The following is a 114,532-nucleotide window of genomic DNA, read 5'->3' as shown; positions in this document are numbered from 1 at the left end:
GCGTAAGATATATGTTTAAGGGTTATCTTAAATTTTAAAAATATAGGAATTTAGACTATGGCGTCGGTACTGAGTAACTATCTCAAAAAAGAACAGATGTTAAAGCAGCTGCAGGAAGAGCTGCAAGCGCTGGAAAACAACAGTGAGCTAAAAGCAGAGCTTGAATTCAAAGAAAGACTACAAGCACTTATGACTGAGCACGGAAAATTAGCGCGCGACGTATGTGAAATGCTTGACCCATCTTACCGCTCTAAACCAGCAAAGGCTGGCAAGGTAAGCACCAGCAGCACAGATGGGCGTAAAAAACGTCCCTTGAAGGTATACAAGAACCCACACACTGGTGAGGTAGTAGAAACCCGTGGCGGGAATCACAAAGTCATCCAGGAGTGGAAGGCTGAATTTGGTAATGAAGAAGTGGTCAGTTGGGTTGTGAAAGAAATCGCGCAATAAGACTAATTTTTATTAGTGGTGACAACGCCAGCTTGGCAAAGTTATCCTTTAAAACGCTCACTGAGCCTGCTCAGTGAGCGAAAAATTATTTAAGCGATGTGCTGGGAAAGGAAAGTAACGAGTAAGTCCATCAGCCATCCGTTAATTTCGCGACAGGTCTTCCCTGAGGCTAGGTACTTCTACTCTACTAAGGCCACCCAATCTCCACGCCTCGACTGAATTGCTACCCTCTGGCACGCTGAATGACCCCCAAATCACTCGAAACGTGGTTGTGTACACAGCCCCGTCTCCCATAACAATTTTCGCATCAATGTGAAATCGGCGTTTTTGCTCTTGCATTAATGCATCATCAAGAGCTGATGTCGTTTCAATCTCCGCTATACCGTTATCTCTGCATGCTGCATGGAAGGCAGCGAATTTCTCCTCATAATATAAATCGGGTTCAATTTTCCGTTGGTGCATTGAAAGATGCCTCTCTTTATCACCATCGCAGATCGCTTGAACAGCTGCTGCAACCATACCGGTTGCGGTCTCGCTATACACTTCATCCGCCAAAGCAGGAGACGATAGCAGTAGAGAAAGAGCCGCCGCGGTCGAAAGAGAGATTAAATAGCTGTTTTTTAACATTCCCATTTCCCTTTATTTTTTTGCCCCGCTCAACTAGAAGCCAAGCATAAGTGTAGGGCATGGCCACATAGGCTATAGAGGTTTTTCTCTACTGGCCGATAGAGAGCTTCTACAGCAATTTATACGTATGCAGGCCTGTGGACACCCTGAATTCATAGAATAACTGCAGCACTTTGGATCATACGGTAGAGGCAGGAGGGCCAGCAGCGGTACCCTCTCCGCCTTACCGACCAAAGTGAAGCAGAGTATGGGATACCGACAACTGACCCAGGCACAACGATATCAAATTTTTGCCCATAGGGATGTAGGATTGAGCCAACGTCAGATTGCTCAACAGCTTGGCATTCACAGCAGTACCGTGAGCCGTGAGCTGAGACGTAATTCGGGTGCCAAGGGATATGAACCCGCACAAGCGCAGCGTTACAGCGATCAGAGACGCCGCTCCGCCTGGAAGTGGACAAAGCAACTCCCTAGCCTGATCAATGCCGTAGCTGACAGGCTTAGAGAAGAGTGGAGTCCAGAGCAGATTAGCGGTTTTATGGCGCCGTTGACGGGGATAGGAGTTAGTCATCAATGGGTCTATTCGCTGATCTGGGACGATAAGGCCAAGGGTGGCGATTTGTGGCGACACCTCCGCCAGCCCAAGCGTCGCAGTAAACATCGTGCCCATGCCAAAAGTGCAGGACTAGGCAAGATTCCTAAGCGTGTGGGGATAGAGCATCGGCCACCTGCTATCGAAAAACGCCTCACCATCGGTCACTGGGAAGGCGACACGGTGCTTTATGGGCACAAGCAAGCGGGGATAGTGACGTTGGTAGAGCGACGAAGTGGCTACTTGTTGGCGGCACGTCTGCCAAAGGTAACGGCAGAACTAACGCAGAGAGCCATGGTCCGTTTACTTAAGCCTCGTCGGGGCGCGGTGAAGACGATCACGCTCGACAATGGCTCGGAGTTTGCAGACCACGAGACGGTCGCAAAAGCGGTTAGCGCCTCCGTGTATTTCTGTGATCCTTACTGTTCAGGCCAGCGTGGGACAAACGAGAACACCAACGGCCTGATCAGGCAGTATTTTCCGAAAGGTACAGACTTCCGGAAGGTGACTAATGCAGAGCTGCGACGCGTTGTTCACAAGCTGAACGATAGACCCAGAAAGCGGCTGGGATATCGAACCCCAGCCCAGGTGTTTTTAGGAGAATATTCAGGAGCACTAGAAACCGCAGGTGCTGCACTTATTAGTTGAATTCAGGCACCAAACTGCATTAGCAATCAGCCACGACACCTCAGTTCCGTGCCGTGATTCGAGTGGCGTCTTCTAATATTAGTGGGAGTGAGCAGGCTCGCAAATTTAACTTTACTAATGCAGTGATTAGCCGCTGTCGGTACCGCGATGATGTTTCCGGTAGGCCCCACACTTGAAGTAATTTTCTGGCTATCCTCTTGCAGTAGTATTAAGCCGTGACAGCTGTTCGTGAGTTCTGGCGTTTTAGCTTGGTTGGTTTATTGGCCGTTGCATTAGGATTTTAAATCCTCGTTTTTGGGGCCTATCGGCACGCTGCCTAAACAGCAGGCCATTATTTAGTTCCGACAGGTCACCAAAGCATCATGGCGCGGGATCCAAGTCGGCCCAGAAGGTGCCTTCTAGCGGGTAGGGCAGTAAGGTTTCGTGTACGGATTGCCAGGCTGCCGCAGGGTCTAGGTCTGCCATGGCATCAGGGTGCAGCCACTTCGCGACTTGCTGAACGGCGATAAACTGAAAGGGTGTGTTGTAAAACAAGTGCCAAAGCGCATACACGCGGCCTGATTCCACCGCTTTGAGGGTTGACCACCCTGGTCGAGCCGCAATCAGCTCCCGCATGGCGGCGCGGGTTTCGTGCTCTGAAACGTCATAGCCCAGGGGAATTGAACTGCTGCTTAGTACCTGCCAGTCACCCCCGGTTTGAATGATGACATCGGGATCTCGAGACAGTATCCACTCTATGTGCAGTTGTCCAAATAGGCCCGGCAGTCGTTCAGCGGCAATGTTGTGCCCACCGGCCAGCCGCACAACGCGCCCCAGGTTGTCATCACCGACGCTTCGACAGCACTCAGGATGCAGCCCCGCCGCCGTTTCGATCAAAACATCAGGCCGCTGTAGTGGCTCAGGCAAGCGTTTGGCGACTTCTTCAAGCGCTTTCTGACGCATGTTAATCAGCGTCTCGGCCCGCGCTTCGGCATCAAAGATTCTTCCCATCAGCCTCAGGCTGGGCACCATATGCAGGTCTGCTTGGGTCAGGAAATCCACGAATATCACCGCTACTCCGGATGCTTCCAGCGTCCCTAGCGTCGAGCCTTCACGCAATGCTGGCCAGGCGCTCAGATCAAAAACAATGACGTCTGGATTAAGCGCAATGGCTTGTTCGAAATCGAATTCACCGGTGGCCGCTTTGCCGAAACGCGCTAACTGTTCGGCGTGAGGGAAACGTTGCTGAAGGCGTTGCCAGACATCTTCATCGAAGCGAATGAGTTCATCACGCCAACCCACAAGGTCTTGGAAAGGGTCGTCAGGCTGGAGAGCGGCAAGGGTGTACAGCAGCCGTCCTTCGCCCAGGATTACCCGTTGTGGGTCACCGGGCAACAGAACCTTGCGGCCAGCTAGGTCGGTCACCTCAAACGAATTCGCCAGTGCTGGCATCGTCAGGCTAACCGTCAACACCATCAGGCATGAATGCCATAGTCGTCGCCTTAGGCGACGGTTAAACAAAGCGGGCATACCCACGCTCCTTAATCAAACATGGCCTGTACAGGACGATTTTTATAAAACATGGCTTTTACAAAACATGGCGCGAACTGGCGGGCTGATGTCAGCAGCCCGCCATTGGCTCAAAAGGTGACATCCAACCCTAAGCTGTAGGCACGCCCTGGTAACGGCACACGCCCCACTGGGCTGGTATCTACCCCGCGGAAATAGGCATCCTCGTTGGTAAGGTTATGCACGCCCAGAGTTAAGCTTGCCGCGCTGGCGAACGGCAAGCGGTAGCCTAAGCTGGTATCGACTAACCAGTAATCAGGCAGTGGGCCGGTGCTGCCGTTCTCGGTCTCTTGGGTGGTGTTGGCTGCATCGGCGAAGCTTTTATCCACGTAGCGGGCGCCGATATTGCCGAACCAACGACCCTGTTCCCAGCGCGCTAATAGGTTGAGCAGGTGATTCGGTGCGTTGGGCACCTCGTTGCCGGCAAGCTCCCCACTGCGCTGCTCAGTATCGAGCCAGGTCCAGGTGCCTTCGAGGCTGAAGGGCAGGGTATTCGGCGCCCAGGCCAAGCGCGTTTCAAGCCCCTGGTATCTGGTTTCTCCGAGGTTTTTGAGGCTGTTATCCGGCTGTTTGACGACCTGATCTTCGTAGTTGATTAAAAAACCTGTGGCCTCTGCTTGCCAAGGGCCTGACTGATAACGCGCTCCGAGCTCATGGTTCCAGGCTGTCTCGTTAGATACATCGCCGGGATTGGTGATCTGCGCGAGCTGCACCGGGGTTAACGACCGTTGGGCGGAGGTGAACAAATACCACGCTTCGTTGGCCGCATATCCGACGGTAAGGCCGGGCAGCCAAGCCGCGGCGTCATTCTCATCGCGACCGCCATTTAAGGTATCGGCGTAGTCCATCTCTGCATGCTCGTAGCGGATACCTGGGGTTACTTCCCAGCCACCGCCTAGCTGCCAAGTGTCGCTTAGGTAAGCGGCCATTGCGCGGGTTTCGAAGCCCCAGCGACGAACCGGGGCGGCAGTTTCACTACCGACAGCGCGGCGGTTCACATCAAAGTCGACATCTTCCTCCAGATAGCGAGCACCCACCATCAGGGTGTGGTTCCCCAGTTGCCAGGCGACGCGGGGCTCGCTGGCCCATACCGAGAAGCTGCGCGGGGAGTCGGCGACATGGGTGGCTGGCTCGCCTGGATCAGACCAGTGGCTAGCACCGCTCAGGTTTTGGCCGAACCAGAAGGTTCGATCACTCTGGTGGCCAAATTGGCGCCAACTTATCTCGATATTGTTGCTCGGTTGCCAATGCCAGGTTGCGTGGGCACGCCATGTGTCCGCCTCGAAACGGTCGTAGGGACGCTGAGAATCGCTGCGGTCTCGGGCGTAGGCGTTTGGGGTTAGTGCGCCGGGTAGATCCGTGTCTACGCTGTAGTACTGCAGTTGTCCATCGATCCATTGGGTGTCATTTAGCTGATAATCGGCATCTAAAATGAAATTATCGACCTGTGTTTGGCTACGCTCGCGCCCACCCTTTCCACGCATCAGGTTGGCCTGAAACTGAAGCCCCAGGTTGTCACTTACTTGCCCGCCTGCACGCAGGTAGTGATCACTGAGCACATGGCCGGTGGCGTCATCCACCGTTAGGCGTTCGCGCCACTGGGCTTCCTCCTCTACAGGGATGCCGCGTGTTACGAAATTGAGCACCCCGCCCACGTTGTTTGGGCCGTAGTGAACAGCCGCGCCGCCCCGTACGATGTCAATCTGTTCTAGCGTGGGCAGCGTTACCGGGAATAGTGAAACACCGATATTGCTGTAGGGGCCCAAGGCAGCCGGAATACCGTCCACCAAGATTTGTACCCGCTCGCTACGGCGTGGTGATAAACCGCGAATGCCGATATTTGGCAGCACGCCCGTGCCGGTCTCATCCTGTGTGTGTATGCCTGGAACCCGAGCTAGTGCATCTTCAAGCTGACGGATATCGCCGCCGTGTAGCGCTTCTCCCTCCAATATCTGGCGTGCGCCCGGCGTGGTCTGTGGGTCGGTACGAGTGGCGCTTAACCAGTCGCTAGAGACCACTAAGGTTTCCAGCTCACTGTTGGCTTCAGGTTGCTGGGCCCAAGCCAGCGGAGAGGCGGCGGCGATGGCCAAAGGCAGCACGCGAAGGTAATGCATCTGATGTCCCTTTGTTAATGATTATCATAAGCGAGTGGGGTATCATAAATAATTGGCGCCAATCTGCAAGAAGTTATTATGATGAAGGCAAAGGAGAGCTTAAGAATGAGTCAGGCTGCGGAACGTCAAGAGGCCGTACGTCAAGATAAAGACCAAAGCTGGCTACAGGAGCAGCTAAGAATCGGTATGGGGGGCGGGCGTTTTCCTGCTGATAGCTGGTTACGCCAAGATGCCCTTGCAGAGCTATATGGCGTCAGCCGCTTTGTTGTGAGAGGCGCCTTGGAGCGTTTGTCGGAATCGGGAGCCATTGAGCATGTGCCTCATCGGGGCTACCGGGTTAGACGCTGGAGCCACCAAGAGCGCCTGGAACTCACCGAAGCTCGCTTGGTGGTGGAGCTTGCTATGGCGCCATTGATGATGGCGCGTCGAACAGAGCCGCTGATGGCGCCTGTTAGGAAAGCTTGTGTCCAGTTTGAACATGCTGCCGGTGAAGGAGATGGTGAAGCCATGTTTCTCAGCAATCATGCCTTTCACCGAGCGCTAGCAGTGCTTGCTGGTAACCGGCAGTTGGCCGATCAAATGAATTGGCTGCGTGAGCAGGGCATGCGTGGGGCAGGGCCGGGGTGGCCAAAGGCTGGCGGGGTGGAGCGGAGTATACGAGAGCACTATGCGATGGTCGAAGCGCTAGACGCTGGCGATATTGTGGGGTTGCAGGGTGTCGTACAGCGCCACTTAACAGCTTGGCAAGAGCGCGTCACACGCTAACGGCTGCGCCTTTTGATTTGATACATATGGCTGTCAGCACGGCTCAGCAGGGTATCGGCGTCTTCCCCGTCGGCGGGGTAGCAGGCCACGCCGATGCTGCAGGATGGCATTCTGACCTCGCCGAATTCAGCGCCTAGTGGCTCGTTCATGACCGTGAGAATCTGTTCCACCTTTTCTGTCACAGCGTGCGCTGACTTGATGTCCGTTAACAGCACCGTGAATTCATCACCGCCCATGCGGGCCACCGTGTCCGTCTCGCGTACACAGCCTTCCAACCGTCTTGCTACCGTGCAGAGCACCCGGTCACCCGCCGCATGTCCATGAATATCGTTGATGCCTTTGAAGTCGTTAATATCCAGAAATAGCAATGCCAGGTTGTTCTGATAGCGATGGGCCGTGCTCAGGCCCAAGGTAAGGCGGTCATAGAAGAGCGCTCGGTTGGTCAACTTTGTCAGTGGATCATGGTGGGCAAGGTAGCGTAACTCTTCCTCGGCCTGCATAAGCGCTGTGACGTTGCGCGCGACACCGACCCGCACTTCCTCTGCTTCGTACCAGCGGGCAGACCACAGGATATGCACGATACCGCCGTCTTTGCGGATATAGCGGTTGCGGTAATCAATATGGGGCTTACCGCTCATCACACGAACAATGGAGTCCCGCGTTGCGGCTAAATCGTCAGGGTGCATGTAGTTCGTGATTAGAGTGCCGATCAACTCTTGAGGAAGGTAACCGAGCAGCGACTCACAGGCATCACTCACGAAGACGATCTGGTTGTCTTTATCGACCACGAAGACGGTGTCCAGCATCAGGTGAATCAGTTTGGGGTAAAGGGCTTGCAGGTCAACGGTCATAGACAAGGGATAATCCGGTTAGCGTTCCTCGACTATAGAGCAATCGCGAAGTGGACGATAAAGAATTCTGGAAATTTTGGGGGGAAGGTCACTCCCGTAATGACAAGCGCGTATCGGCCATCGCCAGGGTAGGCTTTGCCCTCCCGGGGCGAGTGCCAACGGACGACATTCAGGGGTTGAAGCTTTAGTTACTAGAGGTTTTATAGTACCGGGAATGAAAAAACTTAACGAGGTTTATATATGGGACATCATCATGATCATCCCCACATTGATCCTGCCTCTGGCGACCGACGTGTCAGTATTTCCATTTGGGCAAATGGCTTATTAACCATCGCCCAGATCGTCGGCGGTATTATGGCGGGCAGCCTCTCGCTGATCGCTGATGCGCTGCATAATTTTTCTGATATGGCGGCGCTTGTTATTGCCTTTGCTGCGCGCAAGATCGCAAGACGGCCCGCCGATGCGCAAATGACCTTCGGCTATGGCCGAATCGAGATAGTGGCAGCACTGATTAACTACACCACGCTCATTCTCGTTGGCCTCTATCTGATTTACGAAGGTGCCATGCGCATGGTTGAACCGCCAGAGATCCAGGGTTGGTTGGTCGTCATCATTGGTGGCGTCGCTCTTGTTGTCGATGCCCTCACCGCCATGCTTACTTGGTCAATGCAAAAAGGTAGCGTCAATATTCGCACCCTTTTTCTGCATAACCTGTCTGATGCGTTCGCCTCTATCGCCGTAATTATCGGCGGCTCATTAGTTCTGCTCTACGACATGCGCTGGGTAGACCCTGCGATTACGATAGGTATTGCGCTGTATATCCTTTACCTCGCCTTTTCGGAGATTGGGGGGCCTATCCGCACACTGATGCTGGGCTCTCCCCCAGATATTAACGGTCAACTCGTCATTGAAGCCGTGCGTGGTGTCGAAAGTGTCCACGATATTCATCATGTGCACCTATGGCAGATGCAGGAAAACATGGCCGCCCTTGACTGCCACGTGGTCATTACGGAAGCAGGCTGGCAGCAGCTTGAGTCGATTAAGACAAAGATCAAAGAGCAGTTAAAAACGCGCTTCAACATTGTCCATTCCAGCTTAGAGTTTGAGCATATTGATCACGCACATCAGGATGCCAACCTTTATGGGCATGATTGATACACGCTAACGCTGGTATACATAAGCAGTCATTTAGCTTGGTTTGTGCAATAAAATCTTGGCCTAATTTTCCAAATAATCACTGAAATCGAGAGAGACAAATGTTCAAAAAAGCGACTTTTATGCTTGCGGGTACGTTGATGCTGACAACGGCCATCGTGGTGGTATCGAAACCTGCACTGTTGGGCATGCAAGCTGAGGCGGCGAGTGAGGATGCTGGACAGGCCGAGAGCTCCTTGGTGCGTTCACACTCGCCGATCCTGGGGCCGAAAGAGGCACCTGTCACCATTGTGGAATTTTTCGATCCGGCCTGCGAAGCCTGCCGTGCTTTCTATCCTCTCACCAAAAGTATTCTGGAAACCTATCCTGAGCAAGTGCAGCTAATCGTGCGCTACACCCCTTTCCACGGTGAGGTTTCTGATACAGCCATTCGCGTGCTGGAAGTCGCTCGACACCAGGACGTATTCGAACCGGTACTCGAAGCTCTGCTCTCTCGTCAGGATCAATGGGCATCTCATGGCCGTTTCGATGAATCAGCTATCTTGGAGATTGCCAGCCACGCCGGTCTTGACCGAGTTGCCGCTGAGGAGCAACTCAACTCAGCTGAGGTGCAAGCGGTGATTGACCAAGACATGGCAGACGTCAAAACGAATCAGATTCGCCAGACGCCAACCTTTTTTGTCAACGGTGAGCTGCTAGAACCCTTTGGTATGCAGGAGCTGATTGATGTCGTAAAGAGTGAAGTCGAGGAGATATCTGAAGAGGAAAAATCCCAATGAATCAGCGCTGGCTGCTGATGGGGCTTATGAGTTTAAGCCCCGCGCTGGTCGAGGGCGGTTGGCGAGAGCACCTATTTTTGGGGTAAGCGCGGCCAAATTGACTGCCCAATCGGCGTTGTATTCGCCACAAGACAATAAGGCAAATCATTCAACTTTCATTTTACTGACATCGCCTCGTCACTTAATACCCGCAATCTGCTTAATGTTGGATCGTCTTCCTCCTTATGAAACAGCGTCGAAAGAACGATCGAACGGCTTGAGCCTCGGTGCCAAAGGCGCATCATTCAAACGACATTTCTCTAGGATTAAGGAGCAGTAAAATGGCCGATACTCCCCCAGTCGACAATTCTGGCGGCGGTGCTGATTCTGCAATCGCCGACATGAAAGCAGTGTTCGATCAGGCGATCGAGAAGTCCGCAGAAATCACCAAAGTCACGACAGAGAAGAAAACCGAGCTCGACGCTACCAAGCAGCGTCCGCAAAACTGATGCTCGGAAGTCGCGGGCGGCGTCAGTCGCTCGCGGCCTTGTTGTCGTTTCCTGTCCACGCATTCCTGGACGGTAGAGATTTCAAAACCTCGCCCGGATGAATGCCCCTGTATCGAGACATTCGACGGAAGAGCCCCTCCAAGCTTCGTACGACACGGCGAGTTAAGTATATGACTTTATTCACCTCAGCTTCAGCGTCGGTACGCGAAGCCGTTACGACGCTCAAGGTTATCGCAGGCTTGCATCGTGGTGCCTCCATTACGCTCACTGAGCCGGTCTGCTGTATCGGTAGCGACGATTCTACTGATGTCATGCTCGGCGATCCGGGCACTGCACCACACCATATTGTGTTGAGATTCTATGGTCGTTATATCGCTATCGAGGCGCTTGGTGGCGACATCACCATTAATGGCCGTAGTGTCAGCCAGGGCACTGGTTTGCGCTGTGAATTGCCAGCGAAGCTTCATTTCAACGACGTGGCACTTGAGCTTTCACGCCCCCCAACGCCTGCCATATTCCCTGGGCTGCCGACAGTTCCTGTGCGTTGGCGTAAGTGGCTAAATCGCAGTGCCACGCTTGCCGCACTGGTCGTAACGCTGGGAGTACTGGCTTTCTATGAGTTCATCGATGTCAATCAAGCCGACGCCAACATTGGCTATCATCCAGTCACGGCAACGCTTGATGAGCAGCCCCTGGTGAACACTGGCCAGAACGCATCCCAATTGATGGCCGATGCTCGCCCAGGCCCGGTTCAAGCACTGCGTCAGCAACTGGCGGATGCCGGGCTCGCATCGCTTGAGGTCACCGACAGTGGTGACTATATCAGCGTCTCCGGTCAATACGATCCCGACCAGGTGGGTGCTTGGAATGCCACACAGCGTTGGTTCGACCAACATTACGGCAGCCACAATGTGTTGCTGAATGAAGTCAAACAGCGCGAGGCCCCGGTTCGACCCGACCTGCAGTTGCAGGCCGTATGGTTAGGCAAGAACCCGTACGTGATCGACGCTCGTGGACAGCGCCTCTATCCAGGCGCGTCGCTGTCGTCTGGCTGGGTTATTTCCGCTATCGAAACGGATCGAGTGCTGTTGAGCCGTGGCGATGACCAGTTCGCCCTGACACTATAATCCGGCGTATATCGCTATGAAGATCACTGATCGTCTTGTTCCAAGGGATCGTTATCACGTCGCTGGCATTGATCCCGTCAAGCCTAGCGTCGTTGAGAAACCGCCGCAGCGGGACGATACGTTCACGCACGCTGCCAGCGAAGCCCGGCAACGTGGCTCAAACCGCCCGGCGTGGGCTGAGCGCCTCGAAGCACTCGCACGCCCGGAGGCCATTGATCCTGCCAGCTACGCTAACCTTCGCAGCATTGAGCTGCTCCAACACGTAGCTGACAACGTTCTACCTTCGCTGGACGCTGATGATGACATCATGGCGCTGGCGAAGGAGGTGATCGGTGAAGAGATTGATTGGCGCCAGGCATGGGAAGGGCGGATGAGTGAAGCAAGCGCGCTGCCGCTGGACAACATCGTTGATCAGGAGAGCGTGCCATGAGCGATACCGCTGATCGCGATGCCGTCGACCTACTACATTTGATGGGACACCTCTATCTCAAAAGTGGTCAGGTACAGCGCGGGTTGGTATTGCTGCTTATCGCGACACGCATGGCACCGAACCACACCGGCGTGCTGCAGGCGCTGTGCCAGGGGTTCCTTGCCAGCGGCAATGGTCAGCGTGCGCTCAATGTGCTCGACCGGCTCGAGGCCGCCGGTGAACAGGATGACACCATGCAACTCTTGCGTAGCCGCGCCCACTGGGTCAACGGCGAACGTGATACCGCTCGTCGCCTGTGGCGAGAACATCTTGAGCGGCGGCGTCACCCGGGATCCCGGCAGGGAGAGGCCGTAACATGAATAAGCTCCTCGGCCGTCTCAATACCCTGGCGCGTCAGGCGTCCCAGCGCAGTGACGTGATCATCGCCGTTTTCATGGTGCTTGCAGTAGTGATGATGATCATCCCGCTGCCGACGGCGATGGTCGACACGCTGATTGGTATCAATATCGGTTTCAGCCTGCTGATTCTAGTGGTGGCGTTCTATATCTCGCACCCGGTCGAATTCTCCTCACTGCCGCCAATCATTCTGCTTGCCACACTGTTCCGGTTGGCGCTGTCAATCTCCACTACTCGACTGATTCTGCTAGAGGGTGACGCCGGCCAGATCGTTTCCGCCTTCGGCAATTTCGTTATCGCCGGCGAAGTGGTCATCGGCATGGTGGTTTTCCTGATCATTACGGTGGCCCAGTTCCTGGTGATTACCAAGGGCTCGGAGCGCGTAGCGGAAGTGGCGGCGCGTTTTACACTCGATGCCATGCCCGGCAAGCAGATGAGCATCGACAACGACATGCGAAACGGCGACATCGAACCCGCTGAAGCCCGTCGCAGACGCTCGCTGCTGGAGAGCGAGAGCCAGCTCTACGGTGCCATGGATGGGGCGATGAAGTTTGTTAAGGGCGATGCCATTGCTGGCTTGGTGATTCTGTTCGTCAATCTTATCGGTGGGCTGTCGATCGGCATGCTAAAGCACGACATGCCCTTCGGCACGGCGGTGGAAACCTACTCGCTGTTGACCGTCGGCGACGGCCTGATCGCACTGATCCCTGCATTACTGATTTCGGTTGGCGCGGGTACCGTGGTGACCCGCGTTAGCTCCGATAACGCCAGCGATTTGGGCAGTGAGATTGTCGGCCAGCTTGGCAGCAATGCCAAGGCAATGGGTTTGACGTCGGCGGTGCTGTTCTGCGCGGCCTTCGTGCCGGGCTTCCCATCGACCGTCTTTCTGACGTTGTCAGCACTGCTGGGCTTAGCTGCCTTTTTCCTGCATCGCCGTCGCCAGACGGCCGATGCTGAGACGGAGCAAGCAGCGCAGTCCGAAGTCATCTCAGCGCCCCCAGCCGCGGAGATCAACGCCGTGAATGAGGCGATGAACGAAGCACCACCGCCCAATGCCGCCGACGATCCACGCCAGTACCGCGTGATGCTCTGCCTGGCTGCAGGGCTTGTCGATAAGTTATCACTCGACTTACTACGTGAAAGCGTTCAGGCCACCCGCGAAGGTGTTGAACGCGATCTGGGAATTGCCATTCCTCAGGTCGGACTACGCCTGGAACCCGCCCTCAGCGACCAGCGCTTCGCCATTGAGCTGGATGAAGTGCCGGTGCTCAACGGTGAACTACCAGACTCTTCAGTACTGCTCGACGACGATGCCGATGTTTTGGAATTGCTTGAGTTGACCGCCTTCACGCAACCAGCGCTCGTTGGCCGCGGCAGTTGGCAATGGCTTCCTGATGAGGCGACTTCAGAGCTGACGGAAGCCGGGATTCGCTATCGCACGCTGGATCAGGTGCTGGAGCGCTGTCTTGAGCGCACGCTAACGCGTTACGCCGGCGAGTTCGTTGGGATTCAAGAGGCGCGTGCCCTGCTTTACAAGCTGGAAACACACTATGCCGAGCTGGTGACCGAGGCCGTTCGCGTGGTATCGCTACAGAAAATTGCCGATATTTTACGTCGCCTGGTCAGTGAGGGCGTTCCGGTACGCGCAATGCGCACTATTCTCGAAGCCATAGTGACCTGGGGGCCGCAAGAGTCGAGCAGCGCTCGGCTGAGCGACCGGATACGCATTGCCATGGCGCGGCAGATCAGTCACCGCCATGCCCGCAGCGACCGGGTTCTGCCTGCCTGGATCGCGACCCGGCCATTGGAAGAGGCCCTGCGTACCGCCCAGCGAAATAGTGAGAACCAGCCCGTCCGTAGCGGCATGCCGGCACCGCTTTCGCGGGCCTTGAACGGCTGGTTCCAGCAGCAGCTTGAGGTGCTCGATAGCGACCTTCAGCCAGTGGTAGTAGCGGCAAGCGACGTGCGTGCCGCGCTGCAGCAGTGGCTAAAGCAGCACGATATCGATCTTCCGGTCATGGCCTGGCAGGAGATCGCACCGGAATTCAGCCTGCAAGCAATTGCTCAGATACGCCTGCCCAAACCGGTTCCACGCCGGGAAACGGAAACAACCGCCAAGTTGTAACACGCTTGCGAAACAATGGCGCCGTGCGTCGATGATTCAGCACCCATGCAAATCGCTACAACAGGGATGAAGAACAACCGTGATCAGCATAAAACCCGCCGATAGAAACCCTCCCCAGGCTGTCCGGAATTCGACGCTTTGGGTATGGGCGTTACTGCTGTGGTTCGCGGTAATTACTGCCAGCGCTGATGTTTCCGTGGACGCTTCCGGAGGTGCGATGACGCTGGAGACCGGGCAGGGGCGTATCCTGCGCTTCGACCAGGACGTTGCGTCGGTGTTCGTCGCTAACCCTGAAGTTGCCGATGTGCAGGTGGTTTCTTCCGGCGTCATCTATCTCTTCGGCAAACAGGCCGGTGACACCAACCTTATCGCGCTGGGGGCCGACGAGCAGAGCCAAGCCTCGTTGCGGCTGCAGATTCGCGACGATAGTGCGTTGGCTTCTCAGGCGCTACGGGATATCGACGGTGACAGCCAGATCCACTTGCGTATGGCGGGCAACCAACTGGTGGCCGAGGGCAGCAGCCCCACGGTCGAGAGCGCCATGGCCACGCAATCGACCCTTGATGCCCAGGCGCCGGCCGGCGGTAGCATCAATCGCTCGACTTACGACGGCGCCACTCAGATCAACATTCGGGTGCGCTTCGCCGAAGTCGCCCGGGATGAACTGCTCAGCTATGGAGTCAGTTGGAATACGCTGATCAACAACGGCTCGTTCTCTTTCGGTGTGCTCACCAGCAATATCGCCCCCAGTCCCATCGGTGGGGGTACCGATAGCATCGACGGTTTACTCCAGGCGCTACAGCAGAACAATCTGCTGCAGATCCTCGCCGAACCCAACATCACCACCGTCTCAGGGCAGACGGCGAGCTTCCTTGCTGGCGGCGAGATTCCTATACCGGTACCGGTTAACAGCGAACTGGTGGGTATCGAGTACAAACAGTTCGGTGTCTCGCTGCTGAGCACGCCAACGCTACTGCCTAACGGCCGCATCTCGATGGAAGTCCGCCCCGAAGTCAGCAGCATTGCCAGCGATAGTGTCCGTATTGGTGGCTATGACGTTCCGTCGCTTCAAGTTCGGCGCGCCGATACCGTAGTCGAGGTGGGTAGCGGGCAGACCTTTGCTATCGCCGGCCTGTTTCAACGCCAGGCGAGCAACCAGATCGAACGAATCCCGCTCCTCGGTGATATGCCGATTCTGGGCAATCTATTTCGATCACGACGTTTTCAGCGTAACGAGACCGAGCTGGTCATCCTGATCACCCCCTATCTGGTGGCGCCATCCTCCGCGCCGGTACCCAGAATGCCGCTGGATCGGGCACAGGTCAGCCGTAATCCCCAACTCGAAGATGACCCATTCGGATTCTATCTGCAATGAGTAGAGGCAACGTTTGCATGTCGCAGCTATTTACCTATTGGACGCGTACGGCTTCACGCCTTGGGCTCTGTTTGGTGGCGTTGCTGCTGGCCGGCTGCCAGTCCTCGATGGGGCCGATGGGCTGGGATACCGGGTACCGTCAAGTGACGACTGCCGCGGCGACTAACGCCCCCCATGAAGCAACGATCATGCCGCGTCTCTGCCAGGCTGGGCCTGACGATGCAGAGCGAGTCGGGCTGCCACCCGGCTGCGCCAACGACTTCAATCTGCAGCAGATGATCGTTGAGCCACAAGATTTGGTAAGGGGAAGAGCAATGGGGCCCGCCATGGGCGCGCCGGTAGCAGATGCCGCGAATGAGTATCTAAACGGCCGCGAACGTGCCAACCAGCGTCGTTCGCTATTGGAGCAGGAAGCGCGCAATGCCATGGGCACCAACGCCACTACCAGTGATCTGTGACGGTATTAGTTAGAGGCTGATGCCAACCCGAGTGCCCGGGCGCGAGCGGCGGCATCGGGCAGCGTTGCTATGTGCTCGGCACTGGCTATCAGGGAAAGTCGGTTGGCCGCTGATAGGTCGGGGATATCGACTTGCTGTGCCTCATCGCTACGCCCGGCCAGTACCAGCACAAGAATCAGGTTGCGGAAATGGCGTTCCTCTGCCAGCGGGGAGTCCGTAATGCGCTGCATGTTCGCGATGGCCTGGGTATTTTCGCCGGCTAACGCTTCAGCTAGCGCCAGGTTGGCCTGAGCGTCGAGATCACGCGGCTCGAGCGCTACGGCGTTAGCAAACGCACTGGCCGCTCGGGCGGGCTGACCGGCCAGCGCTTGGGCGGCGCCAAGACGGCTCCAGGCTGCCACGCTGTCCAATTCGGGCGCCGCCAGGGAAAGGTTGCGCAGGGCGCTTTCCGGTTGACCTAGGCGCAGTTGGGCCGTCCCGAGGCCGAGTAATGCTGGCGCGAAGTGGATGTCTTCGGCAAGCGCGGCACGAAACGCCTCAGCGGCTGCCTGGGGCTCGCCACTGGCAAGCAGTGCATTGCCCAGGCGAACCTGAATATCTGCGGAGGGGCCGTTCTGCTCCAGGGCGCGCTCGTACATCGCGGCGGCGGTCGCATGGTCGCCTTGCTGATCGACATCTTTGGCCAAGTTTAGCAGGCGACCTTCATCGATCTCGACAGGCGTCGCAGCGCAGGCTGACAGTAGCAGGCTCAGTATCAGGCTTGGCCCGGCGACGAACGCAGGTCGGCTCATGCTGGGCAAAAACGTACAAAATTCCTTCATCCGTGACTCAGTCCAGAGGGTTAGGAAATGAAAATCAGTGTACCGGAGAAACCAGGCTTGGGGCAGCAGGGATATGGATGAAGCGTGATGCGTGTTTACCCCAGAAGGGCAAAAACTCAAAAAGACAGATTGCCCGTCACTCAACTGTCATCGGGGGGTGGGTAGGATGATGGCAGATAGGTGGAAGCACCCCTGGCTGGGCCATCTTGTGATGCTGGTGCTCGGTTGTTGTTTGCCAGACAGCCCCACGCTGGCCGCCGAGGCGCCTTGGGCGGATCGTGAATATCGCTACATTGTGATTGAACAAAGCGTGCGTGATGTGTTGCAGGAGTTTGGTCGCAACCTGTCCCTGCCCGTTGAGGTCAGCGACGCGGTGGATGGTGAGGTGCGTGGTGATATCCGCGCCAGCACCGCTGGCGAGTTCCTCGAACAGGTCTGCGAATCCAATGGCCTGGCATGGTTTTACGATGGCTACGTACTGCATGTCGCCGCCCGACAGGAGCTGAGCCGCCGGAGGTTTGAACTCACGGATGTCGATGTACCACGCCTGCGCGCGGAGATTACCCAGGCACAGGTCGGCAAGCCGTTGAGCGCAATGATTAATGCAGAGCACGACAGTCTTGAAGTGATGGGGCCACCCGCCTGGATAGCGGACATAGCCCAACGGGTCGACGCGTTGCGCCAGCCGAGTGCGCCGTCGATCCCCGCTGAAGTTAAGGTCTTTCGAGGCAGTGTGGCCCAGCCGCCTGGCTCGTGAGTGAGCAAGCGATGAAACCCACAGGAGGCAGTCCATGGCTATCGATCCCGTCAGCAGTAGTAACCCGGCAACAGAGTCACTCCCTGATTCCCAGGCCTTCGACGACGCCGTCGATAACGCGAAGCTGCAGGAAACAATGGTCGAGGGAATGGTCAAGGTCGGCGGGCAGATGATTCTGATGCCGATGATGAACAATATTCTCAAGGAAGCACAGTCCGACGAGTAATGACGAGGGCGCGACCCAAACCGCGGTGTTCGCGCCTTTCTCATTCTATGCGGCGGGCTCTGTTCTGTAAGGAGCTATTGCGACGAGGTGAATGATGACTCCCGTGACACCACCGGGCAGCGGTGCGCTAACTCCGACACCCATGCCAGAGGTTAGCGCCGATACGTTGGCATCACAGAATATTTTCGAACATATGACACAGCAAGCCGGTTCATCTTTATCGGGGGCCAGCCCCAGTGAGCTGGGGTCAAGTCTGCTCAACAACCTTGATGGCTTTATTGACCGAGTCAATAACTTCGCTCAGCAGGCTAAGACTCCCGATGTGCAAACACCTGATCGTTTAGCTCAGGTGATGCCCCAGAGCGTGCCCGACGCTGGCGACACGCCACCCGCCTTGGGGGATGACAAGCTGGCGCAAGTCGTCGAATCGCTGGGGCGTGTTTTTGATCACTCCATCGAAACCACCATGATCGTTCGCGGCGCCACTCAGGTTTCGGGGTCGGCGAATACCTTGCTAAAAGGCCAATGACACTTGCACTTTAATAAACAATTCGACGGCAAGCAGCAAGTGTCACAACGCAGGTGGCGTAACGCCCTGCGGGGCATGGTGTTTCTGGTAATGGCGCTGCTGCTTCAGGCCTGCGACACCGATCTCTACACTAACCTCGACGAGCGCGAGGCGAATATCATCGTGGCAACGCTGGCCCGCAACGGCATACCTGCCGCACGTCAGGCACAGGACGAAGGCCAAATGACCGTCACGGTCAGTGAGGAGCGCTTCGCCGAGGCGGTAGAGATACTCGATCGTGCTGGGCTGCCGGAACAGAAATTCGCCAACATGGGGGATATCTTTCAGGGCAATGGGCTGGTGTCGTCTCCCGTGCAGGAACGCGCTCAGATGATCTTTGCGTTGAGTCAGGAGCTCTCGCACACCGTGTCTCAGATCGACGGCGTACTCTCGGCGCGGGTTCATGTTGTGCTGCCGGACAATGATTTGCTACAGCAGAACAGTACGCCGTCTTCGGCTTCGGTCTTCGTTCGCTACATTCCATCGCTTGAGATCGCCCCACTGATTCCACAGATCAAGACGCTGGTAGCCAATGGTATTGCTGGCCTCTCCTACGACAAGGTCTCGGTGGTGCCTGTTGTCTCTGCTATTCCCGAGGAAATGGACACGCTGCCGCAGCCGATGATGGGCTCATTTCTGGGTGTCGCGATGCCAGCGTCCAGCGTTTCCCGTATCGGCTGGATCATCGGTCTGCTGAGCGTTGCGGTGATCGGGCTTGCCGGTGCGGTGTGCTGGTTGGTCTGGCGTCAGCGTCGCCAGCGTCCCTATTCATTGACGACAGCGCCATGAGACAGCTCCATGAATAGTGCCTCTAAACGCGCTAGCGAATCGACCGCACCGGTCTCTGGTATCGAGACGGATATCGAGCCTGCTATCGAACCACCGGTACGGGTTGCTCTCGACCACTGGGTTGACTGCCTGGACGGCATTGCCGCCGACGCGATGCTGCGCCGTTGGTGCACTCAGCCGCGCTTTCGCCAGCGCTTGCTTGCCCGCCTGCAGCGCCGTCATCAACTCACCTCTATCGCGGAACAGCCGCTAATGGATGCCGCCGACCAGGCGCTATGTCAGCTGGACAGCGATGATTTTACCGCCTGCGCCCGTGCCGCTGGAGTGATCATTCACGCCAATGCCTTTGTGCGCGAAATTCATGCGCCGCGAGTTGCGGCACTCAAACAGTGTTTCGGCTCTGAGCTCTATTCCCTGGCGCTTACCCATCGTGACCACGCCAGTACCGAAGCCTGCGCTGAGGATGATCTCGACGCGCTGGAGGCCGCTGTCGAGCACGATGGTCGACGCTGCTTGGAGCGATGGTGGCAAGCGCAAACGGTGGCGTTGCGTGCCTGGCTACGGCTGGGGTGGGCTGGCCAGTTTGAGGAGCCTGAAACGATCGCAGCAGATACCGCAGCTGTTGATATTGCCCGCTTGGCCGCTACACACGGCCTCTTCCAAGCCGCCGATAAAGAGCGAGCAGGGATATGAATTCACTGCCACCACGCCCCGGGAAGATCATCCTGCGCGCAGAGGAGGCCAACGCTTGGGTCGATGGCTACGCTTTTCTCGAGCGGGCGCGTCAGCGAGCCGATGATCAAGAGGCCTTCATTCGTCGCGCCCGCGAAGAGGGCCATGCCGAAGGCTTTGAAGCCGGTCGCCGCGATGGTGAAGCCCGCGCCGCTGAGCTACTGGCCAGCACCCAGCGTGACGTCAAACGTTATCTCGACGGGCTCGGCCCCGAGCTGGCCGAACTGTCGCTGACTCTGATACGGCGTATTCTCGGCGAGTTCGACGATGTAGAACTCATCACTCGCTGCGTACGCCATGCCCTGAGCGAGTGGCGCCATGAACACCTTATCCGTATTCGTGTTGCACCGCCGCTAGAGGCGCGAGTCGCCGAGTCTCTCGCCGCGTATTCGCCTGCGACGGCCGACTATCAGGTCGAGGCCGACGCTCAATTGGCGCCAGGTCAGTGTTTGCTGGTGAGCCCCATCGCGGTTATGGACATCGGCCTGGAAGCGCAGCTCGAGGCACTGCGGCGTGCCTTGCGGGATGATTGGGAGGGTGCATGAGCGCGAATGCGTTCGGGGATCTGCTGCCGCGGCTCGGCGAACGTTTTGCCCTAGCCCAAACTCGCCCCGTCAATGGCCGGGTACGCCGCATTCGCGGTTTGTTGGTTTACGCTAGCCTCGAAGGTGCTGGCATTGGCGAGCTTTGCTACCTGCGCGATCCCGTCAGCGGTCGCCGTGTCGCCGCGGAGGTGATCGGCTTCGAAGAGGAGAACGTCGTGCTCTCGCCGATTGGCGAGCTCCAGGGACTGTCGACCCGCAGTGAAGTAATTGCCACTGGCGGTGCCCAGGGTGTGGCCGTGGGCGATGCTCTGCTCGGTCGCGTCATCAGCCCGCTCGGCGACTGGCTTGATGGTCGCACTGCACCAGCGCCCGGCTCGCTGCGCCATTACCCTGTTCATGCCGAGCCCCCCGCGCCGCTGTCCCGCCAGTTGATCGAGCAACCGCTGGCACTCGGGGTGCGTGCTATCGATGGCCTCAATACCGTTGCCCGCGGCCAGCGCGTCGGGTTATTTGGCGAAGCCGGCGTCGGTAAGTCATCGCTACTTTCGGCCATCGTCCGTGGCAGTAGTGCAGAGATCGTGGTACTGGGGCTGGTGGGCGAGCGCGGCCGGGAAGTCCGCGAGTTGCTTGATGTGCAGCTGGGTGCCGACGCGCGCCAGCGCACGGTATGCGTCGTGTCCACGTCTGATCGACCGGCGATCGAGCGCGCCCGTGCTGCCATGGTGGCGACCAGCGTGGCGGAGTATTTCCGCGATCAGGGGCGCGATGTGCTGTTGTTGGTCGACAGTCTTACCCGCTTCGCCCGCGCCCAGCGCGAGATCGGACTGGCTGCCGGTGAACCGCCGACGCGTCGTGGTTACCCGCCTTCACTGTTTGCGGCGCTGCCCCGTTTACTCGAACGCGCCGGGCCCGGTGGCGCGTCGGGAGGCACCATTACGGCAATCTATACGGTATTGACCGAGGGCGATGGCATGCTGGATCCGGTGGCCGAGGAGGCCCGGGCCATTCTTGACGGTCACATCGTTCTGAGCGCCGATCTCGCCCGCCGTGACCACTTTCCAGCCATTGATATCCTCGCCAGCCGCAGCCGCTTGATGGAAAACGTTGCCAATGCTGAGCATCGCCGTGATGCCGGCAAAATGCGTGAGTTGATGGCGCGTTATCGCGATGTCGAGCTGCTACTGCAAGTGGGCGAGTACCGGGAAGGTAGCGACGCCGCCACGGATGAGGCGATTCATAAACGTGCTGAGGTTGAGGCGTTCCTACGCCAATCCCGTGACGACCACAGCGCCTTTGAAGACACCTTGAAACAGTTAAGGGAGGTCGTCCAATGACGTCGCAACGTCAGCTTGACCGGCTGATGCAGCTTCGGCGCCAGCGTACGCGTCTCGCCGAGGAAGCCCTGGCGGCAGAGCAACGCAACTGTCGGGAGTTCGAGGCTCACTGCCAGACACTCGGGCAGGCCCTGGAGCACCACCAATACCAAGCAGTTCAGCGCGAGCAGGCGCTGTTCGAACAGGGTGAACAACGACCGCTGAACGCCGAGGATCTGGCCGGTTGGCAGCAAACACTTGTCGACGATGCCGCCCACCATGCGGTATTGCTTGAGCAGCATGAAAGCAGCACCCAGTCCCTTCGGGCCGCTGAGCGAGAGCGCGAATACCGTGCTACGGAATGGGCGCACCGGTTACGCGCCCAGCGTGCGCTGGAGCAACTCCAGACTTGTCAGGGGCAGGAGCGGGCGGTCAAGGCCGAGCATCTGGCCGAACTGGAGATGGAAGAGAGCCGGATCGGCCGGGCAGGTGAAGTATGACTGCCTTCAGCTCAACCGTTCGCGCGGAAGTGACGCCAGTGCCGCTAACCCTGACGCACTATGATGCCGAAACGCTAACCCTGCATAACGCGCTGCATCGTTCTCGACAGCCGCTGACTTTCGGTTGGCATGGGCGTTCTGCCAGCTTGTACCTGATGCCGGAAGCGGCGGAGGTCACCGCTGACATGACCGTCGCGGTATGCCTCGGCAACGAGCAACTGGCCTTGAGCGCCAGTTGGCGGACATTCGACCATCTCAGTGAGCACCCTGATCGCAGGCGCTCTATGGAGGACGTCGATGCGGAGCTGGCCGCGATGTGGCTGGAGGCGGTGTGGTTGGCGTGGCTTGAACCGCTGGAGGCGACACTGGGTGTCGATATCCGTGTGCAGCCCGCCGACCTGCATGGTCGAACGGCAAACCCGATCCACATCACTCTGGCCTTCGAGCTCGACGGCGATGTTCATCCGCTGCGTGTGGGGCTCTCGGCCGCTACTGCCAAACACTTGCTGCCCCTGTTTGATCGCTATTTCCCCACGCAGCCCGCGATGGCGAGCAGCGTAATGGTGATGTTGAGCCTAATGGCCGGAGCCCAGACATTGACCCTGGGGGAGTGGCGCAGCCTTCGCCCAGGCGATGTGGTTATGCTCGAGTCATTCGCCACTAGCGACGATCCCAATGGCGCAACGTTGAACGTTGGCGACCGGTTTAGCGTCGGCGTCAGCTTAAGCGCCGATAGCGTGTGCCTTAAAGGCCCGCTGACCTCTCTTACCTCTTCCCAAGCGTCGAACCCACCATTCGAGAACCTTATGAGCGAACCCCCCGTGGATAACCCAAACCTGGATGATCTGCCCGTCCGCCTGACTTGTGAAATGGGCAAACTGGAGATGTCGCTCGGCGAGCTGCGCGCGTTGGGCGAAGGCAGCGTACTGCCGATGCAGCGTCGACCTGAGCAGGCGGTTGACCTAATCGTCAACGGCCGCTGCATGGGGCATGGCCGCCTGGTGATGATCGGTGACAGCATCGGGGTGCAGATCGAGAGGCTCGCGCTCGATGAAGGGCACGCCGGGGATGAGTGAATTTCAGCCTAACTTGATCGCCATCATCATTGTCGTTGCGACCATCGGCCTGGTGCCATTGGCGGTGGTGACCATGACGGGCTTTCTCAAAATTGCCGTGGTGCTGTTCTTGATCCGTAACGCCCTCGGCGTGCAGCAGACGCCGCCTAACCTGGTGCTCTATGGCATTGCCTTGATTCTTACCGTCTACATCACCACGCCGCTGGTCGGCGATATGCTTCATCAGTTCGAGCAGCGACCCGCAGGGATGGGCAGTGTCGAGGAGATCAAACAAACCGGCGAGGCGCTGCGTGGGCCCTTGCAGGATTACCTTTCTCGCTATGCCAGCGAACGCGAGCGGGCTTTTTTCATTGATGCGACCCGTACGCTATGGTCGGAGGAAGCCCGCAGCGACCTTCAGGACGACGACTTAGTGGTGCTTATTCCTGCCTTCGTGAGCTCGGAGTTGACCCGTGCTTTCGAGATCGGTTTTTTGCTCTATATCCCGTTTCTGGTGATCGACTTGATCGTCTCCAATGTGCTGATGGCAATGGGCATGATGATGGTCTCACCCACGTTAATATCAACTCCTCTCAAGATATTTCTGTTCGTTGCCGTGGACGGCTGGTCACGGCTAATGCACGGCTTGATTCTTAGCTATGGTGGAGGCTGAGATGAACGACGATATCTTTCTCTCACTGATGCAGAACGCGCTGTGGACGGCGCTACTGGTGTCGGCGCCGGCGCTACTGGTGGCGATTATGGTCGGGTTCGGGGTCGGTCTACTGCAGGCGTTGACGCAGATTCAGGATCAGACGCTGCCGCAAGCCGTCAAGCTGGTTGCCGTACTGCTGGTGCTGATCATCGCCGGGCCGCTACTGGCCGGGCCCGTCGTCAACATCACCGATCAGGTGTTGAACAACTTTCCAGCCTGGTCTCGTTGAGCCGGGCCGGCGTCGCTTATGCATTACGACGACTTCGCCCGCTTCCTAACCGATTTCGCCTATCCAATGATCGCGGCGGCAGCGGTCGGCGTGGCACGGGCGCTAGGCATGGTGCTGGTCACCCCAGCGTTTAATCGCCTGGGGCTGACCGGCATGATCCGTTCGGCAGTGGCGGTGACGATCTCGATTCCGCTGATGGTGCCGTTATTCGATGCCATGGTGAATGCCGAACAGCTATCAAGCTTCACCCTTACCGGCATGGTCATCAAGGAGTTGCTGATTGGCGTTGTCATCGGGCTGGTCTTTGGTGTTCCGTTCTGGGCCGCGGAAGTGGCTGGCGAACTCATCGACCTGCAGCGCGGCTCAACCATGGCGCAGATACTCGATCCCATGGGCTCAACGGAGTCCGGCGTTACCGCGACGCTGTTGACCGTGACGTTGTTGGCGCTGTTCTTCCTTACCGGCGGCTTTATGCTGCTGCTCGGCGGCTTTTATCGCAGCTATTCGTTGTGGCCAGCGGTGAATTTCACACCGCTGATGACCGAAGCGTCGGCGCTGGCGCTACTTGGCCTGCTCGACCAGGTGATGCAGATTGGTGTGTTGATGATAGCGCCGCTGGTCATCGCGCTTCTGGTCGCAGATTTGATGCTCGCCTACCTCGCGCGTATGGCGCCCAACCTGCACGTCTTTGACCTGTCACTCCCTATCAAGAACCTGTTGTTTGCATTCTTGATGCTGGTCTACGTCATTTTTCTGATCCCCTTTATGCTGGAGCACCTTGATGCCGCCAATCTCTATATGGAACGCCTAGAAGCCATATTGGGCACTATGGGGGGAACGCGGTGACAACAGGGGGGCGCGGGGTACTTTGAAAAGAGGGTATCAAAGCAGCATCACAAAGTTGCCATTAGAGTGTCACGCAGTCTCTTCAGACTGGTTTTCCGTCAGTGAAATTGGGCTTCTCGTTGCCTGCCCCATCAGCTTGCGCTAACCGTGGAGGAGTATTCGATGCGTGTCGACCCAAAAACCAACCCCAAAGCAACACCGTTGACCAGCGCCTTTGGAAATTTTGGCTTTGTCCTCGACCTGGCAAAAAAGGCGGAAGCGGGCAAAGATACTGTGGAAGCGGGCAAAACGCCGTTGATGCCGGGCAGCCAGGATTATGAGGACACGCTGAATTCACTGGCAGTGGATATGGCGGATGGCATCGATATCGACAACCGCAAGGTGTCCGCCCTGAAGGGAGACGCTGCGGATAAGTTCGAGGCGCTGGTCACCGCCGAGCTCAATGCGCAGCGCGCCGATGGCAAAAGCGCTGATCTGTCCAAGGCGATCGACAGTGCCAAGGACGCGCTGTTTGACCGCATCGGGCATGCCCTGGACAACGCAGATCGAAACGCCGACAAGGGCCTCGATGTCTTCGAGGGTTACTGGAAGCGCCATGGTGGTGAAGAGGCTGCGATCAACGCGGGCTATGACGCCTATGATGACTTTCTGGCCGATACCACGCTGACCGACAACCCTAGCTACGAAGATAACCTCAACGCTCTCGCTTCCGGGTTGGCTGGCGGCACGCTGACCGATCAGCGCAAGATACTGCACCTTGACTCCTCCGATACACTGTCCCAGCTCTATAAGAATCTGATCAAGAGCAAGCTGGACGAAGGCGCCACTACTGAGGAAGCGTTGAGTCAGGTCAATGATGAGCTGCGCGACCGTCTCGAAAACGCTGGTGGCAAGAGTGTGGTCAACGTCTTCGATGGCTACTTCAAACGTCACGGCGGGGAAGAGGATACTGAAGAGTTGGCCGAAGAGACTTACCTGGCCAATCGCGACGAAGACGACATCGCCTACGACGATACTCTAAATTCGCTCGCCAGCGATATGGCTGAAGGCATTGACATCGACAACCGCAAGGTGCGACCGCTGACAGGAGACGCCAGCGATCAGTTCAGCCAACTGGTGGAGTACCAGCTTAACCAGCAGCATGAGCGCGGCGATGCCCCGGATCTACAGGCAGCCATCGACGATGCCAAGGATGCCCTCTTTGACCGTACCGGCAACGCGCTGACCGATGCTGATAAGGACAGCAAGGACGGGCTCGATGTGCTCAATGGTTACTGGGAGCGTCATGGTGGCAAGGATGCTGCCACCTCCGCTGGCTTCGAGGCCTACGACGACTTTCTCGCCGACACCACCTTGACGGATAACCCGAGTTATGAGGATAACCTCAACGCACTGGCCTCTGGCTTGGCGGGCAGCACGCTGACGGGGTCGCGCCAGATTCTGCATATCGAAAGCTCCGAAACGTTGTCGCAGCTCTATCAGAACCTGATCGACAGCAAGATGAGCGACGGTGCCTCCCTCGAGGACGCCACTGCCCAGGTTAACGATGACCTGCGCGAGCGGATCAGGCACGCTGCCGGAGACGACGGCAAGGCGGTTCAGAATATCTTCGACGGTTATTGGTCGAGGCACGGTGGGGAGACCAACACCCAGCGTCTCGCCGACAATGCGGAGCTGGACACAGCCCGGCGCGATCACGATCTACCGGCCTTCAGCGATGTCGATATTCAGTCGATGGAAACCAGCGAGACCGATCCGGACGACAGCTCACGCAAGCTGACCGTCAGCGAGCTGACCTGGCAGAACCTGATCGAAGAGTGGAAGACGGGGATTGAGGACGGCAGTATCGATAAAAACGATGAGCGCGCCCAGTTCTACCGTGCGCTGCGAGCCCAGGGCGCGCTTGAAAACGGCCTGGATCTGGTCGGTCTCGATATGTCGGAAGGCTTGAGTCTTGACAACGTCACCGGCGAGGATCTCTCATCCATCATCGACGGCGAGAAGCTCGATGAAAGCCTCGGCGAGCTATTCGCCTCCGAGGCGGTGCAGGAGGATTACCAGGCGACCCAGGCAGACGCGATCGACAAAGTCGCCAATAAGGACGCGATCGCTTCGCAGCTGGAGGAGACCGCCTTCAGCGAGGAGTACATCAACTACATCAACGACCTGCGCGAGAGCGGTCAGGGGGAACTCGCCGAGCAGGATATCTCGCGAACCTACAATGCACTTTCGGCGATGTTCCCGGCAACGGAAGAGAGTGACAAGGCAGCCGAGTTCGCCCAGAGCCTGCAGCTCGACTCGATGATCACCGATCTTGATGATCTGATTGCCAATCCTGATCAAATCAATGATGCCAACACCGCGACGGCCACGCAGGATGTGGTCAAGATGGTATTGACCGCGCTCAAGCGTGCCGGTGTCGATATTCCGCGGCGCACGGCGGAGACGATTGACAAGTTTGTTAACGAGTTTCTTGACGATAAGCAAACTGCTAAGAACTTCGGTAAGGCGCTGCAGGAGCTGGGGGATCGCTTCCAGAAAAATGGTTCGATCACCCAGTCGGACATCGATGGCCTGCTGAAGAACGGTGTCTACAAGGCGCTCAACGAACAGACCAACGGCGGTATGATGGCGCTGATTGGCACGCTCAACAGCAACGGCGCGTTGGGCACGACCGGCGGGCTGATCTCGCTCGCCTCGGGCATCTATCAGCTCGCAGGCGGCGCCAGCAAGCTGGCGGACAGCCACGAGGCGCGAATGGCCGTGGCCAAGGAGTTCATCAGCTTTCTGGGTGCCAGTCAGCACTTCGTCAACCTCGGCAGCAACATCTGGGACAAGGCCAAGGGCACCAACGTCAATACCATGCTGGGGCTCGACAAGACGCTGCCGCAGATATGGGCCGACGACAAGGTCAAGGGCAAGGCGCCCGCTCCTGATGCCCACACCTGGGAGCGTTTCAGCGAGAACTTCCAGCAGATCATCGACGATGCCCCGGTAGGTGATCAGAAGGCACTGGCCAAGAAGCTGGATATTTCCTATGAAGACGCTAAGAAGATAGTCGAGGGCGCCCAGAACGGATACGCCAAGAATCCGGCTCTGCCCGATGCCACGACGACGACCCGCACCGTCAGCTCTTTCCTGCGTGTGCTGGATGGCGCTGCCAACTCCGCCACTGGTGCGCTGGACATTGCCCTCGGCGGGCTGATGATCAAGCGCGGCGTGGATAGTGGCGACGGCGCTACCATCGGTCAGGGCGCCGTCACCGTCGCGGCGGGTGCCTTCGGCCTTGCCGGTGGAGCGTCATCGCTGGCGGCGCTCAAGGGCATTGCCGTCGCCCGTGCCGTCACCGGGCCGCTGTTCTGGATATCCGCCGGTCTGACGGTGGCGACGCTGCCATTCACTATTGTCCAGGATATCAAGCGCACCAACGCGCTGGAGGGGCATAAGGCTGACCTCAAGGAGCTTTTCTCGTCGCTCGATGAGGATGGCCTACTGACCGAAGACGGCCTGACCCGTTATGAGTTTCTCGAAGCGTACGTCCGGAGCTACGGTCAGCGCGATGCGCCGGACGACGAGAGCATTTTCGACTACCGCAGCGACGAGTATGAGTTCTACGTAGAGGAGGGCCATCTACCTAACTCGACCTGGGACGATTTCGAGCACGAAGATTATGCAGGTGATGGCAACAATCTCGATACGCAAATGGATAAAGGCTCGACAGTAGGTTCATAGGGTCACAGCAGCGCCATGAGCCAACAGCCCTCTGAAGAGAAATCGCTGCCGCCATCGTCGAAAAAACTTCGCGATGCGCGCAAGAAAGGCCAGGTCGCCAAGAGTGCTGACCTGGTCACCGCGATGGTGATGTTGGCCTGCACGCTTTATATCGCTATCAGCGTGAATGACATCATTGCCCGTGTGCAGGGGTTGATCGACTCGACCGCGCGACTCTATACCGAGCCGTTCGATACGCTGTGGCCACAGTTGATGATCCAGGCAGGCGAAGTACTGCTGCTGTCGGTGCTGCCGCTGGTCGGTCTAACGCTGTTGGTGATCGTGCTGACCAACATTGTGGTATTGCAGGGTTTTGTATTCTCCACCGAACCGGTTCAGCCTAAGCCGGAGAATATTGATCCGGTTCAGGGGTTCAAGCGCATCTTTTCGGTACGCGGGCTGGTCGAGTTTCTTAAGTCACTGTTCAAGATGGTGGCATTGGCCGTCGCGCTGGTGATTGTCTATCGCCTGGGCCTACAGTCGCTGATGGAGTCCTCACGCTGCGGCTACCCCTGCGTTCAAGGTACTTTTCTCGCCTTACTCCAGCCGCTGGTCATCACTGCACTGATTGCCTTCTTACTGGTTGGTGCTTTCGATGTGCTGCTCCAACGCTGGCTATTCGAGCGCGACCAGCGCATGACAAAGACCGAACAGAAGCGTGAGCGCAAGGATCAGGAAGGCGATCCGACAATGAATCAGGCGCGCCGCAAACAGCGGCGCGAAATGCATGAGCTGAACGCCAAGATCGGTGTTCAGTATAGCTCGCTGATGATCGGCACCGCAGACGGTTGGCTGGTCGGCATTCGCTACGTTCGCGGCGAAACGCCAGTGCCGTTGGTGACCTGCAAGGCCTCACCCGATCAGGCCGCTAGCTTGTTGGCAAGTGCTGCGCCTCGCCGAGTCCCGAGAGTCGCCGACCCGAGGCTGGCCGAACTCATCGCCAAACGAGCTGGCAATGGCGATCCGGTGCCTGATGGTACCTTTCAGGCGGTCGCCGATATGCTGGTGGCGGCCAAGCTGATTTAGCCATCACTCGGTTGCAATCGTTTGCCATGCCACATGATTCATACGAATGACATTAAACCGAGCAACAATAAACAGGCTGTCCAACCAAACCTCTGCTTGGGAGATATCCGATGTCTACTACAGTGTCACCTACAAGCGTAAACGCCCCCACTCAAAAAACCTCCACCTCATCCTTCGACGACCAGTTGAATATTGCCAAATCCAGTCAGGTTCTAGTGGATTATTTGAAGCAGCAGGGCAAGTCGGCGATCAATGCCGATGAACTCGCTCAGCTTGCCAACAATTCGTCAGGCAGTGTCCCTGCTGAAGTTTCGGCAGCTGCCTCCTATATGACGCGCCACACCAGTGTTTATACGGCCATCGAGACTCATGATGTCCAGGGTCAAGATGGCCTTTCTGGCGTCTGGAATTTCGAGTGGGCGGCAGACGGTGGCCTCGAAGGCACATCGGTAGAGGCGATGGCGAACATGCAGGATGTCTTTGATCGTGCGATCGCTAAGTCTGCAGAAATTACCAAGTTGACCACAGAGAGCAAAACTGGATTGGATGCCACCAAACAGCGTCCGAGCAACTGAGTTTGCTTGCACGATGAACAACTAGGCGCATTAAATCGTTTGTCGAGTGGCGGATAATAAAGGCCTAGGCCTAATAAACCATCGGCGACGTAGCTGCATAAAAAAGCTCTGGTGGGTATACAGTCCTGGTAGGTATAAACCTAGCGGGTATATAGAATACCGTTAGTGATGCTTACCCTGACTCTGGAGCTGCCTTGGATAGATTCGAAGAGATGCGCGTGTTTGCAGCGGTGGCGCAACTGGAGAGCTTTGCGGACGCCGCACGGCAGCTTGCGTTGTCGCCGCCTCGGGTTACCCGGGCGGTGGCAGCGCTTGAGGCGCGCTTGGGCGTTGCCTTGTTACAGCGCACCACAAGGCAGGTGCGCGTGACGGAGGCGGGGCGCCGGTATCTGGAGGATGCCCAGCAGGTGCTTGCTCAGCTTGCGGAGGCCGAGGCCGCTGCGACCGGCAGTTACCTTACCCCACGTGGCCTGTTGCAGGTGACCGCGCCGGTGCTGTTCGGCGAGTACTTCGTTACCCCGCAGATCGTCGATTATCTGGAGCAATACCCTGACGTGCAGGTGCGCGCTGAACTGATCGATCGACCGGTCAACCTGCAGGAGGAGGGCATCGATGTGGCGGTGCGCATCGGCCATGTGCCCCAGGATTGTCAGCACTTGACCGTGCCAGTCGGTGAGGTGCGGCAGGTAGTTTGCGCAAGCCCTGCGTGGCTGGCCGAACACGGTGAGCCAGCGCACCCGCAAGAACTGGAGGCATTGCCTACGGTAGTGGCCGAAGGCGGCAATTTGAGCGGTCACTGGTGGTTCGAGGAGGAGGGCAAGCGCATCGAGGTAACGCCCTCGCCACGGCTGCGCATTACCGCAATTCACGCGGCGTTAACGGCGGTCGAGGCAGGTGCCGGGCTTACTCGGCTGCTGTCTTATCAGGTGGCGGCCAGTGAAGCCGAAGGAAGAGTACAGCGAGTGTTGACCCGCTTCGAGCCAGTGGCCATTCCTATCAACATTTGGGTGACGGCGGGCCGTGGGCGCGCCGCCAGCGTGCGTACCTTCGTTGATTTTCTTGCCGAGCGGCTACGTGCCGACCCGGCGCTCGCCTACCGCAGTTAACCATGGCACTCTCCCCTGAATCACCGCTACGCTTTGAGGCCTTAAAGGCGCTTTCCGCCGTTGCCAGGCACGGCAGCGTGCAAGCCGCGGCTGAAGCGTGCAGCCAGTCGGCGGCGAAGCTCCACCGTCTGCTGCGTGCTCAGGAGCAGCATCTGGGGGTTGCTTTGGTCACTACCTCTGCCAGAGGCAGCACGTTAACGGCGGCGGGCGAGCGATTGCGCGCCTACGCCGATACGCTGATCCACGCAGTCTCCGACGCCGACACCAGTGCGCGCCAGGAGCACCGCGAGCTCAACGGCACGCTACGTTTGCAGGCGCCCCTGGCGTTGATGGAGCCACTGCTGGTGCCGTTAGTGTTGCGGCTGCAAGAGCAGCATCCTGCGCTGAAGATCTGCCTGCTGGCTGATGAATATCCCATCCGTATAGAAAGCGATGCACCGGCGCACCTACGTCTGATGCGTGGGCCGCTGCCTGCCTCCGCTTATGCCAGGCCCCTGGGTGATTTGCGCGTTGGTCTGTTTGCTAGCCCCCGTTACTTGGACAAGACCGGGCGCCCCGGTAGCCTGCAAGGCTTGGCCCGTCATGCACTTATTCACTGCTCCAGTGAAGGACAGGCGCCTGTCTGGCGCTTGTCTGAAGACTACCCGCTCCGTTTTGAGCCCAGGCTTGCCATCAGCACCAGTGCTGCTGCGCTGCGGGCTGCCATTGAAGGTGCGGGTGTCGTGTGTTGCTACCAACTGGAGGCGCGTCGCGCCTGCGAGCGGGGGCTGCTTGAACCCGTTGCTGAACCCCTCTGGCCTGCGGGACACCCTCTGGCGCTCACCTATCCCCTTGGCATCCGGGCGCCCGCCAGCGTTATGGCCTTCCTGGAACTGGCAACACCCTGGTTGCGAACGCAGTTGGTCGGCTGATTATTTCATTCAGCGCAATTTTTTATTGTTCAGTATCGCTATTCTTGCACCCCTTGATTTGGCTCAGGATAGGTGACGTCGCTTAACACCTGTGACGTTCATCTATCGAGGCGCTCAATCAAGGAGATAATCACATGTCACACGCTATCAAGGTTTACCGCCACGCTCTTTCCGGCCACTGCCACCGTATCGAGCTGATGCTTTCGCTGCTCGGTTTGCCTGCCACTTTTATCGATATTGATCTTGCCGCGGGCGAACACAAAGCGCCGCCTTTCCTGAACCTGAACGCCTTCGCGCAGGTGCCGGTGATCGATGACCAAGGGGTTATTCTGGCGGATTCCAATGCCATTCTGGTCTATCTGGAACGTCGCTATGGTTCTGGGCAGGGTGCTGGTCGCTGGCTACCGGACGACCCGTTGATTCAAGCCCAAGTACAACGCTGGCTGTCCGTAGCGGCAGGGCCTTTGGCGAACTCGGCGATGAAGGCGCGCTTGGTCACGGTCTTTAATGCCCCATTCGACCCTGAACCGCTGATTGCTGATGCCCATGAGCTGTTCGCGATTGTTGATGCCCACTTGGAGCATCAGCCCTTCCTGGCAGGGGATAAAGCCACCCTGGCGGAGGTTTCGCTCTACAGCTATATCGCTCACGCTCCCGAGGGCAATGTGTCGCTGGAACCTTACCGCCATATTCGCGCCTGGCTGCAGCGCATCGAAGCGCTGGAGGGCTTTGTACCCATGGCCGTCACCAAAGTAGGCCTGGTGAACTGAGGAGTCGAGAGTGAAAAACGCCGACACCACCAGCCCGTGGCACGCGGGCGAGCTTGCCTTGCAGCGCGTGGTCGGGGTGGAGCAACAGATGGCGCAGATTGACCGTAAGGTGATGCGTCCCTTTCTAACGCCGCAGTTGCAGCACTTCTTTCCTCAACTGCCCTTTGTGGCTGCGGCGGCGGTGGATGGTGACGGCTGGCCATGGATCACGCTGCTGGAGGGCGCACCAGGATTTGTTTATGCGCCGGATGAATCACGGCTTGATCTCGCTTTAACGCCGGCTGTGGATGATCCCGTTACAGCGCTGCTGAATGGCGATACCAACATTGGGCTATTGGGTATCGAGCTGCACACGCGCCGTCGTAACCGGGTTAACGGCGTATTGCGGGGCTCAGCAGGTCAATGGCAGCTAGAAGTCGTTCACGCCTTTGGCAATTGCCCCCAGTACATTCACGACTGGTCGGCGATGAGGTCGGTGCAGCCCCTGCCGGGCCCCGTGCTAACCATGCGCGACGTGACCCTCGATCAGTTGCCAGAGCCGGTGCTGGCGCATATCGACCGGGCGATCACGGCCTTCGTGGGTAGTTACGCGCATACCGACCAGGGCGTTCAGGTGGATGCCTCCCATCGCGGTGGGCAACCGGGGTTTATTCGCCGCCAGGGATCTGATCTGATCCTGCCCGATTTTGCGGGTAACCAGTTCTTCAACACGCTGGGTAACGTGCTGACCAGTGGTCGCGCTGCCTTGGTGATACCGGATTTTATCAGCGGGGATGTGCTGCACTTGACCGGCGAAGCGCGGCTTGTGGACGAGGAGACCGCTGGAGCGCGTTATCCTGGCGCTGAACGCTACTGGTGCCTGACGCCACGGCATATTGTTTGGCGGCCGGGGGCCTTGCGCTGGCGTAGCCAAGCAAACGCAGTGGCCCATGAGGCGGCGCCCCATGGGCCCTGGCAGCCACTTGCGCTTGCTAAACGGCAGCGTGTTCAAGTGGCCGCCGTGGTGCAAGAGACACCTGAGATCCGCTCTTTCTATTTAAAGAGTGTCCGACAAGACAAGGCGCTGGCGCCCTTTGAAGCGGGCCAGTTTATTACGCTACACGTGCCGCGCCTGGATGGCACGGCGTTGGTACGCAGCTATACGCTTTCGGGTAACAGCCAGCAGGCCGGTTATCGCATCAGTGTGAAGGCCGATGGTGAGGGCTCGCACTACGTACACAGCGCGCTTCAGGTGGGTACTGAACTAGCTGTGAGTATGCCAATGGGGTCATTCACGGCAGAGGCTAGCGGCTCAGGGCGTGCCCATTGGGTGCTGCTGGGAGGCGGTATCGGTATTACGCCCATATTGAGCCTGGCCCATGAATTGACTGGCGCAGGCCGTGGCCCGGTAACGTTAGTACAGAGCGTGCGCGATGTGGCCGAGGCGCCTTTCGGTGAAGAACTACTCGACCTTGAGGCGCGAGGGCTGCGTTTGCAGCGGCATGTCACCAGAACAGCAGCTGCCCCCAATGGATGGATGGCAGGCAGGGTTTCACTGGGGCAGGTGTTTACCGATCAGGTGCTATCAGAAGTACAGCTGTACCTATGCGGCCCTGCCGCCTTTGTAGAGCGCTATCACCAAGAGGCGCTGGAGCTTGGACTCTCATCGGGGCAGATACACACAGAAGCGTTCGGCCCCTCGGCGCTGACCCAAACATACGCAGTGCCCGCCGCAGAACAAGCGGTAGAAGTTAGCTTTGCCAACTCAAGCGTGGTCACCCACTGGCAGCCGGGCGAAAGCCTGCTGGAAACCGCCGAAAAAGCGGGGTTACAGCCTGCCTATGGGTGCCGCAGTGGCAGCTGTGGCGAGTGCGCCTGCACGCTGGTGCAGGGGGAGGTGACTTACCCCAATGGCATATCCGCGCCAGAGGGGGAGGTTCTGCTGTGCAGTGCCCGCCCAGCGGTTAACTCGGGGAGGGTAGAGATTACGCTGCCTAACGGTTAATCGCGCCTCTATCGATTAGAAGGTTCCAGGGTAGGCACCGCCATCGAGCAGGATGTTCTGCCCTGTTAGATAGCCTGCATGCTCGCTGCACATAAAGGCACAAAAGGCACCAAACTCCTCGGCGGTGCCGAATCTCCGCGCAGGAACCCCTTGGGCACGCTGCTCACGTACCTGCTCGATATCTTGCTGATTCTTCTCGGCGACCTTCTTGAAGTTGCCGCGCAGGCGGTCGGTATCAAAGGAGCCGGGCAGTAGGTTGTTGATCGTAACGTTGTGCGAGGCGAGCTGCGGCTGGCGTGCAAGACCCGCGACGAAGCCGGTTAGCCCGCTGCGCGCGCCGTTGGATAGCCCAAGAATGTCGATGGGGGCTTTTACCGCGCCCGAGGTAATATTGACCACGCGGCCAAAGCCGTTGGCGGCCATACGGTCTACCGTGGCCTTGATCAGCTCAATGGGCGTGATCATGTTGGCGTCCACGGCCTGTATCCACGCCTCCCGATCCCAGTCGCGAAAATCACCCGGCGGCGGCCCGCCATTATTGTTGATCAGAATATCGACCTGCGGACAGGCGGCCAGTAGCGCCTCGCGTACCTCCTCGCGCCCGATATCCCCAGCCACAGGGCGAACTTCGATGGCTGGATTAAGGGCCCGCAACGCGTCGGAGGTCTTTTCGAGCACCTCGGCATTGCGTGAATTAATGGCTAGGTTGACGCCCTCTTTGGCCAGCGCTTCGGCGCAGCCTCGCCCCAACCCTTTGCTCGCTGCGCATACCACGGCCCAGCGTCCCGCGATTCCAAGATCCATACCATGTACTCCTGTGTGTTCGATATTTGCGCTCAACGTGACGAATAGCCACCGTCTACCGGTAATAGTACGCCCGTTATAAAGTTTGCGCCCGGTGAAGCCAAGAACAGCGCTGGCCCAGCGAGGTCGTCGGGTTTGCCCCAGCGGCCCATGGGCGTGCGTCCGACGAGTTCCGCCGAGCGTTCGCTGTTCTGGGTGAGTGCTGCCGTCAAGTCGGTGGCAATCCAACCTGGCGCAAGGGCATTGACGCGAATACCATCGCTGGCCCAGGCGATCGCCAACGACCGTGTGAGTTGGGCCACGCCGCCCTTGGAAGCAGAGTAGGCCGGGGCATGGCCGCTGCCAAAAAACGACAGCATAGAGGCGGTGTTGATAATGCAGCCACCCGCTGCCTTGAGAGCTGCATGCGCGGCATGGCAACAGCGCTGTGTACCGTTTAGGTTGATGTCGATGACCTCAGCAAAGCCTTTGGGTGTGAACTCCTTGCCGTCACGCTGGATGACGCCAGCGCAGTTCACCAGCACATCCAATGTTGGGAACGCCGCGAAGAAGCGCTCAACCTGGGCCGGGTCACGCACATCGAGTTGGTGTCGGTCGGTTACGTCTTCGGCTTGCTGTTCGCTCTTAGGCTCGATGCCGGTGACGTGGACTTCGTCACCCTGGGCGGCAAACGCCAGCGCGATCGCCCGACCAATGCCGGTAGTCCCGCCAATAACGATAACAGTGTTCATATCGCTCCTTTTTAGAACGTGAAAAGGGGGTTAGGTCGCAAAATGGGTCGGTTAAGCTGAGGTAGCTGACGCACGTGTCTGCCAGGCCGAGCGAACGCTGGAGACGATAATGGCCAGCCACACCAGCAATGCGAGCCCACCCAACATGGCGGCGATGGGGCGTTCGAAGAGCACTAGCAGTTCGCCATTGGCTTTGATCATTGAGCGCATAAAGTTGCTCTCCACTACCGGGCCGAGAATCACTGCCAGGATCATGGGGCCGATAGGGAAGTCGTTCTCCACCAGAAAATAGGCCAGCAGGCCCAGCCCAAGCATCAGCCAGACATCCAGCAGGCTGTTGTTGGCAGCGAAGGCGCCTACGATACAAAACAGCAAAATCAGCGGGTAAAGCACGCTGGAGGGCACCGCAAGGATATGGCGCGCGCCGCGTATAGCGAGCAGGCCAAGAGGTAACAACAGCAGGTTAGCCAGGATAAACACGATGAAAATGGCGTTGACCAAGGTGGCGCTGGAAGTGAAAACGTCTGGCCCTGGCGTAATGCCTTTCATCATCAGTACACCGATAATAATGGCGGTGATAGTGTCGCCTGGGATGCCGAACACCAGGGCGGGAATGTAGGCACCCGAGAGTGCTGCATTATTCGCCGAGCTGGCCGCGACCAGCCCTTCGGGATGCCCGGTGCCATACTTCTCGGGCGTGCGCGAGAGCTTGCGCGACAAGGCGTAGCTGATCCACGAAGCGATATCGGCACCCGCACCGGGCAGTGCGCCGATCAGCGTGCCGAGTACGCCACTGCGTGCGATCCCTGCCTTGTATTGCCACATCAGGCCGCCCACACCGCTAAAAGGCTTCTCCACTGGTGGGGGCGGTGGAAAGTGGGTGTGGCCAATTTCGGGCATGCGCCGCAGTAGCTCGGCGACGGCAAACAGGCCTATCAATACTGGTAGAATTGAGATGCCGCTGAGCAGATCAGAGATACCGAAGGTAAAACGGATCTGGCCTGAAACTGAGTCCATGCCCACCATGGCGATTAACAGGCCGATGAGCATTGAAATTGCACCTTTAAGCGGGTCCGCGCCGGATACCAGTACGGCGCAGGAAAGCCCGAGCAGTGCCAGCCAGAAGTACTCGTCGCTGGTAAAGCGAAGAGCGAAGTCGGCGACCAGTGGAGCGAAAAACGCCAGAATTGCCACCCCGATGAGCCCGCCAACGACCGAACACGCCAAGTTGACGCCGAGCGCCTGGCCGATCTTGCCCTGACGGCCCATCAGGTAGGCTTCTTCGGTATAAGCCGCCGAGGCGGGGGTGCCGGGGATGCGTAGTAAGGCACCGGGGATGTCGCCGGCTACGATGGCCATCGCCGTGGCGGCCACGATAGCGCTGATCGCCGGGAGCGGCTCCATGAAAAAGGTTACCGGGACGAGTAAGGCGGTGGCCATGGTCGCAGTCAGGCCAGGAATGGCGCCGATCAGCAGGCCGAATAGCGAAGCGCCGAGGATCACCGCGAGGACATCCCAGGCGAACACCATGCCTAACGCTGCTTGTAGTTCCGCCATTAGTAGATCACCTCTTCGAGAATGCCCAGATCAAGCGGCACGTGCAGCAACAGGGCGAAAACACTCCATACCACCGCACTTGCCACAATGGCGACGATAACGGCCATCCCCCAGCGGCCGTCAGACAACCAGCCAATCAATAATGCGAGCATTAAGGGCGCTACCAGCGGGAAGCCGAGCAGCGGTGTTAGCAACACGTAACCAGCAACGGCGGCGATAACAGCGAGCAGGCATGTCAAGGTGCGCGACAGCGTCACCTGCCCCTGCCAAATGAACAGTGCTCCACGCTGCTGCCAGCCACGCAGAGACAGTAGCAGGCCAAGCCCAACCAGAAAGGTGCCGATGATGGTGGGAAAAGTGCCGGCCCCGTAGGGCTGGCGCGCTAACGGCGGGAAATCCTTGGAGGCCCATATAGTAACGGCGCCAAGCAGCGCCATTACCAGCCCCAGCAAGAGGTCGTTGATGCGCATGGTGTTATTCTGCCAGGCCCAACTTATTGATTATCTCGCCGTTGTTTTCGTCGGCTTCAGCCATGAAGTTGCGAAAGCCTTCCGGACCTTCCCACTGCATGCCGAAGCCCTGATTGGTCATGAACTCCTGGAATTGGTCAGATTCATAGACGGCTTCTGCGGCCTCGGCCAGAGTATCGACCACATCATCGGGCAGTCCTGCGGGGCCGATCAAGCCACGCCAAGTACCTGCCGCCCACTCATCGCCAGTGACTTCTTCAGCAGTGGGGATGTCAGGGAAAGCATCAAGACGCTCGTTGGCGAACACAGCAAGCGTTCTCACGCGCTTCGCGTCGCGCATGGATTCAGCTTCGGGCAGCGAAGAGAACACAAAGTCCACGCCACCGGCGGCGAGTTCCTGGAGGCCCGGGGCAGCGCCTTCGCTCGGGACGAGTGAAACGGTGTTGGGATCAATACCCTGCTGGTTCAGAAAACCCGCGAATGCTAGGTGATAGGCGGCACCTGGCGCAGAGCCTGAGACAGTGTATTCGTTGGGATTGGCTTCAATGTCTTGAAGGGCACTGTCTAGATCTTCCCAGTCTGATTCGGCGCTGACGTTAAATGCCGCGGCGTCGAGATTGATCAACGCAATCGGCGACAGATCCTCATACGAGATTTGAGAGCTGCCAATGTGTCGATAGGTGGTGATCTCGGCGGTCACCAGGCCAAGGGTATAGCCATCCGGCTCGGCGTTGGCCATTACCGTGTGACCCACCACGCCGGCGCCGCCGGTGCGGTTGACCACATTGACCGTTTGACCAAGCTCTTCCTGCAACCCGTTGGCCAATTGGCGGGCCACTGCATCGGTGCCGCCGCCCGCTGACCAGGGGACGATCAGTTCAATCGGTTTTTCGGGGTAGTCGGCTTGGGCAGTGCCGATGGATAAGGCGAAGGCGGCCAGGCTGATGGTTACGGCTAGCGGGGTTTTGTTGAATATCATGAGGGTGCTCCTGTCGTGTTTTTGTTGTTGGCATTAGGGCCTTAATTCATGCGTTGGGTTTTTAAGGGAACATCTCGCTTTAGCGAATGAACCGGTCGACATAGTCACGGCCAAGCCCGCAGCTTTCATAGTGCTTGCGGCACATGTCGACCTTGGTGAAGACATCTTCGAACCCGAGGTGCTTGCCCCATGGGTCAACGTAATACATGACACCGTTGACCTGAAAGAGCGTGATCATTTCCTCGACATCCTCGTCGACGACCAGGGTGTGGGTCTCACCTGGAGGCTCGTAGACATAGCTACCCTCGGTAGCCACCCAGTCATGTTCGAGATACCGCCATTTGCCTTTGAGCACCATGCCATGCACCGGGTTGGGGTGACGGTGGCGGCTGAGCACGCCAGACTTGCGGACACGCAGTAGGTTGACCCAGTAGCCCTGGGACACGTTCAGACACAGCGGACGGAAATCAACGTTTTCCGCTTGCGGCACCCAGATACGTTCATCCTGGGGAAGGGCGTGCGGCTCGACAATTTCTAGAGCGGCCTCAGCGGGTTGCGGATATTGGTAAGGCATCCGCTGATGATCATCAGCTTTAACCGGCATATTCCCTCCGTCCACAATGTGGACATAAAGATCATAATATGGACAATATGTTCTTAAGGTAAGAGCCAGGGCGAGATGCGTCAATTGACCGTGACGGATTACTGGTTAGACATTCGTATTATTTGAAGAGGCGATTAATGACGGCTGACGACGAAGAGCGAGTGCCGCGGCCCAACGTCCAGGGTGCCGCCGCGGTGACCAAAGGACTGCGCTTGCTGCAAGTGATAGCTGAGCTTGGCGTTGACGCGACCATCCGTAACATCCAGGCACGCCTGGGAATGCCCCGGCCTACGGTCTACCGGTTGCTGAACACGCTCGAACAGGAGCGGTTTGTCGAACGTAACCCTTTAGGTGGAGAGTACGTACTGGGTCGCGAGTTGCTGCGTCTCACTCATCAATCGCTGGCGCGGAGCAGCTTGCAGGAACGCGCTCGGGCCACTTTACGCGCCATTGGTAAGCAGACCGGTGAAACGGTGCACTTGGGCGTACCATTTGGCTGCCATATGACTTTCGTTGATAAGGTGGAATCGCCCGAAGCGGTGCGCATGGCTTCGTATATCGGCATGCCAGTGCCAATGCATTCTACTTCGGTAGGTAAGGCTTATCTCGCCGCCCTCGACGAGGCAACCCGTGAGCAGTATCTGGCTCAATTGACCTTAGAGCCTGTCACACATCGCACCTGCACGACGCTTGAGGCGTTACGCAATGAACTCACGCTGACGCGAGAACGTGGTTACGCAATCGATGACCAGGAAAATGAACTAGGCATTATCTGCTTCGGTCAGGCAGTTCGCGGCGCCGATGGTCGCGTTGAAGGGGCTATCAGCGTCAGCGTGCCACGCTATCGACTGCCTGATGATGGGCATCAACGTATATTGGAGTGTATCCATTCGCTATGCAGTGACGCTGGCTTGGTGTAGTGCCTTGGCTTAAGGCGTAATGAGCATTAATTAAATAGAGTGTAGTGCTGTAGGCAAGTCGTGATTAGCTAATATTATTGCGAAATGCCTAAGTCTCTTCGGTAATGGCACTCGCGTAAGCAGTGCCCTCCCAGCGGCGCACTCGGGGAGGTTAAATATCATGATTGTGTAGTCGGTAGCTATGGGGGTAAAAAATTCGATTAGCTTGCTAACATCAGTCTATCATGCTGATTCAATTTTGCGATCCTTACGGCTAGCTCATGGATATACTGGATAAACGTGCTTTCTATTTGTTGGAGGTGAACAGCTGTGGCGGTATTCGCGCAGCGGCAGAGCATCTGCATATCAACCCTTCCGTGGTGAGCCGTCAAGTACGAGGCCTCGAACGAGACTTGGGTATGGCGCTGCTAGAACGGCAGGGGCGTCATGTCATGCTGACGGAAGCGGGCCAATTGGTGGTGGATAGTTTTCTAGCTCAGCGGCGGTTGAACTCAGAGCTGGGGGATACGCTGTCTCGTCTGCGTAACATGCAGGCGGGGAAAGTGGTGGTATCTGTAGGTGATGGCTTTGTGGATAGCTTCATCAATTACGTGATGCGACGGGTTTCGAAGCAGTATCCAGATGTGCTAATCGAGATAAAAACAGGTATTTACTATCCACGCGAACCCCATGAAATGGTGGCTAACGACGAGGTTGATATTGCTATTACCTATGGTCCAGTTTCTGATCCGAGACTCATTGTGCACTCTTTTGAGCGAGGGCCGCTGTGTGCTCTGGTTGCACTGTTTCATCCCCTCGCCAGTCAGGAAAGTGTTTCGGTAGCAGAGCTATTAAAGCATAAGCTAATTTTTCTACCGGACGTGTCGGGTTCGCAGCAATTTGTCAATTCACTGTTTAGCGCCGCCGGGCAACCGGCAACGCCCAGCTATCGCTGCAACTTACATTCCGTTTCACGGAGAATGGCGAGTGCGGGTGTTGGGGTGTCATTTATGACGGCGGCGGCTGCGCGCAATGAAATAGAGTCTGGGTTACTTAAAGCGGTTCCCATTCAGCATCCTATGGCTGCCAGCAGTCAGGGCAACCTAGTGCGCCGAGTCGGCAGAAGGCTGTCGCCTGCTGCCGACTATCTGTGGAAACTTATGCTGACAATGCAGTGATGCTTAGCGGCATCAGTTAGCCATCATGTAAACGCCGGGGCCAATCGGCCATCCCATGGCTAGCCAGAACATCAGAAACGCAGACCAGGCGATCAAGAAGCTCAAGGCAAGTGGAAGCATGGTGGCGATGAGCGTGCCTAATCCCATATCAGGCTTGTAGCGCTGCATATACACCAGGGCGACCGAGAAGTAGGGGCTCATTGGGGAAATGATGTTGGTACTAGAATCACCGATGCGGAACATCGCCAATACAAAGGCGGGATCAAAGTCGATCATCATTAGCATGGGTACGAAGACCGGCGCCATTAATGCCCACTGTGCCGAGCCACTGGTCATAAAGACGTTAAGTACCGCGCTCATCGCAATAAACGCACCTACTAGCGGAAGCCCAGTAAACCCGGTGCTTTGTAGAATGTTTGAGCCTTCAATGGCAATGTACTGACCAAGCTCCGACCAACGGAAGTAGGCAATAAATTGCGAAATGGCAAAGAACAGCACGAGGGTGGGTGCTAGATCGCTAGCTGACTCGGCCATGTGTTTGGGCACGTCACGGCTACTGGTGATCTTGCTGGTAGTGATGCCATAAACCAGCCCAATAGTGACGAAGTAGATAAACATAAGCGGCACCAGCGAGCGTAGGAACGGTGATGGAATCAGGCCGCCCTCTTCATTACGCAGTGGCGATGCCTCCGGTACCACGGCTATTAGCACCAGCGCGAGATAAAGCAAAGTGGCAATGCCGACACGCTTGAGGCCTCGCTTTTCTGCCTCAGTCAATTCTGGTTTGACGATATCAGTTTTAAAGTCCTTGCCCATCGGCAGGGTACGTTGAAGTCTGGGCTCCACTATTTTATCGACAATCAAGGTGCCCATAGTCGCAAGTACAAATACTGAGCAGGCCACGAAATAGTAGTTGTCGATCGGTGACACATAGGCTCCAGGGTTGACTAAACGCGCAGCGTCAGTGGTAATGCCGGCAAACAGTGCGTCCCCTACGGTAATGAAGAGGCTAGCATCAAACCCCGCTCCAGCGGCAGCGTAGGCAGCTGCTGCACCGGCAATCGGATGTCGCCCAACCGAGTAGTACACCATAGCCGCTAAGGGAATTAAGATTAGGTAGTTGGCGTCTGATGCGATGCTGCCGCAAATGCCGGCCATAAATACACAGAAGGTAAGCAGAGAGGGTGGCGCTTTCGCCACACTGACCTGCATCAACGTTGACAACAGGCCGACTTTATCCGCCAAGCCAATGCCAAACATGACGACTAGAATCAGTCCCAGTGGGGGGAAGTTGACAAAGTTACTGACCACACTGGTCAACATGAACTCGATCCCATCCGATGAGAGCAGGCTGCGAACGTAAACCTCTGCATCGGTTTGGGGATTAATCGCAGAAACACCCAAGGTAGCGAGTATGGCGGAAATCATCACGACAATAGCCGCTAGAATGGTAAACAAAATAAAGGGGTGGGGCAGCTTATTGCCCACTCGTTCTATAGAAGAGAGTACGCCTTGCATCATTTTGACCCTTATTTTTAAACGTTATTTTTAAACCTGATGGCTTGGTAAAGGACTATTAGTAAGTGGGTTTTTAGTGCTTGGTTAGCAGTTCTTTGGCTAGGGCTACGAACATTCCGCCTGCCACTGGTAGGATTTGATCATTGAAGTCATAACGCTCGTTGTGCAGGTAAGCACCTTCGCCGTTGCCGACAAAAAAGAAGCAGCCAGGTACTTCCTGGAGATAAAAAGCAAAGTCCTCTGCGCCCATGGTGGGCATATAGTCCAACTGCTGAATATCATTGCTCACGGTGTGCTTGGTGGCTATAGACAGCACTCGTTCCGACCAGGCTTGATCATTGACTAGCGGGGGGACTTGGTGCAGGTGCTCCATATGGTAATAAGCACCATGCGCTGCACAAACACCTTGGGTCACTTGCTCAAGTTTTCCCGCCAATGCTTCTCGGGAAGAGGGTCGGTCGCTACGAATATTAACCAGTAGCTCGGCGTGGCCGGGAATAACGTTGGCAGCATCGCCAGCATGGAAGGAAGCTACTGTAATAACGCCCGCTTCCAGTGGCGATTTATGACGCCCTACCAGCCCCTGCAACTGTTGCACCAGCGATGAACCTATATAAATAGGATCTACCGCCAGGTGCGGCATGGCTGCGTGGCCAGAGACGCCTTCTATAGTGACTTTATAAGTGTCGTTTCCTCCCATTGCCGGGCCAGGTTTAACGAACAGCTGACCGGCAGGAAAGCCTGGGCGGTTATGGTAGCCAAACACGGCGTCCACTTGTGGGTTTTGTAGCACGCCCGCTTTAACCATTAAATCGGCACCGTTTCCACCTTCTTCGCCCGGCTGAAACAGCAGTTTGATATGGCCGCACAGCTCGTCCTGCATTGCCATCATAGTTTCTGCGGCAAGCAGCAGTGTGGCGGTATGTCCATCGTGGCCGCAGGCGTGCATTAGACCTTCTCGCTGGGAACGGTGGGCAAAGGCGTTGGTTTCATTAATCGGCAGTGCGTCCATATCGGCACGAAAAGCAAGCACGGGCCCTTCCCGACCTGTATCCAGTTCCGCCATGACACCAGTGGTGGCGATGCCTTCCGTTACTTGATAACCAAGTTCGCTAAGCCGCTTGGCAACGAGTCTCGCAGTATCGTTTTCTTGGAATTTAAGCTCTGGGTTCTGGTGAAGCTTATGCCGCAGTTCGGTGGCTTCATGCAGTTGCTGTTTTGAAAATACTTGCTCTGAAAACATGTCCTGTCCTTGCCGTTATCGATGTATTTTTTGGCGCTTTTACGTTAAGCGACTTGGCAGGCAGAAAAGAGGCAGTTGAGTAACGAGTTTGTTGCTTTGAAAGCAACATTGGTGGGGGAAGTGACCCCTTGCATAGTTGCACAAGCTATAGCGCAGTGTTCAGGGAGACGAGGATTAGCGACGAACCTATCGTCAAACGTTGAACGACCAAACGACAAGCCGCGGTGATGATGGATATTTTAAAGGCAAAACCACGGCCGTAGGGTGGCTCATGAGTATTCGCTCAGTGTCTCCGAAGTCGATGGTGGGGTCGAAGAGAACCAGCGCAACATAGCGAATGGTTTCCGAGCATGCCCGAAGGATTTCTGTGGACAGTATGAATCCGAGCGGCGGGAGCCAGGGAGACTCCGGGCGAGGCCCTGCATACCGAAGCACGAAGCGTTCCATGCTCTTGTCGAAGTGGTTGCCATGGATGCCTTCTTAGAGGCCACTATTACTACCAAAGTATACCGTGATGATTGAGGCCCTATGAGCTATCGTGTGCATTGTGGTATGCAAAAGTATTCAAAAGTATTCGTTTGCAGGTGTTAGCTTGATTAGCACTCTTGGTTTGTTTGGCCTGAGGACGACGGATGACCTCATGTGTAAAAACGTGGCCGAAGGGGCTGATAAGAAGGTGTTGGAGTGTGAACTACCTGCTGATGAGGTGACGTTTGCCGATGCGCCCGTAGTGATTATTAGACAGCCAAAACACGGCCTTTGAGTCGTTATTAACATTGGCGCACTGAGGTTTATCATGGCGACATTACAGGAACACAGAACCATGACAGGTCATATTGAACAACCCGGCCTGATAAGAGCGTTGGATAAGGTTTGTAGATGCCTGGAAAACGCTCTTATTTTTGTTGCCGGATCTATGATTATTTGCGCCATGGCAATTACTTTTGTCGATGTCGTAATGCGTTATATCTTCAACTCGCCGCTTAATTGGTTTTTTAACCTAATCACCATGTACCTTCTTCCAGGGTCTTATTTTCTGGCGTTCTCTTATGCGTTGAGAACGGGAAGCCATCTGAAGGTTGATTATTTCAAAAGCAAGCTGCCTTTAAAATTTACCAGCTTTTGCCTTTTGGTCTTCGGCCTCATCGCCACATTGATGTTTAGCTATATTGCTTATACCTATTCTTTAAGAGCATACAGTGCCTGGCAAGAGAACGAGATCGTTTATGGCGTTGTGAGCTGGGTTGTTTGGCCGTCTGAATTTATTATCGCTATCGGCTCCTTTGTTTTCTCGTTCAGGTTGTTAATAACAACAATAAATAACTATGTTTCTAAAGGGGGCGAGCTGTGATGGTCATTGCTTTATCTTTTCTCTTTCTGTTTTTTCTTTTGATAATAGGCATTCCGGTTGCAATCAGTCTTGCGATATCCGGTGCTTTGGGCATTTTTCTAACCAATGGGATAGATGTCCTGCTGGGGATCCTATCGGCTTCGCCAGGCTCTGCTCTGACGACCTACGAGCTGCTCACCATTCCGATGTTTATCCTCATGTCGGAATTTATGGGGGTCAGCGGTATCACCGGCTCCCTGTTTAGCGCCATTGCCAAGTGGACAGACAAGATACAAGGTGGCGTGGGGATTGCTGCTGTTGTCACAGGTGCTGCTTTTGGTGCAATTTCTGGCTCCAGTACAGCGGCTGCAGCCACGCTGGGGAAAATCAGCACGCCCGCCATGCAGGCTGAGGGGTATTCTCCGAAAATGGCTGGCAGTATTGCCGCTATTTCGGGCACTATTGCCATGCTGATTCCTCCCAGTGTCGCACTGATTTTCTATGGGCTGCTCAGCGGGGTTAGCATCAGTGACCTTCTGATCGCTGGCATAGTGCCTGGCATATTGGTGACGCTCACTATCGCCATTACCATCAAGATTCTGATCATCCGAAATCCAGTAGCCTCTAATAATAAGACCTATAGCTTCCGCGAAAAGCTGACAGCACTGAAGGTAGCTACCCCCTTTCTGATGCTGTTCAGCGTTGTTACGGGATTAATCTACACTGGCATTGCCACACCCGTTGAGTCCTCTGCTTTGGGTGCACTAGGCGCACTTTTGCTTGCTTTGAAATCAGGCAATCTCAATGCTGAAGCATTCAAAAATGCCGTTATAAATACGTGCTGCATTTCTGCCATGATCGGCCTTATTGTTGTTTGTGCACATGTTTTCGGTTACTTCATAACCATGACCGGCATCACCCGAAACTTAGTCAACTATGTGGGACTGCTGGATGTTTCGCCATACCTTATCTTGTTCTTTTTGGTGATCCTCTATCTGGTGCTGGGGCTGTTCCTAGACCTGATCTCTATTCTGATTCTCACCATTCCTGTGGTTCTTCCGGTTGTCGTCTCGCTCGGGTTCGATCCGATCTGGTTCGGTGTGATCGTTATTTTGTTGGCTGAGATCGGTATTGTCACACCACCGGTCGGCATGAACGTCTTTGTGGTGGCGAAAGTGGCCAATGTGCCTGTCGAGGAGCTTTTCTCAGGCGTCATACCCTACATCGTCATGCTGCTTGGTTTGATCGCTTTGTTAATAGCATTTCCACAGATTGTGCTGTGGCTTCCATCAACGGCTATGTACTGACGCGTAATGTTGGTAACTAGTCTTCGCCAATTTGTAGGAGTTTGGGTCAACGATAGATAGGGTTCATCTATATAAAGGTGGGTTAAGGTTTAAGCTTGTTGTAAAAACGTTATACCTATCATCAATGCACCATGCATTATTGGAAGATTTTGTTTATCCCGCTGTATTCATTAATGACTGGCACAAAAACTGAAGAGCGATAAAAGGGAGTACCATCATGAATAACTATAAAAAGCACCTTCCACTGCTGTTGACGGGTGTTTTGGCATGCGGTTCAGTCTCCGCGGCAGAGGTTGAACCAGTGACATTGAAGTTTGCCGAATGGCTGCCCACCACTTCTTTTGCCATAGAGTATGGGGCCAACCCGTTTATGGAAAAGGTGGCGGAGCTCTCCGACGGACAGATACAGTTCGACTTTTATCCGGCAGAACAACTTGGGCGTGGTTCTGAATCTCTGACCTTGTTGCAGACAGGTGTGGCGGATATTGCCAACGTATCTCCGGCTTATATACCGGAAAAGCTCCCTTTGTCTGGCGTTGTTGAGCTACCGGAAATCGTAAAAAACTCCTGTAGCGCGGCGGATAGCTTCTATGAGATGGCCCAGCCAGGTGGGGCTATTTATGAAGCGGAGTTCAAGCGGCATCACATCCGCCCTCTTTGGGTGGGCAATATGGGGCGCTATCGAATACTGACCAACAACAGCGATATTTCGTCGCTCGATGACTTGAATGGTCTGCGAATGCGTACTGCCGGTGGACCTATGACACTCACCGCTGATGCTCTGGGTTCAAGCCCTGTCACAATGCAGGCTTCAGACGTACTAACATCACTCTCTCGCGGTACGCTGGATGGTGTGTATTACCCGCTTCGAGGCATCCTGGACTATGGCCTTGCACCAGCACTGGATCAATTAATTCCGAACTTCTCCGTCGCTAGCTTTGGTCTCACCTACTCGATTAGTGACCGAGTGTGGGAGCGCCTGTCACAGCAGCAACAGGATATTCTGGTAGAGGCAGGAAGGTACGCTATGCAAACCTACTGTGATTACGTGGATAACTCTGAACCGGAAATCATCCAGACACTTGAGGAGGAGTACGGTATTGCCCAAGTGCCCCTATCTGATAGCGATCTTGAACAAGCACACGCCAACCTTGAAGGCGTCTATGACCGCTGGGCAGAACCCTTGAAAGCGCGCGGCCTGCCAACTCAAGAGGTAATTGAAGGCATGCAGTAAGTGGTGTCGCCGGGCTCAGCAAATGGCCCGGCAGTTTTAGGCGGGTGTGCAGGGCTGCGGGAAAAGCAGGCAGTTCACAGGAGAGATGACATGAGCAGAACAAAATTGCAGGGCAAGGTGCTAGCCAGTGGACTGGCGTTTCCTGAAGGGCCGATTGCCATGGAAGATGGCAGCATATTAGTCGTGGAGATTCAAAGAGGCCGCTTGACGCGTGTCCTACCTGACGGCGAGCTACAGACCGTGGCGGAGGTGGGTGGGGGGCCAAATGGGGCGGCTCTCGGGCCGGATGGGCACTGTTATATCTGCAACAATGGTGGATTCAGTTGGCGTACTGACGATGGCTACAGCCGACCTATCGGCGCTGCATCCGATTATGACGGCGGTTCGATTCAAAGAGTCAACCTTGTCACCGGCTCTGTTGAGACGCTTTACACCCACTGCCAGGGCGTTCCGCTGCATGGCCCTAACGATATCGTTTTTGACGATCAGGGTGGTTTCTGGTTTACCGACTTTGGCAAGAAATTTGATGACCGCATCATGCTGGGTTACCTCTACTATGCCCGATGCGACGGTAGCTCGATTCGCCGCGCGGCAAAGCATCTGCTGACGCCCAATGGGGTTGGCCTGTCGCCAGATGGGCGTATGTTGTACGTCTCTGAAACCGAAACCAGTCGGCTTTGGCGTTATCCGATCACCGCGCCCGGTGAGCTGGGTCAGGAGCCTTGGCCATCTCCCAATGGCGGCAAGTTGGTTCACGGCCTGCCGGGCTATCAGCGCCTTGACTCTATGGCTTTGGAAGAGAGTGGTAACATTTGTGTCGCTACCCTGGTGGATGGGGGGATCAGTGTTTTTTCTCCGCAGGGGGATTTGCTGGAGTTTCATGAAGCCCCTGAAGGGTATTGCACTAATATCTGCTTTGGTGGATCAAACTTGCAGACGGCTTACATCACTCTGTCCGGTTATGGTCAGCTGTTAGCTGTCCCTTGGCCACGCCCTGGTTTGCGTTTAAATAATCAATAACTTCACCAGAGAGCAGGTGCTTTGGAAGTGCTTGAATAAATGGATGTGGCAGGATGTAAATCACAACAGCGATTGCTGATTAGCCAGCCAGTAATGGATGGCTTGAGCACCTCGGCGTAGACGTTCAGCGACGTGCGTCAGCCCAGCCTCTTGAGTAAGCCACTGAGCGCTTCTTGTTTCCTGCCTGCATGCAGACTGGCAGATCCGTGCTTCTTAGCAGGTGCTGTCGGTCTATGGCCCGTTGGTGTCGAGGGGCGGCAAAGTCGTCCGCTCTACCCATCTTCTGGGTGATCTCGGCACTCCTCACTACCTCTATTGCGCTGATCGCCACGCCAGTGGGCTTGCTGCTCCAAGTCCCCCTCTCATTGAGATCGACAACCCCTTGAGGCTGCAGGTTTGTGAGTGCTTATAAACGTACCACACACCCTGAGCGGCCAACGGCTAATGGTCATTGTCACAGGCGCGTACATCCGGTCAGTGCATGGTGCCTGGCGGGGCGCTTTTGTTCAGGCGTTGTTATGGCGCTCGGATCGTTTCCTTCAGAATGTGGGTAGCGGTTAGTTATCGGTTTTTTGCCCTGCATTGCGACCAAAGTATGTCGTGATAGTTGCAGCGCTATAGGCTAGTGTGTGTATTATAGTATCCAACGGTATTCAAGAGTATTCTTATTGGAGGTGTTGGTTTGATTAGTACTATTGGTTTTATTGGCCTGGGGGCAATGGGTGAGCCCATGTGTAAAAACCTGGCCAAAGGGTCTGGTAAGAAGGTGTTGGCCTATGACCTTGCCTCTGAGCCGCTGGAGAGACTGGCGGCTGAGGGTGTGCAGAAGGGCGAGGACGCTCTGCAAGTGGCGCGCGAGAGTGATGTCCTCTTCCTGTCTTTGCCAAGTGGCCAGCATGTAAAAAGCTTGATGCTAGGAGAGGACGGCATTGCCAATGAACTCAAGCAAGGCGCTACAGTCGTCGACCTGAGCACAACCTCCGTAGAGGATGCCAGGTGGTTAGAGCGTGAGCTGCAGGCCTACAAGGTGAAGTTTGCCGATGCGCCTGTCGCGCGCACTCGGCAGGCTGCGATTGATGGCAACTTGTGCGTCATGGTGGGTTGCGCCGAAACCATTTACGGAAATATTAAAGAGCTTCTGCAGCACATTGCATCAGACATTATTCATTGTGGAGATGTTGGCGCCGGCCAGTTGGCCAAGATTCTGAATAACATGGTGCTCTTCGATACTGTGGCCAGCCTGTCCGAGGCATTGGTGATTTGTGAGAAAAGTGGCGCCGACCCTAAAAAGATTTTTGAAGCTATGTCGTTAGGGTCCGCAGATAGCTTTGCCCTGCGCAACCATTGCATGAAATTCATGCTCGAAAATGATTTCCCAGAAAAAAAATTCCCTACCTCATATGCATTAAAAGACCTCAGCTATGCGCTGGAACTGGCAGAGAATTACGGCTTGACGTTGGGAATGGCAGAAAATACGAAGTCCCTATTTCAGAAAGCTATAAAGGAAGGATACGGAGAGCAGTACTTTCCGGTCATCGTCAATAGTATGCGCAATGACTGAGTTTAGTCTTTAACGGAAAGTTAAATATATAACAATTACGAGAGGTGACTATGGCTTATACGAAGCAAGCATCCGTGCTGGCGGTGGTAATTTCCTTATGTGCAGCAGGCGTTGCCCATGCCGATACTCGATTGACGATTGGTTCTACATCCTCTTCGTCATCACATTATGGTTATTTCGTCGCCGTTTCGCAGATCATTAACGAGCATGTCGATGGTGTGCGCTCTTCCGTCATGGAGACGGGGGCAACCATTGATAACTTGAGAAGGATCAAACGTAATCAGGCCGATATGGGGTTAGTGACCACCAATGTTGCCTATGATGCCTATCACGGCGAGGGGGCGTTCGAGGGCAATGAAGTCCCCACTAATGTGCTATGGGTGTATGGCCCTTCGGCTCAGAATGTCGTAGTGAGAGCGGATGCTGGCCTGAACACTATTAGTGATCTGGAAGGTGTCAAATTCAACCCGGGTATTGTTGGATCGGGCACGGAAGCGACTGCCGAAGCGGTGTTTGATGTGATCGGTGTAACGCCTGACTATGTGCGTGGTTCCACAACCGACATGGTTAACCAGATCAAGGATAATCGTGTCAAAGGTTATGTGAAGAGCGGCAATGGCCGAATGCTGGATGCCTCCAGTATCGATATCGCCACTATGACCCCAGTTAATATTCTTGGCTTGAGCGATGAGCAGGCAGATGCCATTCGCCAGGAACTGCCTAGCTTGGGCATCATGAATATTGAAGAGAATGAGGCTGGTGATGACTATCCGGCATATACCACCTGGGCGTATGGCAACACGGTAAGTTCAAGAGCTGACTTGGATGAAGAGGTTGCCTACAACATCGTTAAAGCTATCGTCGAGCATCAGGATGCTCAGGCGGCCGCTTTCTCAGTTTTAAAAGATGCAGATATCCCAGAGATGACAATTGAGCTTGCAACGACGCCTCTTCATCCCGGCGCTATTCGCTATTTTGAAGAGCAGGGATATGAAGTTCCTGAGCATCTTAAACCCTAAGTTGTGAAATAAAGAGTGGTCGTTTTTATGAAATAGAGCTGACTTGAGTGTTAGCTCTATTGCCTTCTGGCGTGAAGTTATCTTCATGGTGAGACTTATGTTAGAAGCTGTTGAATCGGAATCACAGCCTATAGAAAGCACATCATCCAGGCTTCCTGAGGTGATAAAAAAGCTGGTTGCATTCTCACTTGGCATGATGATCCTTTATACGGGGATCGCTGGTGCTTTTGATTCTCTTGTGCAGCGTTCGGTGATGCTGGCAAGTGTGATTTTATTGGCATTCATGGTGTATCCGCCAAGTATAAAAGGACGTTTTCTTTTCCTGGGGCGAGCCATTGATGGCTTGCTGTGCGTTTTTGCCATTGCCGCGTGCCTTTATGTGGCCTGGAATCAAAACCGCATCCTCACGCAGTTGCCCATCGCTGGGGTGGTGGATATCACCTTATGTGTATTTCTGGTGATCACGGTACTGGAAATATGCCGACGCTCCGTTGGGATCGCGTTTCCATTGATGGTGTTGCTGTCTCTGGCTTATGTCTTCTTTGGCGATAGATTGTCAGGTGATTTTGGACATCGTGGGTATGGCGTTGAGTTGGTTGTCGAAACCCTTTTCCTGTCGGATCTGGGGTTGTGGGGCATGCTGACGGGTATTGGCGCGACGGTTATTGCCTCTTTTGTGCTGTTTGGCGCTGTTCTTATCCGTACTGGCGGCAGTAAGGTCTTTATGGATCTTGCCATGATCTTTGCGGCTAACCGGGTTGGTGGGGCAGCCAAGATGGCAACTGTCGCCTCGGCAGCATTCGGTTCGGTAAATGGTAGTGCGGTAGCCAATGTGGCCACCACTGGTGCTATGACTATTCCCTTGATGAAAAGGATGGGCTATCCCGCACCGATTGCTGGTGCTGTAGAGGCGGTGGCTTCCACTGGTGGGCAACTGACACCACCGATTCTTGGTGCGGCGGCATTTATAATGGCCGAGACGTTGGGTGTCAGCTATCTGTCGGTGGCGTTGGCTGCTTTGATCCCTGCGTTGATGTTTTATTCCAGCGTGTTTATGACCATTCACCTAATCGCCTTGAGAAAGGGAATCGGCGGGCTGTCGGAAGAGAACGATGTGCCCAAGATTAGGGATGCCATTAAGCTTTCTAAATCAGCACCGCTGTTAGTTGGTCTTGGGGTGTTGGTGGTGATGGTGTTAAGCGGTCGCTCGGTCGCTTTCTCGGCCTCCTTGTCCATCGTGGGAATGCTGATTACCTATACGGTGGCCGTAATAGTCCGCGGCGAAGGCATCAAGCCGGTACTGAACACTTTTGTTGACTCGTGCGTGGATGCTGGTTACGGAATATTGATCATTATCACGATGCTGGTAAGCGCTCAGATTGTTGTCGCGATGATAAATATGACCGGAGTGGGCGTGACAATATCGTCCTTGGCAGTTGGTCTGGGCGGTGGTTACCTGTTTGGTGTCGCCTTTATTGTGGCGCTGGCCTGCTTGCTGTTGGGCATGGGCATTCCGACAACCGCAGCCTACGTACTGGTAGCGGCGGTCATGGCGCCCGCACTAGTGTCAGCAGGAGTGGAGCCGATTGCCGCGCATATGTTCGTCTTCTACTTCGCGACCATTTCGGTGATTACACCTCCTTTGTGTGTTGCCGTATTTGTTGCTTCCTCGATTGCCGATACCCGCTGGGAAAGAACTGCGCTGCAGGCTGTACGCTTGGCAGCCGTCACCTACGTGATTCCGTTTCTGTTTATTACCTACCCAGGCGTTCTCTTTAACGGAGATGTGTCCCAGATATTGGAAGCGGTGCTGTCTGGCGCAGTGCTAGTGGTATCAGCGTCGATCGTACTCTCTGATATTTTTGAAAAAGACATGAAGAGGAAAATAGGCGCACTGCTGTGCATTGTATCAGCGGCTATGGCCATTATCCCTTCCCTTTATGCCCTGTTCGCGGGAGCGGTTGTACTGCTGTTTGTTCTAGCGTTCGTGAAGCCATTCTCCAGAAATGCTGCAACGTTAAACTAATACATATAACTAAATTGAAGGAATGATGTAATGGGTGAGATGAAGCGCTATCAACTTCGTATTGGCGATCAATGGTGTGATGCGGCAGATGGAAACGTGCTGGAATCGATCAATCCGCTTAACCAGCAGGCATGGGCATTGATCCCTCAGGCAACTGCTTCTGATGTTGACGCCGCGGTGCAAGCTGCACGACATGCCTTTGAAACCGAATGGCGGTCTACAAATGGCCTACAACGTGCTGCGCTAATGCACGAATTGGCTAATCTGCTCGAATCCGACACCGAGCGCATGGCCCAACTTGAGACCACCGACAACGGCAAGGTAATCCGCGAGACACGGGTGCAGATGCGTTTTGCGGCTCGCAACTACCGCTACTTTGCTGGCTGGGCGGACAAGCTCCAAGGCGAGAGCATTCCGCTAGACCGCCCTGAGCTGGTTGATTTCACTACTCGCGAGCCGCGCGGCGTGGCAGCCTTGATCACTTCTTGGAACTCGCCGATAGCGATCCTCGCCAACAAGCTTGCACCGGCCTTGGCGGCGGGTTGCACCGTTGTAATTAAGCCCTCAGAGATGGCGAGCGTGACCACCCTGGCTTTCGCTGAGCTGTGCGAAAGAGCTGGCTTTCCTCCTGGCGTGATTAACGTGGTGACCGGTGACGGTAGCGTAGGTGCGGCACTCACCGGGCACCCTGATGTCGACCTGATCAGTTTCACCGGCGGTACCGCTACAGGCAAGGCGATTTCTCGGGCCGCCGCCGAACATCTAACACCGGTGACCCTTGAACTGGGAGGTAAGTCGGCCAACATTGTATTTGCCGATGCTGATCTTGAGCAGGCTGTGACCGGAGCCGTGGCGGGGATCTTTGCCGCCGCCGGACAGACCTGTATTGCTGGCTCGCGACTGCTGGTGCAGCGGGACATCTACGATCAGGTGGTGGCGCAGGTTTGTGAACGCGCCCGGGCGATTCGTATTGGTGACCCTCGCGATGAGAACACTGAGATGGGCCCGATGGCGACCCAGGGGCAGCATCAACGAGTACTTGACTTCATCGAACGTGCCCGCACTCAGGGTGCTAAGTTGGCGGCGGGCGGTAGGGTGCCGCAGGGCGACGTATATGGTCGCGGCTATTTCGTCGAGCCGACGGTATTCTCTGATGTGGCGCCGGACTCCGAACTGGCTCAAGAAGAAGTGTTTGGGCCAGTGTTAGCGATTATTCCCTTTGATACGGAGGAGCAGGCTATCGCCATCGCTAACGGCACCGCTTACGGGTTAGTCGCCGGGCTATGGACGCAAAATTTGGCAAGAGCGCATCGCGTTGCCAGACAACTTCAGGTTGGTGGGGTATGGGTCAATACCTATCGCACAAATGCTGCACAAGCACCATTCGGCGGGGTCAAGGCCAGTGGTAGTGGCCGTGAGCGCGGAATGCACGCTTTAGATGAGTACCTTGAGATTAAAAACCTGATGATCGACTTGTCTAACGAAGCTCGCGATCCTTTTGCGATTCGTACTTGATTTAGTCGTCATAACTCTCAAAAAAAGCCTCTAGACGGATCTTGTAGGCCTCACGGATATGGTTGCGTGCCAGCTTTTCCGCGGCTTCCGGGTCGCGTGCTTCGAGCGCGTCAATGATTGCCTGATGCTCACTGCGCGCGGCTTCGGCACGGTTTGGTTTAGCTAGGGTGCTACGCCCAAGCAACATCATTGATTCATGCAGTGAGTGCAGCATTTTAAGCAGGTAGCGGTTGTGTGCACAGCGGTAGAGAGTGCTATGAAATAGCTTATTATTCTTAACTAGATCTTGGGTCTCCTTTAACCGTGCATCGCGATCGCTAATTTCGCGTAGGAAAGCGATTTCAACCTCTGAAGCGTGTTGTGCGGCAAAGCCCGCAGCAGTCCCCTCTAACATCTCGCGCATAGCATATAGCTCGCTAATCATGCTGTGGTCGAGTTCAGTGATGATGGTGCCACGGATCGGATCATTAGCTACCAACCCTTCAAGCTGTAAACGATTAAGCGCTTCGCGAACAGGCGTACGACTTAAGCCTATGCGCTCAGATAAGTCGACTTCACGAATCCTTGTCCCTGGTGGCAGGGTGCCTTCCTTAATAGCTTCGATGATGTAGCTGTAGGCCTGCTCACTGCGCGGTTCGCCGCGCTGATTGGCTGCCTGGGTGGCGTGCTTGCGTGGTGTGGATTCAGTCATAGCTACAAGCCTTAAATTGCGATTTTGACGAATGGTAATGATATGACAATGAACAACACTTGTCATTTTGAACACTGTTGGATACATTTGTATGTATTAGAATTTGGTGTGCGCTTTTACCGTCACCATCTCTTCTTGTCAGTAATCATGAGGGAGTTCCAATGTTGTCATCGACTGGAGAGCGGCTCAGTGAGGCCGATCTGACTGGCCATGACGTGCTGGTGATTGGTGGAGGTAATGCTGCGTTGTGTGCCGCTTTATCGGCGCGTGAGCAGGGCGCCAGCGTGCTGTTACTGGAGAGTGCTCCGCGTCAATGGCGTGGTGGTAATAGTATTCACACCCGTAATTTGCGCTGCATGCATCGTGAGCCTACTGATGTGCTTAGTGACGCCTACCTTGAGGATGAGTTTTTCGATGACGTTTGGCGTGTTACCGGCGGCATCACCAACGAAGTGTTGGCCAAGCATGTGATTCGAGCCTCAGAAACCTGCACCGATTGGATGAAAAGCTACGGTGTGCGCTTTCAACCATCGCTGGGTGGCACTCTGCACCTGGGGCGAACCAACGCCTTTTTCCTGGGGGGCGGCAAAGCACTCGTCAATACCTACTACCAGGCAGCTGAGCGACTTGGGGTGACAATCCTCTATGAGGCTGAAGCTGAACAGTTGGTCTTTGATGACAACCGCTTTGACCATGCATTGGTGACTTACAATGGCTCACCACGCAAGGTGAGTGCTAAGTCAGTGGTGATTGCCTCGGGCGGCTTCGAGTCCAACCAAGCGTGGTTGGAGGAAGCATGGGGAGAGGTCTCCCGTAACTTCCTGATCCGTGGTACTCGCTTCAACCAGGGTAAGATGCTGCGCAGCCTGATTGATAACAGCGCCATGGTGATTGGGGATCCAACGCAAGGTCACGCTGTAGCTATCGATGCACGCGCGCCCAAGTACGATGGCGGTATCGTCACCCGTGTCGACTGTGTATCCCTGGGGATTGTGGTTAACCGCGATGGCAAGCGCTTCTATGACGAAGGCGAAGACTTCTGGCCCAAGCGTTATGCCATCTGGGGACGGCTGATTGCCAAACAGCCGGGGCAGGTGGGCTATTCGATTACCGACTCCAAGGCGCAGGGGCGCTTTATGCCTTCAGTTTTTCCCCCTGAGCAGGCCGATACGCTTGAGGAGTTGGCACTTAAGCTCGATCTGCCGGTTGACGCCGTACTCAAAACTGTCGATGAATTCAATGCTGGCGTACAGCCTGGCAACTTCGATCACAGTGTGCTCGACGATTGCCATACACAGGGTGTTACACCCGAAAAGACCCATTGGGCGCAGCGTATCGACGAGCCTCCGTTCTACGGCTACCCACTTCGTACCGGCATTACCTTCACCTACTTAGGCGCTAAAGTCGATGAAAAAGCGCGTATGTACATGGCTAACGGCGAGTTGGCGGACAATGTTTTCCTAGCCGGTGAGATCATGGCCGGTAATATTTTAGGCCAGGGCTATGTTGCTGGCTTTGGTATGACCATCGGCACCGTATTTGGTCGCATCGCAGGCACAGAGGCAGGCAATTATGCAAAAGATTGATGCACTAATCGAAGAAACCCGCAACAACATGACGATCTGCAATGCCTGTCGGTATTGTGAAGGGTTCTGCCCGGTATTTCCGGCCATGGAGCGGCGTCGTACGTTCACTCCCGAGGATCTTAAGTATCTGGCCAACCTATGTCACAACTGCGGTGAGTGCTACTACGCTTGCCAGTACGCTCCGCCCCATGAGTTTGCCGTTAACGTACCGCAGTCAATGGCCAAGCTTCGTGTCGAGTCTTATCGACAGTATGCTTGGCCACAGCCGTTGGCCCGTCTGTTTGACCGCAGTGGCTTGCTTGCCGCCTTGGCACTGGCGGTAGGGTTGACGCTCATCCTGTTGATTGCCATTGCGCTAAATGGTGATCTGTCGGCATTGGTCACCACACAGCATAGTGGCGACTTCTACGCGCTATTGCCGCATAACACGATGGTGGTGACCTTCGGCTCGGTGTCGTTGTTTGTGCTACTAGCGTTGATCATGGGGATGGTGCGCTTTTGGCGCGAAAGCGGCGAGGGCGTAACTGGGCTTGGCGATGCCGAAAGCTGGCGGCAGGCACTCAAAGAAACTTTTTCACTCCAGCATCTGCACGGTCAGGAAGAGGCTGGCTGCACTTACCCAGATGCCTATCATTCGCACTGGCGGCGGCGCTTCCACCATTTTACCTTTTACGGGTTCATGCTTAGCTTCGCAGCGACCGTGACCGGCACCATCTATCACTATGTGTTTGGCTGGCAGGCGCCCTACGATTTTATCAGTCTTCCCAAACTGTTCGGTACCTTGGGCGGCATCGGCCTTTTGATAGGTCCGGCGGGGCTTTTGTACCTCAAGCTGGTGCGTGATCAGGACACTGCTGATGTGCGCCAGATGGGAATGGATGTGGCTTTCATAGTGCTGCTGTGGCTGACCGGCTTAACAGGCCTGTCCCTAATGCTGCTACGTGAGACCTCAGCCATGGGGGTTATGCTGGTGGTGCATTTAGGCGTGGTTATGGCACTTTTCATCACCATGCCCTATGGCAAGTTCGTGCATGGTTTCTATCGTTTATTGGCGGTCTATCGTAACGCCCTGGAGCGCAATCGCCTTGACCAATAATCTTCTCTCCAGAGGCAGCACCCGCACGCCAGCCGACATAATATCGTCTGTAGGCCTCTACCAGGTGTCACCTTACCGCTTATCAAGTGGCCGCGAATCGACTTGTGACTAAGGTTATTAGCCATGAGAGGTTGCCCTCTCGTGGTTGTTACGACGAAGACGCTGAGCGGCACGGAAAGCGTCAATGAGGAATTGTAGCCCTAGCGTGGCGAAGCCGATCGGTAGGAGTACTGACGTTAAGCTTGCTGGCTACGCTTGTTTCACGAAGGTATTCGTTTGCCTGGTAATGGCCATTTAGAATCAGCTGGAGTCCTGAGAGGCACCTCAAAGGTCTTATTAATCCAGGTTATCGAGCGATCAGTTCGGCAATTCGCTGGGCAGCTGCTTTTACTTCCGTGATAGCGGTCTCTTTATCTAGATCCTCCATGGCCACCACGCCCACACAGGCCTCAATGGTAGGGCGAAACGATGTGGACGAGATAGCGCTGGCCACGCCTACTGCCCCGCGTTGTAGCTGCCCATGAGTCAGGCTGTAGCCGTCGAGTCGTGCCTGCTTTATCGCCTCACCTTCTTCCGGGTGAGGGGGCCGTTCGGCAAGGATGGCAATACCGGCAGCGCCCAACGTCAACGGATGGCGGCTACCCACTCGGTAGCCGATTTGCAGAGGCATTTCTCCTGACTCTGCCACCATTAACACAACGCATTCCTCCCCCTGAGCGACAGAGATGAAAGCGGTGGCGCGGGTGGCTCTGGCTAGTGCTTGCAAGAGTGGCTGGGCAATAGCGCGCAGATGAGGTTCAAAGCGAGACGCAAGCAGTGCCGTACCAGCACCCAGGCGAATGGGGCCTTCGGGGGTGCGCGTAATCAGCCCATGGCTGGCCAGAGTGGTCACGATGCGGTAGGCAATGGCTCGATGAATATCGAGGTGTTCAGCTAGATCGGCAATGGAAATGCCATCGCTATGCTCGGAGACAATTTCCAGTGCCTTGAGTCCGCGATCAAGCGTTTGCAACGTGTTGTTAGCCATAGAAAGCACCTCGGTATTAGGGTTCGGTAAGTGGGCGCGATAACAGGACTCAATAGTTAGCCAAGCGATACAGACTAACGCAGCTACGCTGAGGAGTTGACTCGCCGACAGAAACTGCCTACCTTCATTGTGCATTAAAAGAAACTAAGTGTTCGATAAAAGTAAAACAAATACGAGCCACTTAATTTTACGGAGCCCTTCATGGCATCAGTGTCTCACCGTTCTGGTAGTGCATCAGGCGAGTGCCCTTTTCAACCATCACAGGCGTCCGTGGCATTATCGCCTACCGGTTGCCCAGTCTCCCCTGAAGCGGCCGAATTCGATCCCTTCGATGCGCCTTATCAGCTTGACCCCGCTGAGGCGCTGCGTTGGTTCCGCGAACAGGAGCCGGTGTTCTACAGTCCCAAACTCGACTACTGGGTCGTGAGCCGCTATGAAGATGTGAAGGCGGTTTTCCGTGACAACGTCACCTTCTCGCCCTCTATCGCGTTGGAGAAACTAACCCCCGCACCGCCCGAGGCGACGAAAATTCTCGAGGGCTACGGTTTCGCAATGCGTCGTACCATGGTCAACGAGGATGAACCGGATCACATGGAACGCCGCCGCCTCCTGATGGATGCCTTCCTGCCCGAGAACCTTGAGAAGCACGAAGCGTGGGTACGTGAGTTGGTGCGTGACTATATGGATCGCTTCATCGACAAGGGGCATGCAGATCTGGTGGGCGCGATGTTTCGGGAAATTCCCATGACCGTCGCACTGCGCTTCCTGGGTGTTCCCAATGAAGATGCCAAGGAGCTTCGCAAGTTCTCGGTTGCCCACACGCTGAATACCTGGGGCCGCCCATCCCCGGAGCAGCAACTGCAGATTGCCGAGGATGTGGGCCAGTTCTGGCAAACCGCACAAACTATCCTCGACCGCATGTGTGCCGATCCCAGCGGCGAGGGGTGGATGTACGACTCTATCCGCATGCACAACAGGCATCCTGACATTGTGCCGGAGAGCTATTTGCGCTCGATGATGATGGCCATTCTGGTGGCTGCCCATGAGACCACCGCGTTCGCCACCACCAATGCCTTTCGTACTCTGCTATCGAACCGGGAGTCATGGAACGACATCTGCGAGAACCCTGCTTTGATCCCCAGCGCCATCGAGGAGTGCCTGCGCGCCGCCGGTTCGGTCGTGGCCTGGCGACGTATCGCGACCGAAGACACCCAGTTAGGGGGCAAGACGATTCCGAAGGGGGGTAAGCTGTTAATCGTGCAGGCGTCGGCCAACCGCGATCCGAGACACTTTGAAAATCCTGACGAGTTTGATATCTACCGCCATAACTCAGCGGAGCACTTCACTTTCGGCTACGGTGCGCACCAGTGCATGGGGAAGAACATCGCCCGCATGGAGATGCGCATCATCCTTGATGAATTTGTCCGTCGATTACCCCATATAGATCTGGTCGAGGACCAATCGTTTGAGTATCTGCCCAACACCTCTTTCCGTGGGCCCACGTCGCTATGGGTGGAGTGGGAGCCTGCGCAGAATCCTGAACGGCGACACCACGCTGTGTTGGAGAACCCTACGCTTTTCCATATTGGCGCACCTATCAAGGAGGATATCGTGCGTCGGGTCGCGGTCGCCGAGGTGCAACGTGAAGCTAAGGCGGTGATCCGTGTTGGTCTGGTGGATCCCCATGGGCGTGAGCTACCCGACTGGACCCCCGGTTCGCATATAGAGCTGGTAGCGGGAGAGTGGCGCCGCTACTACTCACTGTGCGGGACACGCGATGACCGTAACCGTCTTTCCATCGCCATCCTACGAGAACCCGAGGGGCGCGGCGGCTCGGTGTACTTCCACGACACGGTCAAGCCGGGGGATATATTGCATATCGCTGGTCCCAAGAACCATTTCCACCTGGACGAGACGGCAACGCGCTATACCCTGATAGCCGGTGGTATTGGCATCACGCCGATTATTGCCATGGCGGATCGACTCAAGGCTCTCGGCAAGCCCTATGTACTCCACTATTGCGGTGCCGGACGGCGAACCATGGCCTTTTTGGAGAGAGTCGAACGTGACCATAGCGCCGCGCTAACCCTCCATGCCGGTGATGAAGGGTGTCGCCTTGATCTACCGAGTGCACTTAGCAGCCTAGCCGAAGGTGAACAGGTCTACGCCTGCGGCCCTGAGCGCCTGCTGGAGGCGCTTGGGTCGCTGGCGGAGAAGTGGCCCGAGGGTACCTTGCGCGTTGAGCACTTCACCGCTCGCTCCAACATCCTCGATCCTGAGAGCGAGCACGCCTTCGAAGTAGTGCTGGCGGACTCCGACCTGACGCTGCAGGTCGGTAACCACCAGACGCTGCTTGAGGCGCTAACCGCGGCGGGGGTGGATGTACCGAGCGACTGCTGCGAAGGCCTGTGTGGTACCTGCGAAGTGGCTGTGATCGAGGGGCATATCGATCACCGAGACCTAGTGCTCAGCCGTACTGAGCGCGACGCAAATGATCGCATGATGGCCTGCTGCTCGCGGGCAGCGAGCAAGCGTCTGACTCTGGCGCTCTAAACGCTAACACCCTTAAAAGAACCTCTGTTTTACACTGGCTCCATCGGGTACATGAACCATCAAAAAGGATAATCACAATGAAAAAAATGGCGACGTTGACCACCTTTTCAGCCCTGATGCTCTTGAGCTCTTTTCAAGGCGCGGCAGCGGCCGATACCGTGCTTCAAGTGAGTACCTGGGCGGGCCCTAACCACGGCGTTAATACCATCGTCTGGCCCACATGGGGGAAATGGGTTGAAGAGGCGACCGATGGCCGTGTCAGTGTCAATGTGACCCACGACCTTGGGCCGCCTAACGCGCAAATGGAGTTGGTGGCAGATGGCGTCGCCGATGTCACCTGGCTCTTTCACGGCTTAATGCCAGGACGTTTTGAGCTGACCAAGCTACCGGAATTCCCCACTTTTGAAGACTTTTCATCGGAAAATGCCTCCGTGGCTTACTGGCGTACTCATCAAGAATTCCTAAGCGACGCCGAAGAGCATCGTGGTGTAGAAGTCCTCGGGTTGGGCGTGCATGGCCCAGGGGCGCTCTTCCTGGCTGAACCGATCGAAAGCCTTGATGACTTGCAAGGTAGGCGTGCGCGTATAGGGGGCGGCGTGATGGCAGATATTTCCAGCGTGCTAAGCCTCACCGGAGTTGCACTGCCGCCAGGTGGGACATACGAAGCAGCCACGCAAGGGGTGATCGACGGTGCAATGCTAACCCTTGAGGGACTTAAGAGCTTTCGATTGGCCGAGGTATTGCCCTACACGGTACAAATGCCGGGCGGCTTCTATCGTGGCAGCTTTTCCCTGGTCATCAATCCTGATACCTGGCAGTCGCTTTCCGAGCAAGACCGTAACGCCATTATGGATGTCTCAGGCGAAAAGCTGTCCCGTCTGTTTGGTTTCATGATGGATACCGTCGATGTGCGTGGCGTTGAGTTTGCCAAGGAGGAGGGCAACACCTTTATCGAGTTGCCTTCTGAAGAGGTCGAAAACTTCATGCAATTGGCGGCCAGCCTCCCCAGCGACTGGTTTGAAGTGGCCGCTGCGAAAGATGTTGATGGAGAGGCCGCCCGCGCATTCTTTCTCGAACAATTGCAGGTTGTCGCAGGCGACGATGAAGGCCTGAGCGCTGACGATGTGGTTGATCCTGACGCCTAAACTACGTGTTTTTAATGTGCTAGGCTTTGTTTGAAAAGTCGGCGAGCGAAGGCCAGACAAGGCAAAAATCGGCGAAAAGACGGAGTTTACATGGTGTAAATGAGTACTTTGAGCCGATTTTTAACGCCGTATGGTCGAGCGCAGTCAGTTTTCAGACAGAGCCTAACTCATATTCAGTCAATGCTGCCTCGCTTAGAGAAAGATATATTGGCAAAACTTATTGGAATGAGAGAGTCTTGATCTAGGCAGTAATAGGCTTTTGGTGAGTATAGCGTTTCTGAGGAGCTGTATTGCTCATAAGCGAACTCAACGAGTTCGCTTATGATGTGGCTGAATAATTGTGGGTTATTTATTCGATCTGGCCATGGTTGTCAGGTTTTTAACTAGAGATAAAAATAAGTTAGAACTTATGAAGTGATACTGTTAAGGCTCTCTATGCTTTATGCATAAGTTGCCTGCTAAGTCTTCAACGACAGGTATGGCGTCAAGTTTGTCACAGTCGCCTGTTAAGCAGTCTCCCGTTTTAATGTCAAACGCCGCCCCATGCGCACTGCATAGAAAACGGTGGCCATCTGATGAAATGATACTGTCCGACCGATAGTTTAAAGGTAAATATTGGTGGGGGCAGGCATTAACGTAGCAATAAATCGTGCCATTTATGCGTGTTGCAATGACCGGGAAAGATCCATTGCTGCTCATTACTTCCACGCAGCGTGCTTTGCCTTCTGGTATAGCGCTAGAAGGGCAAATAACAGCCCCCTCTTGGGGGGCATTTTCATAGTTACGCCAAGCGTCATGCACGGTGTGCCCTTTTACTATTCAGCGGTACTTTGCAACACGCCGCGGTTAATCTGATCCTCTTCGATGGACTCGAAAAGTGCTTTAAAATTGCCCTCTCCAAAACCATCATCGCCTTTACGCTGGATGAACTCGAAAAAGATGGGGCCAATCACCGTTTTGGAGAAGATTTGTAGCAAAATTCGGGTTTCACCGCCGCCCACGACACCTTCGCCGTCAATCAAAATGCCACGGCTGCGCAGTTTATCGAGAGGCTCCTGGTGGTCTTTAACACGCTCTAGCGACTTTTCGTAGTAGATGCTCGGCGGGCCAGGCATAAATTCGAGACCGGCATCAGCGATTAAGTCAGTACCGGAGTAGATGTCGTTTGTGGCAATGGCGATATGCTGAATGCCTTCGCCGTTATATTCGCGCAAGTACTCTTCAATCTGACTGTGATCGTCGGCACTTTCGTTAATGGGTATGCGAATTTTACCATCGGGAGAAGTCAATGCACGGCTGGTAAGGCCTGTCATTTTACCGGTAATATCAAAGTAGCGTATTTCGCGGAAGTTAAAGGTGTCATGGTAAAACTTATACCATGTGTCCATATTGCCGCGAATAACGTTATGAGTGAGGTGATCAAGATAGTAAAAACCAAACCCCTTAGGATTAGGATCTACCTCATCGAACCACTCAAATTCGTTTGAATAGCAGCTGCCTTTTTCGCCATACGTATCAATAAAGTAAAGCAGCGAACCGCCTATGCCAATAACCGCAGGCGCATCGATGGACTTATTACCTGTGAACTCTTCTGCACCCAAGTCGACGGCACGTTTTAGCGCATGCTGAGCATCAACGACGCGCCAAGCCATTGCTGGAGCACAGGGGCCGTGCGCCTCAATAAATGCTGACGCATGCGAGTTAGGCTCACTGTTAAGCAGGTAGTTGATATCGCCTTGACGATAAACGGTGATCGACTTGTCACGATGTTTTGCAACGGGAACGAAACCCATTTGCCGAAATAAACTATCTAGTTTTTCCGGCTCGGGGTGTGCAAATTCAACAAACTCGAAGCCATCTGTGCCCGCTGGGTTTGCATCATTTATGGTTGCTTTGGGTGCGTCATGAGGGAAGGGGCCCATCGTTGTCTCTCCTTTATTGTCTTGTTGGGTGACAAATTCAGTATAGGGAAGAGCCGGTACAATTAGGTTGCAAACTAACCTAAGATGCAGCCAAATAGTGCATAGAATGTGCGCAAAAGGAGTGCTGTATGCACGGAATTTCATTGGATCGTTATGATCTTGCAATTTTGTCAGCATTGCAAAAGAACTCAGCCCTCACCAATTCAGAGCTGGGTGAGCGAGTCAGCCTGTCTCCCTCTCAGTGCTCCCGACGCAAAGCGCGGCTAGAAGCCGAAGGTGTGATTAAGGGCTATTCGGCTAGGCTTGATGCTACTAGCCTAGGGTTTGGGCTGCGCGCTATCACCAGGGTTAATCTCAAAGCTCATGGTGAAAGCATGGATGATGATTTTGTGACATTACTGACGAAGCACGCCATGGTTCGTGAGGCCTATTCTGTGTCGGGAGACGCAGACTATGTGTTACATATCATCGCCAAGGATCTAACAGCGTTTTCGGACTTTATTCATCATCATTTATTACCTCATCCTAATGTCACCCAGGTTCGCTCTGAAATAATACTGCGTAGTATGAAAGAGGAGCAGGGGTTGCCGGTGGAAGGTGGCTAAGTAACTGCGTTTGTTTTGTGCTGTGAGGGGTCTATGCGTCTTAAATTTCACTGTCAGAATCGAATCGGCATTCTTCGCGATATTGTGGCCCAATTTGCTGACTACAGAATTAATGTCGCGCGAGGTGAAGTGGGGGGCGATCACGGCAGTACCATCTATCTACATGTCCCACAATTACTTAATGCTCAGTTGAGTACGCTTAAACCAGTATTGGAAGGCATTCCCGGTGTGTTTGGCGTTAAGCGCGCCAGCTTGATGCCCAGCGAACGGCGCCATTTGGAGTTGGATGCGCTGCTATCCTCGCTTTCTGACCCAGTGATGTCGATAGATATGCAGGGTCGGATTGTGGCGGCCAACCGTATTGCTGTCCAGGTATTGGGGGTGCGTGTTCAAGAAGTACCAGGGCTCTCGCTGGATCGTTACCTTGATGAGGTAGATCTTCCCGATTTAATTCGCCGTAACAACTCACGCATCAATGGGCTGCGAATCAAGCTGAAAGGCGATACCTATCTTGCTGATATAGCTCCCCTGCACACCGAAGACACGAATGTAGATTCATTAGCCGGAGCGGTTGTGACGTTACATCGTGCTGACCGCATCGGTGCCCGTATTTATCAAGTACAGCGCCAAGAGCTGCGTGGCTTTGAAGCCATCTTTCAATCGAGTTCGCGATTGGAGGCCGTGATCAACGAGGCGCGTCGCATGGCGCCATTGGATGCACCGCTACTGATTATGGGTGAAACGGGAACCGGGAAAGAGCTGGTGGCCAGGGCCTGTCATTTGGCCAGCCCCCGTGGGCAAGCGCCGTTTGTGGTGCTTAATTGTGCTGGGCTTCCTGAGTCGATGGCCGAAACAGAGCTTTTCGGTTACGCACCTGGTGCCTTCGAGGGCGCTCGCCCGGAAGGAAAGCTTGGCCTTCTGGAGCTTAATGCAGGCGGTACGGTCTTTCTTGATGAAGTCGGTGAAATGAGCCCTCGGCTGCAGACGAAACTGTTACGCTTCCTTCAGGATGGCGGATTCCGTCGAGTTGGGAGCGACGAAGAAACCTTTCTTGATGTGCGAGTGATCTGCGCCACTCAGCAAAACCTACCTCAGCTATGTAGTGAAGGTCTGTTTCGGCTAGATCTTTATCACCGTCTCAATGTGCTCTCTCTACAGGTGCCCCCTTTGCGCGAATGCCTGGACGGCATCGAAGACTTGGCGACCTATGTGCTTGATCGTGCGGCGCGTCAGATAGGCTGTCCTTTACCGGAGCTTTCGACTGCTGCGTTGGAAAAGATAACCGGCTACGACTGGCCGGGTAATGTGCGTCAGTTGGAAAATGTGCTGTTTCAGGCGGTGTCATTATGCGAAGAGACGGCCATTCAGCCAGCGCATTTGCGCCTTCCGCAGAGCGAAGTATCGCCTGCGCTTACTGGCATTCCCTTAGAGGGAAGCTTGAGCGACATGTTAGGGGAGGTGGAAAGAAATATCTTAAGTACGTTGTATCAACAGTATCCTTCCAGCCGCCAGTTAGGAAAGCGGTTGGGCGTTTCGCACACCACTATTGCCAATAAGCTCAAGCGTTACGGCATTGGTGCTCAAGAAGATTCTTAAAAAGTCCCATGGCAGGTGAATTAACTGTCACGATTTGTTTACGGGGTGTCAGAAAAACGCAACGGCAAGACCCCAGCCCTCGGCATATCCTCTTAAGCGTAACGATTAGTTTACAGTTGCACCTCTCTTATGTGGGTAGCATCGCGCCCAATGCGATGTGACCCCATTCCTGCCCTATCGCTATCCCCATAGACTCTTTATAGATTGCTCTTGATGACTGGTTGATCACAGTTGGTTGGCTTTTATAAGTAGCTAATCGCTCTTAAGTAGCTGTTCTAGCTGCTCATCAATAAATAGCCTAAAAAACAATATCAATTTATAAGGTTTCCCAATGACAACGACAAATACGCCTCCCAATACGCTGTGGCTGGGCCGCTGGGGATTTGTACTGGCAGCCACTGGTTCTGCAGTGGGACTCGGTAATATCTGGAAGTTTCCTTACATCACGGGCGAGTTCGGGGGTGGCGCTTTCGTGCTGGTCTACCTGGCCTGCATATTAGCGGTAGGCGTCCCCATCATGATGGCTGAAATCAGCTTCGGCCGCCGTGGAAGGGGAAGCCCGATCGATGCTATCCGTCGGGTGGTGCATGAATCGGGTCATGGTAGCTTCTGGTCGATCTTCGGCTGGATGGCCATGCTCTGTGGCTTCATGATTTTGTCTTTCTATGTGGTGGTCGCTGGCTGGTCATTCTCCTACCTGTGGAAAATGCTGAGCGGCGGACTGGCAGGCAATAGCGTCGATGACATGGCGGCAATTTTCGCCGCTAATAATGCCAACCCTTTCACGCTAGGTGCTTGGAGCACGCTAGTGACGGTGCTGACCATGTTCATTGTCGGCAAAGGCGTACAGGCTGGCATTGAAAAGAGTGTCAGTTGGATGATGCCAGGCATGGTGATCATGCTGGGTATATTGATCGGCTACGGTGCTTTTTCCGGTGGCTTTGCTGAAGCATGGTCTTTCCTGTTCTCTTTCAATACCGAAGGGTTAAGCAGTGAAGGATTATTAGCAGCGCTGGGGCATGCCTTCTTTACCTTGTCGCTCGCATCGGGTGCGATTCTTACCTACGGCTCTTACCTGCCAGAGGGGCACTCCATCGCGCGCACGACATTCAGCGTGGCCATTGCCGATACCGTTGTCGCACTAATGGCAGGCTTGGCTATTTTCCCGATTATTTTCGCAAACGGAATGAATCCCGGCCAAGGGCCAGGATTGATCTTCATGAGCTTGCCATTGGCCTTCCAAGCGATGCCGTTTGGTACGCTGTTTGGCGTTCTGTTCTTTGTCATGCTGTCGATGGCTGCGCTTACGTCGTCGATTTCGATGATTGAGGCGACAGTCGCCTGGCTTATTGCAAGCAAAGGGCTGACGCGTAAACGAGCATCGTGGGGTGTGGGTATCGTGCTGTGGTTGGTGAGTACCTTGGCAATGCTGTCATTCAACATGGGCGCGGATTGGACGTTTGCAGGTCGCACTTTCTTCGATTGGCTGGACTACCTGACCTCCCGCTGGATGATGCCGTTAGGCGGTTTGGGTATGGCGCTAATGGTAGGTTTCCTGCTGCGTACTGAAATATTCAGGGAGGAGCTAGGGCTCTCCCGTACCCAGCATGCACTGTGGCTATTTATGGTGCGTTACGTCAGCCCATTAGGCATCGTGTTAATTTTCATTGATACGCTGGGCCTAGCGACACTCCAGATAGGTACTCAGTGGCCGTGGTTGCTAGCACTGCTGGTGCTGATCACCGTGGTAGGAGAGTTCGCTAGCCCGCGATTACGTCAACCGGCTTCCTGAAGCTTTTCAGGAACAAGTGCTCAATAGATCTGAATAGAGAGATTGAAGCGCTCCCATCCACAGATGGGGGCGCTTTACGTTAGAGGGATACAATGAGCCGGTTTGCCTGCTGCCAGTTGCCCTGCCACTTCCTGTTTTAAGTTGTGGGCTAACGTTGCGGTTGACGTTACATAGCAGCGTTTTGTTAGCGAATCGGAATAGCGGTCTCTTCTTTGATATTACGTAGCACGAAATTGGAATTGACCTGGGAAATGCCATCCAAGGTGAAGAGTTTCTCATTCAGAAAGCGGTCATAAGCCGCCATGTCTTCGATAACCACTCGCAGCACGAAATCCGCGTTGCCGGTAGTGGCATAGCACTGCAGCACTTCTGGGTATTGCAGGATGCGGTTTTCGAACTCGACGGTGTTGTCGATGTGGTGGCGAACCAACGTCACCATCACCAATGCCGACAGTGGCTGGCCCACCAGGCTGGGTTCCACCAACGCCGCAAAGCGGCGGATCACGCCACTATCTTCCAAAGCCTTTACACGTCGCCAGCAGGCGGCGGGGGATAGCCCGATCTGTTCGGCGAGCTCATTGTTGGTAATGCGCCCCTGTTGCTGAAGCAGGGTAAGAATGCGCTGATCATGCCTGTCTAAGGCGATCTCTTTGGTCGTTTCTTTCATAGTGCCATTTCATTTGTTTGTGGTTTGTTGAATATCATTGCGTTAAATCTCAAAAAATGAAAGTAATGATCAATAACCAGGCTTTTGAAGAGTGAATTAGCAAGCACCTTTAGTGCGCTCTTGGCTAGACTCAAGCGTATTACAACCATAACTCTTCAACCGTACTGGTGAACTCCCATGACAACCCCCTCGATCGCTGAGCAGGCGGGCTCTATTGCCCAGCCTCTCGATATTGCACTCGATGACAATCTTCTCGATGACTATGCGCTGGCCGATCGCTATACCCGCGGAGAAGGCCGTGTCTTTCTCACCGGCACCCAGGCATTGGTGCGTATCGCCTTACGCCAAGCCGAGCTTGATTGCCACAATGGCCGCCACACGGCAGGGCTCATCAGCGGCTATCGAGGCTCGCCCTTAGGCGGTGTAGACCAAGAGATTTGGCGGGCGAAAGCCGCCATGGAAGAGCACCACATCGATTTTGTCCCTGCGATCAACGAAGACCTTGCCGCCACCATGATGCTGGGTTGCCAGCAAGTCGAGACAGACCCCGATAAGCAAGTAGATGGCGTGTTTGGCATGTGGTACGGCAAGGGGCCTGGCGTTGATCGCGCGGGCGATGCCTTAAAGCACGGTAATGCCTACGGTAGCTCGCCGACTGGCGGTGTGCTGGTGGTCGCCGGGGATGACCATGGGTGTGTGTCGTCCTCCATGCCACACCAGTCTGATGTCGCCTTTATGGCGTGGTTCATGCCGGTAGTGAGCCCTGCATCATTGGCGGAATATGAACGCTTTGGGCTTTGGGGCTATGCACTTTCACGCTTCTCGGGTTGCTGGGTGGGTTTCAAAGCCGTTTCTGAAACCGTAGAGAGTGGCGCGTCGGTGGACGTGCCTCCCTTGCCAGAATATGTAACGCCCGATTTCGATATGCCGGAAGGCGGGCTGCACTACCGCTGGCCCGATCTGCCGGGGCCACAGCTTGAGACTCGCCTTGAGCACAAGCTGGCCGCCGTTCAGGCGTTTGCCACGGCCAACCCGATTGATCAGTATTTATTTCGCCAAGAACAGGCGACGTTTGGGCTGGTGACCACAGGCAAGGGACACCTGGATTTACTTGAATCGCTGCGTTTATTGGGGCTGGATGAAGCGAAGCTGCGTGAGCTGGGAATCGAAATATACAAAGTCGGGATGGTGTGGCCTCTCCATCGCCCCAGCATTCTTGAGTTTATTCATGGCAAGCGCGAGGTGCTGGTCATTGAAGAGAAGCGCGGCATCATCGAAAGCCAGTTGAAGGAGTACATGTCGGAACCCGATCATCCAGGCGAGGTCATCGTTACCGGCAAGCAGGATGAAACCGGCAAACCCTTGATTCCCTTTGTTGGAGAGCTGAGCCCGCGTCTCTTGGCAGGCTTCGTGGCAGAGCGTTTAGAGCGCTTTTTCAAGATCGATTTTAGCGACAAGCTGGCAACTGTTGATGCCTGCCGCGCTGGTGTTAAAGAGCTCGGGGGTGTACGCCGCATGCCCTATTTCTGCTCCGGCTGCCCGCATAATAGCTCGACTAAGGTACCCGAAGGCAGCAAGGCGCTGGCGGGTATCGGATGCCATTTTATGGCTTCGTGGATGGATCGCAGCACTGAATCGTTAATTCAGATGGGTGGCGAAGGTGTTAACTGGGTGGGCAAGAGCCGCTTTACCGGCAATGGCCATATTTTCCAGAACTTAGGCGAAGGCACCTGGTTTCACTCGGGCTCAATGGCCGTGCGCCAGGCAGTGGCTGCCAACGTTAATATTACCTATAAAATTCTGTTCAACGACGCGGTTGCCATGACGGGCGGCCAACCTGTAGATGGGCAAATCAACGTGCCCATGATTGCCCGGCAATCGCTGGATGAGGGCGTTCGCCGAGTCATGGTGGTCAGTGACGAACCGGAGAAGTACCGGGGGCATGAAAAGGAATTCCCTAAAGAGGTTACCTTCCATAGCCGCGAAGAGATGGATACGCTGCAGCGTGAGCTGCGCGAAATTACAGGCTGTACGGTGTTGATTTATGATCAGGCATGCGCGGCTGAGAAACGTCGTCGGCGCAAGCGCGGTCAGTTGGAAGACCCCGCCCGCCGGGTGTTTATCAACCACCATGTTTGCGAAGGCTGTGGTGATTGTTCCGTACAGTCCAACTGTTTATCGGTGGTGCCTCGCGAGACCGAGCTAGGTCGCAAGCGCAAAATCGACCAGTCCTCCTGTAACAAGGACATGTCCTGCGTCAGTGGTTTTTGTCCCAGCTTTGTCACTGTAGAAGGTGGCGGGCTGCGTAAAGGCCAGGGCGTTGCGGCAGATAACGCCTTTTGGCAACGTATAGCGCATTTGCCTAACCCCTCCATTGCCACTTTGACGGCCCCTTACGACTTGCTGGTGGGGGGCGTTGGTGGCACGGGGGTGGTGACCATCGGGCAACTGATCACCATGGCGGCACACCTGGAAGGCAAGGGCTCCAGCGTGCTCGACTTTATGGGGTTTGCGCAAAAAGGTGGGGCAGTACTGAGCTATGTGCGCTTGGCATCTCAGCCCAGTGAGCTTAATCAGGTACGTATCGAAGCGGGGCAGGCCGATGCGATGATCGCTTGCGATATGGTGGTGGCGAGTTCTCAGAAAGCGCTGAATGTGCTGCAGCCGACCACGCGTATTGTGGCGAATCTGGCCGAGCTAGCCACAGCGGATTATGTGCTTTATCGCGATGCGGATATGCAGCCCAGCAAGCGTCTTAACATGTTGCGTGAAGCGGTAGGAGATGAACGCTTTGCTTCTCTAGATGCCAATCGCCTAGCTGAACAGCTGCTAGGGGATACCGTATTCTCCAATATGATGATGCTCGGGTTTGCCTGGCAGCAAGGGCTGGTGCCGCTTTCTGAGCCTGCGCTGCAGCGTGCTCTAGAACTCAATGGCGTCGCAGTGGAAAAGAACCGCCAAGCATTTGCCTGGGGGCGCTTGGCAGCGGTGGAACCTGATTACCTCCAGCAGCACCTGGATAAGATGCCACTGTCCGCGAATGCCACACTGGACGAAGTGGTAGCGCGTAATCGTCGCCACCTGGAGCGCTATCAGAACCGAGCCTGGGCTGAACGTTACGTGACCCAGGTGACTAAAGTGCGTGAAGCAGAAACAGCGCTAAAATGTGGCCAATCACTGAGTGAGGCCGTTGCTCATCAGCTCTATCGTTTGATGGCGTATAAAGATGAGTATGAAGTGGCGCGACTTTACACCCAGAGCGATTTTCTGGATGAGATCAAAGCAACGTTTTCTGGTGATTACCAGTTAACCTTCCACTTGGCGCCGCCGCTTATAGGTGGTCGTAAGGATGCTCAGGGGCGTCCAGTGAAGCGCCGCTTCGGCCCCTGGATGCTGAAGGCAATGGGCGCGTTGGCAAAGATGCGCGGTTTGCGCAACACGGCTCTCGATCCTTTCCGCTTCAGCGCCGACCGCAAGCTCGACCGCGCCTTATTGGCTGATTACGAGCAGTTGATTGATGAGTTAGTGGCACGTCTTGATGGCACGAATCACGCCACGGCATTAGCGCTTGCTAAGCTGCCGGAAGAGATTCGTGGTTTCGGACCCGTTCGCGAAACTGCCGCTGAGAAAGCTAACGAGCGTCGTGAGACGTTGCTGAAGGAGCTACGTGAAGGTCGCTCGAAGACCATCGCTGTCGAAGCTGCTTGAGGCGATCCATATAGGTATGAAAGGCCACGCAATGCGTGGCCTTTTGCTATGCATCTATACAACGACCCACTAAGCCTCTTTTCGGCGGCATACCAGCAGCCAGTGGCTTAGCAAGGCGAGTAGCCCCATCAGCCCGATCGTCAAGGCCATGGTGCGCGAGCTGCCGTCGTGGAATTGCCCGACTAATCCACCTACCACAGCGGCAATTGTCATTTGCAGAAAACCAAACAAGGAAGATGCCGCGCCTGCACATTGAGGGTTGGGCGCCAGTGCACCGGCCATTGTTTGTGGCATCAAAATGCCCACCCCCAGCATAAACACTATATGGGGGCCCACCACCGCCCAGGGGTGATGGACGCCAACGGCAGCCAAGCCCGCCATGACGAGGCCCCCAGTTGCGCAGATTACGGTGCCCAGGGTAATGAGGCGATCACGACCCAAGCGGTGGCTATATCGGCCGCTGACCAGCGTCCCGACGAAGAAGCCCGCGACAATCAGCGTGAACAGCACGCCATAAAGGGTAGGGGCGACGCCCATGTACTCGATGAGCACAAAAGATGAGCCAGAAAGGTACGCGAATAACCCGGAGAACGCGGCAGCATTCACCAAGGTGTAGCCAATAAAGGCACGCTGAGTCAGTAGTAAGCGAAAGTTAGCCAGTACGGATTTCGGGTGGATCGATTGCCGCCGCTCCTTCGCCAACGGCTCGGGCAGCATAAGTATCAGCACCGCCAGCATCACTGCCGCGTAGAGCGCCAGCACCACGAACACCGATTCCCAGCCAAAAAACAGCAGTAACCCCGCGCCTACCACAGGGGCCAGAGCAGGGGCGAGCGCCATGGTACTTGCCATATAGGCGAGGATACGTCCGGCCTCGATGGGGCCATGAATATCACGTACCGCTGCCCGTGCTAATACCGGTCCAGCAGCACCGCCGAAGGCCTGCAAAAAGCGGCCTGCCAGTAACCACTCGACGCTAGGCGCCCAGGCACACAGTAGGCTCGCAGCGAGAAACAGCGATAACCCTGTGATCATCACCGGGCGGCGGCCAAAGCGATCAGAGATTGGCCCGCACAATAGTTGGGCCAGAGCGAATCCAGCCATATAGAGGCTAAGGGTCAGCTGTATTCGGTCTGGGCCAGTATTCAGCGCTTCTGCCATGGCGGGCATGGCTGGCAAGTACATATCCGTCGCCAGCGGGCCGAGCGCAGTCACTGCAGCCAGGGCCACGACGGTGGCGGTAGAGGGCAGCTTTAGCACCCCTTAACTCCTTATGGTTGGACGTGATGCCCCTTCGGACACGAGGCGGGCGCCTTCCCGAATGGAAAGACGCCCGCTTATGTTAGCCTGCTTAGTATAGCTTGACTTAGCTGGCGTCAGGCTGCACCTCTGGTGCTGCCTTTTCGAAGGCTGGCAGTGAACGACAATTGGCAGCGATACGCTGAATCGTCGGATAGGCTGACAAATCACACTCGAAACGTTCCGCGTTGTACACCTGGGGAATCAGGCATATATCCGCAAGCGTAGGGGTGTCGCCATGGCAAAAATCTCCACTGCTGGGGGCATTGGAGAGCGTTGCTTCCAGAGCGGTGAAACCCTCGGCAATCCAGTGGTGGTACCAGGCTAGCTTAGCCGCTTCATCCGCTCCCATTTCTCTCACTAAATACTTGAGTACCCTCAGGTTGTTGAGTGGGTGAATCTCGCAGGCCACCGACTGAGCGAGCGCACGAACCCGCGCCCGTTCTAACGCGTTAATCGGCAGCAGGGCAGGCTCGGGATGTACTTCATCGAGATACTCGCAGATCGCCAGTGACTGGTTAATCACCGAGCTATCGTCCAACACCAGGCTAGGCACCAGCCCCTGAGGGTTGCGCATCAGGTGGTCGTCACCCCGTTGCTCACCTTTCACCAGGTTGACCGGGATCTGGTCATAATCCAGTCCCTTAAGGTTTAAGGCAATACGCACCCGGTAAGCAGCCGACGAGCGGAAATAGCCGTAAAGCGTCGTCATGTTGCCTTCCTTTATTTGGGCTGGTACTGCACTACTTGCTGATCGATCGTACCAAATATGTTGTTGCCATCGCGGTCGAACATCTCGATACGAACCCGGTCGCCAAAACGCATAAAAGGGGTTTTTACTTGGCCGTACAGTATCTGCTCCACCATGCGCACTTCGGCTAGACAGCTATAGCCAACGCCACCGTCAGCCACCGGCTTTCCAGGGCCGCCGTCGGGGTCTGGGTTGGAAACGGTGCCTGAACCAATGACAGCGCCGGCACCGAGATAGCGGGTCTTAGCCGCATGGGCCACCAGCTGTGGAAAGTTAAAAATCATATCTGGCCCGGCTTCTGGCTCGCCAAACTTCTCGCCATTCAAGTGCACGGTCAGTGGCAGGTTCACTTTACCATCCTGCCAGGCATCGCCCAGTTCATCTGGGGTCACCGCAATGGGCGAGAACGAAGAGGCGGGCTTTGCTTGGAAAAAACCGAACCCCTTTGCGAGTTCACCTGGAATCAGACCACGCAGACTCACGTCGTTGACCAGCATCACTAGCTTAATGTGCTTGGCGGCTTCCACGGGGGATACTGCCATCGGTACGTCACCCGTAATGACCGCGATCTCGCCTTCAAAGTCGATGCCATGCTCTTCACTAACCGCCTCAATATCGTCGGTGGGTGCCAAGAAGCAGTCGCTACCGCCCTGATACATGAGCGGGTCTGTCCAGAAGGTGTCAGGCATCTCGGCATTACGCGCCTGGCGTACCAGCTGGACATGGTTCAGATAGGCGGAGCCGTCAGCCCACTGATAGGCACGCGGTAACGGGGAGTGCAACGCACTTTGATCAAGCTTAAAAGCGCTTTCAGTACCACCACTGTTAAGCTGAGCATAGCGCTCTTCAAGCTGAGAGCTAACCGCTTCCCAGTTCTCAAGGGCAGCCTGAAGTGTGGGAGCAATATCAACGGCGCTCACAGCGCGGGAGAGGTCACGCGAGACGATGATGAGTTCTCCGTCGCGGCCCTGCTTAAGTGTTGCCAGTTTCATAGTGATTCAATCCTTGTCGTCAGGGTGGTATAGGGTTCAGGGCTGGCTTGGGTTGAAGTGGGAGCGCAGCGTCGACCAAACATCCACATAATCACGTTGACGGAAGTCAGCATTCAGTGCCGCAGGGGTCGGGTGAAAGAAGTAGCGGCTTTCAAACATGAAGGCCAGTGTATCGCCTATGAAGTGGGGCTTAAGCTCAGCGTTGGAGGCCTTTTCAAAGGTCTCAGCATCGGGGCCGTGGGGCGACATTGAGTTATGTAGACTGGCGCCGCCAGGGGTGAAGCCTTCAGCTTTTGCATCGTACTCGCCATGAATAAGCCCCATAAACTCGCTCATTAGATTGCGATGGAACCAGGGCGGTCTAAAGGTGTTCTCGGCAACCATCCAGCGTGGCGGAAAAATCACAAAATCAATATTAGCCATTCCCGGTGTATCGGAGGGTGACGTCAATACGGTGAAGATTGACGGGTCCGGATGATCGAAGCTAACCGTATTGATGGTGTTAAAGTTGGCAAGATTATATTTATAAGGCGCGCAGTTGCCGTGCCACGCCACCACATCTAACGGCGAGTGGTTTAGTTTTGTCTCCCAGAAACGACCAGAGAACTTAGCCACTAAGCGGTAGTCGCCTTCGAGGTCTTCGTAGGCTGCCACAGGGCTTTGGAAGTCACGCGGGTTTGCTAGGCCGTTAGCCCCGATAGGGCCGAGGCCGGGCAGCTCTAAAGGACTACCGTAGTTCTCGCAAATATACCCCCGTGCAGCCTCAACACCCTGAGCTTTACGCACTTGGAATTTCACACCGCGAGGAATGACGGCAATTTCACCGTTATCGATCTCAATGTCACCAAATTCGGTACGTAGACGAATGGCCCCCATTTGCGGAACGAAAAGCAGTTCTCCATCGGCGTTGTAAAAAAACCGCTCTGTCATGTCCTTATTAAAGGTGTAGACATGCACGCCCACGCCCGCTTGAGTACCCGCATCGCCGTTCACCGCAATGGTAAACAAGCCATCGATAAAATCAGTCGGTTCATTAGGTAATGAAACGGGATCCCAGCGCATCTGGTTAGGATCCGCCGCTGGCTTGTTTAACGGGGCCGTGTGTACGTTGTTATTTTCTAGTGGCTGGTAAGCGCTCTGAACGACAGAAGGGCGAATGCGGTAAAGCCAACTGCGAAAGTTTTGATGACGTGGCGCTGTGAATGCGGAACCGGTTAGTTGTTCTGCATATAATCCATAAGCGCACTTCTGAGGGGAGTTTTGCCCAATCGGCAATGCCCCTGGAAGTGCTTCAGTTGAAAAGTGATTATGAAAACCGCTCTGATATTGCAATTGTTCAGTCATTGTTAAGTCCTGCGTTATTTGAACGTTATAGTGAACAATGTATGTCGGCTACTTATCGCCCACTAACCCAGCATGGGAAATTGCCTCTTCAAGCACCCGTTGATCGCCAATGTGGTTAGCAAGCAACAGGATTAGGCGTGCATTGATACGCTCGCTCTCGGCTTCGCTGCGGTCACGATGCAGCGCCGTTAGCGCGGCGTAAAAGGCGTCCGGATCAGTGAAGTTCGGATTCAGCTCAAGCCTTGGCATGGCAGCTTTCCTGGAAGGTAGTGTCAACGGCGCCCGCAAGATGAATACCCAGCGCGCGGTCTAACGCGTCGTCAACCTTGCGGGCAGTGATGGCGTGCCAGCGAGCGGCAATATGCTGATCAGGGCGAATAAGGTACCCGGCTCCTGAATTCAGGCCGTATCGTTGCGCCACGAGCCCCTCTGCATCGTCTACGATGGTTGTGCGCGGTAGAGCGCTAAGCTCATCCGTTGCTGGGCCAACGACCACCATGCTTAAATCAGTGCGACGGCCTAACAGCTCTTTCAACGGCGTGGCAAGCGTGTCGGTGTGTCCATCCTCAAAGCGGCCGTCGAGTAACAACACAAAGCCATCGCCAAATTGATTGAGTAGCCAGGCGTTCTCTTCTCTCAATCGAATGGGAGCGTCCTTGGCCGGGCTGCCGGGGCGCAGTTCTCTCGGGCCACCATTAACATCGGGTGTATTGAGCGGTGAGGTGTCATAGCGGCAGGGCATGGAAAGGCGACCGCTGTTGACCAGGCTACGTGCGAAGGCATGTTTCTCAGCCAGCTCCAGCGTCACATCTCGGAACACTTGGCTGATATGGCTCTTCGGGGTAATAAAATCAGTGGCGCGGGTCGAGTTAAGGATGTTCTCTGCCGCGCCATGCTGGCGCTCAGTGTTGTAGGTGGACAAAAGCGTTTTTGGCGCCTGCTGTTTGAGAACGCGGGCTAGTTTCCACACTAAATTATCCACACCCTGTAGGGCACCATTGGCACCTCTGGCGCCAAAGGGGGATACCTGATGAGCCGCGTCACCTATGAATATCACGCTATGGTGAATGAAATTATCCATCTTACGGCAGCGGAAGGTGTAGACACTGGCCCACTCAAGCTCGAACTCCACGTCTTGGCCAAGCATTGCCTGCACTCGTGGGCGAATGTTCTCTTCTTTCTTTTCTTCTTCCGGGTCAGCGTCCCTGCCTAGCTGGAAGTCGATACGCCACACATTGTCCGGTTCTTTGTGAAGCAGGACTGACTGATTGGGATGAAAGGGCGGGTCAAACCAAAACCATCGTTCTGTAGGGAAGTCGGCCTTCATCACCACATCAGCAATCAGGAACCTGTCCTGAAATACTTGGCCTTTGCACTCAAGGCCCAGTATGTCTCGGATTCGGCTGTTAGCTCCATCCGAGACGAGGAGGTAGTCACAAGTCAGCTGGTAATCACCGTCTTGGGTAGAGACCTTGATGGCGGAGCACTTAGGCTGAGCATCGACATCAATGACCTTATGTTTCCAACGAAGGTCAATTTGCTCTGGAAAGTCGTGAGTGCGGTTGACCAGAAACTCTTCAAAGTAATACTGCTGCAAGTTAATAAAGGCGGGCATACGGTGGCCGTCTTCTGGCAGCAGGTTGAAGCCGTAGACCTCGCGATCCTGGAAGAAGACGCGACCGTGCTGCCAGGTGACGCCTTTTGCAAGCATCGGCTCGACGCAACCCAGGCGGTCTACAATTTCCAGCGAACGTTTAGCAAAACACAGGGCCCGCGACCCCACGCTAACGGTGTTGTTATCGTCCAGAAGAATCGAATTAACGCCTTGGTGAGCCAAGTCGATGGCGGCGGCGAGGCCGCTAGGTCCCGCTCCGACAATCACTACCGGATAGTGGCGAACTTCTTGAATATCGAGTTCAGGCGGGCGCCGATAAGGATAGACAGGATTTTTATAGGTTGTTGGCATCTATTTGCTCCCGTTCAGCGTCGGGTGCGTGACACCCGACTGCTGGGCATGATCAGTGGGTGTCACTGGTGGCACTTACTGATTTTCGACGGCGTCCTGTAGCGAGTGCCACATAGCGGTATCGCGTTCTGCCGTCCAGATGCGGGGATCCGGGTACTCGCCGCCTGCTTCGTCATAGCAGCGAGTGATATCGAAAGGCACACAGTGATCGAAGATGACCCAGTGACCATACTTCAGCTTAAGTACCGCGTAGGTCTCGGCGTAACACTCGGAGAGAGACTTGCCCGCCGCCTTGCCCGCTTTAACACTTCCATACATATCATTTAGGAAGTCGCGAGTGCCCTGAATGGCTTCCTGGCACTGTTCGGCAGTTTGCAGTGCATCACCGCGGCCAGGCACTAGCTTTTGGGGCTGCATGGATTGCAGGCGATCAAGCGTGGCAGGCCAGTCCTCGTGGTAAGCGTCACCGGTGTAAGGGGTGGCGCCATACTCAACGAGGTCACCGGAAAACATTACTTTTTCCTTCGGCAGCCAGACGACGGTATCGCCCTTGGTATGTCCGCGGCCAAGGTGGATGATCTGTACCTCACGCTCACCCATGTAAACCGTCAGCTTCTCTTGAAAAACTATGTTTGGCCAGGTTAAGCCAGGCACAGAGTCCACACCCTTGAACAGGCGAGGGAAACGACCGACTTCTGACTCATAGTCTTGCTGACCACGTTCGTTGATCAGGTCATAAGTGTTCTGGCTAGCGTAGATATTCTCTGCATCGTACGCGGAAGCGCCGAGAACACGCACGGCATGGTAATGGGTCATTACCACATGCTTAATCGGTAGGTCAGTCACTTCGCGGATACGGCGGATGACATCCTGAGCCATGACGGGCGTTGCCTGGGTGTCGATAACCATCACGCTGTCATCGCCAATCACGATGCCCGTATTGGGGTCACCTTCAGCAGTGTAAGCATAGAGCCCTTCTGCCAGCTTGGTGAAGCTGATCTTCTTCTCTTCGGTATCGGCATGGGACGCGAATTTCTTGCTCATGATATCTCCGGTGCTATCAGGGTGATTCAGGTATTCATTGAATTGTTGTGTGCTTGAAGGATAGTTTCTAATGAAACTAAATGTCCAATGTTTCATGGACGAATCACTCTGTCTTTTGCATCGTATTGACGATAATTCTTAATAAATCAGGTGATTATTGCAAATTAATACTTAAGTATAATAAATAAAATCGTGAAATTGGTTGCAAGGGAGAGTATCTGTCGGCACTGTTCCACCTTATGATAGGTGCATTGCTGGAGCCTACATTCCCAGCTATCGTGCGGATTTTGGTCATCACCACTTCTGATAAACGGTGGCTTTAGGAGAAACAAAATGACGATGGATAAAGCAGACGGCGATGTGTCACTGGAATCTTCAGCCAGGGTAGAGCTGGATCTCAACCAATTTTTACCCTATCAGCTTAACCGTTTAGCTGACCGAATCAGCCAGGCGTTAGAGAAGCTTTATGCCGAGTCTTATGAACTCAATATTGCCCAGTGGCGTGTGCTTGCCTGGCTTAGCCACTGTGATGATTTAACCGCTAAGAAGGTCTGCGCTTACACCAATATGGATAAGGCTCGCGTGTCTCGCGCTATTCAGTCACTGGAAGACCGTGGACTGATAAGCCGCACGCCCTCACAGCAGGATCAGCGACTACATGACTTGCAACTGACGGACGCCGGACAAGCGCTACTCAATAAGTTAGTGCCCGAAGCCCAGGCGTGGGAGGCCGGCCTGGTGTCGACCCTGAGCGTTGGTGAATATCGTGATCTGCTTAATACAATGCGCAAGCTTGAACGGCAACTGGAGAGAATTGGCTAGAGGCTTGATGCTGGGAAGTCGAGCCCAGGTGACAGATCGCATTTTTGCCGGTGGTGTGTCGTTAGTGTATCGATAGATAAGATTTGTGTAACAAAAGAATGGGCGAAAAATAACCCCATATAGCCATTGATAGTCACACGAAGAAACAATGTTTTTGGTGTAAGTGTTTGTAGTTTAAGTTAATAATGTAAGTTAATACTTAAGTATTAGAATCTATTAGTTGATGGATCGTTGCATGATCCACGTATCTAAAGGCATTGTGATGAATAACGTGATTCGTATAATTTATATATTTCAATAATAAAGTATCACGTTAGGCGCAATGAGTGATTAACTAGCAATCTCACTCACCGCACGCATGGCTTATCAACATCATTCAACAAAAACGATGAGCGCTTTACCCAGTTCGTGACGACCAGAGGAAAGAGAAGTGAATAAAACAACAAACCTGATGATCGGCGCTATTGCCGCCGCAACGCTGAGCACCTCCGCCTTTGCACAAACGACAATCACCGTGAGTACCTGGGCTGGTCCCAATCACGGCATCAACACCATGGTATGGCCAACATGGAAAGCATGGATTGAAGAAGCCACTGACGGGCGCGTGACCGTTGACGTTGTACACGATCTTGGGCCTCCCGCCTCCCAGATGGAGATGGTCGCCGATGGCATTGCTGATGCCACTTGGGTGTTCCATGGCTATAACGCAGGGCGTTTTCTGGCCACTCAGTTACCCGAATTTCCTACCTTTGAAGACTTCTCCTCGGAGAACGCCTCTGCTGCTTATTGGTATACGCATCAGGAGCATTTAGCCCAAGCTGATGAGCATCGCGGCGTTGATGTGCTGGCTGCGGGGGTACATGGCCCGGGTTGGATCTTTAGTCGTGAGCAGTACCAAACTCTTGCTGATTTAGAGAACGAGCGCATTCGCGTCGGCGGCGGGGTCATGGGAGATCTCTCTAATGCCCTTAATCTGACCGGCGTGGCTTTGCCGCCAACCGGGGTCTATGAAGCTGGCTCTCAGGGCGTTATTGATGGCGCTATGCTGGTGCCGGAAGGCCTTAGAAGCTTTCGGGTAGCCGAGGTATTTCCCTATACCTTGACGGTGGATGGGGGCTTTTATCGAGGCAGCTTCACCATTGTAGTGAATCCGAGTATCTGGGATGAGATGTCTGCAGAAGATCGTGCCGCTGTGGAAGACGTCTCGGGTGAGCGGTTATCGCGACTGTTTGGCTACATGATGGATGTATCCGATGAGCGGGGCGTCGAGTTCGCCGAAGAGCAGGGTCATACCTTTACAGCCCTTGGCGACGAAGATCTTGAGACGCTGCGCGGTATCAGTAATGACCTGGTTGACACCTGGTCCGAGAACGTAAGTGAACGGGGTGTCGATGCTCAGGCTGCGCTTGATTACTTCCACCAACAGCTTGAAGAAGCTGCCACACAAGAGAGCGTGGCATCCTTAGTGCCACAATCATAATTACCCTTCGCCAAGTGGAGGGCGACTATGCAGATCCTGACGTCTCGCTGGTCAAATGTCGGTAGGGTCATGCAGCTGGCGCTGGAGGGGGTGGCGGGTGCCACCCTCTTTGCCTTGATGCTGCTGACGACTGCTGATGTAGTAGGCCGTTATTTCTTTAATTTACCTATCCTTGGAACCGTCGAGTTGACCCAGCAGATGCTGGCCGCTGTGGTGTTCTTGTCACTGCCAGTAGCATGCTGGCGTGAAGAGCACGTTAGCGTGGATCTCTTGGATGCCATATTCCCTGTGCGCTGGATATGGCTGCGCCAGATGATCGTCAACTTAATTATCGCCGTGGCTTTATGGGTGATCGCTACACGGGTTTGGGCACTTGGCGTGCGTGCTTTCGAGTGGGGCGATGTCACTGAGTTTCTACGCATTCCCGATGGTTACCTTATTTACCTGATTGCCATCATGCTGTTTCTTTCCGCTCTACTCACCCTCGGTCGAGCGGTGAGTTACCTCCTAGAAGGCGTGGGTGTGATTAAGTGCGGTGGCCCAGTCAGCCAGGGAGATAAGCATGATTGAAGCACTTTATGGGTTTGCAGCGCTGTTGATATTGGTATTCCTGCGCATGCCTCTGGCTTTTGCCATGGGGATCGTGGGTTTTGTGGGTTTCTACTACCTGACCGGTAACTGGAACGCGGCTGAAGCCATGGCGTCGCGCCGGGTAGTCGACACCGCTAGGGACTACGGTCTATCGGTGATACCACTGTTTATCTTGATGGGTAACTTGGTGTCCCATGCTGGGCTCTCTGATGCGCTATTCCGGGCCTCCAATGGTTTTCTTGGACACCGTAAGGGCGGTCAGGCGATGGCCACCATCGTGGCTTGTGGTGGTTTTAGTGCTATTTGTGGGTCGAGTCTTGCGACCTGCGCCACTATGGGGCGTGTTGCCATGCCCCAGATGCGCAAGTACGGCTACAAGGACTCGCTGGCGGCAGCCTCCATTGCAGCGGGCGGAACCCTTGGGATACTGATTCCTCCCAGCGTGATGCTGGTGATCTACGGCATCATTACTGAGACCAGTATCCGTGAACTGTTTGCAGCGGGCTTTATTCCCGGCATATTGGGCATTGTGATGTATCTCGGCGCGGTTAAGTGGGTTCTGTGGCGTGATCCCAGCGCTGGGCCAGCGGCCGAAAAAGTACCCTGGAACGAGCGCCTTTCGGCCCTAAAAAATGTGGGGAGCACCCTGGCGCTGTTCGTATTGGTTATCGGCGGCATCTATTTGGGTATATTCACCCCAACCGAAGCGGCGGGTATTGGCGCAATGGGTGCCTTTGTGATTGCGCTGCTCAAGCGTGCTTTGACGCCGACGATACTCATGAATGTCCTGATGGACACTGTGCGAACAACAGCGATGCTGTTTGCGGTGGTGTTGACGGCGCTAATCTTTGCTAATTTCATTAACCGCGCGGGGCTTCCCAATGACCTCCTGGCGTTGGTCACCGGGCTGAACGTGGCCCCCTTCGTGGTAATTCTCGTTATCTTGGCCATTTACGTACTGTTAGGCTGTGTATTCGAAAGCATGTCGATGATGCTGCTGACCGTGCCGGTCTTCTTCCCGGTCGTGGCGGGGCTTGGCTATGATTTGGTGTGGTTTGGCATACTGGTGGTTATCGTCATTGAGATTAGTTTGATAACGCCCCCTGTCGGTATGAATGTGTTCGTATTGCGGGCTGTATTACCGGACGTATCAACAGGCACTATCTTCCGCGGCGTTACGCCTTTCTGGGTCGCCGGTACCATACGCGCACTGCTCGTACTTATATTCCCAGCGATCGTGCTTTTTCTGCCGCAGTTACTGTATTAAAGCTACGCTATTAATACGGTGCTATTAACGTCCTTGCTAAACAAACGGCTGACAGGGTAAGCGCCCTGTCAGCCGTTTTTTGTATTACTTTTTTGTCTGGCTGTATCGGCTGAGGCGTTACTGCCGCTTGGCCACCAGCGTTAGAATGTCGTAGCTGGCGACCAGTTCATCGTTTTGATTGGTCACCGCTACGTCCCACATCACCACGCCTTGTGGGTGCCCATCGGGAGAAGTTCGGCCCTGATCAATCTTGCGCTTGCAGGTTAGGCGGGCGCGGATAGTGTCGCCGACCAACACAGGTGTAATAAAGCGCAGTGTATCCAGGCCGTAGTTAGCCAGTACGGGGCCTTCGCCTGGGTAAACGAATAGACCCGCAGCGGCAGACAGCACAAAGTAGCCGTGGGCAATGCGCTGGCCGAACTGGGTCTCTTTGGCGGCAATGTCGTCGAAGTGCATATAGAAGTGGTCGCCGGAAAGGCAGCCAAAATTGACGATGTCGGCTTCAGTGACGGTGCGGCGGTGGGTTAACAGTGACTCCCCAACCTGCAGGTCGTCGAAATAGCGGCGGAACGGGTGGACGTCAGTCTCGATCACCTTGGCGCCACGCACATATTCCTTTGTGACTGCCGCGAGCATGCTCGGAGAGCCCTGGATGGCGGTGCGCTGTAGATAGTGGTGAACCGCACGAATGCCGCCGAGTTCCTCGCCACCGCCTGCGCGGCCGGGCCCGCCATGCTTGAGCATCGGTAGCGGAGAGCCGTGGCCAGTGGATTCCTTTGACGCCTGAGCATCCAGAATCTGCAGGCGGCCGTGCTGGGCGGCCAGAATGGGGATCATTTCAGCCGCAATGGCAGGGTCTTTCGTGGTCAGCGTGGTCACTAAGCTGCCCTTGCCCTTGGCGGCGATGGTCAGGGCTTCGTCGATGCCGCTGTAGGGCATTAGCGTCGCGACGGGGCCAAAGGCTTCAATGTCGTGAGCGCCGCCGTCGTTCAACGGGTTACGATTGATCAGCAAGTGGGGAGTAATGAAGGCGCCGTTTTCAACACCCTGGCCGACAGGCTTAAAGCTGCCGTCTCTGCCGAAGACGCACTCACTAGTCTCTAGCAGTTGTTCAATTGCGTGGTTAACGTCTCTCAATTGGTCACGGGAAGAGAGCGCGCCCATGCGTACGCCTTCTTCATGAGGATCACCGACCACAATGTTGGCAAGCCGCGACTTAAGTGTGTTCGCCAATGCATCCAGATGCTCGGAAGGCACTAAAATTCGGCGGATCGCGGTACATTTCTGACCTGCCTTGGCGGTCATCTCCTTGACCACTTCTTTGGCAAAGATTTCGAACTCTTCGTCTTCCGGGCTAACATCCGGGGCCATGATGGCGCTGTTGAGCGAGTCCGCCTCGGCGTTGAACGGGATGCTCTTCGCCATGATGTTAGGGTGGCTTTTTAATTTGAGAGCGGTGTTTGCCGAACCGGTAAAGGTGACAAAGTCCTGCTCTTCCAGGTGATCCAGTAAGTCACCGGCCCCGCCGATAACCAGTTGCAGCGCTCCTTCCGGCAGCAGGCCAGAGTCGTTGATGACGCGCACGGCAGCTTCGGTCAGGTAGCTAGTGGCGGTTGCCGGTTTGAAGATACACGGCATGCCTGCCAGAAAGGCCGGCGCGAACTTCTCCAGCATGCCCCAAATGGGGAAGTTAAACGCATTGATGTGCACAGAGACGCCGCGGCGGGGCACCAGAATATGGGTGCCATTGAAGTGGTTATCCTTACCTAATTGGGTCACCGGGCCTTCATGGGCCACATTGCCGGAGGGCAGTTCCTTGCGGCCCGTGGAGGCGTAGGTAAATAGGGTGCCGAAACCGCCGTCGATGTCGATCCAGGAGTCGGCCTTAGTGCAGCCAGTGTGGTGAGAGATGGCATACAGCTCACGCTTACGCTCTTGGATATAGGCGGCCAGCGCTTTAAGAATGGCGGCCCGCTGCTGGAAATCCAATGCCAGCATATTTCTCACACCGGTGTTGCGGGCATACGCCACCGCTTCACGGAAGTTGAGCTCTTCTTGGTGAGTATGCGCAACGGTTGTGCCGTTAATGGCGCTAATCAGTGCTTTGGACTCGGTCTTTCCGAACCACTGGCCTGCGATGTAACTCTGTAAAACTGGCATTGAGCGTTCTCCCGCAAAACATAGACTAAGCCGACGCGGTCGCCGGCCTGGAAGTAGGTGGGTTAGGGTTTATACCTCGTCATAGTCAAGCACCACCCTGTCGCTGATCGGATAGCACTGGCAGGACAGCACGTAGCCGGCATCGATTTCGTAATCTTCCAGGGCGTAATTGGCGTCCATTTCCACCTCGCCTTCGATGACCTTTGATTTACAGGTAGAGCACACCCCAGCCTTGCATGAGAAAGGGATATCCGCGCCGTGCTCGTTACCTGCGTCCAGAATGCTCTGGGTATTGCGGGGCAGCTCGTATTCAATGGTGCGGCCGTCGATGATCACTTTGATATGCGAGGTTTCTGCTTTCACCTGGGCCGCTTTCGTCGCCTGGCGGCGCTTGGCGCCTGCTGTCGGTAGCCCGGTAGTAAACAGCTCGAAGTGCACTTTTTCCTTCGGCATTCCATGTTGGGTCAGAACACCACGCACGATCTCGGTCATTTCTTGCGGGCCACAGATAAACGCGGCGTCGAGCTTGGATACGTCTACCCAGCGGTCAAACAGGGCGTTGCATTTGTCGGCGTCGATCCGGCCGTTGTAAAGATCGATTTCCTGTTGTTCGCGGCTGAACACATAAATGATGTTGAGGCGTTCCAGGTAGCGATCCTTGAGATCCTGAAGGCGTTCGCGAAACAGCGTCCCCGTGGTAGAACGGTTGCCATAGATTACGGTAAAGCGGCTCTTTGGCTCGCTTTCCAGGGTGGTGGAAACAATCGACATGATCGGTGTGACGCCACTGCCAGCGGTCACCGCCAAATAGTGTCCTTCACGGCTGGGGTCGAGAGGCACGAAGAACTTGCCCTGGGGCGGCATCACTTCCAGGCTGTCGCCGGGCTGCAAGTGCTGGTTGGCAAAGGTGGAGAAACTGCCGCTCGGCACCAGCTTGACGGCGACTCTCAGCTCATGTTCGTGGACACCGGTGCAAATCGAGTAGGAACGACGGACATCCTCACCTTCGATGTCGCGACGTAGAGTCAGGTACTGCCCTTGGGTAAAGCGAAAGGCGTCCAGCAGGTCATCGGGAACGTCGAAAGCAATGGAAACGGCATCATGGGTTTCCTTGCGAACATCCTTGACGGTCAGGGCGTGAAATCGGCTCATGGGAAATGGTCTCGTCGTTTTACAGACACTTGAAATAATCGAAAGGCTCCAGGCAATCGCGACAGCGGTAGAGCGCCTTGCAAGCCGTAGAGCCGAATTCGCTGACGCGTTCGGTCGCGTTGCTGCCACATAAAGGGCAGGGCACTACCGGGTCAGACTGGCCGGTCAGGCTACGTTTGCTAGCACTTCCTACCGGTGGTGCGATGCCGTAGGCGCGCAATTTTTCGCGCCCGGCTTCGGTTAACCAATCGGTGGTCCAGGCGGGGGACAGGCGGCGCTGAATTAGCGGGTCTGAGTAGCCAGCGGCCACCAGCGCTTCATGGATATGCTGTTCGATGACTTCTGTGGCCGGGCAGCCGGAGTATGTTGGGGTTACATTGACCACCAGCCGTCCATCAAGCCAAGTGATATCGCGCACAATGCCCAGCTCAACCACACTGACCACAGGCACTTCTGGGTCGGGCACTTCCTGTAGTACAGCCAGCACGGCGTTGACATCGCCTTCGTCACCGGCGGGCGGCAGCCCGCTGCGGTCGCTGCCGATCAAGTCGCTGGAAGGCCAGTCATCGGTAAGCCTGTCATCGCTAGACGCAGACGGATGGTTACCAGACGGTCGCATCGGGATATGCCCTCGGCAGATATTGCATTTCCGCCAACAGAAAGCCCAGGTGCTCGGTGTGATGTCCGACTTTGCCGCCGGTATACATCCAGGCGTCGTAAGAAGGCCGCTCCAGCGTGGCTTCTTCAAGCACCTCTTCCACGGTCGCTTTCCAGCGAGTGGCAACGGTTTCCAGGTCAGGCGCGATGCCAGCTTCTAACATGGCCTGATCAATCTCGTCGCCCTGCAGTAGCTCACCGGTGAACTGCCAGAGGTTGTCGAGCGCTCGCTGCATGCGGGTGTGGCTCTCTTCCGTGCCATCACCCAGGCGAATCACCCATTCAGAGGAGCGACGTAAGTGGTACGTTGCTTCCTTAAGCGACTTGGCGGCCACTTCAGCAATGCGTGGGTCGCTGGCGTGAGTCAGCCCATCAAGCAGGTGTACGTGCCAGGCATCGAACAGGAACTGGCGCCCCATGATGTCGGCGAAGTCACCGTTGGGCTGTTCAACGAGCAACAGGTTGCGAAAATCCTGGGCATCGCGGCGAAAGGCTAAATAGTCGGCATCATGGCCCTGGACTTCCATTTCAGCAGCCATCAGTTCAGCAGCATAGCCCAGCCAGTTGCGGGCCTGACCGAAGAGGTCGAGGCCCACGTTCATTAAGGCCAGTTCCTCTTCCAGCGCTGGTGCCTTGCCGCACAGTTGTGCGTGGCGCTGGCCGAGTACCAAGTCGTTGTCGCCAAGGCGCAGTAGGTAATCAATCAACGGGGTTTGTGTTTTTTGAGCTGTGTTTTTCTGAGCCGAGCTTCGATGAGATATGTTTTGCATCGCTACCTCCCTTACATGTGGCCGACTTCTTTCGGCAGTTTGTAGAAGGATGCGTGGCGATAGACCTTATCGTTAGACGGGTCGAACAGCGGCTCTTTCTCGTCGGGAGAAGAGGCGGTGATTTCGCTGGCCGGAACCACCCAGATGCTCACCCCTTCATTGCGACGGGTGTACAGCTCACGGGCGTTTTCGATTGCCATGCGGCGGTCGGCTGCATGCACACTGCCGACGTGCTTGTGGTTAAGACCGTGCTTGCTGCGTATAAAAACTTCAAAGAGGGGCCAGTCAGCCATGAGAAAAGCCTCAGTGGTCAGAGGAGTCTCGTCTCGCAAGACTCCATGTTGTTTTAAAAGATAGCGTTTTAAAAATAGGGTTCTAAAAAATTGAGTTATTGCTTTTCATGGGTGCCCAAGCAGGCGTGGCCAGTTCAGGCTGCTCGGTGCTGACGCTTGGCGGCGTGGGCCACGGCGGCTTCACGTACCCAGGCGCCGTTATCGATGGCGCTGCGGCGTGCTTCGATGCGCTCGCGGTTGCAGGGGCCGTTACCCTTCACTACGTCGAAAAATTCCTGCCAATCGATTTCACCGAACTCGTAGTGGCCGGTCTCTTGGTTATATTTGAGATCCGGGTCAGGAGCGGTGCAGCCCAGCAGCTCTAGCTGCGGTACGGTTTGGTCGAGGAAGCGCTGGCGCAGCTCATCGTTGCTGTGGCGCTTGATCTTCCAGGCCATCGACTGAGCGCTGTTGGGAGAATTTTCGTCGGACGGGCCGAACATCATTAGCGAGGGCCACCAGAAGCGGTTAATGGAGTCCTGCACCATGGCTTTCTGGTCGTCGGTACCCTCTTGCATCATGGTCAACAGAATCTGATACCCCTGGCGCTGATGGAAGCTCTCTTCCTTGCACACGCGAATCATGGCGCGCGCGTAGGGGCCGTAAGAGGTGCGCTGTAGCGGTACCTGATTGACGATGGCTGCGCCGTCGACCAGCCAGCCGATAGTGCCCATATCCGCCCAGTTGAGTGTTGGGTAGTTGAAGATGCTGGAGTACTTGGCGCGGCCATCGTGGAGTTTGTCGATCTCTTCGTCGCGGTCGGCACCCAGGGTTTCCATGGCGCTATAGAGGTACAGGCCGTGACCTGCCTCATCCTGAATTTTGGCCATTAGCTGCAGCTTGCGCTTGAGGGTTGGTGCCCGTGTCAGCCAGTTGCCTTCCGGCAGCATACCGACGATTTCTGAGTGGGCGTGTTGCGAGATCTGGCGGATCAAGGTCTTGCGGTAGGCGTCCGGCATCCAGTTCTTGGGTTCTATTTTAATTTCATCATTGATGCGCTCCTGGAACTGGCGTTCCTCAGGGCTCATCTCATCGAGCGTTTTGAGTTTGTTAGAACCGGTTTCAACGAGCTGCGCGTACATAGAGACCTCCGCGGCGTCGATATATCAGGGAGTGTGGCTTATTTTTCCTAAAGTATAGTGATACGAAATATTTTATCAATAGGTATTTTTATGTGTCACTTTAATACTTTGTGATAACAGATGTAGATAGGGCTTGGCCTTAAAAGGAAAAAATAGCTAAAACAAGTGATTCAAAAATGCCTTCAGAGGGAAAAATTATTTACGCTAATATGCAGAACCTCTTTTGTGGACGCTAGGTGCGGCCTGAACAGTCGGATCGAAAGTAAGGCTCTAACAAGGGCTGGCGCTGCCGTTACTTGTGGCGCTAAATTTCAGTGGAATACTTGCCTGGCTGCTTTGAATTTCCAGCCCTTTAACGTGGGGGACGGCGTAGACTCGTGATCAATTCACGGCGGTGGGAGCCTGGTATCGTCAGGTCTATAGTGGTTGCCAGGATGTTGCATGCTGTGTCACTTCTGTTGGTAAAACAGAAAGTGAGTCAGCGCTGCTAACCTGTTGTGAAATGCTCTTCGCCGATGCGGGTCATTGCAATGAGAAAAACAAGGTAGCTGTATGCTCGAAACACAACAAGATATTAAGAAATTCTTTAAACATGATTTGAAGCTCAGACACCTCCGGATCATTGCCATGCTTGCCCAGTTGGGGCAGGTCAGTCATGTGGCGAAAGCAATGAACGTGACTCAACCGGCGATTTCTAAGCAAATCGGTGAGATTGAGCGTTCCCTGAACAGCCCAATCATTCAAAGGCAAGGTAACCGCGTTGTTTTCACCCCTATCGGCGAAAGGTTGGCAGCCCATGCGACTGAAATCGTACAATTAATTGAAAGGGCTGAATTTGATGTCGATGCTGTCCACCGGGGGTTAGGAGGCCACGTTGTAGTGGGTGTGGTCGCCTCACTTGCACCGACACTGTTGCCAGAGGCCATTAAGCGGCTCAAGGTAATTGCTCCTTCTGCAGTCGTTTCTATCACTGAAGGCCACTTTAATCAGCTATTACCTCTGCTGGAAAATGGCAATCTAGATATCTTGATAGCTCGGGCATGGGAGCCTTTCTTTCGCGAGGGTATCAGTAAAACCTCGATATTAAAGGAACCTATCCTGGTGGTAGCCGGCTCTCAGCACCCGCTTGCGGTGCGAGCAACAATCGAATGGAAAGACGTTGTAGCTTGGCCATGGATTAGCCCCGCAGAAGGGTCATTAGCGAGGCAGGCCGTTGACACATGCCTTGCCAAAGCCGGTTTAGCATTCCCTTCCAGTTATATCGAATCTACATCACTACTGCTCAACTTTGAGCTGATGCGGATCGCTCCGTTCATCAGCCTCATGCCTGAGTGGTTGGCCAGACATCATGCGGGAAAGGGAGATCTAAGTATCCTGCCGTTGCAATTTGATGAAATTCTTTCGGAAGCCTACTGCTATTGGAGAAGCAATTCATCTAATGCAACTAGCAAGCTATTTCAAGAATGCCTGGAGCAGGCAAGCCACCAGTCTCGTTTTACTTCCCATTGAGTCAGAATAAAGTGAAGCGCTCTCTTCGTATTACTGTTTGGTTATGCGAAGAGAGTAATTTGTCATTTGTCTGCCTTCACATCACTGAGTATTCTCAAATAAAGACAAGTATAAGTTCTGTTAGTAGCAACGCCTTCGGAGCCTTGTATGGCCTATGCTATCGTAGCTTTTTGTGTATTCCTGTTTTCGGGTACAGCATTCGCTTATCTAGTAGGTGCCACTGCAGTCATCGCATTTTTGACGACTGGCTATCCGCAATACATAGCGATACTTCCTCAACGTATCTTTGCTCAGTTAGATGTCTTTGCTTTTATGGCTATGCCCTTGTTCATACTCACCGGAGAGCTGATGAATCGTGCTGGTGTGATGGGGTCTCTGATCGATTTTGCTATGGCTCTGCTTGGTCGTTTCAAAGGTGGTCTGGGGCATGTCAATATTATGACGAGCCTATTCTTTTCTGGTATATCAGGTTCCGCGGTGGCCGATTCAGCAGCTGTATCCAACTCTTTGATTCCAGCTATGCGCGAACGTGGTTATCCACCATATTATGCAGGAGCACTAACCGCCGCTTCATCAATGATTGGGCCGATTATTCCGCCTAGCATCATTATGATCATTTACGGAGGGCTAACAGGCACCTCCGTAGCAGCGCTTTTTGTGGCTGGCATTTTGCCTGGTTTGCTACTGGCCTGTTTGCTCTTCGCATTTAATGCCTGGATAGCACATCGAGACGATCATCCCGGTGGTAGCACTATTGATATTCCTCCACTGTTCGCTAGCTTTAAAAGAGCGTGGCCTGCTTTATCTATACCCATCATTATCCTTGGCAGTATCGTCTTTGGGCTTACAACTCCAACTGAAGGCGCAGCACTTGCTGTTATTGCGGCTATATTAGTAGGTTGGTCGATGGGAGGGATGTCTTGGAAAGTGCTCTATTCAGCCGTGGAGGCGACAGCACGTTTAACAGGCTCTATCTTTATTATCATTTGCTCTATCGCAGTACTTAGTTATCTTGCAGGACTGCTGGGTTGGCCTCAATTATTGGCAGGCTGGATAGCCTCAATGGGGCTTGCCGGAAATAATTACCTTTTGTTACTTATTTTTGTGCTTCTTGTTGCCGGTATGTTCATGGACACACCTGTGGCACTCACATTACTCGTACCATTGCTTGTGCCTACAGCGCTGTTACAAGGTTTCAATCCGGTACATCTAGGTATTATGGTTTGCTTCAACCTTTGTATTGGATTGATAACACCTCCTTTTGGGAAATGTTTAATCGTGGTTTCGGGGATTGCGAAAATAAATTACTGGAACCTTGCTAAAGCAACACTACCCTTTATTGGAATACAGTTAGTAATATTGTTGATAATTGCCTTTTTTCCGAATATTAGTCTCTTGCTTCCACGGATATTCGGGTTCAACGTGCTCTAGATTAAAAAATCACAACTTCTATCGATAACAAGCATAATGGAGACACTGTATGAAATTGCTAAAGATTCTCGCAATGGCGTCAGCCCTAATTGCATTTCCTATGTCGGTTCTTGGTAGCGAAATCAAGGTTGCTCTGGATAGTCCAACGGACTTAGAAAGGTCAGGCTCCTATGTTTGGGCACATAATTTTACTGAAGCTCTCAAAGAGCGCGGCTTAAATGCTCGAGAAATACCTCGAGATGCTATGGGGGGAGAGGCAGAAAAACTCGACCAACTTTCAATGGGCCTGCTAGAAGTATCTTTGTCGGACGTAAATTCAGTCGCACGCATCGATCCGTTTATTTTCGGCGTACGTTTGCCTTATCTTTTTGATGGAGTGAGCCACATGGATCGAGCTCTCACTGAAGGTGATGTTCTGTCACGCATCAATGAAAATATTAAGCATGCTGGGGTTCGTTTATTGACGCTCGCACCGCTTGGCCCTCCCTCCGGTATTATCACAACACGCAAGGCTGTCACTCAGCCTGAAGACATGGCCGACCTGCGGATGCGTGCCATCGACGATGTACAAAACGCGCTCTATAGAGCTTGGGGCGGAAGCGGAACAATTGTTGCTTGGGGAGAGGTGGCGGCAGCAATGCAGACAGGTATTGTCGATGGCTATATTAATACTTCACTTGTCCCAATTATGTTTGGACAAACGGACATCATAAGCTATTACACTGATACTAATGTTATGAACGCTTTACGTGCGGTTCTGGTTTCTGACGACTGGTACCAGGGTCTGAGTGAGCAGGAAAGAAGTATTGTCGATGAATCCGTTGGTATTGCTAATCAGGCCAACCGGGCATGGCTTCAAGATATTACACCCAAGGTTTTAAACGAGCTTAGGGAAAATGGTGTGGAAGTAACAACATTGTCGGCAGAATCGCGTGATAGATTTCGTGAGTTATCTCGCTCGGTTTACGATCAGACGGAGCTGACACCCGCACAAGTCGAGACGTGGACTGATCTTGCCGAAAAGACGCGCTAAATCCAGTTGTTAGTTGCCCTATCCAGTTATATTAACCTGGGTGCAGGGGGCTTTTCTAGTGATTATGCTGAGCGTAAGGTGTATACAATATGTGCCGTTCAATAGTTATCCTCAGTGATTGTCTAGATTGGCTTGCTCGCCGAGTATCAGTATTGTGTTTAGTGTTGATGCTGCTATTCGTAGCAATCCAAGTGGTGGCTCGATACGCTTTTAACGCACCGCCATCATGGACAGAAGAAATGGCTCGTTACATGATGGTGTGGGGCGGGCTGCTCGGAGCTACGCTTTCTTTTAAGTCGAAAGATGACCCTGCGCTTTTTCAGGGGGCCATGCACTTTAAGAGCTTTCCATTGAGGCTGTTTTCGGCACTGTTGCGCGGTGTGGCAGTGCTCATCTTTTTTGTTCCTATTATCTATTTCAGTATCTTGGGGTCTGGAATGGATCCGTCACGTGGTTTTATCGCACGTCAGTCACAGATTAGTGCAGATACGTTGGGCTTTCCGATGTCATGGGTGGTGTTATCTGTGCCAATTTGTGCAGCTATTATTTTGGTGCATCTGCTTGCTCGTGCTTGTGAATCGAAAATTAGCAAGGAAGGATCTACTTTCTATCATTAATGATTTTCTATTAATTGTTAAGTGGAATTGTGGTTTTTTTAACTTTCTTACCCATGTTTTAAATGATCGTTGAGATAGTATTTTGATGTCAGTCATGCTGAAAAAGATAAAAGTGACGTTCTATTGATGATTGTTTTATGTATCGTAAAGATTTTTGTCATTGTTAATGATGGTGACTATTGTTTTTAATAAAAACCTGGTTATATCGGGTATTTCTTTTAATAAGTTACATAAAGGAAGGTGTTTGAATGATACCTTGTGATTTGAGTGCTACTCAGGCTCGTCGCCTGCTTTCTTCAAAACAGCTCTCTGTTGTCGAGCTTGCTGAGAGCTGTATCGCCCGAGCGGAAGCTGTGAACCCGGCAGTAAATGCTTTAGTTAGCTATAATCACGACTTAATGCTTACTCAAGCTCGCGATGCTCAAAGGGAAATCGACCAAGGTAAGCCTCTTGGTGTACTGCACGGTCTGCCATTGTGTGTAAAGGATATGGTCGATGTAGTTGGTTTTCCTACAACTTATGGTAGTGAGTTATATGCCGATAATATAGCTACGTCAGATGACCCGATGATCACCCAGCTACGCCAAGCAGGTGTCGTCATTATGGGTAAGACAAATAACCCTGAGTGGAGTGCTGGAGGAAATACTCGAAATGCGGTGTATGGCGTCACTGCGAATCCCTTTGATTTATCTCGTTCTGCAGGTGGTTCATCGGGAGGCTCGGCCGTGGCTGTTGCCTGCGGCATGGCACCTTTGGCGACTGGTTCGGATACCGGCGGTAGCCTGCGAAGCCCAGCGGCATTCAATGGTGTTGTTGGCTTTCGTCCCTCGCCTGGCGTAGTTCCTGGATCGCAGCGTTCATTAGCACTGCTTCCTTTATCTACCAGCGGGCCAATGGCACGGACTGTAGCTGACACCGCACTCATGCTATCAGCCATGATTAGACCTGACCGAAGAGATCCATGGGTATCGGTAGTTGAGGAAAAAAGCCACCATAACCCTGACTCTTACACGCATTTACCCTCTTCTGATCTGAGTAGTGCTAGAGTTGCGGTTACCCATGATTTTGGTTTTGCGATAACAGAGTCGCTTATTGCTGAAACCTTCCTTGATAAATTACATCGGTTCGGTCATGTATTTGCTTCCTTAGAGCACACCCACCCGGATTGCCATGGTGCAGATAGGGCTTTTTCAGTTTTAAGAGGATTGTTGTTTTCCGGCCATCATCGTGAGTTGGTTAGAAACCATCCAAGTAAGGTGGGCCCGAATATCAAGGCCAATGTTAAAGAGGGGGCTTCATTCTCTGCGTTAGATGTCGTGGAGGCCATGAATTTGCAGACCCAAATATACCGGCGCTGGCAAACATTTTTCGAACGGCATGATTTTATTATTGCGCCGACTACGACTATTAGTCCACGAAACTGGCATGAGCTTTACCCCAGTGAGATAGACGGAAAACCGATGGAAAGCTATTACCATTGGCTTTCAATGGCTTATGCGTCGACGTTGGTTGGCCACCCATCTATTACGTTACCTGCCGGACGGGATCTAAATGGTCTTCCTTTTGGTTTGCAGATCATTGGCCGCCGTGGCGAAGACCTGGCTACGCTTGCTTTTGCTCAGGAACTAGAAGCCTTGTTCAATACTATTCCAGAGCTCTCACGTCCTCAGGTCGATACTAAATCGCTTTGCAATGCCCAGCCACTGAGCTTCTCTGAAGGCTTCCTCGGCTTCGGTTAATTGATTTTCAATAAGTATCAGGAGATACGCTATGAACATGCCATTTTCTAAGTTTCGCGAAGTTAATGATCTGGTCATGCTTTCCGGAGAAGTTCCTTTAGATGAAGAAGGAAGAATTCCGGAGGGAATTGTTGCGCAAACTGATCTAGTAATGAAGCGCATTTCTTCAACACTGGCCCAGAGTGGTCTGGGGTTAAGTGAGATTGTATCAGTCACTGCCTATCTCACTGATAAAAGTGATTTTGAGCTTTTCAACAGTACTTATAAGAACTATTTTTCTGCGCCTTTGCCGGTTCGCACTACTGTATGTTGTGAGCTTTTTATCGATGCTAAGGTAGAGCTAACAGTGGTGGCCGCTCGTTCACTTTCAGCTTCACAAGCCTAAAGCTTAAAAGCCATGAATAATAAGTATTCGGGGGCTGATATCATTGCTCTAGGCTCTGTCTGAAAAGAGTTAACGCACGTCTTTGACCCGCTTGGCCTTACCCATCGAACGCATAACACTCTCTACCGGGCACACCTCGACCTGGGTGCTGATACCAATGTGCGTCTTGATGGCATGCTGGAGCTGTTTCGCGGCTTCTTCACAAGCCACGGGGTCGCGGGCGATGTCATGATGATTCGCCTCTACACGAACAAGCACCATGTCCATATTGCCTTGGCGGCTGACTTCGATCTCGTAGTGGGGAGAAAGCGATGCGATCTTGAGCAGTTGCTCTTCGATCTGGGTGGGGAACACATTCACCCCGCGAATGATCAGCATGTCGTCGCTGCGGCCAGTGATCTTGTCGATGCGTCGCATGGGGCGCGCGGTGCCCGGCAGCAAACGGGTCAGGTCACGGGTGCGGTAGCGAATCACCGGTAGGCCTTCTTTGGTCAAGGTGGTGAACACCAGCTCGCCGTATTCGCCGTCTGGCAGGACGTCACCACTGACCGGGTCGATGATCTCGGGGTAGAAATGATCTTCCCAGATGGTCGGGCCATCTTTGGTTTCCAGGCACTCCATGCCTACGCCCGGGCCCATTACCTCAGAGAGACCGTAAATATCGAGGGCGTCGATGCCCAGGCGCTGCTCTAAGGCTGTGCGCATGCTGTCGGTCCAAGGTTCGGCGCCGAAGATGCCAGTACGCAAGGGCAGCGTATGCGGGTCGATGCCTTGGCGCTCCATTTCGTCCGCGATGTTGAGCATATACGAGGGGGTGACCATGATGATGTCCGGCTCGAAATCACGGATCAACTGAACCTGTTTCTCGGTCTGGCCGCCCGACATGGGAATCACCGCGCAACCCAGGCGCTCGGCGCCGTAATGCGCGCCCAGCCCACCGGTGAACAGGCCGTAACCGTAGGCCACATGCACCTTGTCGTTGCGGCTGCCGCCGGCGGCGCGGATCGAGCGCGCCATCACATCAGACCACACATCAATATCGCTCTGGGTGTAGCCCACCACCGTCGGTTGCCCGGTGGTACCGCTGGAGGCATGGATGCGAACGATCTCGCTCATCGGCGTGGCCAACATGCCGAACGGGTAGTTGTCGCGCAAATCGGCCTTGGTGGTAAAAGGCAGTTTGGCGAGATCCGCCAGTGTCTGGATATCGTCGGGATGCACCCCAGCCTTGGCGAAAGACTGGCGGTAGAAGGGCACATTGTCGTAGGCGTGCTTCAGGCTCCACTTCAGGCGCTTGACCTGAGTGTCGCGCAGCTCGTCGACGCTGGCGGTTTCCAGGGGATCGAGAGTCGCGGTGTTGATACGCGTTGCGGGCTGATTCATCAGGGGGCTCCGATCAAGCTAGTTGTTATTGGACTAATTTCTAAATGCGCCATGGGCGATGAAATGGCTTTAGTAATGGGCTTATAAGCGCTCAATGATCAGCGCCTCTTTCATTGGTTATCTCCAGCGGCGGTGTCTTCCAGGCGGCGTACGCTGCCGCGAATTTTGTAGGAACGCCCGCGGAACAAGGCAACGGTATCGCCGTGCTGATTGCGCAACGTAATGTCGTAAATGCCGGTACGCCCGCGGCGGCTGCGCTCTTCGGCGGTGGCGGTGATCTCGTCGCCCAGCTGGCCGGGGCCGAGATAGTCGATACTGCAACCGGAAGCTACTGTGGCTTTGTCGTAGCTGTTGCAGGCAAACGCGAAGGCTGAGTCAGCCAGGGCAAACAGAAATCCGCCATGGCAGTTGCCGTGCCCCTGCACCATGTCCTGACGCACGGTCATGGTCAGTTCGGCGAAGCCGGGAGCCACGCGAGTAATGCGCATCCCCAGCCCTTGGCTGGCATGGTCGCGGGAAAACATTGCCTCGGCGCAGGCTTCCGCCAGTTGCTGCGGGGTCAGTTGGGAATCATGCATGGAAGCTTTCCTCGTATAGGGCTTCGAGCCGAGCAAACACCTGACGCTTGGCCCCAAGGTTCTCGACGATAGCCTCGATAACCAAACGGCTATCGGTCAAGGCATTAATGGCGCCTGTGCTGATGATGCTAATAGTGGCGGTAGAGAGAATGGCTGGCATATCACTCTCCCTTGAAGGTGGGGCGACGTTTTTCCATAAAAGCGCTAACGCCTTCGCGGTAATCTTCGCTGCGCCCAGCAAGGCGCTGAAGGTCGCGTTCCAGGTCGAGCTGTTCGTTGAAACTGTTATCGCTGCTGGCATGCAGGGCGCGCTTAATCAGCGCTAGGCCATGGGTTGGTTGAGTGGCCAGGTGGCGAGCCATGCTCATGGCTTCTTCTTGAAGCGCCTCATCGTCGACGCAGCGCCAGATCATGCCCCACTGTTCGGCGGTCTCGGCGGGGAGCTTGTCGCCCAGCATCGCCAGGCCCTTGGCGCGAGCCATGCCCACTAAATTAGGCAATGTCCAGGTACCGCCAGAGTCTGGAATCAAACCGATCTTACAGAAGGCCTGAATAAAGCTTGCCGAGCGCGCGGCCAATACGATGTCGCAGGCCAGGGCGATGTTGGCGCCGGCACCTGCGGCCACGCCGTTCACCGCACAAATGGTCGGGAACGGCATGTCTTTAAGGGCGCGCAGCATGGGGTTGTAACGTTTCTCAAGCGACTCGCCGAGGTCGGGGGCTTCTGCGCCGGGCGCGACGCTACGGTCGGAAAGATCCTGGCCGGCGCAGAAGCCTCGACCGCTGCCGGTCAGCAGCAAAGCGCGAACGCTTGAGTCTTGGCGCACGGCTTTTAGCACCTTGCGCATCTCGGCATGCATTTCGGTATTGAAGCTGTTCAAGCTTTCGGGGCGGTTCAGCGTGATGCAGGCGACGCCGTCTTTCACGCTGTAAAGCAGGGGCGCTTGGCTCATGGGTAATGTCCTTGTGTCAGTGCCCTTGAAAAGTGGCAGGTCGTTTTTATTGGAAGGCGCATGCCCTTTTCGCGGTCGGCGGTGCCCGCCAGTGACCGTTCGGCCTGTGATCCACAGGATGAATCTCTGCCGAGTATAGATTTATTTTGATACACATCAATATTATATGGGTGATTATAATGTGTCGCTTGTTGGTGTTGTTGGTAGTTTGTTATTTATTAACAATAACTTGTGTGACTTTTTTGCGAATATAAGATAATTGTTAGACGATGGTATAAAAAACCAAGGTCGTCTAAAAAACTGACTTACAGCAGGGTGCGTCGAGTTTTTAGATAGCGGTGTGCCCATTCTTCAGTAGACGGCGACAGGTAAAGTGTTTGATCTTTTGTTACGTAAAATATAATCTTAGTTGGTATTGCGTATCAAGATAGATTGAGCGCAGGAGCGCCCCATGACGCAATCAGCGCAGCAAAGGCGCGATAACCCTAGGTGGCTACACAACTGATGGGGTAGGGGCCGAACAGTTCGAAGAGCGGGCGGTGGGGGCAACACCCCACACGGCCAACCAAGCTAACGGAGAACGTTATGCCTTACTATCGACTTGAAGGGGTGACGCCAGTGGTTCACCCGACGGCTTATGTCCACCCAACGGCAGTGTTGATCGGGGATGTGATCGTGGGCCCCAACTGTTATGTAGGCCCTGGCGCGGTGATGCGCGGCGATTTCGGCCGTCTTGTGCTGGAAGAGGGATCCAACCTTCAGGATACCTGTGTTATGCACGGCTTTCCTGGCTGCGTCACCAAAGTTGAGAAGGATGGCCATATCGGCCATGGCGCGGTACTGCATGGGTGCGTGATTGGGCGTGATGCCATGGTGGGTATGAACGCCGTGGTGATGGATGGCGCCAACATTGCTGAGAGGTCTATCGTTGCGGCAGCAGCGTTCGTTAAGGCGGGCTTCGAGTGTGAGCCCCAGTCGCTGGTGATGGGGGCACCCGCAAAGGTTAAGCGCGCGCTGAGTGATGAAGAGTTCGCCTGGAAACAGCAGGGTACCCAGGAGTATCAGCGCTTAGTGGGCCGTTGTCGGGACAGCCTGGAGCCCTGTGAGCCGCTGGCAGAACTCGATGCTGATCGTCCAACCTTGCTGGCTGGTGATACTCAACCCAAGCAGCAGACGCTGGATCAGTCGCCACAGCCATAAGGTGCGTTATGCCCGATGTGACGGCTGATTAAGCAGTCTCGTTAGGCGTTCAATCCAGCCCGCCGAAGCGCTGGTAGAAGCTGGGGCCAGGGGCGGGTAGTGGGCCCTCGGCGGTTTCCAGATGTTGATCCAACCAGCGTTCTGCACGTTCGTAGAGCAAACGATAAAGGTTGCGGCAGAGCTGATGGGCGTAGCGTCCTTCCCACGCCGTGGGGAGTAGTTCTTCAGGCAGGAGGGGGTCGCGTAATTGAACCTTGCGATACTCGTGAATAAGCAAAGTTCGGGCAATGAAGCACTCTTCTTGGCCCAAATGGTTCTCTGTGTTGAGCGCGTTCCAAAGGGGGCGAAACTTAACCAGAAAACGTTGGTAGAGCTCGGCTAATTCGTCGAGGTTCCAGCTCTCTCTGACCTGGAGACGCAGCGGCTTACTGGTCATGGGCTCCATGGTCTGCGTTTGCATTACAATCGTATCGTCTGCTGCATCTAGTTCTTGCAAAGCCGCCATGGTCTCTGCACATGACAGCGTGGGATGCGCCAGCACACCCTGAGCAAAACTACCAAAGCCTAGCCATTCGAGCTCGTCACGAATCTGCTGGCGCCGGTCTGGGGGAAGCTGTGTCAGCAATACCAATGTCCACTGTCCCGACCAAGCTGGCTGGGTGCCGTGATAGACACGCTTGAAGGCTTGTTCGAAACGACGCCGACCAGGGCCACTCAACCGATAGTAGCTGCGACGACCAATCTTCTCTCCCCGTAGCCAGGTTTCATTGGTCAGCCGGTAAACCGATGTACGCACCAGCCGCTCATTGATACCGATGGGCTCCACCAGTTTCGATAGACTGCCTAACCACACAGTGCCGCCCCGCGGAACGATAGAGTCGCCATAGACGGTAATAATCAATGAACCGGCGCGAATTGGCCGACGCTTCTGGAAGTCATCAATAAGCGTAGCGACGCAGTCTTTAGCTGACGACATGGTGAAAGTTGATTCCCTTTGCGGTGAGGTTGTCGCTAAAAACGACAGAAAATATGACGAATACAAAAGATTATCGTATCACGTTTTTTTGTCGTTTGGCCTGAGACGATCCTCTCTTGATAGGAAGTCGCTGTGTCCACTTCCTGGCGTAATGGCGTCTATGAGCGCTGTAATGCTTTGCCAATTCAGGTTTTAAGGTAACCGTCCAATGTGTACATTATCACTGGAAGAATTGTGAAAAGTACCATGGCTATGACTAATAGCAGGGACGGTGTGTTTAATGCGATAAAGAGCCGCTTAGTTATAGTCTTCCGAAGGGGGTATGTGAAAGCTGAGGGTGCCCTGAATAGACCCTCTTTATGTGGATTAAGTGGGCGAAGAAAATAGCTGACTTAATCATGAGCTAGCGGAGCCAGCTCACTCTTTATCGCGACTTATCGGTGGAATTGCTTTTCGCGTTCGGGCTGCCAATAAATAGCATCGATGCGGAGCCGTGCTTCGGTATTGTTGGGTAACGGCCATTCGATGATGTCGCCCACTTTAAGGCCGATCAATGCAGCACCAATAGGTGCCATGACCGAAATGCCGTCCGCAACGCTTTCCAGGGAGTGCGGATAGACCAAGGTGCGAATCATCTTAAGCCCGCGGGTGAGGTCGGTGAAGCGAACCTGGCTATTCATGCTGACCACGTCATCTGGAATATCCTCGGGATCGCAGACTTCACCTCGTGCTAGCTCTTCCTCAAGTAGCTGAGCCACGGCCATGTCTTTCTCGGATGCATTGTCGATCAAGCGCTGGAGGCGTTCGGCATCAAGACGGTTAATAATAATAGCAGGACGTTGTCCCATGATTACTCTCCTTAGAAAGCAATAAGTTTAAACCAATAAAAAACAGCCCTTCCCCAATAAAGGAAGGACTGCGTGCTTTTTATAGTATAAGCGATTTATAAAATAAAGACGATCAGGTGACCCCTTGTTCAATCATAGCATCAGCCACCTTTCTGAAACCTGCAATATTGGCGCCTAGTACCAAATTGGTTTTATCACCAAACTCTTCGGCTGTATCGGCGCACTGGCGGTGAATATTGGCCATAATCTGTTTTAATTTTTGGTCGACTTTCTCCAGTGGCCACTGCTCCATGCTGCTATTTTGTGCCATTTCTAACTGACTGGTAGCAACGCCACCTGCATTGGCCGCCTTGCCGGGCCCATAGGCAATTTTAGCGTCTAGAAAAAGGTCGACGGCCTCTTTGGTAGAAGGCATGTTGGCCCCTTCACTGATACACGTTATGCCATTAGCGAGCAGAATCTCCGCATCGCTTTCGGTCAGCTCATTCTGCGTCGCGCAGGGGAACGCAACATCGGCTTGAATACGCCATACGGCATTCCCGCCCTGAGGGTAGTCACGGGCAGAAATGTAGTGCGCGTCAGGGTGCTCATGTAAGTAGGCTTCTAAAGAGGTGCGCTGCACTTCTTTGAGCTGTTTGAGTAAGCCTAAATCAATACCGTTTTCATCGTGAATGGTGCCACGTGAATCGCTGCAGGTGACTGGTTTAGCACCCAGTTCGTATAGCTTCTCAATGGTATAGATGGCTACATTGCCAGCGCCGGAAACTAGGCAGGTCTTATCGCGCAGCTCTTCTCCCCGGGCAGCCAGCATGTTTTGTGCAAAGTACACTGCACCGTAGCCGGTAGCCTCTTTACGGCCTAGCGAGCCTCCCCAATTAAGCCCCTTACCTGTTAGCACGCCCTCATAGTGGCCAGTGAGTCGTTTGTACTGGCCAAAGAGATAGCCAATTTCACGCGTACCGACGCCGATATCGCCTGCAGGTACATCGCAGTGAGGACCAATATGGCGGTAGAGCTCGCTCATAAACGCCTGACAAAAGCGCATGATCTCGTTATCTGATTTTCCTTTGGGGTCAAAATCGGCGCCGCCTTTACCGCCGCCGATTGGCAAACCGGTTAACGCATTTTTGAAAATTTGCTCAAAGCCGAGAAATTTGATGGTGCCCGAGGTAACGCTGGGATGGAATCGTAAGCCACCCTTGTAAGGGCCAAGGGCAGAGTTGAACTGAACGCGATAGCCTTTGTTGACCCGCACTTTCCCAGCATCATCTACCCAGCTTATCCGGAACATGATTTGTCGTTCGGGCTCGACTATTCGCTCAATAATGCTGTGGTGATGATAGTAATCACTTTGCTCAAGTAGCGGGCGCAGGCATTCGAGCACTTCTTCAGTGGCTTGATAAAATTCTGACTGTGCAGGGCTGCTTTTATTAAGGCGTGTCAGCGTATCGTGAACGTAGGGCATCGGAGCATATCATCATAGTTATTCAACAGAGTATTGGCTGGCCAGAGCGTTAGAATATTTAACTGGCAGCATGCTTCTGTGCATAGCCTATGCCGGTTCGGTATGGGCAAATATGATGGGGGGTTTAGACTAAAGTATGCGTTTGAAAGGTTCGCCTCGCTTATTTTCCACAATCTAATAAACGATGGATAAACGTTTTGAATTGGTTGATATTTTTGTATAGCGTCTAGATAGATGTGCTACCGGCCGGAAACCTGGTCAATCCCCATTTCTTCGCGGCAGCCTTCTATCGAAATAGCTATCAACAGCAGCGTAGACTCTTTTCGAACTATAATTAATTTAATAGAAGCGCTTTATCTATCGCTATAAACTCACTGGCCGCATTTATTAGCGATGCTGCCGTCAGTTGGGGAACGCCATAAACTTCGACTTTTTTGCCATGCTTAGCACGGATTTTTTGGACTAGTAGATCAAAATCACCATCGCCGGATACCAGCACGATCACATCTGCCTGTTCTGCGTACTCCATGGCGTCAAGCGCGATGCCTACATCCCAATCGCCTTTTGCGGAACCGTCTGACCGCTGAATAAAAGGCTTTAACTTCACCTCAAAACCAATCGCCCTGAGTATATTTTGAAACTCTCGCTGCTTTTGGTCACCTCGATCGATGGCATAGCAAACAGCTTTAATAACCTCTCTGTTAGCGGTTACTCGTGCCCAGAATTTGTTGTAATCAAAGTTTTTGCCATATGCTTCGCGCACGGTGTAATAGACGTTTTGAATATCAACAAATACGGCAACGGTGGTCATCAATTCGCCTTTTCAGGAACATATTAGAAGAAGCCGGGTTAGCTAACACCAGTCTAACACTCAGCCGGTTGTCGCCCTTCATCCGTTGGGCGCAAGGCTATAGAAGATCATTTTTGTACAATTATCGGTAGCTTTTGTATGAGTTTTTGATTTTGAATGTCGTCATATGTTGACCTATGCCAACCTCTACCTCGTATGCGCTAATGCGGCTTTGTCTCATTTAGTGAGATGAACTCGTGAATTTGTCTTGTTATGTTTTAGCTCACATAGACAAATAACGATAAACATAATGCCGGTAAATGAAAGCATCACCTCATCAGGCCCTACCACTCTCGTTCATGCCATGCAGATATTGCAGGTTACTGCACGTGGCGGCCACCGGGGTGCAAGTGTAGACGATTATCTGAATGAATTGAGTTTCAGCCGTCCTACTCTCTATCGGTTGTTAAAAGGTCTCAAGCAGCAGGGATTTTTACGATCTTCTCCCATTCGTGGGCGTTACCTGCTGGGTTATGAGCTGCTGGTGCTTGGCGCCCAAGCGGGAAATGGTGCTGGGTTGCGTGATTTGGCCCGGCCAAGGTTGCTGACACTCGCGCAGCGCTGGGGAGACAGCTTCTATCTGTTCGCTCGCGATGGCGTCAATGCCGTTTGCCTGGAAGTGCAGAACGGCGCTTATCCCGTGGGCAGCTTCGTTAGGGCGACGGGTGGACGTTTGCCGCTAGGCGTTGGCCAAGCGTCGATTGCCTTACTTGCCTACCTGGGGGCTGATGAGCGAAGCGAAATACTCAACCATAACGCTGAGCGACTGATAGACGAATACTCGATTGCCATCGCTGACATCGAAGCCGAAATTGCCCATCAACTGAAACATGGTTACGCCCGTGGAGTAGAAGGTTCTTTACTTCCGGAATACAGCGGCCTGGCCATTCCTATCCTCGATCATAGCGGTCACCCCCTGGGTGCCATGAGTTGTTCGATGCTCAAATCGCGTATGACGAAGCGCCATAAGCTGGACGTACTCCAAGGCATGCAGGAAGAAGTGGCTGCCATGGTCAATCAGGCCCATGGCCTGCTGTATCTGGATTAACTCTCTATGCCACACACTACGCACCCAAGCCATCAACGCCCTTGCGGCTGGAACGCTTGGCTAACCGAGCGCCAGCCGCGCCCCGCCTTAAGTGGTCAATCTGAGGCAGATGTCGTCATCATCGGGGCTGGTTATACCGGTTTTGCGGCAGCCTCGGCCTGGCAGCAGGCGCGCCCTGAAGACCGCATCAAAATCCTCGAAGCTGACCAGGTAGGTGAAGGGAGTCCAGGGCGTAACTCCGGCTTTATGCTGGAAATTGCTCTAGCCAACGATGCTCGCCCCGAAGAGCTTGAGCGCATGGAGAAGCTGAACGCGTTAAGCCGACAAACCATGGCGTTACTGCGCGAGCGTGTCGAACGCCTAGGCATTGACTGCCAACTCGAGCGTAGCGGCACCTATCGCGCTGCCCGTAGCACGATAGGCCAACGTGCCTTGAGCCAGTATGAGGAGTTTCTGAAAGCTGCCGGTCTGTCTTGCCAGACCTTGAACGGCAGCCAACTCGCTGAGCGAATCGGTACGCGCTACTACACACAGGGTATTTATTCACCGGACTGCTATCTCGTCCAGCCTGCAGCATTGATTGTTGGTTTGGCAGATTCATTGGAAGCCGGCATCGAGCTGCATGAGCACTCGCCCGCGACTCAAATAGTGCCTGATGGCAAGAAGTGGCGTGTGACTACACCCGAAGGCGAAGTAACGGCTGGACAGGTAATCCTGGCCAATAACGCTTTTTCTAGGGCCTTGGGTGCAGACCCTTCGCGGCTAACCGCTATTTATACCTATGCCGCCATTACCGATCCTTTACCGCAGCCCGAGCGCCAACGCATCGCCGAGACGACCTGGGGGCTGCTACCTGCACACCGCTTAGGCTGTACGCTGCGCACCACCGCTGACGGACGTTTGATGATCCGCTCACGTTACAGCTATGAACGCGAAGCCGATAACGCCCGTATCGAGGCCGAACTGAAAGTGAGCCTTGAGGCCCGCTACCCCGAACTTACCCCAGTGCGCTTCGACAAGGTTTGGGGAGGTACCACCGGGCTGACTCATAACGGCGCACCGCTCTGGGGCGCGATCCAGCCCGGGTTATATGTATCAGCGGGATGCAATGGCGGCGGTATCGTCAAGGGTACCTTCCTGGGTGATGCTTTAGCTCGCTACGCGCTCGGCCAACCGGTTGAGGATATTGCATCTTTATTCGGCAAAGCGAGCTGGATGCCGCCCGATCCTGTACGTCGGTTGGGTTTCTACCTGACCAGTGAAATGGAGCGCCGTAAGGCAAAAAACGAAACCTGACTCCACCCACCACTATAAAAAAAGAGAGATGACAATGGATCCTCAAGATCATATCGGGCTGCTGTCCGTCATGCCGGCGGCATTGGCCATCGTGCTGGCATTTGTCACCCGTAATACGGTTTTCTCGCTGGCTGTTGCTTGTTTCGTTGGGGTGATTACCCTGGGCAATGGATTGATGGGGTTTCCGACGCTGCTCAAGGAAACCCTGGGCACCACCAGCTTCTCCTGGATACTGCTGTTGGAGCTATTCATTGGCACGGTGATCGCTTTTTTCCAGCGCACCGGGGCGATTCAGAACTTTACCGCCTGGGTGGAACGCCGTGCCTTATCGCGGGTGCGGGTTCAATTGGTTGCCTGGGTGATGGGCATGTTCGTTTTTTTCAGCGACTACTTCAGCCCTCTGTTTGTCGGCAGTACTATGCGTGGACTGACGGATCGTTACCGGGTCTCGCGGGAAAAGCTGGCGTATATCGCTGACTCCACCTCGGCCCCGGTGAGTGTAATGGTGCCTATCACTGGCTGGGCAGTGTTTATCTCCGGTTTGTTGATCGGCATGGGCCCCATCGAAAATGCTGCCCAGGCGATGGGGGTATTTCTGCATGCCATACCTTTCAATCTCTATGCATGGCTATCGGTGTTGGTGGTCGGGCTGGTGATCGTGGGCGTCATTCCGCTCTTCGGGCCGATGCGTGAAGCTGAGCGTCGGGCTCAGGAAGAGGGCAAAGTGCTACGCGATGGGGCAGAACCGCTGGTGGGTGAGGAACTGACGGAAATTCCGCCTTATGAAGGAGCACGTACCAGCCTGTTTTGGAATTTTTTCGCCCCGGTGCTGGTAGTGATCGGCGTTGCGGTGGGCACCTTTATCGTGATGGACTCGGCCAAGACCATGGAGGCATTTCTGGCGGCTTCCGTGTTTCTCGGTATCGTTATGCGCCTTCAGGGCATTCCCTTCAACGACATTATGAAAACCTCGATGGCAGGGATGAAGGGAGTAATGCCAGCCATTATCATTCTGGCGTTAGCCTACTCGTTGAATCAACTTTCCAAAGACATGGGCACGGCCAACTATATCGTCGAAGCCACCGCTGGCTGGCTAACACCTGCTTTGCTTCCGGCCATGACGTTCCTTATTGCCGCCGTTATCGCTTTTTCCACCGGCACTTCATGGGGCACTTTCGCTATCATGATGCCACTCGCCGTGCCGCTCGCCTTTAACTTTAGCGGCGATATGGTTACACCGCTGGTGTATGCCACAGTGGCCGCTGTGGCGGGGGGCGGTGTCTTTGGGGATCACTGCTCACCCTTATCGGATACCTCTGTGCTCGCCTCGACCGGGGCCGCCTCTGATCATATCGACCATATCAAAACGCAAATTCCCTTCGCGCTAGCCGTCGCCTTGCTTTCCCTGGCTATGTACCTGTTGCTCGGCCTTACCCTGTAACGCTCTCCGCCCTGCGATAACAGAGAGAGGCCGTTGTCGTAGGGCTAACACCAATTTGATACTACCCTGCCGGGCGGCGCATCACGGTCATCAATATCCTTGGTCTGTCTACTGGTACGCAGCTGGATGCTATGGCAGCAAGTTAGTAAGTCGACCTTAGCTGGCTAAATTAATAGAAAGGGAGTGGCGAAAGCCTCAATGGCAGTTCTATTTAAATAAGCATTGATGGCTTAAACAGTTCCGTACGGTCGATGGATCGACCCGACAGCATGAACTCTCCCATCCCCCGGTAGTGCAGCGATTCTTCCTCATCTGCCGAAGGCGCTGCATGGGCTTTAACGACCTCAAAAACAAACAGGTTGTAGCGTTCAATCATGGCGTCATCGTGCAAGCGGCACTCGAAAGACGCATAGCACTCCTCTATCCGGGGCGCTCCGACCTTTTCTGACTTGCCTGGGGTTAGCTCAAACGCTTTGAACTTGTCGATCTCGCTTCCTGAACAGTTACCGATACCCACGACCTTATCGACAAGTGATGCCGAAGGAATATTGATCACGCATTCACCGCTGTTGCACACCAGCGCATGGGAGTGATTCCCGGCATCAATAACGCAGCCTAGGAGTGAGGGGGAGAACGCCATGACCATGTGCCACCCCATGGTCATGATGTTGGTTTGTTGTTGCCATTGTGATGACACCAGCACAATCGGGCCAGGTTCAAGAAAGTGCCTGACGTTGGAAACAGGAAAGTCCTTCTTTGCTATCGGGTGTGGCATAAATAACCTCCGATTAGATTAGCTAGGCAGTCGGACGGCGCATTAAGGTCATCAATACCCCAGCGCCAATCAAACTACCGGCGCCGCAGCGGTGTAAGAGGCGGCGAAACTTGGCGGTCATCAGCTGTCGGCTAGTGGTCGACAACAGTGTGTAGCCGAGATCTGAGATGACACCTATCACAAGAAACGTAGCAAACAGAATCGCCAGCTGGGGCGCCAGAGGTTGGGTTTGGTTAATAAACTGCGGCATGAATGCCATGAAGAATAGAATGCTTTTGGGGTTTAGCAGCGTCACCCAGAATGCTTTTGCGGTGCTTTGCTGAACGTTCACCCCAGAGGCTTCCAGGTCATTCAATTGGCCGGATTCACGCCACATCTTGATGCCTAGATAAAGCAGATAGAGAACCCCTAGCCATTTAACCATGGCGAATAGCTCCGCCGATGCCATCAGCAACGCGCCTACGCCGGCAAACGAAAGTGACATCGCCACCAGGTCACCCAAGAAAAAGCCAGGCAACATCGCCAGAGCAGCTTTGCGGCCTTGATTGATACCGGTCACTATCAGTAGAGCAACGGCGGGGCCGGGGGATGCGATGAACAAAAACGAAGCCAACACAAACGATAGCCAAAGCTCAATCGACATAGCGTTAATCTGCCTGTTGTTGAATTATTAACTTTATCTCGCCGTATAGTTGTAAGCCCTGGAGCGCCGCGTGGCAATTATGTTCAGTGGTCATTCTCTCACCTATGTGAGTGAGGGAAGATATGGCTGGTAGTCCTTGGTGGAGGCTTCCGTAAGCCTGAAAGCGGACATTCAACAAAGGCTGCCTGCTTAACTCCACTTATCGTTCTGATGATCACTGGAGATTACCCGCTACCTGTTCAAAATCTGCATTGCTCATCGCGGAAGTTGCGAAGACAATGCTCATAGCGACCTTGTATACATGCAGCCAATGGCAGTGGAGGACTCCGCATGAAAGCGTTGTCGAACATGGGGTTTGCCCTATTTGGAGCTGCGCTGGTGGCGATCAGTTACGGGCTTGCACGTTTTGCCTTTGGTCTGTTTGTACCTTCTATCAGTGCCGAGCTTTCGCTGACGTCTTACTTGGTCGGCATTATCGGGGCGCTGCCGTTTATTAGCTTTGTGCTTTCCACACTGGTCGCGCCGCTTGCCGCTGATCGGCTCGGTGCGCGCAACTTAGCCATTCTCTCTGGGTCTTTCGGTGTTGGCGGTTTAGCATTGATCAGCCAGTCGTCAGACGCGCTATCGCTTGGTATTGGTGTGTTTATCTGCGGGATCTGCACTGGTTTAATGATGCCCGCGCTGGCCGCTGCGATGCAGGCGCTGGTGAGCCGTGCAATGCATGGGCGCGTCAGCTCGATTATGAATGCCGGTACTAGCATCGGTATTATCGTGGCGGTACCGACCGTTGTGTTCTTGTCGGATGCATGGCGACTGACCTACACGATATTTGCTGCTCTTACCGCTATGGGGGTCGTGGCGGCATGGTACTTCATCCCTTCAGTGTCACGGGTCATTCCAGCCAACGCTGCACCACCACCGCCCATCACTAGGTCGCAATGGTCGCGCCTCATTCGGCTTACGATTTTTGCCTTCGCAATGGGCTTTGTATCTGCGCCGTACTGGCTTTTTGCTCCCGATCTGGCGGTTACCCTTGGCGCGCTCTCTCCAGGGCACACCGGTTGGCTATGGTTCGCGGTAGGTATCGCCGGGCTCGGCGGTGCCGTGATAAGTGATTTGGCCGACCGTAATAATCCACCCATCACCCAGGCGTTGATGTTGATGATGCTGTCTTCAAGCTTGGCGTTGCTGGCCGCTAGCCCTAGCCAATTAGCGCTGGCGATATTTTCCGCGATGGTTTTCGGTCTCGCTTACATGAGCTTAACGGGGCTGTACCTGATGACCGGCATCCGACTGCTGCCTGGGCGGTTATCGATGGGGCCGGTATTACCCTTTATGGCCTGCGCGCTTGGGCAGGCGGTGGGCTCGCCGGTGATTGGTGTGCTGGTCGACAGGCTTGGGTATGCGGATGCGTTTTCGATCTTTTCGGTGGTCGGCATCCTGGTCGCGGTGCTATCACCGCTTTATCCGGGCCATATCGACTATTTGACAGAAGAAGAGCCGCAACCGACAGAGGTTGAAGATACTGGCCTTCAGGCCGCTTACGATCATCAACTGCTGGATGAAAACGGTGACCCCATCAAACCTGTTGCTGAAGATGCCGAGGCCCCTTAGCTGAGTAAGCTACTAGCCAGCTTAGGCGCTTGGCGAGAGGCTGCATTGCATTATCCTCCGTGACCTTACAAAGGTTTCGGAAACGACCTCCAGTGTTGCATTTGCGACGGAGAGCCAAGTTCGCGCAATCGTTTTGTCGCTATCCGCCCTATTCGTGCCAATATACGACCAAAGAGCAATGCCACCCCTGAACTAGTGAGTATTCACGCTAGTAAAGGGAAACTAAAAGACGCCAGCGACGCCTACATACTAATAAGAAAAAAAAAGATGATTAAAAGGTGACGGAGGGTAAAACCATGACATCAAATCTAGCAAAAGACCCGGCAGCAAATACCAATCGTGCGGGCGAACCGCAAACCCTTGGTTTTCTACTATTAGATAATTTCACACTGATTTCCCTGGCGTCGGCGATAGAACCTTTACGGATGGCCAATCAACTGGCCGGTCGTGAGTTGTATCGCTGGTTTACCCTGACCCAAGACGGTCTGC

Annotated in this window: 107 protein-coding genes (1 of these 107 only partly in view); 66 read left to right on the top strand and 41 right to left on the bottom strand. The window is 54.6% G+C overall.

Features of this window, described 5'->3' with window-relative positions; translation table 11 throughout:
• Window positions 1-57: 57 nt before the first annotated feature.
• Window positions 58-450, top strand: coding sequence for a histone-like nucleoid-structuring protein, MvaT/MvaU family (locus tag LMS44_RS21630; protein WP_027958395.1), 393 nt, complete (start codon window positions 58-60; stop codon window positions 448-450).
• A gap of 141 nt (window positions 451-591) precedes the next feature.
• On the opposite strand, the gene LMS44_RS21625 is transcribed toward LMS44_RS21630, so the two are convergent.
• Window positions 592-1,077: a hypothetical protein gene (locus tag LMS44_RS21625; RefSeq protein ID WP_039857507.1), complete on the bottom strand. Its 486-nt coding sequence runs from the start codon at window positions 1,075-1,077 to the stop codon at window positions 592-594.
• Window positions 1,078-1,324: 247 nt separating this feature from the next.
• On the opposite strand from LMS44_RS21625, the gene LMS44_RS21620 reads away from it, so the two are divergent.
• On the top strand, window positions 1,325-2,317 hold the full coding sequence (locus LMS44_RS21620; protein WP_193054299.1) for an IS30 family transposase: 993 nt from the start codon (window positions 1,325-1,327) through the stop codon (window positions 2,315-2,317).
• A 360-nt stretch (window positions 2,318-2,677) separates the two neighbouring features.
• On the opposite strand, the gene LMS44_RS21615 is transcribed toward LMS44_RS21620, so the two are convergent.
• The gene (locus LMS44_RS21615) at window positions 2,678-3,826 is read right to left on the bottom strand and encodes an ABC transporter substrate-binding protein (protein WP_278370171.1); all 1,149 of its coding nucleotides are present in this window, start codon (window positions 3,824-3,826) and stop codon (window positions 2,678-2,680) included.
• 110 nt (window positions 3,827-3,936) lie between these two features.
• On the bottom strand, window positions 3,937-5,979 hold the full coding sequence (locus tag LMS44_RS21610; protein ID WP_278370169.1) for a TonB-dependent receptor family protein: 2,043 nt from the start codon (window positions 5,977-5,979) through the stop codon (window positions 3,937-3,939).
• A 105-nt stretch (window positions 5,980-6,084) separates the two neighbouring features.
• On the opposite strand from LMS44_RS21610, the gene LMS44_RS21605 reads away from it, so the two are divergent.
• Complete coding sequence (locus LMS44_RS21605) at window positions 6,085-6,744, top strand: GntR family transcriptional regulator (RefSeq protein WP_278370168.1); 660 nt, start codon at window positions 6,085-6,087, stop codon at window positions 6,742-6,744.
• Here the strand turns inward: LMS44_RS21605 and LMS44_RS21600 are convergent.
• Window positions 6,741-7,595 (bottom strand): sensor domain-containing diguanylate cyclase, encoded by an 855-nt coding sequence (locus LMS44_RS21600; RefSeq protein ID WP_039857504.1) that lies wholly within the window; start codon window positions 7,593-7,595, stop codon window positions 6,741-6,743. The two genes, LMS44_RS21605 and LMS44_RS21600, sit on opposite strands and share 4 nt — an antisense overlap.
• Before the next feature lie 240 nt (window positions 7,596-7,835).
• Here LMS44_RS21600 and LMS44_RS21595 point away from each other — a divergent pair, with 240 nt between their 5' ends.
• The 9 genes from LMS44_RS21595 to LMS44_RS21555 all read left to right on the top strand — a co-directional run bounded on the left by LMS44_RS21595 (window position 7,836) and on the right by LMS44_RS21555 (window position 15,928).
• The gene (locus tag LMS44_RS21595; protein ID WP_278370167.1) at window positions 7,836-8,750 is read left to right on the top strand and encodes a cation diffusion facilitator family transporter; all 915 of its coding nucleotides are present in this window, start codon (window positions 7,836-7,838) and stop codon (window positions 8,748-8,750) included.
• A 101-nt stretch (window positions 8,751-8,851) separates the two neighbouring features.
• The gene (locus LMS44_RS21590) at window positions 8,852-9,529 is read left to right on the top strand and encodes a DsbA family protein (RefSeq protein WP_278370166.1); all 678 of its coding nucleotides are present in this window, start codon (window positions 8,852-8,854) and stop codon (window positions 9,527-9,529) included.
• A 320-nt stretch (window positions 9,530-9,849) separates the two neighbouring features.
• Window positions 9,850-10,017, top strand: coding sequence for a hypothetical protein (locus LMS44_RS21585; RefSeq protein ID WP_201304258.1), 168 nt, complete (start codon window positions 9,850-9,852; stop codon window positions 10,015-10,017).
• Between the two features lie 170 nt (window positions 10,018-10,187).
• Window positions 10,188-11,144: a SctD/MshK family protein gene (locus LMS44_RS21580; protein WP_159177611.1), complete on the top strand. Its 957-nt coding sequence runs from the start codon at window positions 10,188-10,190 to the stop codon at window positions 11,142-11,144.
• 16 nt (window positions 11,145-11,160) lie between these two features.
• Window positions 11,161-11,574 (top strand): hypothetical protein, encoded by a 414-nt coding sequence (locus LMS44_RS21575; RefSeq protein WP_159177610.1) that lies wholly within the window; start codon window positions 11,161-11,163, stop codon window positions 11,572-11,574.
• Window positions 11,571-11,933, top strand: a complete 363-nt coding sequence (gene sctY, locus LMS44_RS21570) for a type III secretion apparatus assembly chaperone SctY (RefSeq protein WP_159177609.1) — start codon at window positions 11,571-11,573, stop codon at window positions 11,931-11,933. The genes LMS44_RS21575 and sctY overlap by 4 nt, the downstream gene beginning before the upstream one ends.
• Window positions 11,930-14,095, top strand: a complete 2,166-nt coding sequence (gene sctV / locus LMS44_RS21565; protein WP_159177608.1) for a type III secretion system export apparatus subunit SctV — start codon at window positions 11,930-11,932, stop codon at window positions 14,093-14,095. Before sctY ends, sctV begins: the two co-directional genes overlap by 4 nt.
• Window positions 14,096-14,174: 79 nt before the next feature.
• Window positions 14,175-15,470 (top strand): type II and III secretion system protein family protein, encoded by a 1,296-nt coding sequence (locus LMS44_RS21560; protein ID WP_159177607.1) that lies wholly within the window; start codon window positions 14,175-14,177, stop codon window positions 15,468-15,470.
• A gap of 17 nt (window positions 15,471-15,487) precedes the next feature.
• Window positions 15,488-15,928 (top strand): hypothetical protein, encoded by a 441-nt coding sequence (locus tag LMS44_RS21555; protein WP_051051799.1) that lies wholly within the window; start codon window positions 15,488-15,490, stop codon window positions 15,926-15,928.
• 5 nt (window positions 15,929-15,933) lie between these two features.
• Here LMS44_RS21555 and LMS44_RS21550 read toward each other — a convergent pair whose 3' ends face one another.
• Window positions 15,934-16,749: a tetratricopeptide repeat protein gene (locus tag LMS44_RS21550; RefSeq protein ID WP_159177606.1), complete on the bottom strand. Its 816-nt coding sequence runs from the start codon at window positions 16,747-16,749 to the stop codon at window positions 15,934-15,936.
• A 166-nt stretch (window positions 16,750-16,915) separates the two neighbouring features.
• Here LMS44_RS21550 and LMS44_RS21545 point away from each other — a divergent pair, with 166 nt between their 5' ends.
• From LMS44_RS21545 to LMS44_RS21455, 19 genes are all read left to right on the top strand, one after another.
• Window positions 16,916-17,506 (top strand): hypothetical protein, encoded by a 591-nt coding sequence (locus tag LMS44_RS21545; RefSeq protein WP_278370165.1) that lies wholly within the window; start codon window positions 16,916-16,918, stop codon window positions 17,504-17,506.
• Between the two features lie 34 nt (window positions 17,507-17,540).
• Window positions 17,541-17,732 carry a hypothetical protein gene (locus LMS44_RS21540; RefSeq protein WP_035537911.1) on the top strand — a complete coding sequence of 64 codons (192 nt, stop codon included), beginning with the start codon at window positions 17,541-17,543 and terminating at the stop codon, window positions 17,730-17,732.
• Between the two features lie 91 nt (window positions 17,733-17,823).
• On the top strand, window positions 17,824-18,261 hold the full coding sequence (locus tag LMS44_RS21535) for a hypothetical protein (protein WP_200890270.1): 438 nt from the start codon (window positions 17,824-17,826) through the stop codon (window positions 18,259-18,261).
• Between the two features lie 3 nt (window positions 18,262-18,264).
• A complete protein-coding gene (sctJ, locus tag LMS44_RS21530; RefSeq protein ID WP_081742567.1) occupies window positions 18,265-19,089 on the top strand; it encodes a type III secretion system inner membrane ring lipoprotein SctJ in 825 nt (274 codons plus the stop codon).
• Window positions 19,090-19,098: 9 nt separating this feature from the next.
• Complete coding sequence (locus LMS44_RS21525; protein WP_278370164.1) at window positions 19,099-19,782, top strand: hypothetical protein; 684 nt, start codon at window positions 19,099-19,101, stop codon at window positions 19,780-19,782.
• Entirely contained in the window at window positions 19,779-20,366 is a 588-nt protein-coding gene (sctL, locus tag LMS44_RS21520) for a type III secretion system stator protein SctL (RefSeq protein ID WP_278370163.1), read from the top strand. The genes LMS44_RS21525 and sctL overlap by 4 nt, the downstream gene beginning before the upstream one ends.
• Entirely contained in the window at window positions 20,363-21,700 is a 1,338-nt protein-coding gene (locus tag LMS44_RS21515) for a FliI/YscN family ATPase (RefSeq protein WP_159177603.1), read from the top strand. Before sctL ends, LMS44_RS21515 begins: the two co-directional genes overlap by 4 nt.
• Window positions 21,697-22,179, top strand: a complete 483-nt coding sequence (locus LMS44_RS21510) for a hypothetical protein (RefSeq protein ID WP_159177602.1) — start codon at window positions 21,697-21,699, stop codon at window positions 22,177-22,179. The genes LMS44_RS21515 and LMS44_RS21510 overlap by 4 nt, the downstream gene beginning before the upstream one ends.
• Complete coding sequence (gene sctQ, locus LMS44_RS21505) at window positions 22,176-23,255, top strand: type III secretion system cytoplasmic ring protein SctQ (protein WP_027958375.1); 1,080 nt, start codon at window positions 22,176-22,178, stop codon at window positions 23,253-23,255. The genes LMS44_RS21510 and sctQ overlap by 4 nt, the downstream gene beginning before the upstream one ends.
• On the top strand, window positions 23,248-23,907 hold the full coding sequence (sctR, locus tag LMS44_RS21500; RefSeq protein WP_041159087.1) for a type III secretion system export apparatus subunit SctR: 660 nt from the start codon (window positions 23,248-23,250) through the stop codon (window positions 23,905-23,907). Before sctQ ends, sctR begins: the two co-directional genes overlap by 8 nt.
• A gap of 1 nt (window position 23,908) precedes the next feature.
• Window positions 23,909-24,178, top strand: a complete 270-nt coding sequence (locus LMS44_RS21495) for an EscS/YscS/HrcS family type III secretion system export apparatus protein (RefSeq protein WP_027958373.1) — start codon at window positions 23,909-23,911, stop codon at window positions 24,176-24,178.
• Between the two features lie 18 nt (window positions 24,179-24,196).
• Entirely contained in the window at window positions 24,197-25,024 is an 828-nt protein-coding gene (sctT, locus tag LMS44_RS21490) for a type III secretion system export apparatus subunit SctT (RefSeq protein ID WP_159177601.1), read from the top strand.
• A 162-nt stretch (window positions 25,025-25,186) separates the two neighbouring features.
• Entirely contained in the window at window positions 25,187-28,756 is a 3,570-nt protein-coding gene (locus LMS44_RS21485; RefSeq protein ID WP_159177600.1) for a hypothetical protein, read from the top strand.
• Between the two features lie 15 nt (window positions 28,757-28,771).
• Window positions 28,772-29,821, top strand: coding sequence for an EscU/YscU/HrcU family type III secretion system export apparatus switch protein (locus LMS44_RS21480; RefSeq protein ID WP_278370161.1), 1,050 nt, complete (start codon window positions 28,772-28,774; stop codon window positions 29,819-29,821).
• 110 nt (window positions 29,822-29,931) lie between these two features.
• A complete protein-coding gene (locus LMS44_RS21475; RefSeq protein ID WP_027958370.1) occupies window positions 29,932-30,396 on the top strand; it encodes a hypothetical protein in 465 nt (154 codons plus the stop codon).
• Between the two features lie 194 nt (window positions 30,397-30,590).
• The gene (locus LMS44_RS21470) at window positions 30,591-31,502 is read left to right on the top strand and encodes a LysR family transcriptional regulator (protein ID WP_278370160.1); all 912 of its coding nucleotides are present in this window, start codon (window positions 30,591-30,593) and stop codon (window positions 31,500-31,502) included.
• Window positions 31,503-31,504: 2 nt separating this feature from the next.
• Window positions 31,505-32,413: a LysR family transcriptional regulator gene (locus LMS44_RS21465; RefSeq protein WP_498946390.1), complete on the top strand. Its 909-nt coding sequence runs from the start codon at window positions 31,505-31,507 to the stop codon at window positions 32,411-32,413.
• 134 nt (window positions 32,414-32,547) lie between these two features.
• Window positions 32,548-33,183 carry a glutathione S-transferase family protein gene (locus LMS44_RS21460; protein WP_278370158.1) on the top strand — a complete coding sequence of 212 codons (636 nt, stop codon included), beginning with the start codon at window positions 32,548-32,550 and terminating at the stop codon, window positions 33,181-33,183.
• A gap of 10 nt (window positions 33,184-33,193) precedes the next feature.
• Complete coding sequence (locus LMS44_RS21455; protein ID WP_278370157.1) at window positions 33,194-35,167, top strand: 2Fe-2S iron-sulfur cluster-binding protein; 1,974 nt, start codon at window positions 33,194-33,196, stop codon at window positions 35,165-35,167.
• 15 nt (window positions 35,168-35,182) lie between these two features.
• Here LMS44_RS21455 and LMS44_RS21450 read toward each other — a convergent pair whose 3' ends face one another.
• The 6 genes from LMS44_RS21450 to LMS44_RS21425 all read right to left on the bottom strand — a co-directional run bounded on the left by LMS44_RS21450 (window position 35,183) and on the right by LMS44_RS21425 (window position 40,312).
• Window positions 35,183-35,971, bottom strand: a complete 789-nt coding sequence (locus LMS44_RS21450) for an SDR family oxidoreductase (RefSeq protein WP_278370155.1) — start codon at window positions 35,969-35,971, stop codon at window positions 35,183-35,185.
• A gap of 32 nt (window positions 35,972-36,003) precedes the next feature.
• Window positions 36,004-36,702: an SDR family NAD(P)-dependent oxidoreductase gene (locus LMS44_RS21445; protein ID WP_138800701.1), complete on the bottom strand. Its 699-nt coding sequence runs from the start codon at window positions 36,700-36,702 to the stop codon at window positions 36,004-36,006.
• A 51-nt stretch (window positions 36,703-36,753) separates the two neighbouring features.
• The gene (locus LMS44_RS21440; RefSeq protein WP_138800700.1) at window positions 36,754-38,259 is read right to left on the bottom strand and encodes a tripartite tricarboxylate transporter permease; all 1,506 of its coding nucleotides are present in this window, start codon (window positions 38,257-38,259) and stop codon (window positions 36,754-36,756) included.
• Window positions 38,259-38,729, bottom strand: a complete 471-nt coding sequence (locus LMS44_RS21435; RefSeq protein WP_022521400.1) for a tripartite tricarboxylate transporter TctB family protein — start codon at window positions 38,727-38,729, stop codon at window positions 38,259-38,261. The genes LMS44_RS21440 and LMS44_RS21435 overlap by 1 nt, the downstream gene beginning before the upstream one ends.
• Window positions 38,730-38,733: 4 nt before the next feature.
• Window positions 38,734-39,708 carry a Bug family tripartite tricarboxylate transporter substrate binding protein gene (locus LMS44_RS21430; RefSeq protein WP_022521401.1) on the bottom strand — a complete coding sequence of 325 codons (975 nt, stop codon included), beginning with the start codon at window positions 39,706-39,708 and terminating at the stop codon, window positions 38,734-38,736.
• A 79-nt stretch (window positions 39,709-39,787) separates the two neighbouring features.
• Window positions 39,788-40,312: a 2,4'-dihydroxyacetophenone dioxygenase family protein gene (locus LMS44_RS21425; protein ID WP_022521402.1), complete on the bottom strand. Its 525-nt coding sequence runs from the start codon at window positions 40,310-40,312 to the stop codon at window positions 39,788-39,790.
• A 137-nt stretch (window positions 40,313-40,449) separates the two neighbouring features.
• Between LMS44_RS21425 and LMS44_RS21420 the strand changes: the two genes are divergently transcribed.
• Window positions 40,450-41,232 (top strand): IclR family transcriptional regulator, encoded by a 783-nt coding sequence (locus LMS44_RS21420; RefSeq protein WP_022521403.1) that lies wholly within the window; start codon window positions 40,450-40,452, stop codon window positions 41,230-41,232.
• Between the two features lie 260 nt (window positions 41,233-41,492).
• Window positions 41,493-42,389, top strand: coding sequence for a LysR family transcriptional regulator (locus LMS44_RS21415; RefSeq protein ID WP_022521404.1), 897 nt, complete (start codon window positions 41,493-41,495; stop codon window positions 42,387-42,389).
• A gap of 12 nt (window positions 42,390-42,401) precedes the next feature.
• Here LMS44_RS21415 and LMS44_RS21410 read toward each other — a convergent pair whose 3' ends face one another.
• Both LMS44_RS21410 and LMS44_RS21405 read right to left on the bottom strand, forming a co-directional pair.
• Entirely contained in the window at window positions 42,402-43,910 is a 1,509-nt protein-coding gene (locus tag LMS44_RS21410) for an AbgT family transporter (RefSeq protein WP_223828074.1), read from the bottom strand.
• Window positions 43,911-43,980: 70 nt separating this feature from the next.
• Window positions 43,981-45,150 carry a M20 metallopeptidase family protein gene (locus LMS44_RS21405; RefSeq protein ID WP_022521406.1) on the bottom strand — a complete coding sequence of 390 codons (1,170 nt, stop codon included), beginning with the start codon at window positions 45,148-45,150 and terminating at the stop codon, window positions 43,981-43,983.
• 640 nt (window positions 45,151-45,790) lie between these two features.
• Between LMS44_RS21405 and LMS44_RS21400 the strand changes: the two genes are divergently transcribed.
• The 9 genes from LMS44_RS21400 to LMS44_RS21360 all read left to right on the top strand — a co-directional run bounded on the left by LMS44_RS21400 (window position 45,791) and on the right by LMS44_RS21360 (window position 56,162).
• Complete coding sequence (locus LMS44_RS21400; RefSeq protein ID WP_258955999.1) at window positions 45,791-45,913, top strand: hypothetical protein; 123 nt, start codon at window positions 45,791-45,793, stop codon at window positions 45,911-45,913.
• Window positions 45,914-45,973: 60 nt separating this feature from the next.
• Entirely contained in the window at window positions 45,974-46,501 is a 528-nt protein-coding gene (locus LMS44_RS21395) for a TRAP transporter small permease (RefSeq protein ID WP_052475703.1), read from the top strand.
• A complete protein-coding gene (locus LMS44_RS21390; RefSeq protein ID WP_041159080.1) occupies window positions 46,501-47,787 on the top strand; it encodes a TRAP transporter large permease in 1,287 nt (428 codons plus the stop codon). The genes LMS44_RS21395 and LMS44_RS21390 overlap by 1 nt, the downstream gene beginning before the upstream one ends.
• Window positions 47,788-48,004: 217 nt before the next feature.
• Window positions 48,005-49,021, top strand: coding sequence for a TRAP transporter substrate-binding protein DctP (gene dctP, locus LMS44_RS21385; protein ID WP_022521409.1), 1,017 nt, complete (start codon window positions 48,005-48,007; stop codon window positions 49,019-49,021).
• 90 nt (window positions 49,022-49,111) lie between these two features.
• Window positions 49,112-50,041, top strand: coding sequence for an SMP-30/gluconolactonase/LRE family protein (locus LMS44_RS21380; RefSeq protein WP_278370154.1), 930 nt, complete (start codon window positions 49,112-49,114; stop codon window positions 50,039-50,041).
• A 682-nt stretch (window positions 50,042-50,723) separates the two neighbouring features.
• Window positions 50,724-51,602 (top strand): NAD(P)-dependent oxidoreductase, encoded by an 879-nt coding sequence (locus tag LMS44_RS21375; protein ID WP_199105065.1) that lies wholly within the window; start codon window positions 50,724-50,726, stop codon window positions 51,600-51,602.
• Window positions 51,603-51,652: 50 nt separating this feature from the next.
• Window positions 51,653-52,621, top strand: coding sequence for a TAXI family TRAP transporter solute-binding subunit (locus tag LMS44_RS21370; protein ID WP_278370153.1), 969 nt, complete (start codon window positions 51,653-51,655; stop codon window positions 52,619-52,621).
• A 43-nt stretch (window positions 52,622-52,664) separates the two neighbouring features.
• Entirely contained in the window at window positions 52,665-54,647 is a 1,983-nt protein-coding gene (locus LMS44_RS21365; RefSeq protein ID WP_190374392.1) for a TRAP transporter permease, read from the top strand.
• A gap of 30 nt (window positions 54,648-54,677) precedes the next feature.
• Window positions 54,678-56,162: an aldehyde dehydrogenase gene (locus tag LMS44_RS21360; protein ID WP_022521414.1), complete on the top strand. Its 1,485-nt coding sequence runs from the start codon at window positions 54,678-54,680 to the stop codon at window positions 56,160-56,162.
• Window position 56,163: 1 nt separating this feature from the next.
• Here the strand turns inward: LMS44_RS21360 and LMS44_RS21355 are convergent, their stop codons facing one another.
• Window positions 56,164-56,853 carry a GntR family transcriptional regulator gene (locus tag LMS44_RS21355; protein WP_027958360.1) on the bottom strand — a complete coding sequence of 230 codons (690 nt, stop codon included), beginning with the start codon at window positions 56,851-56,853 and terminating at the stop codon, window positions 56,164-56,166.
• A 161-nt stretch (window positions 56,854-57,014) separates the two neighbouring features.
• On the opposite strand from LMS44_RS21355, the gene tcuA reads away from it, so the two are divergent.
• Both tcuA and tcuB read left to right on the top strand, forming a co-directional pair.
• Complete coding sequence (gene tcuA, locus LMS44_RS21350) at window positions 57,015-58,439, top strand: FAD-dependent tricarballylate dehydrogenase TcuA (protein ID WP_052475701.1); 1,425 nt, start codon at window positions 57,015-57,017, stop codon at window positions 58,437-58,439.
• Window positions 58,426-59,535: a tricarballylate utilization 4Fe-4S protein TcuB gene (gene tcuB, locus LMS44_RS21345; RefSeq protein WP_041159078.1), complete on the top strand. Its 1,110-nt coding sequence runs from the start codon at window positions 58,426-58,428 to the stop codon at window positions 59,533-59,535. Before tcuA ends, tcuB begins: the two co-directional genes overlap by 14 nt.
• Window positions 59,536-59,881: 346 nt before the next feature.
• Here tcuB and LMS44_RS21340 read toward each other — a convergent pair whose 3' ends face one another.
• Window positions 59,882-60,562 (bottom strand): IclR family transcriptional regulator, encoded by a 681-nt coding sequence (locus LMS44_RS21340; protein ID WP_278370152.1) that lies wholly within the window; start codon window positions 60,560-60,562, stop codon window positions 59,882-59,884.
• A 201-nt stretch (window positions 60,563-60,763) separates the two neighbouring features.
• Here LMS44_RS21340 and LMS44_RS21335 point away from each other — a divergent pair, with 201 nt between their 5' ends.
• A complete protein-coding gene (locus LMS44_RS21335; RefSeq protein WP_278370151.1) occupies window positions 60,764-63,115 on the top strand; it encodes a cytochrome P450/oxidoreductase in 2,352 nt (783 codons plus the stop codon).
• Between the two features lie 77 nt (window positions 63,116-63,192).
• Window positions 63,193-64,260 (top strand): TRAP transporter substrate-binding protein, encoded by a 1,068-nt coding sequence (locus LMS44_RS21330; protein WP_278370150.1) that lies wholly within the window; start codon window positions 63,193-63,195, stop codon window positions 64,258-64,260.
• A 423-nt stretch (window positions 64,261-64,683) separates the two neighbouring features.
• Here LMS44_RS21330 and LMS44_RS21325 read toward each other — a convergent pair whose 3' ends face one another.
• Together LMS44_RS21325 and hppD are read right to left on the bottom strand one after the other, a co-directional pair.
• Complete coding sequence (locus LMS44_RS21325) at window positions 64,684-65,061, bottom strand: Rieske (2Fe-2S) protein (RefSeq protein WP_081742564.1); 378 nt, start codon at window positions 65,059-65,061, stop codon at window positions 64,684-64,686.
• Between the two features lie 14 nt (window positions 65,062-65,075).
• Entirely contained in the window at window positions 65,076-66,182 is a 1,107-nt protein-coding gene (gene hppD, locus LMS44_RS21320; RefSeq protein ID WP_022521422.1) for a 4-hydroxyphenylpyruvate dioxygenase, read from the bottom strand.
• A 128-nt stretch (window positions 66,183-66,310) separates the two neighbouring features.
• Between hppD and LMS44_RS21315 the strand changes: the two genes are divergently transcribed.
• The 3 genes from LMS44_RS21315 (at window position 66,311) to LMS44_RS21305 (ending at window position 70,175) form a co-directional block, all read left to right on the top strand.
• Window positions 66,311-66,787, top strand: coding sequence for an Lrp/AsnC family transcriptional regulator (locus LMS44_RS21315; RefSeq protein WP_022521423.1), 477 nt, complete (start codon window positions 66,311-66,313; stop codon window positions 66,785-66,787).
• Window positions 66,788-66,820: 33 nt separating this feature from the next.
• A complete protein-coding gene (locus LMS44_RS21310; RefSeq protein ID WP_498946380.1) occupies window positions 66,821-68,383 on the top strand; it encodes a sigma-54-dependent transcriptional regulator in 1,563 nt (520 codons plus the stop codon).
• Between the two features lie 331 nt (window positions 68,384-68,714).
• Window positions 68,715-70,175 carry a sodium-dependent transporter gene (locus LMS44_RS21305; RefSeq protein ID WP_278370147.1) on the top strand — a complete coding sequence of 487 codons (1,461 nt, stop codon included), beginning with the start codon at window positions 68,715-68,717 and terminating at the stop codon, window positions 70,173-70,175.
• A 184-nt stretch (window positions 70,176-70,359) separates the two neighbouring features.
• Here LMS44_RS21305 and LMS44_RS21300 read toward each other — a convergent pair whose 3' ends face one another.
• Entirely contained in the window at window positions 70,360-70,842 is a 483-nt protein-coding gene (locus LMS44_RS21300; RefSeq protein ID WP_278370145.1) for an Lrp/AsnC family transcriptional regulator, read from the bottom strand.
• 177 nt (window positions 70,843-71,019) lie between these two features.
• On the opposite strand from LMS44_RS21300, the gene LMS44_RS21295 reads away from it, so the two are divergent.
• On the top strand, window positions 71,020-74,550 hold the full coding sequence (locus LMS44_RS21295) for an indolepyruvate ferredoxin oxidoreductase family protein (protein WP_138800686.1): 3,531 nt from the start codon (window positions 71,020-71,022) through the stop codon (window positions 74,548-74,550).
• Between the two features lie 69 nt (window positions 74,551-74,619).
• On the opposite strand, the gene LMS44_RS21290 is transcribed toward LMS44_RS21295, so the two are convergent.
• From LMS44_RS21290 to LMS44_RS21260, 7 genes are all read right to left on the bottom strand, one after another.
• A complete protein-coding gene (locus LMS44_RS21290) occupies window positions 74,620-75,810 on the bottom strand; it encodes a multidrug effflux MFS transporter (RefSeq protein WP_138800685.1) in 1,191 nt (396 codons plus the stop codon).
• A gap of 106 nt (window positions 75,811-75,916) precedes the next feature.
• A complete protein-coding gene (gene maiA / locus LMS44_RS21285; protein ID WP_138800684.1) occupies window positions 75,917-76,561 on the bottom strand; it encodes a maleylacetoacetate isomerase in 645 nt (214 codons plus the stop codon).
• A gap of 11 nt (window positions 76,562-76,572) precedes the next feature.
• Entirely contained in the window at window positions 76,573-77,592 is a 1,020-nt protein-coding gene (locus LMS44_RS21280; protein ID WP_138800683.1) for a fumarylacetoacetate hydrolase family protein, read from the bottom strand.
• A gap of 36 nt (window positions 77,593-77,628) precedes the next feature.
• Window positions 77,629-78,936: a homogentisate 1,2-dioxygenase gene (hmgA, locus tag LMS44_RS21275; RefSeq protein ID WP_138800682.1), complete on the bottom strand. Its 1,308-nt coding sequence runs from the start codon at window positions 78,934-78,936 to the stop codon at window positions 77,629-77,631.
• 48 nt (window positions 78,937-78,984) lie between these two features.
• Window positions 78,985-79,185 carry a DUF2783 domain-containing protein gene (locus tag LMS44_RS21270; protein ID WP_138800681.1) on the bottom strand — a complete coding sequence of 67 codons (201 nt, stop codon included), beginning with the start codon at window positions 79,183-79,185 and terminating at the stop codon, window positions 78,985-78,987.
• Window positions 79,172-80,902, bottom strand: coding sequence for an FAD-dependent oxidoreductase (locus tag LMS44_RS21265; RefSeq protein ID WP_278370142.1), 1,731 nt, complete (start codon window positions 80,900-80,902; stop codon window positions 79,172-79,174). Before LMS44_RS21265 ends, LMS44_RS21270 begins: the two co-directional genes overlap by 14 nt.
• A gap of 75 nt (window positions 80,903-80,977) precedes the next feature.
• On the bottom strand, window positions 80,978-81,946 hold the full coding sequence (locus tag LMS44_RS21260; protein ID WP_022521434.1) for an MBL fold metallo-hydrolase: 969 nt from the start codon (window positions 81,944-81,946) through the stop codon (window positions 80,978-80,980).
• Between the two features lie 333 nt (window positions 81,947-82,279).
• Between LMS44_RS21260 and LMS44_RS21255 the strand changes: the two genes are divergently transcribed.
• The 4 genes from LMS44_RS21255 (at window position 82,280) to LMS44_RS21240 (ending at window position 86,106) form a co-directional block, all read left to right on the top strand.
• On the top strand, window positions 82,280-82,768 hold the full coding sequence (locus LMS44_RS21255; protein ID WP_022521435.1) for a MarR family winged helix-turn-helix transcriptional regulator: 489 nt from the start codon (window positions 82,280-82,282) through the stop codon (window positions 82,766-82,768).
• 430 nt (window positions 82,769-83,198) lie between these two features.
• On the top strand, window positions 83,199-84,248 hold the full coding sequence (locus tag LMS44_RS21250; protein WP_190374399.1) for a TRAP transporter substrate-binding protein: 1,050 nt from the start codon (window positions 83,199-83,201) through the stop codon (window positions 84,246-84,248).
• 27 nt (window positions 84,249-84,275) lie between these two features.
• Entirely contained in the window at window positions 84,276-84,818 is a 543-nt protein-coding gene (locus LMS44_RS21245) for a TRAP transporter small permease (protein WP_022521436.1), read from the top strand.
• Window positions 84,811-86,106 carry a TRAP transporter large permease gene (locus LMS44_RS21240; protein WP_190374400.1) on the top strand — a complete coding sequence of 432 codons (1,296 nt, stop codon included), beginning with the start codon at window positions 84,811-84,813 and terminating at the stop codon, window positions 86,104-86,106. The genes LMS44_RS21245 and LMS44_RS21240 overlap by 8 nt, the downstream gene beginning before the upstream one ends.
• 117 nt (window positions 86,107-86,223) lie before the next feature.
• On the opposite strand, the gene paaZ is transcribed toward LMS44_RS21240, so the two are convergent.
• The 6 genes from paaZ to paaA form a co-directional block, all read right to left on the bottom strand.
• The gene (gene paaZ / locus LMS44_RS21235) at window positions 86,224-88,266 is read right to left on the bottom strand and encodes a phenylacetic acid degradation bifunctional protein PaaZ (protein WP_278370141.1); all 2,043 of its coding nucleotides are present in this window, start codon (window positions 88,264-88,266) and stop codon (window positions 86,224-86,226) included.
• 69 nt (window positions 88,267-88,335) lie between these two features.
• Entirely contained in the window at window positions 88,336-89,418 is a 1,083-nt protein-coding gene (paaE, locus tag LMS44_RS21230; RefSeq protein WP_039857483.1) for a 1,2-phenylacetyl-CoA epoxidase subunit PaaE, read from the bottom strand.
• A 19-nt stretch (window positions 89,419-89,437) separates the two neighbouring features.
• Complete coding sequence (gene paaD / locus LMS44_RS21225) at window positions 89,438-90,037, bottom strand: 1,2-phenylacetyl-CoA epoxidase subunit PaaD (RefSeq protein WP_022521440.1); 600 nt, start codon at window positions 90,035-90,037, stop codon at window positions 89,438-89,440.
• Window positions 90,021-90,845 carry a 1,2-phenylacetyl-CoA epoxidase subunit PaaC gene (gene paaC / locus LMS44_RS21220; RefSeq protein ID WP_022521441.1) on the bottom strand — a complete coding sequence of 275 codons (825 nt, stop codon included), beginning with the start codon at window positions 90,843-90,845 and terminating at the stop codon, window positions 90,021-90,023. The genes paaD and paaC overlap by 17 nt, the downstream gene beginning before the upstream one ends.
• 11 nt (window positions 90,846-90,856) lie before the next feature.
• Window positions 90,857-91,138: a 1,2-phenylacetyl-CoA epoxidase subunit PaaB gene (paaB, locus tag LMS44_RS21215; protein WP_022521442.1), complete on the bottom strand. Its 282-nt coding sequence runs from the start codon at window positions 91,136-91,138 to the stop codon at window positions 90,857-90,859.
• 134 nt (window positions 91,139-91,272) lie between these two features.
• Entirely contained in the window at window positions 91,273-92,259 is a 987-nt protein-coding gene (paaA, locus tag LMS44_RS21210) for a 1,2-phenylacetyl-CoA epoxidase subunit PaaA (RefSeq protein ID WP_278370136.1), read from the bottom strand.
• 552 nt (window positions 92,260-92,811) lie between these two features.
• On the opposite strand from paaA, the gene LMS44_RS21205 reads away from it, so the two are divergent.
• The 6 genes from LMS44_RS21205 (at window position 92,812) to LMS44_RS21180 (ending at window position 98,973) form a co-directional block, all read left to right on the top strand.
• A complete protein-coding gene (locus LMS44_RS21205; RefSeq protein ID WP_022521444.1) occupies window positions 92,812-93,768 on the top strand; it encodes a LysR family transcriptional regulator in 957 nt (318 codons plus the stop codon).
• A gap of 147 nt (window positions 93,769-93,915) precedes the next feature.
• Window positions 93,916-95,199 (top strand): TRAP transporter large permease, encoded by a 1,284-nt coding sequence (locus LMS44_RS21200; protein ID WP_022521445.1) that lies wholly within the window; start codon window positions 93,916-93,918, stop codon window positions 95,197-95,199.
• 49 nt (window positions 95,200-95,248) lie between these two features.
• Window positions 95,249-96,232, top strand: a complete 984-nt coding sequence (locus LMS44_RS21195) for a TRAP transporter substrate-binding protein (protein WP_022521446.1) — start codon at window positions 95,249-95,251, stop codon at window positions 96,230-96,232.
• Between the two features lie 89 nt (window positions 96,233-96,321).
• Window positions 96,322-96,849, top strand: coding sequence for a TRAP transporter small permease (locus tag LMS44_RS21190; protein ID WP_022521447.1), 528 nt, complete (start codon window positions 96,322-96,324; stop codon window positions 96,847-96,849).
• A 248-nt stretch (window positions 96,850-97,097) separates the two neighbouring features.
• Window positions 97,098-98,588 carry an amidase gene (locus tag LMS44_RS21185; RefSeq protein ID WP_022521448.1) on the top strand — a complete coding sequence of 497 codons (1,491 nt, stop codon included), beginning with the start codon at window positions 97,098-97,100 and terminating at the stop codon, window positions 98,586-98,588.
• A gap of 31 nt (window positions 98,589-98,619) precedes the next feature.
• On the top strand, window positions 98,620-98,973 hold the full coding sequence (locus LMS44_RS21180) for a RidA family protein (protein ID WP_022521449.1): 354 nt from the start codon (window positions 98,620-98,622) through the stop codon (window positions 98,971-98,973).
• A 69-nt stretch (window positions 98,974-99,042) separates the two neighbouring features.
• Here the strand turns inward: LMS44_RS21180 and paaK are convergent, their stop codons facing one another.
• The 4 genes from paaK to paaG all read right to left on the bottom strand — a co-directional run bounded on the left by paaK (window position 99,043) and on the right by paaG (window position 101,887).
• A complete protein-coding gene (gene paaK / locus LMS44_RS21175) occupies window positions 99,043-100,356 on the bottom strand; it encodes a phenylacetate--CoA ligase PaaK (protein ID WP_022521450.1) in 1,314 nt (437 codons plus the stop codon).
• A gap of 110 nt (window positions 100,357-100,466) precedes the next feature.
• Window positions 100,467-100,934: a hydroxyphenylacetyl-CoA thioesterase PaaI gene (paaI, locus tag LMS44_RS21170; protein ID WP_278369204.1), complete on the bottom strand. Its 468-nt coding sequence runs from the start codon at window positions 100,932-100,934 to the stop codon at window positions 100,467-100,469.
• Window positions 100,927-101,094 carry a 3-hydroxyacyl-CoA dehydrogenase NAD-binding domain-containing protein gene (locus LMS44_RS21165; protein ID WP_022521452.1) on the bottom strand — a complete coding sequence of 56 codons (168 nt, stop codon included), beginning with the start codon at window positions 101,092-101,094 and terminating at the stop codon, window positions 100,927-100,929. The genes paaI and LMS44_RS21165 overlap by 8 nt, the downstream gene beginning before the upstream one ends.
• Before the next feature lies 1 nt (window position 101,095).
• A complete protein-coding gene (paaG, locus tag LMS44_RS21160) occupies window positions 101,096-101,887 on the bottom strand; it encodes a 2-(1,2-epoxy-1,2-dihydrophenyl)acetyl-CoA isomerase PaaG (RefSeq protein WP_022521453.1) in 792 nt (263 codons plus the stop codon).
• A 585-nt stretch (window positions 101,888-102,472) separates the two neighbouring features.
• On the opposite strand from paaG, the gene paaY reads away from it, so the two are divergent.
• Window positions 102,473-103,087, top strand: a complete 615-nt coding sequence (paaY, locus tag LMS44_RS21155; protein WP_022521454.1) for a phenylacetic acid degradation protein PaaY — start codon at window positions 102,473-102,475, stop codon at window positions 103,085-103,087.
• Between the two features lie 49 nt (window positions 103,088-103,136).
• Here the strand turns inward: paaY and paaX are convergent, their stop codons facing one another.
• The 4 genes from paaX to LMS44_RS21135 form a co-directional block, all read right to left on the bottom strand.
• On the bottom strand, window positions 103,137-104,063 hold the full coding sequence (paaX, locus tag LMS44_RS21150; RefSeq protein ID WP_022521455.1) for a phenylacetic acid degradation operon negative regulatory protein PaaX: 927 nt from the start codon (window positions 104,061-104,063) through the stop codon (window positions 103,137-103,139).
• Window positions 104,064-104,497: 434 nt separating this feature from the next.
• Window positions 104,498-104,911: a nucleoside diphosphate kinase regulator gene (gene rnk, locus LMS44_RS21145; RefSeq protein WP_022521456.1), complete on the bottom strand. Its 414-nt coding sequence runs from the start codon at window positions 104,909-104,911 to the stop codon at window positions 104,498-104,500.
• A 112-nt stretch (window positions 104,912-105,023) separates the two neighbouring features.
• On the bottom strand, window positions 105,024-106,376 hold the full coding sequence (gdhA, locus tag LMS44_RS21140; RefSeq protein ID WP_022521457.1) for an NADP-specific glutamate dehydrogenase: 1,353 nt from the start codon (window positions 106,374-106,376) through the stop codon (window positions 105,024-105,026).
• Between the two features lie 334 nt (window positions 106,377-106,710).
• Window positions 106,711-107,187, bottom strand: coding sequence for an NYN domain-containing protein (locus LMS44_RS21135; RefSeq protein WP_022521458.1), 477 nt, complete (start codon window positions 107,185-107,187; stop codon window positions 106,711-106,713).
• 289 nt (window positions 107,188-107,476) lie between these two features.
• On the opposite strand from LMS44_RS21135, the gene LMS44_RS21130 reads away from it, so the two are divergent.
• Genes LMS44_RS21130 through LMS44_RS21120 form a run of 3 tightly spaced genes read left to right on the top strand, consistent with a single transcriptional unit; the run spans window position 107,477 to window position 111,011 of the window.
• A complete protein-coding gene (locus LMS44_RS21130) occupies window positions 107,477-108,274 on the top strand; it encodes an IclR family transcriptional regulator (protein ID WP_022521459.1) in 798 nt (265 codons plus the stop codon).
• A 6-nt stretch (window positions 108,275-108,280) separates the two neighbouring features.
• Window positions 108,281-109,570, top strand: coding sequence for an NAD(P)/FAD-dependent oxidoreductase (locus tag LMS44_RS21125; RefSeq protein WP_498946369.1), 1,290 nt, complete (start codon window positions 108,281-108,283; stop codon window positions 109,568-109,570).
• Window positions 109,571-109,604: 34 nt separating this feature from the next.
• Entirely contained in the window at window positions 109,605-111,011 is a 1,407-nt protein-coding gene (locus LMS44_RS21120) for a Na+/H+ antiporter NhaC family protein (RefSeq protein WP_022521461.1), read from the top strand.
• Window positions 111,012-111,222: 211 nt separating this feature from the next.
• On the opposite strand, the gene LMS44_RS21115 is transcribed toward LMS44_RS21120, so the two are convergent.
• Complete coding sequence (locus LMS44_RS21115; RefSeq protein ID WP_022521462.1) at window positions 111,223-111,786, bottom strand: flavin reductase family protein; 564 nt, start codon at window positions 111,784-111,786, stop codon at window positions 111,223-111,225.
• 22 nt (window positions 111,787-111,808) lie between these two features.
• Window positions 111,809-112,429, bottom strand: coding sequence for a LysE family translocator (locus LMS44_RS21110; protein WP_022521463.1), 621 nt, complete (start codon window positions 112,427-112,429; stop codon window positions 111,809-111,811).
• Between the two features lie 330 nt (window positions 112,430-112,759).
• Here LMS44_RS21110 and LMS44_RS21105 point away from each other — a divergent pair, with 330 nt between their 5' ends.
• Both LMS44_RS21105 and gbdR read left to right on the top strand, forming a co-directional pair.
• Entirely contained in the window at window positions 112,760-114,043 is a 1,284-nt protein-coding gene (locus LMS44_RS21105; RefSeq protein WP_278369211.1) for an MFS transporter, read from the top strand.
• 296 nt (window positions 114,044-114,339) lie between these two features.
• A protein-coding gene (gbdR, locus tag LMS44_RS21100) for a choline metabolism transcriptional regulator GbdR (protein ID WP_022521465.1) crosses the window boundary here: on the top strand, window positions 114,340-114,532 show its beginning. 953 nt of this gene lie beyond the right edge of the window; the window shows 193 of its 1,146 coding nt (coding positions 1-193); it begins with the start codon at window positions 114,340-114,342; its stop codon lies beyond the right edge, outside the window.

It is taken from the genome of Halomonas profundus, assembly GCF_020865425.1.
In the GTDB taxonomy this organism is placed as follows: Bacteria; Pseudomonadota; Gammaproteobacteria; order Pseudomonadales; family Halomonadaceae; genus Vreelandella; species Vreelandella titanicae.
Note: the sequence above shows the minus strand (reverse complement) of the source record. Positions and strands in the feature narration are given on the sequence as shown.

Excerpts from the sequence above, each read along its gene's own strand:
- LMS44_RS21450 (WP_278370155.1), bottom strand. The coding sequence starts at position 35,971 with ATGGATCTTGGAATCGCGGGACGCTGGGCCGTGGTATGCGCAGCGAGC.
- LMS44_RS21580 (WP_159177611.1), top strand. The coding sequence starts at position 10,188 with ATGACTTTATTCACCTCAGCTTCAGCGTCGGTACGCGAAGCCGTTACG.
- LMS44_RS21605 (WP_278370168.1), top strand. The coding sequence starts at position 6,085 with ATGAGTCAGGCTGCGGAACGTCAAGAGGCCGTACGTCAAGATAAAGAC.
- LMS44_RS21515 (WP_159177603.1), top strand. The coding sequence starts at position 20,363 with ATGAGCGCGAATGCGTTCGGGGATCTGCTGCCGCGGCTCGGCGAACGT.
- LMS44_RS21430 (WP_022521401.1), bottom strand. The coding sequence starts at position 39,708 with ATGATATTCAACAAAACCCCGCTAGCCGTAACCATCAGCCTGGCCGCC.
- maiA (WP_138800684.1), bottom strand. The coding sequence starts at position 76,561 with ATGACGACGCTTTACGGCTATTTCCGCTCGTCGGCTGCTTACCGGGTG.
- paaB (WP_022521442.1), bottom strand. The coding sequence starts at position 91,138 with ATGGCTGACTGGCCCCTCTTTGAAGTTTTTATACGCAGCAAGCACGGT.
- LMS44_RS21405 (WP_022521406.1), bottom strand. The coding sequence starts at position 45,150 with ATGTTTTCAGAGCAAGTATTTTCAAAACAGCAACTGCATGAAGCCACC.
- LMS44_RS21410 (WP_223828074.1), bottom strand. The coding sequence starts at position 43,910 with ATGATGCAAGGCGTACTCTCTTCTATAGAACGAGTGGGCAATAAGCTG.
- LMS44_RS21305 (WP_278370147.1), top strand. The coding sequence starts at position 68,715 with ATGACAACGACAAATACGCCTCCCAATACGCTGTGGCTGGGCCGCTGG.
- LMS44_RS21495 (WP_027958373.1), top strand. The coding sequence starts at position 23,909 with ATGAACGACGATATCTTTCTCTCACTGATGCAGAACGCGCTGTGGACG.
- LMS44_RS21260 (WP_022521434.1), bottom strand. The coding sequence starts at position 81,946 with ATGAGCAAGAAATTCGCGTCCCATGCCGATACCGAAGAGAAGAAGATC.
- LMS44_RS21590 (WP_278370166.1), top strand. The coding sequence starts at position 8,852 with ATGTTCAAAAAAGCGACTTTTATGCTTGCGGGTACGTTGATGCTGACA.
- LMS44_RS21205 (WP_022521444.1), top strand. The coding sequence starts at position 92,812 with ATGCTCGAAACACAACAAGATATTAAGAAATTCTTTAAACATGATTTG.
- LMS44_RS21460 (WP_278370158.1), top strand. The coding sequence starts at position 32,548 with ATGTCACACGCTATCAAGGTTTACCGCCACGCTCTTTCCGGCCACTGC.
- LMS44_RS21390 (WP_041159080.1), top strand. The coding sequence starts at position 46,501 with ATGGTCATTGCTTTATCTTTTCTCTTTCTGTTTTTTCTTTTGATAATA.
- LMS44_RS21180 (WP_022521449.1), top strand. The coding sequence starts at position 98,620 with ATGAACATGCCATTTTCTAAGTTTCGCGAAGTTAATGATCTGGTCATG.
- LMS44_RS21435 (WP_022521400.1), bottom strand. The coding sequence starts at position 38,729 with ATGCGCATCAACGACCTCTTGCTGGGGCTGGTAATGGCGCTGCTTGGC.
- hppD (WP_022521422.1), bottom strand. The coding sequence starts at position 66,182 with ATGGGCCCCTTCCCTCATGACGCACCCAAAGCAACCATAAATGATGCA.
- LMS44_RS21200 (WP_022521445.1), top strand. The coding sequence starts at position 93,916 with ATGGCCTATGCTATCGTAGCTTTTTGTGTATTCCTGTTTTCGGGTACA.
- LMS44_RS21485 (WP_159177600.1), top strand. The coding sequence starts at position 25,187 with ATGCGTGTCGACCCAAAAACCAACCCCAAAGCAACACCGTTGACCAGC.
- LMS44_RS21240 (WP_190374400.1), top strand. The coding sequence starts at position 84,811 with ATGATTGAAGCACTTTATGGGTTTGCAGCGCTGTTGATATTGGTATTC.
- LMS44_RS21380 (WP_278370154.1), top strand. The coding sequence starts at position 49,112 with ATGAGCAGAACAAAATTGCAGGGCAAGGTGCTAGCCAGTGGACTGGCG.
- gdhA (WP_022521457.1), bottom strand. The coding sequence starts at position 106,376 with ATGCCCTACGTTCACGATACGCTGACACGCCTTAATAAAAGCAGCCCT.
- LMS44_RS21360 (WP_022521414.1), top strand. The coding sequence starts at position 54,678 with ATGGGTGAGATGAAGCGCTATCAACTTCGTATTGGCGATCAATGGTGT.
- sctR (WP_041159087.1), top strand. The coding sequence starts at position 23,248 with ATGAGTGAATTTCAGCCTAACTTGATCGCCATCATCATTGTCGTTGCG.
- LMS44_RS21310 (WP_498946380.1), top strand. The coding sequence starts at position 66,821 with ATGCGTCTTAAATTTCACTGTCAGAATCGAATCGGCATTCTTCGCGAT.
- paaD (WP_022521440.1), bottom strand. The coding sequence starts at position 90,037 with ATGCGACCGTCTGGTAACCATCCGTCTGCGTCTAGCGATGACAGGCTT.
- LMS44_RS21475 (WP_027958370.1), top strand. The coding sequence starts at position 29,932 with ATGTCTACTACAGTGTCACCTACAAGCGTAAACGCCCCCACTCAAAAA.
- LMS44_RS21535 (WP_200890270.1), top strand. The coding sequence starts at position 17,824 with ATGATGACTCCCGTGACACCACCGGGCAGCGGTGCGCTAACTCCGACA.
- LMS44_RS21255 (WP_022521435.1), top strand. The coding sequence starts at position 82,280 with ATGACGATGGATAAAGCAGACGGCGATGTGTCACTGGAATCTTCAGCC.
- LMS44_RS21120 (WP_022521461.1), top strand. The coding sequence starts at position 109,605 with ATGGATCCTCAAGATCATATCGGGCTGCTGTCCGTCATGCCGGCGGCA.
- sctQ (WP_027958375.1), top strand. The coding sequence starts at position 22,176 with ATGACTGCCTTCAGCTCAACCGTTCGCGCGGAAGTGACGCCAGTGCCG.
- LMS44_RS21185 (WP_022521448.1), top strand. The coding sequence starts at position 97,098 with ATGATACCTTGTGATTTGAGTGCTACTCAGGCTCGTCGCCTGCTTTCT.
- LMS44_RS21630 (WP_027958395.1), top strand. The coding sequence starts at position 58 with ATGGCGTCGGTACTGAGTAACTATCTCAAAAAAGAACAGATGTTAAAG.
- LMS44_RS21340 (WP_278370152.1), bottom strand. The coding sequence starts at position 60,562 with ATGGCTAACAACACGTTGCAAACGCTTGATCGCGGACTCAAGGCACTG.
- LMS44_RS21335 (WP_278370151.1), top strand. The coding sequence starts at position 60,764 with ATGGCATCAGTGTCTCACCGTTCTGGTAGTGCATCAGGCGAGTGCCCT.
- LMS44_RS21115 (WP_022521462.1), bottom strand. The coding sequence starts at position 111,786 with ATGCCACACCCGATAGCAAAGAAGGACTTTCCTGTTTCCAACGTCAGG.
- LMS44_RS21585 (WP_201304258.1), top strand. The coding sequence starts at position 9,850 with ATGGCCGATACTCCCCCAGTCGACAATTCTGGCGGCGGTGCTGATTCT.
- LMS44_RS21280 (WP_138800683.1), bottom strand. The coding sequence starts at position 77,592 with ATGAAACTGGCAACACTTAAGCAGGGCCGCGACGGAGAACTCATCATC.
- paaZ (WP_278370141.1), bottom strand. The coding sequence starts at position 88,266 with ATGCCAGTTTTACAGAGTTACATCGCAGGCCAGTGGTTCGGAAAGACC.
- paaK (WP_022521450.1), bottom strand. The coding sequence starts at position 100,356 with ATGAATCAGCCCGCAACGCGTATCAACACCGCGACTCTCGATCCCCTG.
- LMS44_RS21440 (WP_138800700.1), bottom strand. The coding sequence starts at position 38,259 with ATGGCGGAACTACAAGCAGCGTTAGGCATGGTGTTCGCCTGGGATGTC.
- LMS44_RS21575 (WP_159177610.1), top strand. The coding sequence starts at position 11,161 with ATGAAGATCACTGATCGTCTTGTTCCAAGGGATCGTTATCACGTCGCT.
- LMS44_RS21510 (WP_159177602.1), top strand. The coding sequence starts at position 21,697 with ATGACGTCGCAACGTCAGCTTGACCGGCTGATGCAGCTTCGGCGCCAG.
- paaY (WP_022521454.1), top strand. The coding sequence starts at position 102,473 with ATGCCTTACTATCGACTTGAAGGGGTGACGCCAGTGGTTCACCCGACG.
- LMS44_RS21110 (WP_022521463.1), bottom strand. The coding sequence starts at position 112,429 with ATGTCGATTGAGCTTTGGCTATCGTTTGTGTTGGCTTCGTTTTTGTTC.
- LMS44_RS21555 (WP_051051799.1), top strand. The coding sequence starts at position 15,488 with ATGTCGCAGCTATTTACCTATTGGACGCGTACGGCTTCACGCCTTGGG.
- tcuB (WP_041159078.1), top strand. The coding sequence starts at position 58,426 with ATGCAAAAGATTGATGCACTAATCGAAGAAACCCGCAACAACATGACG.
- LMS44_RS21370 (WP_278370153.1), top strand. The coding sequence starts at position 51,653 with ATGGCTTATACGAAGCAAGCATCCGTGCTGGCGGTGGTAATTTCCTTA.
- LMS44_RS21525 (WP_278370164.1), top strand. The coding sequence starts at position 19,099 with ATGAATAGTGCCTCTAAACGCGCTAGCGAATCGACCGCACCGGTCTCT.
- paaI (WP_278369204.1), bottom strand. The coding sequence starts at position 100,934 with ATGCATGATTCCCAACTGACCCCGCAGCAACTGGCGGAAGCCTGCGCC.
- LMS44_RS21355 (WP_027958360.1), bottom strand. The coding sequence starts at position 56,853 with ATGACTGAATCCACACCACGCAAGCACGCCACCCAGGCAGCCAATCAG.
- LMS44_RS21420 (WP_022521403.1), top strand. The coding sequence starts at position 40,450 with ATGACGGCTGACGACGAAGAGCGAGTGCCGCGGCCCAACGTCCAGGGT.
- paaG (WP_022521453.1), bottom strand. The coding sequence starts at position 101,887 with ATGAGCCAAGCGCCCCTGCTTTACAGCGTGAAAGACGGCGTCGCCTGC.
- LMS44_RS21315 (WP_022521423.1), top strand. The coding sequence starts at position 66,311 with ATGCACGGAATTTCATTGGATCGTTATGATCTTGCAATTTTGTCAGCA.
- LMS44_RS21270 (WP_138800681.1), bottom strand. The coding sequence starts at position 79,185 with ATGCCAAGGCTTGAGCTGAATCCGAACTTCACTGATCCGGACGCCTTT.
- LMS44_RS21265 (WP_278370142.1), bottom strand. The coding sequence starts at position 80,902 with ATGCCAACAACCTATAAAAATCCTGTCTATCCTTATCGGCGCCCGCCT.
- sctY (WP_159177609.1), top strand. The coding sequence starts at position 11,571 with ATGAGCGATACCGCTGATCGCGATGCCGTCGACCTACTACATTTGATG.
- hmgA (WP_138800682.1), bottom strand. The coding sequence starts at position 78,936 with ATGACTGAACAATTGCAATATCAGAGCGGTTTTCATAATCACTTTTCA.
- sctL (WP_278370163.1), top strand. The coding sequence starts at position 19,779 with ATGAATTCACTGCCACCACGCCCCGGGAAGATCATCCTGCGCGCAGAG.
- LMS44_RS21480 (WP_278370161.1), top strand. The coding sequence starts at position 28,772 with ATGAGCCAACAGCCCTCTGAAGAGAAATCGCTGCCGCCATCGTCGAAA.
- LMS44_RS21620 (WP_193054299.1), top strand. The coding sequence starts at position 1,325 with ATGGGATACCGACAACTGACCCAGGCACAACGATATCAAATTTTTGCC.
- LMS44_RS21165 (WP_022521452.1), bottom strand. The coding sequence starts at position 101,094 with ATGCCAGCCATTCTCTCTACCGCCACTATTAGCATCATCAGCACAGGC.
- rnk (WP_022521456.1), bottom strand. The coding sequence starts at position 104,911 with ATGGGACAACGTCCTGCTATTATTATTAACCGTCTTGATGCCGAACGC.
- LMS44_RS21550 (WP_159177606.1), bottom strand. The coding sequence starts at position 16,749 with ATGAAGGAATTTTGTACGTTTTTGCCCAGCATGAGCCGACCTGCGTTC.
- LMS44_RS21545 (WP_278370165.1), top strand. The coding sequence starts at position 16,916 with ATGATGGCAGATAGGTGGAAGCACCCCTGGCTGGGCCATCTTGTGATG.
- LMS44_RS21540 (WP_035537911.1), top strand. The coding sequence starts at position 17,541 with ATGGCTATCGATCCCGTCAGCAGTAGTAACCCGGCAACAGAGTCACTC.
- paaC (WP_022521441.1), bottom strand. The coding sequence starts at position 90,845 with ATGCAAAACATATCTCATCGAAGCTCGGCTCAGAAAAACACAGCTCAA.
- LMS44_RS21600 (WP_039857504.1), bottom strand. The coding sequence starts at position 7,595 with ATGACCGTTGACCTGCAAGCCCTTTACCCCAAACTGATTCACCTGATG.
- LMS44_RS21135 (WP_022521458.1), bottom strand. The coding sequence starts at position 107,187 with ATGACCACCGTTGCCGTATTTGTTGATATTCAAAACGTCTATTACACC.
- LMS44_RS21195 (WP_022521446.1), top strand. The coding sequence starts at position 95,249 with ATGAAATTGCTAAAGATTCTCGCAATGGCGTCAGCCCTAATTGCATTT.
- LMS44_RS21395 (WP_052475703.1), top strand. The coding sequence starts at position 45,974 with ATGACAGGTCATATTGAACAACCCGGCCTGATAAGAGCGTTGGATAAG.
- LMS44_RS21190 (WP_022521447.1), top strand. The coding sequence starts at position 96,322 with ATGTGCCGTTCAATAGTTATCCTCAGTGATTGTCTAGATTGGCTTGCT.
- LMS44_RS21295 (WP_138800686.1), top strand. The coding sequence starts at position 71,020 with ATGACAACCCCCTCGATCGCTGAGCAGGCGGGCTCTATTGCCCAGCCT.
- sctV (WP_159177608.1), top strand. The coding sequence starts at position 11,930 with ATGAATAAGCTCCTCGGCCGTCTCAATACCCTGGCGCGTCAGGCGTCC.
- LMS44_RS21330 (WP_278370150.1), top strand. The coding sequence starts at position 63,193 with ATGAAAAAAATGGCGACGTTGACCACCTTTTCAGCCCTGATGCTCTTG.
- LMS44_RS21425 (WP_022521402.1), bottom strand. The coding sequence starts at position 40,312 with ATGCCGGTTAAAGCTGATGATCATCAGCGGATGCCTTACCAATATCCG.
- LMS44_RS21130 (WP_022521459.1), top strand. The coding sequence starts at position 107,477 with ATGCCGGTAAATGAAAGCATCACCTCATCAGGCCCTACCACTCTCGTT.
- paaA (WP_278370136.1), bottom strand. The coding sequence starts at position 92,259 with ATGTACGCGCAGCTCGTTGAAACCGGTTCTAACAAACTCAAAACGCTC.
- sctT (WP_159177601.1), top strand. The coding sequence starts at position 24,197 with ATGCATTACGACGACTTCGCCCGCTTCCTAACCGATTTCGCCTATCCA.
- LMS44_RS21445 (WP_138800701.1), bottom strand. The coding sequence starts at position 36,702 with ATGAACACTGTTATCGTTATTGGCGGGACTACCGGCATTGGTCGGGCG.
- dctP (WP_022521409.1), top strand. The coding sequence starts at position 48,005 with ATGAATAACTATAAAAAGCACCTTCCACTGCTGTTGACGGGTGTTTTG.
- LMS44_RS21465 (WP_498946390.1), top strand. The coding sequence starts at position 31,505 with ATGGCACTCTCCCCTGAATCACCGCTACGCTTTGAGGCCTTAAAGGCG.
- LMS44_RS21105 (WP_278369211.1), top strand. The coding sequence starts at position 112,760 with ATGAAAGCGTTGTCGAACATGGGGTTTGCCCTATTTGGAGCTGCGCTG.
- paaX (WP_022521455.1), bottom strand. The coding sequence starts at position 104,063 with ATGTCGTCAGCTAAAGACTGCGTCGCTACGCTTATTGATGACTTCCAG.
- LMS44_RS21415 (WP_022521404.1), top strand. The coding sequence starts at position 41,493 with ATGGATATACTGGATAAACGTGCTTTCTATTTGTTGGAGGTGAACAGC.
- LMS44_RS21625 (WP_039857507.1), bottom strand. The coding sequence starts at position 1,077 with ATGTTAAAAAACAGCTATTTAATCTCTCTTTCGACCGCGGCGGCTCTT.
- LMS44_RS21400 (WP_258955999.1), top strand. The coding sequence starts at position 45,791 with ATGTGTAAAAACGTGGCCGAAGGGGCTGATAAGAAGGTGTTGGAGTGT.
- tcuA (WP_052475701.1), top strand. The coding sequence starts at position 57,015 with ATGTTGTCATCGACTGGAGAGCGGCTCAGTGAGGCCGATCTGACTGGC.
- paaE (WP_039857483.1), bottom strand. The coding sequence starts at position 89,418 with ATGAGCCGATTTCACGCCCTGACCGTCAAGGATGTTCGCAAGGAAACC.
- LMS44_RS21125 (WP_498946369.1), top strand. The coding sequence starts at position 108,281 with ATGCCACACACTACGCACCCAAGCCATCAACGCCCTTGCGGCTGGAAC.
- LMS44_RS21615 (WP_278370171.1), bottom strand. The coding sequence starts at position 3,826 with ATGCCCGCTTTGTTTAACCGTCGCCTAAGGCGACGACTATGGCATTCA.
- LMS44_RS21300 (WP_278370145.1), bottom strand. The coding sequence starts at position 70,842 with ATGAAAGAAACGACCAAAGAGATCGCCTTAGACAGGCATGATCAGCGC.
- LMS44_RS21245 (WP_022521436.1), top strand. The coding sequence starts at position 84,276 with ATGCAGATCCTGACGTCTCGCTGGTCAAATGTCGGTAGGGTCATGCAG.
- LMS44_RS21595 (WP_278370167.1), top strand. The coding sequence starts at position 7,836 with ATGGGACATCATCATGATCATCCCCACATTGATCCTGCCTCTGGCGAC.
- LMS44_RS21610 (WP_278370169.1), bottom strand. The coding sequence starts at position 5,979 with ATGCATTACCTTCGCGTGCTGCCTTTGGCCATCGCCGCCGCCTCTCCG.